This is a genomic window from Pseudomonas sp. KH_046_2 (assembly GCF_057838985.1).
Window position 1 is genome coordinate 4,127,179 of record NZ_CM174480.1, and the last position, 114,794, is coordinate 4,241,972.

Annotated in this window: 104 protein-coding genes, 4 tRNA genes and 3 pseudogenes (2 of these 111 only partly in view); 43 read left to right on the forward strand and 68 right to left on the reverse strand. The window is 59.2% G+C overall.

Features of this window, described 5'->3' with window-relative positions; genetic code table 11:
- Window positions 1-109 carry the 5' end (the start) of an MBL fold metallo-hydrolase gene (locus AC3IX1_RS18675; protein WP_489385312.1) on the reverse strand. Its footprint begins 782 nt before the window's first position, so only the first 109 of its 891 coding nucleotides appear in the window; it begins with the start codon at window positions 107-109; its stop codon lies off the left edge, out of view.
- Window positions 110-543: 434 nt separating this feature from the next.
- On the opposite strand from AC3IX1_RS18675, the pseudogene AC3IX1_RS18680 reads away from it, so the two are divergent.
- From AC3IX1_RS18680 to AC3IX1_RS18690, 3 genes and pseudogenes are all read left to right on the forward strand, one after another.
- A pseudogene (locus tag AC3IX1_RS18680) lies at window positions 544-796 on the forward strand (hypothetical protein).
- 28 nt (window positions 797-824) lie between these two features.
- Complete coding sequence (locus tag AC3IX1_RS18685) at window positions 825-1,049, forward strand: hypothetical protein (RefSeq protein WP_489385313.1); 225 nt, start codon at window positions 825-827, stop codon at window positions 1,047-1,049.
- 68 nt (window positions 1,050-1,117) lie between these two features.
- Entirely contained in the window at window positions 1,118-1,321 is a 204-nt protein-coding gene (locus AC3IX1_RS18690; protein ID WP_043302433.1) for a hypothetical protein, read from the forward strand.
- A gap of 516 nt (window positions 1,322-1,837) precedes the next feature.
- On the opposite strand, the gene AC3IX1_RS18695 is transcribed toward AC3IX1_RS18690, so the two are convergent.
- Complete coding sequence (locus tag AC3IX1_RS18695) at window positions 1,838-2,746, reverse strand: site-specific integrase (protein ID WP_489385314.1); 909 nt, start codon at window positions 2,744-2,746, stop codon at window positions 1,838-1,840.
- Between the two features lie 191 nt (window positions 2,747-2,937).
- Between AC3IX1_RS18695 and AC3IX1_RS18700 the strand changes: the two genes are divergently transcribed.
- Window positions 2,938-3,912, forward strand: a complete 975-nt coding sequence (locus AC3IX1_RS18700) for a DNA-binding protein (protein ID WP_489385315.1) — start codon at window positions 2,938-2,940, stop codon at window positions 3,910-3,912.
- 258 nt (window positions 3,913-4,170) lie between these two features.
- Here AC3IX1_RS18700 and AC3IX1_RS18705 read toward each other — a convergent pair whose 3' ends face one another.
- A complete protein-coding gene (locus AC3IX1_RS18705) occupies window positions 4,171-4,977 on the reverse strand; it encodes a hypothetical protein (RefSeq protein ID WP_489385316.1) in 807 nt (268 codons plus the stop codon).
- Window positions 4,978-5,491: 514 nt separating this feature from the next.
- On the opposite strand from AC3IX1_RS18705, the gene AC3IX1_RS18710 reads away from it, so the two are divergent.
- The 6 genes from AC3IX1_RS18710 (at window position 5,492) to AC3IX1_RS18735 (ending at window position 13,280) form a co-directional block, all read left to right on the forward strand.
- Window positions 5,492-6,145, forward strand: coding sequence for a Tn7 transposase TnsA N-terminal domain-containing protein (locus AC3IX1_RS18710; RefSeq protein ID WP_489385317.1), 654 nt, complete (start codon window positions 5,492-5,494; stop codon window positions 6,143-6,145).
- 167 nt (window positions 6,146-6,312) lie between these two features.
- Window positions 6,313-8,097 (forward strand): hypothetical protein, encoded by a 1,785-nt coding sequence (locus AC3IX1_RS18715; RefSeq protein WP_489385318.1) that lies wholly within the window; start codon window positions 6,313-6,315, stop codon window positions 8,095-8,097.
- A complete protein-coding gene (locus AC3IX1_RS18720; protein WP_489385319.1) occupies window positions 8,090-9,019 on the forward strand; it encodes a TniB family NTP-binding protein in 930 nt (309 codons plus the stop codon). Before AC3IX1_RS18715 ends, AC3IX1_RS18720 begins: the two co-directional genes overlap by 8 nt.
- Window positions 9,013-10,977 (forward strand): TniQ family protein, encoded by a 1,965-nt coding sequence (locus AC3IX1_RS18725; protein ID WP_489385320.1) that lies wholly within the window; start codon window positions 9,013-9,015, stop codon window positions 10,975-10,977. The genes AC3IX1_RS18720 and AC3IX1_RS18725 overlap by 7 nt, the downstream gene beginning before the upstream one ends.
- 323 nt (window positions 10,978-11,300) lie before the next feature.
- Window positions 11,301-11,642 (forward strand): DUF6124 family protein, encoded by a 342-nt coding sequence (locus tag AC3IX1_RS18730; protein WP_489385321.1) that lies wholly within the window; start codon window positions 11,301-11,303, stop codon window positions 11,640-11,642.
- Between the two features lie 486 nt (window positions 11,643-12,128).
- Window positions 12,129-13,280: a M14 family metallopeptidase gene (locus AC3IX1_RS18735; protein WP_489385322.1), complete on the forward strand. Its 1,152-nt coding sequence runs from the start codon at window positions 12,129-12,131 to the stop codon at window positions 13,278-13,280.
- Window positions 13,281-13,342: 62 nt separating this feature from the next.
- Here AC3IX1_RS18735 and AC3IX1_RS18740 read toward each other — a convergent pair whose 3' ends face one another.
- Window positions 13,343-13,888 (reverse strand): cytochrome b, encoded by a 546-nt coding sequence (locus tag AC3IX1_RS18740; protein ID WP_489385323.1) that lies wholly within the window; start codon window positions 13,886-13,888, stop codon window positions 13,343-13,345.
- Window positions 13,885-14,970: a catalase family peroxidase gene (locus AC3IX1_RS18745; RefSeq protein WP_489385324.1), complete on the reverse strand. Its 1,086-nt coding sequence runs from the start codon at window positions 14,968-14,970 to the stop codon at window positions 13,885-13,887. The genes AC3IX1_RS18740 and AC3IX1_RS18745 overlap by 4 nt, the downstream gene beginning before the upstream one ends.
- 163 nt (window positions 14,971-15,133) lie before the next feature.
- Here AC3IX1_RS18745 and AC3IX1_RS18750 point away from each other — a divergent pair, with 163 nt between their 5' ends.
- From AC3IX1_RS18750 to AC3IX1_RS18765, 4 genes are all read left to right on the forward strand, one after another.
- On the forward strand, window positions 15,134-15,640 hold the full coding sequence (locus AC3IX1_RS18750; protein ID WP_489385325.1) for a sigma-70 family RNA polymerase sigma factor: 507 nt from the start codon (window positions 15,134-15,136) through the stop codon (window positions 15,638-15,640).
- Window positions 15,637-16,389, forward strand: coding sequence for an anti-sigma factor family protein (locus tag AC3IX1_RS18755; RefSeq protein WP_489385326.1), 753 nt, complete (start codon window positions 15,637-15,639; stop codon window positions 16,387-16,389). The genes AC3IX1_RS18750 and AC3IX1_RS18755 overlap by 4 nt, the downstream gene beginning before the upstream one ends.
- Before the next feature lie 143 nt (window positions 16,390-16,532).
- The gene (zapE, locus tag AC3IX1_RS18760; protein WP_489385327.1) at window positions 16,533-17,657 is read left to right on the forward strand and encodes a cell division protein ZapE; all 1,125 of its coding nucleotides are present in this window, start codon (window positions 16,533-16,535) and stop codon (window positions 17,655-17,657) included.
- A gap of 124 nt (window positions 17,658-17,781) precedes the next feature.
- The gene (locus AC3IX1_RS18765; protein WP_489385328.1) at window positions 17,782-19,101 is read left to right on the forward strand and encodes a leucine-rich repeat-containing protein kinase family protein; all 1,320 of its coding nucleotides are present in this window, start codon (window positions 17,782-17,784) and stop codon (window positions 19,099-19,101) included.
- A 140-nt stretch (window positions 19,102-19,241) separates the two neighbouring features.
- On the opposite strand, the gene AC3IX1_RS18770 is transcribed toward AC3IX1_RS18765, so the two are convergent.
- Window positions 19,242-19,946, reverse strand: coding sequence for a YebC/PmpR family DNA-binding transcriptional regulator (locus AC3IX1_RS18770; protein WP_008051121.1), 705 nt, complete (start codon window positions 19,944-19,946; stop codon window positions 19,242-19,244).
- A gap of 225 nt (window positions 19,947-20,171) precedes the next feature.
- On the opposite strand from AC3IX1_RS18770, the gene AC3IX1_RS18775 reads away from it, so the two are divergent.
- Window positions 20,172-21,590 carry a type VI secretion system Vgr family protein gene (locus AC3IX1_RS18775; protein WP_489388761.1) on the forward strand — a complete coding sequence of 473 codons (1,419 nt, stop codon included), beginning with the start codon at window positions 20,172-20,174 and terminating at the stop codon, window positions 21,588-21,590.
- Between the two features lie 3 nt (window positions 21,591-21,593).
- Here AC3IX1_RS18775 and AC3IX1_RS18780 read toward each other — a convergent pair whose 3' ends face one another.
- Together AC3IX1_RS18780 and AC3IX1_RS18785 are read right to left on the reverse strand one after the other, a co-directional pair.
- Entirely contained in the window at window positions 21,594-22,985 is a 1,392-nt protein-coding gene (locus tag AC3IX1_RS18780) for an FAD-dependent oxidoreductase (RefSeq protein ID WP_489385329.1), read from the reverse strand.
- A 70-nt stretch (window positions 22,986-23,055) separates the two neighbouring features.
- Entirely contained in the window at window positions 23,056-24,381 is a 1,326-nt protein-coding gene (locus AC3IX1_RS18785; RefSeq protein ID WP_489385330.1) for an MFS transporter, read from the reverse strand.
- Window positions 24,382-24,649: 268 nt separating this feature from the next.
- On the opposite strand from AC3IX1_RS18785, the gene AC3IX1_RS18790 reads away from it, so the two are divergent.
- Window positions 24,650-25,522, forward strand: coding sequence for a LysR family transcriptional regulator (locus tag AC3IX1_RS18790; protein ID WP_489385331.1), 873 nt, complete (start codon window positions 24,650-24,652; stop codon window positions 25,520-25,522).
- A gap of 121 nt (window positions 25,523-25,643) precedes the next feature.
- On the opposite strand, the gene AC3IX1_RS18795 is transcribed toward AC3IX1_RS18790, so the two are convergent.
- A complete protein-coding gene (locus AC3IX1_RS18795) occupies window positions 25,644-26,507 on the reverse strand; it encodes a LysR substrate-binding domain-containing protein (protein ID WP_489385332.1) in 864 nt (287 codons plus the stop codon).
- 109 nt (window positions 26,508-26,616) lie between these two features.
- Here AC3IX1_RS18795 and AC3IX1_RS18800 point away from each other — a divergent pair, with 109 nt between their 5' ends.
- Together AC3IX1_RS18800 and phnX are read left to right on the forward strand one after the other, a co-directional pair.
- Complete coding sequence (locus AC3IX1_RS18800) at window positions 26,617-27,726, forward strand: 2-aminoethylphosphonate--pyruvate transaminase (protein WP_489385333.1); 1,110 nt, start codon at window positions 26,617-26,619, stop codon at window positions 27,724-27,726.
- A 155-nt stretch (window positions 27,727-27,881) separates the two neighbouring features.
- Entirely contained in the window at window positions 27,882-28,709 is an 828-nt protein-coding gene (gene phnX / locus AC3IX1_RS18805) for a phosphonoacetaldehyde hydrolase (RefSeq protein ID WP_489385334.1), read from the forward strand.
- 57 nt (window positions 28,710-28,766) lie between these two features.
- On the opposite strand, the gene AC3IX1_RS18810 is transcribed toward phnX, so the two are convergent.
- From AC3IX1_RS18810 to galE, 6 genes are all read right to left on the reverse strand, one after another.
- Window positions 28,767-30,845: a YjbH domain-containing protein gene (locus tag AC3IX1_RS18810; RefSeq protein WP_489385335.1), complete on the reverse strand. Its 2,079-nt coding sequence runs from the start codon at window positions 30,843-30,845 to the stop codon at window positions 28,767-28,769.
- Window positions 30,842-31,603, reverse strand: a complete 762-nt coding sequence (locus AC3IX1_RS18815) for a capsule biosynthesis GfcC family protein (protein ID WP_489385336.1) — start codon at window positions 31,601-31,603, stop codon at window positions 30,842-30,844. The genes AC3IX1_RS18810 and AC3IX1_RS18815 overlap by 4 nt, the downstream gene beginning before the upstream one ends.
- Complete coding sequence (locus AC3IX1_RS18820) at window positions 31,600-32,265, reverse strand: YjbF family lipoprotein (RefSeq protein ID WP_489385337.1); 666 nt, start codon at window positions 32,263-32,265, stop codon at window positions 31,600-31,602. Before AC3IX1_RS18820 ends, AC3IX1_RS18815 begins: the two co-directional genes overlap by 4 nt.
- 14 nt (window positions 32,266-32,279) lie before the next feature.
- On the reverse strand, window positions 32,280-33,395 hold the full coding sequence (locus tag AC3IX1_RS18825) for a polysaccharide biosynthesis/export family protein (protein ID WP_489385338.1): 1,116 nt from the start codon (window positions 33,393-33,395) through the stop codon (window positions 32,280-32,282).
- Between the two features lie 90 nt (window positions 33,396-33,485).
- Window positions 33,486-33,722 (reverse strand): hypothetical protein, encoded by a 237-nt coding sequence (locus AC3IX1_RS18830; protein ID WP_046038091.1) that lies wholly within the window; start codon window positions 33,720-33,722, stop codon window positions 33,486-33,488.
- Window positions 33,723-33,954: 232 nt separating this feature from the next.
- Window positions 33,955-34,971, reverse strand: coding sequence for a UDP-glucose 4-epimerase GalE (gene galE, locus AC3IX1_RS18835; RefSeq protein WP_489385339.1), 1,017 nt, complete (start codon window positions 34,969-34,971; stop codon window positions 33,955-33,957).
- A gap of 390 nt (window positions 34,972-35,361) precedes the next feature.
- Here galE and galU point away from each other — a divergent pair, with 390 nt between their 5' ends.
- On the forward strand, window positions 35,362-36,195 hold the full coding sequence (gene galU / locus AC3IX1_RS18840; RefSeq protein ID WP_489385340.1) for a UTP--glucose-1-phosphate uridylyltransferase GalU: 834 nt from the start codon (window positions 35,362-35,364) through the stop codon (window positions 36,193-36,195).
- 47 nt (window positions 36,196-36,242) lie between these two features.
- Window positions 36,243-36,653, forward strand: coding sequence for a mannose-1-phosphate guanylyltransferase (locus AC3IX1_RS18845; protein WP_489385341.1), 411 nt, complete (start codon window positions 36,243-36,245; stop codon window positions 36,651-36,653).
- A gap of 4 nt (window positions 36,654-36,657) precedes the next feature.
- On the opposite strand, the gene AC3IX1_RS18850 is transcribed toward AC3IX1_RS18845, so the two are convergent.
- Genes AC3IX1_RS18850 through AC3IX1_RS18885 form a run of 8 tightly spaced genes read right to left on the reverse strand, consistent with a single transcriptional unit; the run spans window position 36,658 to window position 46,163 of the window.
- A complete protein-coding gene (locus tag AC3IX1_RS18850; RefSeq protein WP_489385342.1) occupies window positions 36,658-37,806 on the reverse strand; it encodes an SGNH/GDSL hydrolase family protein in 1,149 nt (382 codons plus the stop codon).
- A 27-nt stretch (window positions 37,807-37,833) separates the two neighbouring features.
- Entirely contained in the window at window positions 37,834-38,871 is a 1,038-nt protein-coding gene (locus AC3IX1_RS18855) for an acyltransferase family protein (protein WP_489385343.1), read from the reverse strand.
- A 12-nt stretch (window positions 38,872-38,883) separates the two neighbouring features.
- Window positions 38,884-39,987: a hypothetical protein gene (locus AC3IX1_RS18860; RefSeq protein WP_489385344.1), complete on the reverse strand. Its 1,104-nt coding sequence runs from the start codon at window positions 39,985-39,987 to the stop codon at window positions 38,884-38,886.
- The gene (locus AC3IX1_RS18865) at window positions 39,978-41,207 is read right to left on the reverse strand and encodes an MATE family efflux transporter (protein ID WP_489385345.1); all 1,230 of its coding nucleotides are present in this window, start codon (window positions 41,205-41,207) and stop codon (window positions 39,978-39,980) included. Before AC3IX1_RS18865 ends, AC3IX1_RS18860 begins: the two co-directional genes overlap by 10 nt.
- Window positions 41,204-42,316: a polysaccharide pyruvyl transferase family protein gene (locus AC3IX1_RS18870; RefSeq protein ID WP_489385346.1), complete on the reverse strand. Its 1,113-nt coding sequence runs from the start codon at window positions 42,314-42,316 to the stop codon at window positions 41,204-41,206. The genes AC3IX1_RS18865 and AC3IX1_RS18870 overlap by 4 nt, the downstream gene beginning before the upstream one ends.
- Window positions 42,317-42,331: 15 nt before the next feature.
- Complete coding sequence (locus AC3IX1_RS18875; RefSeq protein WP_489385347.1) at window positions 42,332-43,414, reverse strand: glycosyltransferase; 1,083 nt, start codon at window positions 43,412-43,414, stop codon at window positions 42,332-42,334.
- Window positions 43,415-43,454: 40 nt separating this feature from the next.
- The gene (locus AC3IX1_RS18880) at window positions 43,455-45,683 is read right to left on the reverse strand and encodes a polysaccharide biosynthesis tyrosine autokinase (protein WP_489385348.1); all 2,229 of its coding nucleotides are present in this window, start codon (window positions 45,681-45,683) and stop codon (window positions 43,455-43,457) included.
- Window positions 45,684-45,722: 39 nt separating this feature from the next.
- Window positions 45,723-46,163 carry a low molecular weight protein-tyrosine-phosphatase gene (locus AC3IX1_RS18885; protein ID WP_489385349.1) on the reverse strand — a complete coding sequence of 147 codons (441 nt, stop codon included), beginning with the start codon at window positions 46,161-46,163 and terminating at the stop codon, window positions 45,723-45,725.
- A gap of 291 nt (window positions 46,164-46,454) precedes the next feature.
- On the opposite strand from AC3IX1_RS18885, the gene AC3IX1_RS18890 reads away from it, so the two are divergent.
- A complete protein-coding gene (locus AC3IX1_RS18890) occupies window positions 46,455-47,420 on the forward strand; it encodes a glycosyl hydrolase family 5 (protein WP_489385350.1) in 966 nt (321 codons plus the stop codon).
- A gap of 201 nt (window positions 47,421-47,621) precedes the next feature.
- Window positions 47,622-48,548 (forward strand): transaldolase, encoded by a 927-nt coding sequence (gene tal / locus AC3IX1_RS18895; RefSeq protein ID WP_489385351.1) that lies wholly within the window; start codon window positions 47,622-47,624, stop codon window positions 48,546-48,548.
- A 108-nt stretch (window positions 48,549-48,656) separates the two neighbouring features.
- Here tal and rssC read toward each other — a convergent pair whose 3' ends face one another.
- The gene (gene rssC / locus AC3IX1_RS18900) at window positions 48,657-49,139 is read right to left on the reverse strand and encodes an anti-sigma factor antagonist RssC (protein WP_046038063.1); all 483 of its coding nucleotides are present in this window, start codon (window positions 49,137-49,139) and stop codon (window positions 48,657-48,659) included.
- The gene (gene rssB, locus AC3IX1_RS18905) at window positions 49,139-50,320 is read right to left on the reverse strand and encodes a two-component system response regulator RssB (protein WP_056722032.1); all 1,182 of its coding nucleotides are present in this window, start codon (window positions 50,318-50,320) and stop codon (window positions 49,139-49,141) included. Before rssB ends, rssC begins: the two co-directional genes overlap by 1 nt.
- Window positions 50,321-50,596: 276 nt before the next feature.
- On the opposite strand from rssB, the pseudogene AC3IX1_RS18910 reads away from it, so the two are divergent.
- Window positions 50,597-50,662: pseudogene (locus tag AC3IX1_RS18910) on the forward strand (PilZ domain-containing protein); the annotation flags it as partial.
- 31 nt (window positions 50,663-50,693) lie between these two features.
- On the opposite strand, the gene AC3IX1_RS18915 reads toward AC3IX1_RS18910, so the two are convergent.
- On the reverse strand, window positions 50,694-52,010 hold the full coding sequence (locus AC3IX1_RS18915) for an IS4 family transposase (RefSeq protein WP_489385352.1): 1,317 nt from the start codon (window positions 52,008-52,010) through the stop codon (window positions 50,694-50,696).
- Between the two features lie 123 nt (window positions 52,011-52,133).
- The gene (locus tag AC3IX1_RS18920) at window positions 52,134-52,823 is read right to left on the reverse strand and encodes an MlaA family lipoprotein (protein ID WP_489385353.1); all 690 of its coding nucleotides are present in this window, start codon (window positions 52,821-52,823) and stop codon (window positions 52,134-52,136) included.
- A 201-nt stretch (window positions 52,824-53,024) separates the two neighbouring features.
- Here AC3IX1_RS18920 and pcrP point away from each other — a divergent pair, with 201 nt between their 5' ends.
- Both pcrP and AC3IX1_RS18930 read left to right on the forward strand, forming a co-directional pair.
- Complete coding sequence (gene pcrP, locus AC3IX1_RS18925) at window positions 53,025-53,645, forward strand: HAD superfamily inactivated hydrolase PcrP (protein ID WP_489385354.1); 621 nt, start codon at window positions 53,025-53,027, stop codon at window positions 53,643-53,645.
- Between the two features lie 109 nt (window positions 53,646-53,754).
- Entirely contained in the window at window positions 53,755-54,018 is a 264-nt protein-coding gene (locus tag AC3IX1_RS18930; RefSeq protein ID WP_008053327.1) for a DUF4404 family protein, read from the forward strand.
- 167 nt (window positions 54,019-54,185) lie between these two features.
- Here AC3IX1_RS18930 and queF read toward each other — a convergent pair whose 3' ends face one another.
- Together queF and copI are read right to left on the reverse strand one after the other, a co-directional pair.
- The gene (gene queF, locus AC3IX1_RS18935) at window positions 54,186-55,016 is read right to left on the reverse strand and encodes an NADPH-dependent 7-cyano-7-deazaguanine reductase QueF (RefSeq protein WP_489385355.1); all 831 of its coding nucleotides are present in this window, start codon (window positions 55,014-55,016) and stop codon (window positions 54,186-54,188) included.
- A gap of 61 nt (window positions 55,017-55,077) precedes the next feature.
- Window positions 55,078-55,614 carry a copper-resistant cuproprotein CopI gene (gene copI / locus AC3IX1_RS18940; RefSeq protein WP_489385356.1) on the reverse strand — a complete coding sequence of 179 codons (537 nt, stop codon included), beginning with the start codon at window positions 55,612-55,614 and terminating at the stop codon, window positions 55,078-55,080.
- Window positions 55,615-55,769: 155 nt separating this feature from the next.
- Here copI and AC3IX1_RS18945 point away from each other — a divergent pair, with 155 nt between their 5' ends.
- Together AC3IX1_RS18945 and AC3IX1_RS18950 are read left to right on the forward strand one after the other, a co-directional pair.
- Entirely contained in the window at window positions 55,770-56,450 is a 681-nt protein-coding gene (locus AC3IX1_RS18945) for a heavy metal response regulator transcription factor (protein ID WP_489385357.1), read from the forward strand.
- Entirely contained in the window at window positions 56,450-57,799 is a 1,350-nt protein-coding gene (locus AC3IX1_RS18950; protein ID WP_489385358.1) for a heavy metal sensor histidine kinase, read from the forward strand. The genes AC3IX1_RS18945 and AC3IX1_RS18950 overlap by 1 nt, the downstream gene beginning before the upstream one ends.
- Window positions 57,800-57,923: 124 nt before the next feature.
- On the opposite strand, the gene AC3IX1_RS18955 is transcribed toward AC3IX1_RS18950, so the two are convergent.
- The 3 genes from AC3IX1_RS18955 to AC3IX1_RS18965 form a co-directional block, all read right to left on the reverse strand.
- Window positions 57,924-59,168: a lipoprotein-releasing ABC transporter permease subunit gene (locus AC3IX1_RS18955; RefSeq protein ID WP_008053334.1), complete on the reverse strand. Its 1,245-nt coding sequence runs from the start codon at window positions 59,166-59,168 to the stop codon at window positions 57,924-57,926.
- Between the two features lie 63 nt (window positions 59,169-59,231).
- Window positions 59,232-59,915 carry a lipoprotein-releasing ABC transporter ATP-binding protein LolD gene (gene lolD, locus AC3IX1_RS18960; RefSeq protein ID WP_173677889.1) on the reverse strand — a complete coding sequence of 228 codons (684 nt, stop codon included), beginning with the start codon at window positions 59,913-59,915 and terminating at the stop codon, window positions 59,232-59,234.
- 7 nt (window positions 59,916-59,922) lie between these two features.
- Complete coding sequence (locus AC3IX1_RS18965; protein WP_150724712.1) at window positions 59,923-61,173, reverse strand: lipoprotein-releasing ABC transporter permease subunit; 1,251 nt, start codon at window positions 61,171-61,173, stop codon at window positions 59,923-59,925.
- Window positions 61,174-61,267: 94 nt separating this feature from the next.
- Between AC3IX1_RS18965 and AC3IX1_RS18970 the strand changes: the two genes are divergently transcribed.
- Window positions 61,268-61,849: a PilZ domain-containing protein gene (locus tag AC3IX1_RS18970; protein WP_489319066.1), complete on the forward strand. Its 582-nt coding sequence runs from the start codon at window positions 61,268-61,270 to the stop codon at window positions 61,847-61,849.
- 14 nt (window positions 61,850-61,863) lie between these two features.
- Complete coding sequence (locus AC3IX1_RS18975; RefSeq protein ID WP_489319065.1) at window positions 61,864-62,586, forward strand: glycerophosphodiester phosphodiesterase; 723 nt, start codon at window positions 61,864-61,866, stop codon at window positions 62,584-62,586.
- 42 nt (window positions 62,587-62,628) lie between these two features.
- Here the strand turns inward: AC3IX1_RS18975 and sthA are convergent, their stop codons facing one another.
- From sthA to AC3IX1_RS19040, 13 genes are all read right to left on the reverse strand, one after another.
- A complete protein-coding gene (sthA, locus tag AC3IX1_RS18980; protein WP_007984277.1) occupies window positions 62,629-64,023 on the reverse strand; it encodes a Si-specific NAD(P)(+) transhydrogenase in 1,395 nt (464 codons plus the stop codon).
- A gap of 207 nt (window positions 64,024-64,230) precedes the next feature.
- A complete protein-coding gene (locus tag AC3IX1_RS18985; protein WP_489385359.1) occupies window positions 64,231-65,256 on the reverse strand; it encodes an FAD:protein FMN transferase in 1,026 nt (341 codons plus the stop codon).
- A 208-nt stretch (window positions 65,257-65,464) separates the two neighbouring features.
- Window positions 65,465-66,757 (reverse strand): group II intron reverse transcriptase/maturase, encoded by a 1,293-nt coding sequence (gene ltrA / locus AC3IX1_RS18990; RefSeq protein WP_489385360.1) that lies wholly within the window; start codon window positions 66,755-66,757, stop codon window positions 65,465-65,467.
- A gap of 511 nt (window positions 66,758-67,268) precedes the next feature.
- Window positions 67,269-69,140: a SurA N-terminal domain-containing protein gene (locus tag AC3IX1_RS18995; protein ID WP_489385361.1), complete on the reverse strand. Its 1,872-nt coding sequence runs from the start codon at window positions 69,138-69,140 to the stop codon at window positions 67,269-67,271.
- Window positions 69,141-69,375: 235 nt separating this feature from the next.
- Window positions 69,376-69,648, reverse strand: a complete 273-nt coding sequence (locus tag AC3IX1_RS19000; RefSeq protein ID WP_002552737.1) for an HU family DNA-binding protein — start codon at window positions 69,646-69,648, stop codon at window positions 69,376-69,378.
- Window positions 69,649-69,797: 149 nt separating this feature from the next.
- On the reverse strand, window positions 69,798-72,194 hold the full coding sequence (gene lon / locus AC3IX1_RS19005) for an endopeptidase La (RefSeq protein ID WP_489385362.1): 2,397 nt from the start codon (window positions 72,192-72,194) through the stop codon (window positions 69,798-69,800).
- 251 nt (window positions 72,195-72,445) lie between these two features.
- A complete protein-coding gene (gene clpX, locus AC3IX1_RS19010) occupies window positions 72,446-73,729 on the reverse strand; it encodes an ATP-dependent Clp protease ATP-binding subunit ClpX (RefSeq protein ID WP_095167797.1) in 1,284 nt (427 codons plus the stop codon).
- Window positions 73,730-73,840: 111 nt separating this feature from the next.
- Window positions 73,841-74,476, reverse strand: a complete 636-nt coding sequence (clpP, locus tag AC3IX1_RS19015) for an ATP-dependent Clp endopeptidase proteolytic subunit ClpP (protein WP_095944368.1) — start codon at window positions 74,474-74,476, stop codon at window positions 73,841-73,843.
- A gap of 93 nt (window positions 74,477-74,569) precedes the next feature.
- The gene (gene tig / locus AC3IX1_RS19020) at window positions 74,570-75,880 is read right to left on the reverse strand and encodes a trigger factor (protein WP_489385363.1); all 1,311 of its coding nucleotides are present in this window, start codon (window positions 75,878-75,880) and stop codon (window positions 74,570-74,572) included.
- A 386-nt stretch (window positions 75,881-76,266) separates the two neighbouring features.
- Window positions 76,267-76,342, reverse strand: a tRNA-His gene (locus tag AC3IX1_RS19025).
- Between the two features lie 77 nt (window positions 76,343-76,419).
- Window positions 76,420-76,504, reverse strand: a tRNA-Leu gene (locus AC3IX1_RS19030).
- A gap of 56 nt (window positions 76,505-76,560) precedes the next feature.
- Window positions 76,561-76,636, reverse strand: a tRNA-His gene (locus AC3IX1_RS19035).
- Window positions 76,637-76,668: 32 nt separating this feature from the next.
- Window positions 76,669-76,745 (reverse strand) — tRNA-Arg (locus tag AC3IX1_RS19040).
- A 274-nt stretch (window positions 76,746-77,019) separates the two neighbouring features.
- Between AC3IX1_RS19040 and folD the strand changes: the two genes are divergently transcribed.
- Both folD and pbpG read left to right on the forward strand, forming a co-directional pair.
- A complete protein-coding gene (folD, locus tag AC3IX1_RS19045; RefSeq protein ID WP_008001570.1) occupies window positions 77,020-77,874 on the forward strand; it encodes a bifunctional methylenetetrahydrofolate dehydrogenase/methenyltetrahydrofolate cyclohydrolase FolD in 855 nt (284 codons plus the stop codon).
- Between the two features lie 234 nt (window positions 77,875-78,108).
- Entirely contained in the window at window positions 78,109-79,047 is a 939-nt protein-coding gene (gene pbpG, locus AC3IX1_RS19050) for a D-alanyl-D-alanine endopeptidase (protein ID WP_489388762.1), read from the forward strand.
- Window positions 79,048-79,105: 58 nt separating this feature from the next.
- On the opposite strand, the gene AC3IX1_RS19055 is transcribed toward pbpG, so the two are convergent.
- From AC3IX1_RS19055 to AC3IX1_RS19065, 3 genes are all read right to left on the reverse strand, one after another.
- Window positions 79,106-79,321 carry a hypothetical protein gene (locus tag AC3IX1_RS19055; protein WP_489385364.1) on the reverse strand — a complete coding sequence of 72 codons (216 nt, stop codon included), beginning with the start codon at window positions 79,319-79,321 and terminating at the stop codon, window positions 79,106-79,108.
- Between the two features lie 17 nt (window positions 79,322-79,338).
- Complete coding sequence (locus tag AC3IX1_RS19060; protein ID WP_489385365.1) at window positions 79,339-79,545, reverse strand: DUF6021 family protein; 207 nt, start codon at window positions 79,543-79,545, stop codon at window positions 79,339-79,341.
- 93 nt (window positions 79,546-79,638) lie between these two features.
- Window positions 79,639-80,373 (reverse strand): C39 family peptidase, encoded by a 735-nt coding sequence (locus AC3IX1_RS19065; protein WP_489385366.1) that lies wholly within the window; start codon window positions 80,371-80,373, stop codon window positions 79,639-79,641.
- Window positions 80,374-80,552: 179 nt separating this feature from the next.
- On the opposite strand from AC3IX1_RS19065, the gene AC3IX1_RS19070 reads away from it, so the two are divergent.
- Entirely contained in the window at window positions 80,553-80,717 is a 165-nt protein-coding gene (locus AC3IX1_RS19070; protein ID WP_489385367.1) for a hypothetical protein, read from the forward strand.
- Window positions 80,718-80,795: 78 nt separating this feature from the next.
- Here the strand turns inward: AC3IX1_RS19070 and AC3IX1_RS19075 are convergent, their stop codons facing one another.
- Both AC3IX1_RS19075 and AC3IX1_RS19080 read right to left on the reverse strand, forming a co-directional pair.
- On the reverse strand, window positions 80,796-81,545 hold the full coding sequence (locus tag AC3IX1_RS19075) for a TerC family protein (protein ID WP_489385368.1): 750 nt from the start codon (window positions 81,543-81,545) through the stop codon (window positions 80,796-80,798).
- A 29-nt stretch (window positions 81,546-81,574) separates the two neighbouring features.
- On the reverse strand, window positions 81,575-81,817 hold the full coding sequence (locus AC3IX1_RS19080; protein ID WP_489385369.1) for a hypothetical protein: 243 nt from the start codon (window positions 81,815-81,817) through the stop codon (window positions 81,575-81,577).
- Between the two features lie 135 nt (window positions 81,818-81,952).
- Between AC3IX1_RS19080 and nhaR the strand changes: the two genes are divergently transcribed.
- Window positions 81,953-82,852: a transcriptional activator NhaR gene (nhaR, locus tag AC3IX1_RS19085; protein WP_489385370.1), complete on the forward strand. Its 900-nt coding sequence runs from the start codon at window positions 81,953-81,955 to the stop codon at window positions 82,850-82,852.
- On the opposite strand, the gene AC3IX1_RS19090 is transcribed toward nhaR, so the two are convergent.
- Window positions 82,839-83,999 carry an MFS transporter gene (locus AC3IX1_RS19090; protein WP_223531060.1) on the reverse strand — a complete coding sequence of 387 codons (1,161 nt, stop codon included), beginning with the start codon at window positions 83,997-83,999 and terminating at the stop codon, window positions 82,839-82,841. The two genes, nhaR and AC3IX1_RS19090, sit on opposite strands and share 14 nt — an antisense overlap.
- A gap of 406 nt (window positions 84,000-84,405) precedes the next feature.
- On the opposite strand from AC3IX1_RS19090, the gene sstT reads away from it, so the two are divergent.
- On the forward strand, window positions 84,406-85,638 hold the full coding sequence (sstT, locus tag AC3IX1_RS19095) for a serine/threonine transporter SstT (protein ID WP_489385371.1): 1,233 nt from the start codon (window positions 84,406-84,408) through the stop codon (window positions 85,636-85,638).
- A 126-nt stretch (window positions 85,639-85,764) separates the two neighbouring features.
- Here sstT and AC3IX1_RS19100 read toward each other — a convergent pair whose 3' ends face one another.
- The 14 genes and pseudogenes from AC3IX1_RS19100 to AC3IX1_RS19165 form a co-directional block, all read right to left on the reverse strand.
- The gene (locus tag AC3IX1_RS19100; protein WP_046043063.1) at window positions 85,765-86,274 is read right to left on the reverse strand and encodes a DUF1993 domain-containing protein; all 510 of its coding nucleotides are present in this window, start codon (window positions 86,272-86,274) and stop codon (window positions 85,765-85,767) included.
- A gap of 76 nt (window positions 86,275-86,350) precedes the next feature.
- Window positions 86,351-87,226 carry an SDR family oxidoreductase gene (locus tag AC3IX1_RS19105; RefSeq protein ID WP_489385372.1) on the reverse strand — a complete coding sequence of 292 codons (876 nt, stop codon included), beginning with the start codon at window positions 87,224-87,226 and terminating at the stop codon, window positions 86,351-86,353.
- A gap of 162 nt (window positions 87,227-87,388) precedes the next feature.
- Entirely contained in the window at window positions 87,389-88,537 is a 1,149-nt protein-coding gene (locus AC3IX1_RS19110) for an acetyl-CoA C-acetyltransferase (RefSeq protein WP_489385373.1), read from the reverse strand.
- Between the two features lie 26 nt (window positions 88,538-88,563).
- Complete coding sequence (locus AC3IX1_RS19115; RefSeq protein ID WP_489385374.1) at window positions 88,564-89,619, reverse strand: acyl-CoA dehydrogenase family protein; 1,056 nt, start codon at window positions 89,617-89,619, stop codon at window positions 88,564-88,566.
- A gap of 10 nt (window positions 89,620-89,629) precedes the next feature.
- Window positions 89,630-90,796, reverse strand: a complete 1,167-nt coding sequence (locus tag AC3IX1_RS19120; RefSeq protein WP_489388763.1) for an acyl-CoA dehydrogenase family protein — start codon at window positions 90,794-90,796, stop codon at window positions 89,630-89,632.
- Between the two features lie 10 nt (window positions 90,797-90,806).
- Window positions 90,807-91,562, reverse strand: coding sequence for an enoyl-CoA hydratase family protein (locus tag AC3IX1_RS19125; RefSeq protein ID WP_489385375.1), 756 nt, complete (start codon window positions 91,560-91,562; stop codon window positions 90,807-90,809).
- Between the two features lie 29 nt (window positions 91,563-91,591).
- The gene (locus tag AC3IX1_RS19130) at window positions 91,592-92,659 is read right to left on the reverse strand and encodes an NAD(P)H-dependent flavin oxidoreductase (RefSeq protein WP_489385376.1); all 1,068 of its coding nucleotides are present in this window, start codon (window positions 92,657-92,659) and stop codon (window positions 91,592-91,594) included.
- Window positions 92,660-92,661: 2 nt separating this feature from the next.
- Window positions 92,662-93,534: an enoyl-CoA hydratase gene (locus AC3IX1_RS19135; protein ID WP_489385377.1), complete on the reverse strand. Its 873-nt coding sequence runs from the start codon at window positions 93,532-93,534 to the stop codon at window positions 92,662-92,664.
- A 23-nt stretch (window positions 93,535-93,557) separates the two neighbouring features.
- Complete coding sequence (locus AC3IX1_RS19140) at window positions 93,558-94,346, reverse strand: CoA-transferase subunit beta (RefSeq protein WP_489385378.1); 789 nt, start codon at window positions 94,344-94,346, stop codon at window positions 93,558-93,560.
- 11 nt (window positions 94,347-94,357) lie between these two features.
- Window positions 94,358-95,239: a CoA transferase subunit A gene (locus tag AC3IX1_RS19145; protein WP_489385379.1), complete on the reverse strand. Its 882-nt coding sequence runs from the start codon at window positions 95,237-95,239 to the stop codon at window positions 94,358-94,360.
- 11 nt (window positions 95,240-95,250) lie between these two features.
- Entirely contained in the window at window positions 95,251-96,147 is an 897-nt protein-coding gene (locus AC3IX1_RS19150; protein ID WP_489385380.1) for a VOC family protein, read from the reverse strand.
- A gap of 281 nt (window positions 96,148-96,428) precedes the next feature.
- Window positions 96,429-96,678, reverse strand: a pseudogene (locus AC3IX1_RS19155) (DUF6124 family protein).
- Window positions 96,679-97,355: 677 nt separating this feature from the next.
- Entirely contained in the window at window positions 97,356-98,477 is a 1,122-nt protein-coding gene (locus AC3IX1_RS19160) for an LLM class flavin-dependent oxidoreductase (protein WP_102672755.1), read from the reverse strand.
- Between the two features lie 138 nt (window positions 98,478-98,615).
- Window positions 98,616-99,800, reverse strand: a complete 1,185-nt coding sequence (locus AC3IX1_RS19165) for an acyl-CoA dehydrogenase family protein (protein ID WP_489385381.1) — start codon at window positions 99,798-99,800, stop codon at window positions 98,616-98,618.
- A 695-nt stretch (window positions 99,801-100,495) separates the two neighbouring features.
- On the opposite strand from AC3IX1_RS19165, the gene AC3IX1_RS19170 reads away from it, so the two are divergent.
- From AC3IX1_RS19170 to AC3IX1_RS19195, 6 genes are all read left to right on the forward strand, one after another.
- On the forward strand, window positions 100,496-101,011 hold the full coding sequence (locus AC3IX1_RS19170) for a flavin reductase family protein (protein ID WP_046042741.1): 516 nt from the start codon (window positions 100,496-100,498) through the stop codon (window positions 101,009-101,011).
- 9 nt (window positions 101,012-101,020) lie between these two features.
- Entirely contained in the window at window positions 101,021-102,700 is a 1,680-nt protein-coding gene (locus AC3IX1_RS19175) for an FAD-binding protein (protein ID WP_489385382.1), read from the forward strand.
- Window positions 102,688-103,443, forward strand: a complete 756-nt coding sequence (locus tag AC3IX1_RS19180) for a glucose 1-dehydrogenase (protein ID WP_489385383.1) — start codon at window positions 102,688-102,690, stop codon at window positions 103,441-103,443. The genes AC3IX1_RS19175 and AC3IX1_RS19180 overlap by 13 nt, the downstream gene beginning before the upstream one ends.
- Before the next feature lie 13 nt (window positions 103,444-103,456).
- Complete coding sequence (locus AC3IX1_RS19185) at window positions 103,457-104,545, forward strand: 2Fe-2S iron-sulfur cluster-binding protein (protein WP_489385384.1); 1,089 nt, start codon at window positions 103,457-103,459, stop codon at window positions 104,543-104,545.
- A gap of 232 nt (window positions 104,546-104,777) precedes the next feature.
- On the forward strand, window positions 104,778-105,524 hold the full coding sequence (locus tag AC3IX1_RS19190; RefSeq protein ID WP_489385385.1) for an SDR family NAD(P)-dependent oxidoreductase: 747 nt from the start codon (window positions 104,778-104,780) through the stop codon (window positions 105,522-105,524).
- Window positions 105,525-105,596: 72 nt separating this feature from the next.
- The gene (locus AC3IX1_RS19195) at window positions 105,597-107,177 is read left to right on the forward strand and encodes a FadD3 family acyl-CoA ligase (protein WP_489385386.1); all 1,581 of its coding nucleotides are present in this window, start codon (window positions 105,597-105,599) and stop codon (window positions 107,175-107,177) included.
- Window positions 107,178-107,294: 117 nt separating this feature from the next.
- Here the strand turns inward: AC3IX1_RS19195 and AC3IX1_RS19200 are convergent, their stop codons facing one another.
- Entirely contained in the window at window positions 107,295-108,173 is an 879-nt protein-coding gene (locus AC3IX1_RS19200) for an SDR family NAD(P)-dependent oxidoreductase (protein WP_489385387.1), read from the reverse strand.
- Window positions 108,170-109,912 (reverse strand): FAD-binding protein, encoded by a 1,743-nt coding sequence (locus AC3IX1_RS19205; protein ID WP_489385388.1) that lies wholly within the window; start codon window positions 109,910-109,912, stop codon window positions 108,170-108,172. The genes AC3IX1_RS19200 and AC3IX1_RS19205 overlap by 4 nt, the downstream gene beginning before the upstream one ends.
- A gap of 325 nt (window positions 109,913-110,237) precedes the next feature.
- Between AC3IX1_RS19205 and AC3IX1_RS19210 the strand changes: the two genes are divergently transcribed.
- From AC3IX1_RS19210 to surE, 3 genes are all read left to right on the forward strand, one after another.
- Complete coding sequence (locus AC3IX1_RS19210; RefSeq protein WP_489388764.1) at window positions 110,238-111,755, forward strand: DUF1302 domain-containing protein; 1,518 nt, start codon at window positions 110,238-110,240, stop codon at window positions 111,753-111,755.
- Between the two features lie 23 nt (window positions 111,756-111,778).
- Window positions 111,779-113,158, forward strand: coding sequence for a DUF1329 domain-containing protein (locus AC3IX1_RS19215; RefSeq protein ID WP_489385389.1), 1,380 nt, complete (start codon window positions 111,779-111,781; stop codon window positions 113,156-113,158).
- 78 nt (window positions 113,159-113,236) lie between these two features.
- Entirely contained in the window at window positions 113,237-114,214 is a 978-nt protein-coding gene (gene surE, locus AC3IX1_RS19220) for a 5'/3'-nucleotidase SurE (protein WP_489385390.1), read from the forward strand.
- A 191-nt stretch (window positions 114,215-114,405) separates the two neighbouring features.
- Here surE and AC3IX1_RS19225 read toward each other — a convergent pair whose 3' ends face one another.
- Window positions 114,406-114,794, reverse strand: partial view of a 3,4-dihydroxy-2-butanone-4-phosphate synthase gene (locus tag AC3IX1_RS19225; RefSeq protein WP_489385391.1) — the 3' portion only. 727 nt of this gene lie beyond the right edge of the window; 389 of the gene's 1,116 nt are visible here — the last part of the coding sequence; its start codon lies beyond the right edge, outside the window; the stop codon is at window positions 114,406-114,408.

The following is a 114,794-nucleotide window of genomic DNA, read 5'->3' on the forward strand; positions in this document are numbered from 1 at the left end:
TGATCGGCGATGAAACGATGCGATCACCATTGGGTAGGCGTTTATCGCTCGCCCTAGTTACCCCGTCAGTAACGAGTACTTCATAGGACAATGCCGAAGGGTGGGACATATCGATCTCTCCTGTACTTTTCGCTGCTGCGGACTCGGCAGCGCCTGATAAGCAGGAGGCCGTGACCAAGATTGTGGTAAGCAGTGCTCGAATGGAGTTGCTGGGCATAACTCACCTCTATCTAGTGAAGTGGGACGGAGGTTGGACATCTACTTGCGTTGCCGATGTCAGATGCAGCATTGATCGAACCATTAGCCAGGAGTGTAGATTAGTGCTGGGAGCATGAGTCGGTCCTCGATGCGACGCAGCTTCGACCGCTTTTGGCCGTTCTCTGCCGATCATGGTTACAAAGCGTGCTGGTCAAATCCGATGCAATCGGTGGTCAGAACGAGTGCAAATGACTGGTCAGGTCGAATGCAAGCGGGTGATCAAGTAGAGTGCAATTTCGCAGCTGAATATCGGATTAGTGTTGTGGGGACTTGTAAGGGGTGATGATGGGGCTCAACAAACCAGTGCAGGACCTGAAGCGCGATCTGCAGGGTGTCGCCTCTGATCTGAAGTGGTCGGCCGTGGAGTTAGTTCGGATTGCCGAGCGGCTAAGCCACGCAGGTAATGGACCAGACGCTGAGGCGCTTCGAAGCGATGATCACAATCTTCCAGCAAGGTGAGAATCGGTTAGATGGCTGGATTAAAGAAATCGGTGCAGGTCAGGTAGTCCGGCCGGCGAAGGCAGACCACTGCCAATGATCGCGGAAGGGATTGGCAGGAGGTTGTCATGGCACTTAACAAACCCAATCAAGAGTTACGCCGCGACTTGAAAGCCGCTGCATTTTCCCTCGAAGAAGCTGCCCTGGAAATGTTCAGGCTTGCAAAACAGCGCGGGGATACAGAGCTTCTGGAGGCAATGGAGACGATCGAAAAGCTGCATGAGCAAGCTGATCGGCTGACTGCTTACACAGATGAGGTGAAGGCGGGAAGGATTGTCCGGAAGGCTGAATAGCCATGCGTCTGGCGGGCGTATTCGCGCTAGATCTGAAATACAAGCAATGCCCTGTAAACGGTTACTCAATGAAGAAGAAGCTGACGGACAGTAAAGCAGCAGTGACTGCTGCTGAAATTGAGCGTTCTATCCAAGCCCTGAACAAAATGGCTGAACGCCTATGGGGGGATGGCCGGGAAGCCGAGGCGAAAGCTCTCCTCGATGCCTTGGACGCATTAAACCGGGCGCTTGATCGGATCAGGATTGGAGAGAGTCGCAGGGTTCTCCATTGAACGGCACAAACTAGCTGGCGGGTTATGAAGGCGAGAAGAAGTGTGCGGGGGAAGGCGGAGTAGGCGCGTGGTATGACGGCGAGATGTTGTAGCGGCTTGGCGGTCGTACCGATGTAACTCAAATGCCCGGTCCAGAGCCGGGCTTCTCGTATCTGCCCCTGTCATGCCTTCGTCACACCTACCAAGCACAATACAGTCAGCCAAAGGGATTTGGCCCATCTACAGAGAGCCCGGCTAATGTGCCGGGCTTTTTCGTTTCTGCGACATGCTTTTCACCAATCGCTCACATGGTGGAGCGCAGATTAACCCTGCTCCTTTGAAGAATTCCCATTTGGCCCGCCCGCATGCGGGCCATTTTTTTGGTCGCTGCCACGATTTCTACAAGAACTGGAGAAGCGACCATGTCAGATGACTGCGAAATTGCACTCCACTTGCCTCAGCTTCAAGCATTTGTTATTGAGCTCCCAGTGCATCTCTATCTTCCCGACAGTTCATTAGCGTTGGCTGTCTGAGCGCTCAACGTGCCCAATCGCCAAACGGCACATCAGCCTCAATGTAACGCGTCGCCGACTGCACATCGCGCCAACCGACATATTCCATCAACGCCTTGCTGCTCCATTGGTTGCGACTGGCCCATGTGGCAAAACCGCGGCGCAGCGAATGCGCGGTATAACCCTCGCCAGCCACACCGCTGCGCAAGAAAGCCAGACGCAAAATGCGCGAGAGACTGTTCGGATTGACGCGTTCTTCCGCTAAGTGACCCCAGCGGTCAATGGCGCGAAATACCGGCCCGTGGTTGATGCCACTGACCAACAGCCAGTGCTGGTAAGCATCCACTGGGCACAGTCGCTTCAGCGCCGGGACCACCAGTGTGCGGCCGCGATGGTCACGGTCGGTCTTGCTGCTGGCGAGGAAGATCTCCAACGCTTGCCCTTCTCGCAACTGAATATGCTCGACTCGCAGCCGGCACAATTCGTCACCCCGCAATGCACGCCAAAAGCCCATTAGCATCAACGCTTGGTCCCGCGCGGCACGCAGCCGCACCGCCCATTGATCTGAGGCCAACTGCTGCTCCAACCCCTCGATGCATGCTTCCAGCCGCTGTAACTGCAGCGCTTCGGCCTGCTTGATGGGTTGCGGATGCAGCGCCTGAATGCCGCGCAGGACATCGCGTACGCGCGACGCTTTGGTTGGGTCATCGAAGCCGTGTTGTTGGTGCCATTGGGCCAAGGCCGCCAGATGAGTGCGTAGGGTGTTGCAGGACAACTGGGTACCATAAGCCGCCAGGTAGCGCACGACGCTTTCACTGGAGGCTGGCAACACCCCGCCCCACTCCACTTCAAAGTGTTCAACGGCTTGTGCGTAGCGCCGCAGGGTGCTGTCGCGTCGCGCCGCTTGCAGGTACCGCTCGGCTGAATCGCTCATCCCACCTCCTGCATACCGCGATTTCGGGACCAAGCATCGAAAAAGGCTTGTCACGTTCAAGAAATCTAGATTCTCAATCGCCAGTTCGTCCGATTTTGTTCACAATCCTGCGTAGCGTGTTAGGTGTAATCACATAGCCTGTAAAACAGTACGAAATAATCTGAGTACGACTCCGATTTGGAGTAACCCTTATGGCCCGTGCCGGCATCAACAAGGCCCTGGTGCAGGACGCGTGTGACGCCTTGCGCGCACGCGGCGTAAATCCCAGCATCGACGCCGTCCGTGTCGAATTGGGTAACACCGGCTCGAAAAGCACCATTCAACGCTATCTGAAAGAACTTTCGGAGCGCGAACCCACTGCTCGTGCCGTTAACCTAGGTGACGAACTGCTGGCGTACATCAGCAGTCTAGCCGAGCGCTTGACGGCGCACGCCTTGACGGCTGTGGCCGAAGACCGGGCACGCCTACAACGCCAACAAGAAGGGCTGGTTCGCCAGCGCATCGCCGAACAGGCGCGCCTCGAACAACTGGAGTTGGCCCACGCCACGGCACTGGCCGAACGCCGTGAAGGGCTGGAGCGTGAACGCGCATTGAGCGAACGACTGAACGAGGCTGAAGGCGAGCGTCAACGTCTGCGCGAGGCCGGTCACAGCTTAGACCGGTTGTTGGAAGAGCGTGCCGCCCAAATCCTGTCCCTCGAAGACAAGCATCGACATGCGCGTGCCGCACTCAAACACTACCGCCAACAACAAGCGGAACAGCGCGAACACGAGTTGCGTCACCATGAAGTGCAACTGCAACAGTTGCAGCAGGAACGCCGTACCTTGCTGGGCCAAGTGCTGGCCAAGCAGGAGGAAGCCAGCCAAATGTATCGCGACTTGGAACGTCTGAACGGCGAGCAGCGGCAGCAACAGCAGCAAACCCGGGCCTGCGAGCGCGAACTGCAACAACTACGGTTGCAACTGCAAGTGTGCGTGACGAGCCAACAAACGGAGCAGCGGCACATCCAGGCCTTGCTCGCCGAGCGAGCAGCATTACACGAAAAAGCCAAGCGCTATTTACTTATGCATCGACAGGATTCAAGAAATCTTCGCAAGGCATCCGAGCAAATTCAGGCGCTCCAACTACAACTGGCTGAGGAGTACGATAGTGCTCCCCGCGCCTGAAAACACGCAGCTGTCGTGGGGGATCGACTGCCCTTCGCGTCCGACCACAGCCGGAACTCACGAAGGGCTTTACTTCCCATGGAGGCCATCTCTCACGCGCTATCCGAATTTTCGTCTGCAGGAAATCCTGGCCACTTGGCAGAAAACCTCGACTAAACCAGCCTGCCAAATTGCAGTTAGTTAAGATTCAGTAATTAATTGGTGCAGTTATGGAAATTTCACTTCGCCTAAAACTAGCGACTCCTCACCTGCAGCCCCTCAGCTAACCAGCAAACTTGGATTAGGAGGATAACCAACGTTCAATAAAAAAGGCGGATGACGGCGCATAGCGTGGTAGAAACGACGCAAAATAGGGAAACGAAATATGGATACATGCTCGCCTGCTGCGAGCGACAGCGTATCAATCAAGTATTTTCGTTCATCGTCCCGCAGTTTCTGAACAAGCCTGGAAAACTTAGCCGCGCTTTGATTAGAAGATACCAAACCCACCAAACGAGCGGTATCGATCCAGGCAGCCCATGCCGCTATCAACGCATCTAATTCCGCATATGCTTTTGGCCAACTTCCACCTGCCCACTCCGGGCTTTCCGGCAGCTCTAACTCGAGCATCTCGCTGATCAGATCGAAGAGTATATATCTAACGTATCCCACCGACGTCAAATGGCACGTTACTGCAAAGAGCGTCGGCAAATACCAAAAGCATTCACGTATTAGGCGTTCCTGATGACCGTCTGTACTGCGAATCAGCATCAGTAAAAATGCTAAGTCCACATCCACGTTCCAGAACTTAGGGAGGTATTTGAAAAAAAGATTGGTTTCACCGTAGGGAATCTCACCACCATCCTCTGTATAAATAAACGCTTCCCAACCTTCAGGACTAACCCAATTAGTATTTAACGCGTAATAGAGTGGATGCCGGATCCAATGTTTCACCTCAGGACAGAGTTCCTGTATTTGATTCAAGCGTTGCTGGGAAGGCAGCGAGCCTTCCAGGTACTTACCGAACATTTTATCGGGAAACAAATATTTAGGTACGCCAGAGGCGACTTCAAACCAGCGGGTCAACCCAGATCCTGTGTGGCTCACGCGGACCAAATCAGCCAGCCCATGAGCAATAAGCATGCCACGAAAGTGTTGACACTTTGAACTCTGTGGCCTGGCCATATGCCCTCTCCCGACCCCGATCAGTGGCTGCAGGCCAATTAGCATACTCCGAAGGCTAATACCTGTGCGAACAGTGCCACTTTTTCAAAAATTAATTGGCCTCCTTCAGGCGCGCCCTCCGAATCCCCTGAGCTAGAGTGATATAACCAAAAACAAAATGCACGTTTTAAGGGTTTAGTTTTTTTTAAACCTCAGGTGTAGCGTTGCTTATATCGAACACCCCAAAACCGATTGCGAACGGTCAATGAAAAAAGTGTCAAAAAGCGGACTGGGTATCGCCAAATATTATAAATATGCGCCGTCTTGCTACCTGCGCTTTTCGTCATAAATCCTGCTTCGCCTCGAGATCCCCATGTTCGGCCGTCTCGAACTGCTATCGATCCTCGTAACGATTATTTTTCGAAGGAGGCATCCCATGTTAAATCACGACTGGAGACCAGAAGATGGAGAACCGGTCAGGAGCTTTAGCCGCGCCCACTTTGGCAGACACATTGTCCTGTTTCCGTCACAAAAAAATAACAAACAAATCATCTGCGAGAGCCGCCACGAAGCTGCTTATTGCATTTACCTGGAGACCGATAAAGACGTCAAAAGCTATTTCCTTCAGCCCGTAACGATTGAGATTCGCTTGGGTAAAAAAAAGACTCATTACACCCCCGATTTTTTTGTCCGCTGCCACTATCACGAAGATTACTTTGCAGAGGTCAAACCCAGCTTTGATGTGTGCCCACAAGAGTATCTTGACGTTTTACAAGCATTTGAAAAAATAGCCAAAAAATTAAACTACGGCTTTCGGCAGGTGAATGACCAACAAATCCAACAAAAGCCAAAACACTTTAATTTAAAAACGTTGTACCTCCGCTCCCTGCACACCTCCGACAATCAATACAATTACTTCATTGAACTCATCCGCAACAATTTGCCTCTTACCCTCGGCGAGCTACTTCATCAGTCGCTCGCGCCTCCGATGACTGTAGTCGCTAAGGCAATCCTACGAGGTGACATATGGATGGACCTCAATAAACCGTTGAACCTGCGCACACTCTTACGTTTTGAAGCCTCAGTATGAATATCACCTCCCCTGTCAGTCCCGGAGCCCAATACCTTGTGTACCAAGATCTGCATGAAGTGGTATCCGTAGATCCCACACAGATATCGCTACGGTCAATCCAAAATAAACGGTTTGTGTATATCCCACACGACACATTCCGCGTGTTACAACTCAGCGGAGAGGTGATGCTTCATCAACAGGCCCCCATTGACAAATCACTTGCTTCCATCCTGACAAACTTAGACACTGAGCAATCCAAGTCATTACAGAGAGACATGTACTATTTACGGAGCCTTGGTAAAAAATTTCATGGCTCATTACCGCGCGCAGCTACCATTGCGGAATTAAAGTCATTAGCTGCCAATCTTGGCGATTCAAGCCCACCGTGCTACACCTCACTATATAATAAGTTCCGGCTCTACAAAAAAGCAAACTACAACCCCCTCGCATTGCTAAAAAAACCGAGCCATCGCCCACGGGGTAAACAACTTGGAGACGAAGTCCACGCCATCATTAGAGAGCACATCCACACTTTTTACTTAAAGCGGCCTCATCCCAGTGTAAAAATACTGCATGGATTTATAAAAACGCACATCGAACATGAAAACAGCGCTCGCATGCTGACTAACGCCCCACTTCTAAATTCCCCCTCCAAAAGCTCAGTACATCGAGCCATCAATAAAATCAACCGATACTTGCTGGACCTTAAACATCACGGCAAAAAATTTGCGGACAACGCTCATAAGTTTGGATTAAAACATGCACCTTCGCTCACCCTTTTGGCGCAGGTTCAAGGCGACTCACACTTGGTTAATCTGGAACTGATCGACGATGAGGGTAATAACCTGGGGAGACCTTGGTTGTTTTTGTTAACCGAAATAATGACCCGCTGCATTATCGGCTGGGAGTTGTCATTTACCCCACCCTGTGCGGAGAAAGCCCTCCGTGCCTTTCGTATGTCCCTTGAGGTTTCCGAAAACAATCAGCCGGGTGGGCGTTCGGAGGAAGTAGGATTAGACAATGGGGTAGAAACCGCTAATCCAGCTATCCAAAATTTGGCCACCATAGTTGGCTTTGAACTGACCTACGGCCCACCTGGTTGCCCAGATGTAAAAGCCCAGATCGAGCGTTTCTTTGGGACCCTGAACACTGGGTTGATCCATATGATTCCAGGTACGACTTACTCAAATCCACAAGAACGGGGCGATTACAACTCAAAAAAAAATGCCTGCCTAACTATTGAGCAATTGAATGAGAAGTTCGCACGATGGATTAAAGATGTCTATCACGAACTACCACATGCCGGACTCGATCAATCTCCGCGCATGGCATGGGAAGCTGCAATGGAACACCAGTTACCGCCAGAACGGTATTCTAAAAACGATATGGACGAACTATGCAGAAGCTTGACCTTTCGCAGAGTCCGGAATGGCGTGGTGCGCCTTCTCGGTTTAAGCTGGACAGGGCCATCCCTATCGGAAATCGCTCACCGCTTAAAACCCAATCAAAAAGCGTTGGTCCACTATGACAGCAGTGATTTGTCAAAAGTCTGGGTTGCCCACCCAGATCGCCCCACCGAACAAGTTGAAGCTTTTGCTACCGATCCAAACTATCAAAATCATTTGACGCTATTTGAACACGAGTTGGTACAAGCCGAACTGAAAAAAAAACGCCAATGCTATTCTGAGGCTCACGCGCGGCAAGCCCTTTTAGATATCCACACAGAAATCCAGGAAATCTATGAACAACAAAAAAATCGTTCTGGATACACAAAAAGCAAAACTAACAAAAAATCAGAAAAAAAAGCACTACAAAATAAACGTTTAAAAAATACTCACAACAATTCGGCATCACTAGCCTCCCCGTCAGCAGAAAAATCTGAATGGGCAACTACTCCATTGGAAGATCTTCCACCGTCTATAGCCTATCCAGTAGTGAAACTCATAAACAAGGACAACCAACATGAGTGACACTATCGACGAAAAACTTACCGCCTTCGCTAAGACTGTGGTCTTATTCCCCTCGTATGAGAAGGCGATAAAAAAGATATTACACAGCGTACACACATCAACGGTTCGTGGAGAGCCCAGCAGTGCATTGCTATTGGGCGATTCTGGCACAGGAAAATCCACAATATGCGAACACTTATTGAATATAATAGGGCAACCCATCGACACCCTTGAAACACATGGCGAATTTCAAAAGGTTCCTGTACTTCTTTGCCCTATCCCCGCCGACTGTACGATTAACAGATTATCAATTAAAATTCTAGACCAACTTGGAGGCATCGAAAAGAACACCCGAGACCAAATACTTGAATCTCGCATAATCGCCAGGCTCAAAACTTGCCAAGTTGAGGTCATAATCTTTGATGAGTTTCATCACCTTCTTGAAAAAGGAGCAGACAAATCCCGCGAGAAATTGTGTAACTGGGTAAAAAATCTCATGAACAGCACGCTTATCCCAATCATCTTGGCCGGCACGCCAAGCTGTGAGGAAATCATAGATAAGCACCCACAACTGGCAAGACGCTACCCGTACCGAGTTCTCCTGAAAAACCTTGGGTACAACTCTGAATTCAAGGCACTTTTCACTACTTTAATCGGTGAAATGGTAAAAATTGGCACACTCCGCACAGATTCTTTTATCATGGGAGAACAGGCTCTCAGAACATTCTATGTCATCAGTGGCGGCAATTTAGATGCCCTTTGCATTTTACTGTTCGAGATTTTTCAACGATCACTGAACAACACAGAAAATACCCTAACACGAGAAGACTGTGTCGACGCCTTTGATGAGTTAGACATCCCTTGTTGTTTTCCCACGCAAATCAATCCGTTCACCCTGGACTCACATGCCATTCACAACTTGATGAGTAAGCCGCCATGCTGAGGCCTTTATGCTTTGTGGCCAATCCGTTTTTTGAGGAAAGCCCAAGCAGCGTACTAATGAGAACCGCCTTGCATAATGGATACTCCTCAATTATCAACATGAGCGCAGACCTCCAAATTACAGAACGCACTATGGGGGAATGGATCCTAAATGACGGCATGATGTGTGCGACGTTTTGCAAGGCAGCGCCCAACCTTCAAGAAGAGTTGAAAGAATGTTTTTACTTTCAATCCCAAAAGCCATTAGGCAGATCAGATGACGTCATTGTCCAGGGAATGCGTGTGCCCTGGATGATGTTAAGGCGACCACAAGTGTTTTGCTCAATGTGCCTTGAAGAGGGTTACACACGCTATATCCAAGATATCGCTGATTTTAAGTATTGTCCCTACCATGCTGCAGAATACTTAAGGAATTGCACGGCGTGTCAACGCCCCTACAAATGGCGAAACTCAATTGATAGCTTGTGCCGATGTGGCCACGATTTTCGAAAATCGCCCGTCACCTTAGGTGATAACAGTTCAGCAATCCAATTGCTTCAATTATTCCGCACGCAGGATCAAGAGACATTCAACAGAACGATTGCAGCATTAAAATGCTTAAAGCCCCGCAATCTTGACACCATGCGCAACTCTGACTTTATGGCCCCAGCATTGCAAATCGGCTTTAAAAATGAGGAAACTTTAAACCATATTTTAACTGGCGACCTCGAAACCTATAAACAACTGCATCCGATAGCGATATTTTACCCTTGGCTTACATCCGAAAACGAATGGATACAGGCAACTGCCAGCGAGTTATACTCACAATTTCGATGGGAAAAGAGGCTATGTACGACTGATTATTGCTGCAGGCAACTTGGTCTCACCTCCTCTTTCTTTCACAAAAATCTTTCAATGTCAGACACAGCCTTATCTGAAGCCGTTACTGGTGGAAAATTAAAAAAAACCCATTCCGGAGTTTTAAACTACTACTCATCCCCAAGCATGTGTGATTTCGTGGATGGCCAACTTGAGAAAATAAAAATAAAAGCCAAGAATAAAAATAGCTATAGGACCAGATTTCATCATTTGAGCGACGTAGTAAATATACTACACATCCCCAATAACCCGCTGAAAGCCCTAATAAAAATCGGACTGCTCGGGCAAACAAAAAAACTGAACAAAAGGGTCACACTCATATCAAAAAAACAAACCAAAACCTTCAACTCAATTTACATAAGCAGCGCGGCACTGGCTATAGAGCTATCTCTTGTAGCCAGGCAATTTACAATGAAAAAAATAATAAAAAGCCTTAACATCCAATCCATCTACATTAGTGCTTTCACACGTAACAAAACCAATATTTACCCAAGAAAACTATTAACACCCGAGATCAAAAACCAGATAATTATTCTAACCAACTCAATTACCCGCCAAAAAACAAAAAAAACCATTAGATTAAGGGCACAGAGCATTGCAAAACAACTAAAGGTGAAAATTTCTACAGCATCCTGCATGATAAAAAACCCACAGCATTTTGTAAAAAATATAGGTCACATACAGCGTCTCCCTGACGACGACCAACCAACCGAATTATTGAAAGAATTTAAAAAATGGCGTGACAGCCATTACACCGTACCTGAAATAACTCGACAGTTACACATTACAACTAGAGAATTCAACGTCCGATTCTTCAGAAAAATTCCAGCATGCCTTGACAATATCCTTCAAGAGACGCTTTATGATAAGACCACATTAAAAAAAATACGCATCAAGGCACAAAAATATGTTAACAAACGAAATGCTGGCTCCCTTGGAAACTTCTCCGAAACCCAAATAACTAGAACGGTGAAAGCTGGATTAATCCGGAAACTTCGGTGTACGAACCATGCCCACTCAAGTTGTATTCTGCTTTATTACACCTCGGACATCCTAGCCTGCAAGTACGGCCTCCGCGACGCTCGAAATATACTTTTATAACTTCCCTTATTTGCATCTACCTGGCCAATACTTTCCCGCACTCTGATGATGGGACGAGGCGTATGTACCCCTCATAATCATACGCCCACCTTATAAGCACACCGCATAACTTATCCGACTCAACCCCAACTCAGAGAATATAAAAATTCGCTTTAAAATGAAAAAACGTCAGAAAATTCACAATTTGCTGATACTGAAATTCAAACTAATGACACCACTAATGAAGCAGCTGCTCTAGAGCGTTGGTCCAGTTCACAATTAAATGAAACTCGTCGTTAGGATCGATTCACGGATCTGAATCTAACACGGAGCTTGCCATCACCATGAACCAACCCACCAATGACCGCGCGGACCTGCAAATCGACAACACCTTCACCTCGCCCCTGGACTCTGCGGCGGCACAACGCGCTCTGGACTATTACTTGAAACCAGCTGTTTCGGAGGAAGTGGCCGAGCCGCGCTTTTTTGATGTGAACCGCAATATCAGCGGCGAAGAGGCGCTGGTCCATGCCCTGGACCTGTTGCGCTGCGCTGCCGCCACCGCGTATGAGTCAGCCAGTCACCTGCAAGGCGCAAGCCGCGACCTGGCGTTTTCGACGGTACACATGATCGACATGGCCAAGGCGATGGTCGATCGATCGCTGGAGCAGTATGAAAACGGTTGAGGCGAGAAGGAAAATCGAGAGGACTGGAAAGAATTTTCCTGTCGCGCAGGCAAAAATGCTTGACCTGCAAACGAGAATGATTATTATTGCATCAACTGATCGCGAGATCAGTCGATGGACCAGGTGACCTTAGGTCGGTCTCCTGGACTATCTCCTCATCAGGCTAATCACGGTTTTTGACCCGGCTTTTTGCCGGGTCTTTTTTTGCCAGTTTTTTCTGGCTTTGGCTTCAGGCTAATGAAGTCTTTAAGTGCCGCAAACTCGATGGCGCGGATGATATCAAAAGAATACCAGTTGGCAAGAGAAGCCCGGCATCATTGGTTCAAACCAACGAAAGATAGCACTTGAGAATCAGTCGCACAGTCTCTAAGCTGCGGCGGCGTCAAGGAGGACGCCCCCACCCTCGCACCCCCGCAATTCCCCTCGGTTTCACCCCACTCTTGCGTGTAAAGTAGCCACCATAAAAATCATATTCAGGACCCGATTATGGCCGTGGCTAAAACTTCTTTCGACATCAGTGCCGATTTCGACAGCGGCAACATCCAGGTGATCGACCTCAGCGACCCGCTCAAGCCCCTGCTGGCGATCCGCCCCGATAGCAAAAGCAACCATTTCCAATGGTTCCACTTCAAGGCCAGCGGCCTGCATGTCGGCCAGGAGCACTGGTTTCGCCTGAACAATGCCAGCCAATCTTCCTATAACAAGGCCTGGACCGGCTATCAGGCAGTGGCGTCCTACGATCACGTCAACTGGTTCCGCGTGCCCACCATTTTCGAGGGTGATTGCCTGCGCTTCAGCCTCGAAGCCGAGCAGACCCACGCCTGGTTCGCCTACTTCGAACCCTACAGCCGTGGTCGCCACGACTGGCTGATCGAGCAGGCGCTGACCAAGGCCGGTACCGAGTTGCTGGCCACCGGCAAGAGTGTCGAAGGCCGCGACATCCAGTTATTGCGCAAAGGCACCGGTGCCGAAGGCCAGCGCAAAGTGTGGATCATCGCCCAGCAGCATCCGGGCGAGCACATGGCCGAGTGGTTCATGGAAGGCGTGATCGAGCGCCTGGAAAGACACGACGACCCGGTGCTGAACAAACTGCTGGCCGGCGCCGACCTGTACCTGGTGCCGAACATGAACCCGGACGGCGCCTTCCACGGTCACCTGCGCACCAACGCCATGGGCCAGGACCTGAACCGCGCCTGGCAGAACGCCAGCCAGGAAAACAGCCCGGAAGTCCTGTTCGTACAGCAGCAGATGGAAAAGTACGGCGTCGACCTGTTCCTCGACGCTCACGGTGATGAGGAAATTCCTCACGTGTTCACCGCCGGTTGCGAAGGTAATCCAGGCTACACGCCACGGATCGAAAAGCTCGAAGAACACTTCCGCAGCCACCTGAAGCACACCACCAAAGACTTCCAGACCAAGTACGGCTACACCCGCGACGAACCAGGCCAGGCCAACATGACGCTGGCCTGCAACAGCGTGGGCCAGAAGTACGACTGCCTGTCGTTGACCCTGGAAATGCCCTTCAAGGATCACGATGATCATCCGAACCCGTTGACGGGCTGGTCGGGCAAGCGCTCGAAGCAGCTGGGCAAGGATGTACTCACCACCATTGCGGACATGGTCGACACCTTGCGTTGATTGCCCGTCAAGATCAAAAGATCGCCGCCTGCCGCAGGCTGCGATCTTTTTCTCCATTGCAACTAGCCGCGATCCTTGCCCCGCAGCATGCTGTCCAGCACATCATCCCGTCGCACCCAGCCGTGAAACAACGCGGCCGCCAAATGCAGCAACACCGTCAGGAACAGCAGATACGCCAGATACCCATGGGCCTTGCGCAAAAACGCAAACAGCTGGGCGTTCGCCGGCACGATCGATGGCAACTGCAACGAACTGCTGAGCATCACCGGCTCACCCGACGCCGAAATCATCGCCCAGCCCAGTAGCGGCAAGACCAGCATCAAGGCGTACAGCAACACATGCGAGGCCTTGGCCGCCAGCGCTTGCCAACCTGGCAGATCCAACGGCAGCGGAGGTTGCGTGGTGGAGAAACGCACCACCAACCGCACGATCACCAGCAGCAAAATCGCGACGCCCAAGGGCTTGTGCAGATGAATCAGCCATTCATGCCGCTCGGAGACCGAGGCGACCATACCGGCACCGATAAACAGCATGGCGATGATCATCAGCGCCATCAGCCAGTGCAGCAGGCGCGCCAGTGGAGCGAAGTGGTTGGGTTGAGTGCTCATTGCTGGGCCTCCTGTTTGGCGGCGGGCAACTGGCTGACTTCGCTGGTGCGACGCAGGTAGGAATTGGCGTAACCGGCTGAGCGAGCGGCGAGCAACGGGTCGTCGGACCCTTCGATACCGGCGGGTAAAACCAGCGGGTCGTAGTTGATGTCACGGCATTCGCCATTGAGTTGCGGTTGGGTTTTTTCCAGCACCAGGGTGCCCGCGTTCAACACTTTGCGCCCTTCGGGCCAGGCTTTGCTGGCGTCGCTCACTGGATCGCCAGGATTGGCCAGGATGATGTTCAACTGCCAACGCAACGGCCCTGCGGCTATACGCTGAATCAGGTCTTTCTCCAGAAAGTCGGCCCCCTCCGGCGCCGCAGCCCCCGGCGCATCTTGAGCCACCGGCACCATGCTCCAGCGCACGGCCTGGCGTTGTCCGGTGGCGCTCACCAGATAGAACGCGTTGACGCTGTTATAGGTCTCGGTGACGTAACTGGCAGACGGCTTGGCGGTCTTGATCCAGGCCAGGAAGGGTGCGGCTTCCGGATGCGCACCGAAAAACGCCGGAACCGCGGTCGAGTTCGGCTTGCCGGTAGCTGGGTCCGGCGACTGCGCCTGCTGCAATTGATAGAACGCCTCGGGCGTGCCCACCGGGAACACCGGCATACTGTTCATCCCCGTGCGCCACTGCTGGCCGTTGGCCTGGGTGAAGCGCAAGGCCATGCTGCGGATCGGCACGGCACTGTCCGGCGCATAGGGGTTACCGGCCGGCAAGGCGAAACGCCCGACCACCGGCGTCCGCGCTTCGTTGAACACCTGGGCGGTGGAATAACTGCGCGCATCAAAGCTGCTCTCGAAATGCCCGATCACGCACACGCCTTTGGAATGGTTGCGACGGAAACCCGGATGCACGCCGTTGTTGGTTTCCAGCACGTTAATCAGCTTCTTCGGGGTCAGACGCTGTGGGTCAAAGGTGCCGTTGACGTAGGCAAACGCCCCCGCCACGGCGGCAACGACCACGGCAATGCCAGCCAGACGCAACGTCAGGCTCGCCGCACTCAAGGGTGGCCGGGTTGGCGGTGATGATCGATCTACCATGAATGACTCCAGGGCCATCGGCCACAAGTGAGAAGAATCAAGCAGACGAACCTCACGCAGGTTTATTCCCACGCGCGGTTTTTATTTTTTCTGACGTGGAATAACCTCGAATGCCGGGCGTCTTCCTGGTCCACAGTCCAGCGTAGTGACTAGCCAGAACTTCATGAACGATATCGACGAACAACTCAGAGAAATCATTCCCGGAATGCGGCGATTTGCCATGTCGTTGACGCGCAACACCAGCAGCGCTGACGACCTGGTGCAGGCGAGCCTGGAGCGGGCACTCTCGAGTTGGGTAGGCAAACGCGCCGAGGGCGACTTGCGCGCCTGGCTGTTCTCGATTCTCTATCGACAGTTTCTCGATGCGCACCGCCGCTCCCGGCGCTATGCGCGCATGCTCGAATTCTTCACCGGGCGTGACGATGCCCAGCCCTCGGTGGAGCGCACCGTGATTGCACAATCGACCCTCAACGCCTTCGACCGACTGCCCACCGAACAGCGCGCGCTGCTGCTCTGGGTGTCGGTGGAAGGCTTGAGCTACAAAGAGGTCGCCGAGATTCTCGACGTTCCCACCGGCACCGTGATGTCCCGCCTGTCCCGGGCTCGCCAGGCCCTGCGCCAACTCAGCGAGGGCGAAATCAATCGCCCTTCCCTGCGGAGACTCAAATGATCAGCATGCCCCCCAGCGAGCGAGACCTGCACGCCTACGTCGACCACCAACTGAGCGACGCCGACCGACGCCAGGTGGAGACTTTTCTGGCCACTGACCCGCAGGTGGCCGCGCAAGTGCGCGCCTGGCAGCAGGATGCCCAGACACTGCGCGCAGCCCTGAGTGGTGCCTTGCAACAACCCTCGAACCCGGACCTGGATCCGGCGGTGATACGCCAACGCCTCAAACGCCAATCCCGTCGACACCTGGCCAGTGCCGCGGTGTTGCTCATCGCCGTCAGCGTCGGCGGTTTCAGCGGTTGGCAAGCGCGGGAGATGACACTCGCGAGCCCCCAGCTTCCGATGACCGATGCCTTGCAGGCGTATCGCCTGATTGCCCAGCAAGGCCTCCTGCCGGCGGATTACAAAGTCGGTGACGACGGTGACATGCAGGGTTGGCTCGACCGCTACTTCACTCGGGCCAATCGCCTGCCCGACCTCTCGGGTGCCGGGTTCAGGCCGGCCAGCGGGCGTTTGCTGAGTACCGAGCAAGGCCCGGCAGCGATGGTGGTCTACGAGGATCAGTACGGGCAGAAAATCAGTTTCTACGTGCGCCCGCCTGGACCGAGAAACTTCCTGCTACCCAGGGGCAGTCGCAGTGATGGCGAGTTGCAGGCCGAGTACTGGTCGGGAAGTGGCTACAACTATGCGATGGTCAGCCCGGCGGATACGCCGGCGGCGCGGATGCTCAAACAGACCACTCAGTTCTGATCCACAGGGTCTGCGGTGTTCCTTTAGAACCCCGTGACGGTGGCCCGGATATGCCGACACCGCTGGAAGCAAATTCCCGGCTCTGGTTACACTATGGCGCCGCAACACAAAGAGCCTGCCCGCACACCAGAGGTGATATCCCAGTGGCTGTTCGACCGCCCAACCGTTCGCCAATCAAATCGCGCTGGCAAACGTTGCGTCGCCTGCTCGGCAAGGTACCGGCTGCCGGCAGCGCCGCGGCAGGCCAAGTCATCCACGACTACTTTCGCCATCAGGCCCATGCCCAGGGTTACACCCTCAGTCACAGCCAACAGCGAGTGATCGACTGCATGGCCCGGCATGCCTGCATGCTGATGGGCACTGTGGCCAAACCCCTTCCCGGCCTTTACCTGCATGGTGCCGTGGGGCGCGGTAAAAGCTGGCTGCTCGACGGTTTTTTCCAGGCTATTCCTCTCGCGGGAAAACAACGTCTGCACTTCCATCAGTTTTTCGCCCAACTGCACCTGGGCATGTTCAAGCACCGCGAACAGGCCGACGCCCTGGCGGTCACCCTCGATGAACTGCTCAGCGATTGCCGGGTGCTGTGTTTCGACGAGTTCCATGTGCATGACATCGGCGATGCGATGCTCATCACCCGGCTGTTCAAGGCACTGTTCCAGCGCGGCATCCTGTTGCTGGTCACATCCAATTACCCGCCTGAAGGCCTGCTGCCCAATCCGCTGTACCACGCACGCTTCAAACCGGTAATCGACCTGATCAATGCGCGCATGCAGGTGATGGAAGTCGGCGGGCCCCACGACTATCGCAGCCAGGCCCGAACCCATGCGCATCAGTTGTTCACTCAAGGTCACTACGTCTGGCCGGCGAGTATGGCGCAACGACAATCACTGAACCTGCCCAAGCGCAATGCCACGTCTGTTTCGTTGCCGGTGGGCACCCGGCATTTGCGAGCGCATTTGTGCGAAGGGCGCGGCATCGGTTTTACCTTCACCGAGTTGTGCGATCAGCCCACGGCGGTGATGGATTATCTGGAGCTGTGCCGCCAGTTCGACCGCTGGATCATCGATGAACTGCCACTGCTGGGCGATTGCACGATTGCCGCCCAGCAGCGCTTTATCAATCTCATCGACGTGCTGTACGACCAGGACAAACACCTGACGTTGCTCGGGCAGCACTCATTGCGCGAAAGCCTGGGTGGCGATGCCATTGATCTGGCGCGTACCCGCAGTCGATTGGCGCAACTGGTCGAAGTCAGCGAACCGGTCTGATCGATATCCTTTTGCTGTATCGAAGGGCCCCTTCGCGAGCAGGCTCGCTTCCACATCTTTCCCGGTATCATGTCGCCCATTTCCAGGGCCCCGCGCCCCCCCTTGGTTATTGGCGAATCTGTTCATGCATACCCTTGCTCAATTACGTAACGGCGAGTTGTCGGGCATCACGCGGCTGGATCTGGTCGAAGGCCTCACCGAATTCCCTCGGGAAATTTTCGATCTGGCGGACTCGCTGGAAGTGCTCAATCTCAGCGGCAATGCCTTGAGCGACCTGCCCAAGGACTTGCATCGCCTGAGCCGTTTGCGCGTGCTGTTTTGTTCCGATAACCGCTTCACCGAATTGCCGGCCTGCCTGGGCCAATGCGCCGCACTGACGATGATCGGCTTCAAGGCCAACCGCATCGCCCACGTGCCCGCAGCGGCACTCCCACCGCTGCTGCGCTGGCTGATCCTGACCGACAACTGCATCGAGACGCTGCCGAGCGAGTTGGGAGAGCGGCCATACCTGCAAAAGCTCATGCTTGCCGGTAACCGCCTTCAGACGTTGCCGGAGTCGATGCGCGATTGTCATCGGCTGGAGCTGATCCGCATCGCCGCCAACCAGTTCACCGACTTGCCCCAATGGCTACTGACGCTGCCGAGCCTGACCTGGCTGGCCTATGCCGGTAACCCGCTGGAAACCGAAGCCGATGCCGCCGCCCTCGACGCCACACCGCGCATTGACTGGTCGGCATTGCACCTGGAGACAAAACTCGGCGAAGGAGCGTCCGGGGTGATTCATCAGGCTGTCTGGCAACCGGCTGAGCAACCGGCCACGCCAGTTGCGGTGAAGCTCTACAAGGGCGAAATGACCAGCGATGGCTCGCCGCTGCACGAAATGAACGCCTGCATCACCGCCGGGTTGCACCCGAACCTGATTCGCGTCGAAGGGCGGATTGTCGATCACCCGCAGCAAACCGCCGGGCTGGTCATGCAGCTGATCCCGCCGAGTTTTCGCAACCTCGCCAACTTGCCAAGCCTGGCGTCGTGCAGCCGCGACATTTATGCCGATGGGTTGCGTTTCAGTGCAGCGGTAGCGCTACGCATTGCCTCGGGCATTGCCTCGGTGGCCGAACACCTGCACGGCCATGGCATCACCCATGGCGACCTCTACGGGCACAATATTCTGTGGAATGAGCAGGGTGATTGCTTGCTGGGGGATTTTGGCGCGGCGTCGTTCCACGAGATTTCCGACAGTCTTGAAAGCCGTGCCTTGCAGCGGATCGAGGTGCGGGCGTTCGGGGTGTTGCTGGGCGAACTGCTGGAGCGGGTTGACTCGGGGTTGAGCACTGAACAGCGGGGGGTGCTGGAGGATCTGGAGCGGCGTTGCTGTCAGCCGCAGGTGCTGGCACGGCCGGGGTTTGGTGAAGTTGTTCAGGAATTGGCTGAGTTCAAATTGTAAATACAAAACAATGTGGCGAGGGGCTTGTCGGAACGCCGAACCGCCCCGTTCGATTGCGCAGCAGCCGTCGCTTTTGGGACGGCTTCGCCGTCCAACGGGGGCAAGCCCCCTCGCCACAAGTCAGACCTAGGCCAGTTCGATCAACCCGCCAACCCGACAAACATGTCCTGCACGTCGTCATGGTTGTCGAGGCCTTCGAGGAACGCTTCGACTTCAGCCATCTGCTCATCGCTCAGGCCGCTGACCGGGTTTTTCGGCTGGTAGCCCAGTTTGGCCGACAGCACGGTGAAGCCTTGTTCCGGCAGGGCTTTCTGTACCGCGTCGAGGTCGGTCGGCTCGGTCAGGAACAGGGTTGCACCCTCTTCACCCGGCTCGAAATCCTGTGCACCGGCTTCGATGGCGGCCATTTCCGGATCGGCGTCCGGGGTGTCCGGCGACGCTTCGATCATGCCGACATGGTTGAAGTCCCAGGCCACGGAACCGGAAGCCCCCAGCTGGCCCTTGCGGAACGCTACGCGGATCTCGGCGACGGTGCGGTTGATGTTGTCGGTCACGCACTCAACGATCAACGGTACCTGATGCGGGGCGAAACCTTCATAGGTCACGCGATGGTATTGCACGGTTTCGCCCAGCAGGCCCGCGCCCTTCTTGATGGCGCGATCCAGTGTTTCCTTGGGCATCGAAGCTTTCTTGGCCTGCTCAACCACCAGGCGCAAGTGCGCGTTGGTAGCAATATCAGCGCCGTTGCGCGCAGCAATGGTGATTTCCTTCACCAGTTTGCCGAAGATCTTGCCCTTGGCATTGGCTGCCGCTTCTTTATGTTTAACCTTCCACTGTGCGCCCATTTCTCACTCTCTTATCTGTGGCATCTGTGGCGCCGAGACATCTATTGGCCGACGCTTTGCGCAAGTTTATACGGCCTGAAGTTGGCAATCGACCAAAAATTCCCGACTTGCATCGACATCTTCACCAGCGGTTGTAGGGCGATTCGGAAATGTCGCTTTACCGTGCCCGCAATGCGCCGGGGTTTCGTACGCTTTGCATCCGACTCCACGGCGGTAGCGCGTTCGATGCACAACGACAAGGAAAGTCCCACCACCCTGACGCTTCTCGACGACGACCTGAGCTTCCAGGTGGTCCGGTTCAGTGGTCATGAAGCACTCAACCAGCCTTATCGATTCGACATCGAGGTTATCGGGCTGGCACCGGCCCTGAACCTTGAGCGATTGCTGCACCAACCGGCGCGGCTCGAATTTGGCCATGACCAAGGCATTCATGGCGTACTGCACAGCGCCGGCTGTGAACATCGAAACGGACACCGGGTCGCTTACAAACTGGCGCTGGTACCCCGTATCCAGGCGCTGGAACAGCAACGATGCCGACGTGTTTTCCAGCGTGCCAGCGTGCCCATGATCCTGCGCCGGTTGCTGGAGGAGCATGGGTTGCCCGCCGACAGCTATCGTTTTGAACTGACAACCGGGCACTATCCCCTGCGCCCTTTTTGCATTCAGTACGAAGAAACCGACCTGGCGTTGCTGCAACGGCTGTGCGAGGAAGAAGGCATCCACTATCACTTCGAGCATCAACGCGACAGCCATGTGCTGGTGCTCGCCGATGACAGCCTGAGTTTTCCCCAGGAACCACTGCTCATGTCGATGAGCAAGAACGCCCTCGACGAACACCAGGAACCGGTGATCAGCGAACTGTTCCAGCGCCATGATGCTCCGCTCTCCCCTGTGCGCCCTGGCACCAGGAATCCGGGTGCAGCGGACATCAGCGAAGGCGCAGCCAATCACTCGTTCACCACGCAGAGGCACTGTCCCGCTGGCGAACAACATCGCGACCAGCTCAGCCGTCGCCAACTGGAGCGTCTGCGCTGCCGACACCTGCAGATCCACGGTCAAAGTAACCAGGGGGCATTACGCAGTGGCCGGATCCTGCAGGTGGCCGAGCACCCGCTGGCGAATTTCAATGATCAATGGCTGGTCACCGAAATCCGCCATCAGGGGTGTCAGTCATCCATTCTGTTCGACGAAACACCCGACATGGCCCCGGGTTACCGCAATCAATTCAGCGCCATCCCCTGGTCGACGGTGTTCAGGCCAGCCCTCAAACAACCCAGGCCGAGCATCCCCGGCTATCAACCCGGCCAGGTGTGCGGCCCGATCGGACAACCGGCGACAGTGGACGAAGATGGCCGGGTTCAGGTGAACCTCTGGCCCGCCACACCATCAGCCGCAGAGGCGTCCGACGGCCTGTGGCTACCGCTGGCGCTGCCCAGTGCCGAGGATTGGATCGATCCGGCCCGCCTACCCGCGGCTGGCAGCGAGGTACTGGTGATTTTCCTCGACAGTGACCCGGATCGCCCGGTGCTTTGTACGGCCTTGGGCCCTCGGCCGAAACCTCACCGCCCTTGCCCACGTGAGCCCCGGGGCGATACTCGCCTGCTGTTCGACTGGCTGCTCACCCGCTCGGAACTTGCGCCCTGACGCTCAGCCCTTGTCAGCCTTGCCGGCGGCAGCGGCGAACTTCGCCAGGCGTACGTCCAGATACCGTGGTCGATGCCCGTGATCCTCCGCGCGCTCTTTGCGGCGGATGGCGTTGCGCACCATCAGCGAGCCGATGTAGCGAATCGGCTCCGGCGGGAAAAAACCCAGGGGGCCATTGACCAGCGGCGAACGGGTCCAGGGGTTGTCCAGGCCCTGGACCATCGACGACAGAATCTGCCCGCCCATATGGCAGGGCCCGACGCCGCTGCCGGAATAGCCAAAACCGTAGAACACGTTGCCACTGGCGCTCATCTGCCCGAAGAACGGCAGCCCGGTCACCGATCGATCCGATGGACCGTTCCAGGTCGCCTCGACCTTGACGTCGGCAAACGCCGGGAAGAAATCCGCCAGGCTGTTCTGCAGCAAACCGGCGTAAGGCGAAGGTTGATCGAACACTGGCAGCATGCGTCCGCCGTAAGCGAAGGTATTGCCGCCCTTGCCAAGCATGATCCGGCCGTCCGGAGTGTTGTGGTAGTAGTGCACGAAAATCCGCGAATCGAGCACCGTGACGCCGCTGGTCAGGCCGATTTCATCGAGCAAATCCGGCCGAGGCTCGGTGATCAGCATGTCGCTGGAAACGATCGCTACGCTGCGTTCGAACTGCGGGAACGCCCGGGCCATCCAGGCGTTCATCGCCAGCACCACGCGGTCGGCGCGAATGCTGCCCTTGGGGGTTTGAATGCCCGCCTGCCTGCCCTCTTCCAGCCCGGTCATCGCGGTGTTCTCATGAATTTTCACCCCCAGTTGCAGGGCAACCCGGCGCAAGCCACGCACCAGCTTGCCCGGTTGCACACTGGCTGCGGCCGGGGAAAACCAGCCCTCCAGGTGCTTGCCAGAGCCGGCCATACGCTGCACATCGGCCACTGGCCGCTGGGTGAACGAGTTGATGCCGTTGCGCTCCAGCGCCGCGATCACAGCGTCAGTCGAGCCAACCTGAGCGCGATTGGTCGCGGTGTAGAGGGTGCCATCGAGGCGGTAATCGGCATCCACCCCATACTGTTCGCAGAAGGCACCAATGGCATGGATGCTGTGTTCGGACTCCTTGACCAGTCGAACGGCTTCTTCGACGCCGAACAAACGCTCGAGGGTGAAGTACTTGGCCGACCACGACAACGCACAACCGCCATTGCGTCCACTGGCCCCGGCACCGCAGATGTCCGCTTCGATCAGCAATACGTCCAGCTCGGGGTTCTGCTCCTTGAGCATGATCGCGGTCCACAACCCGGTGTAGCCACCGCCGACGATGCAGACGTCGGCGCGGGTGTCGCCTTCCAGTGGCGGACAGGTTTCGGATGCATCAGCCTTCAAGGCCTGGTCCAGCCAAAAGGGTCTCATGGGGTCAATCTCCGGTCAGTTGCCCACACGCCGGCCTGCCGCAGGTGCAGCAGGCGACGAGGGACAGGATTCAAGTACGCAGGGGTTTGATGGTCATCGCTTTATTGGGCACGTAGGCGAAGTGAGTGCCCAGGCCACCGGGGCGGCTGTTCCAGTGCGGGATCAACACCAGCGCCGAGAACATGGCGCAGCCGGCGAAGACGATGAACACGGTAACGGTGTCGAAGTAGCCCGGCAGCAGTCCGCCAAGAATCGCCCCGACCGAGCCGCAGCCGTTGACGAAACCGGCTGCCGTGGCGCCGGCCTTGGTGGTGCCGAAGTCGATGGCGGCCGCGCCGCTGATCATCGAGTCCGGCCCGTAGAGGGTCAGGCCCATGACGAACAGCAGTGCCACCACCAGCAGCACGCTGCCGGTATGCAGGGCGCCCATGAAAAACGCCAGGGACACCGTCAGCGCCAACAGACTGATCACGCAGGCCGGCATGCGGCGGGCGCCGAACAGTTTGTCGGAGGCCAGGCCAATCAGGATCGGCCCGAGCAACCCGGCCAGTTCAAAGGCCGTCGGAATGATCGCCGCGCCGACCTTGCCCACCGAAGGCATCTGTTCGAAGACGATCACCGGCCCCCACAGCAGAATCGCGTAGCGCGCCGGCTTGAGCATGAAGTACGCCAACCCCAGCACCAGCACCGTGCGGTTGCGCAGGATTTCCTTCAACGGCTCCCACATGCTGATTTTGCTTTGCGCGTCAGCCTGTTCGGCGGTCAGCTCAGGTTCCGGTTCCACCGCTGGCAAGCCGACGTCTTCGGGTTTGTTGCGTTGAAAAATAAAAAACAGCACGGCGACCAGCCCAACCACCGCCGCACTGGAAATGAACGCCGCATGCCAGCTGCCGATGAGCGTGTACGCCCACCAACCTGCAAACGGCGAGGCCACCAGACCGCCAAAGGCGTAGCAGGAACTCCACAAGCCCAATACCCGCCCGCGTTGCTCCGAGGGAAAGAAGCTGCCGAGGTTCTTGCACAGCCCCGACCAACCGGTGGACTGCGCCAGGCCTTGTATCAGCATGCAGGTAGCGAAAATCGGCAACGTTGCAAAGTTGCCCATCACCAGCGCCGCGGCGGCGGAAATCAGCAATCCGCCGAGCACTACGACCCGAGGACCAAAACGGTCGGCCAGGATGCCCCAGGTGAATTGGCCGACGGCGTAGGCTGTCAGGTAGATGGCGTCGAGGTTGGCCATGGCCATTTTGTCGAGCATGAAGGTCGGGTCTTCGCCGATACCGAGCTTGGCGACCGAGAAGGCTTTGCGGGTGAAGTAGAACGCGGCGTAGGCGAGCCAGGTGATCGCGAAGATCTGCACGCGCCAACGCTTGATGGTGCCGATGTGCTTGTTCATTGTGGTTCTGACCTCAGGGTGTGAGTGTGCCGGCAGAATTGGAAGAAAACGCCTGTATTTTTATTGTTGAGCACTGCGATATCGCCCTGTCCCTATGGCGGATACCGGTCAGATGAGTCCTGCGGCTGCACGCACAGGCTCATGGCACCCGCTGCTGTTCGACTGACCAGTCACCGGGGCTGAAGTGAATAAAAACAATTACTGATTAATAAGTGAAATCGATTTATCGTATTTCCAAAATAAGCACAGCTTGTTACTGGAGATTCCCATGTCGGTTTCCCACGCCCAACTCAAAGCCTTTCATGCCGTGGCGGTGCATGGAAGCTTTACCAAGGCCGCCGAGCGGCTTTTTCTGACGCAACCGGCGATTTCCGACCAAGTGCGTAAACTCGAAGAGCGCTACGCGGTTCTGCTGTTTCACCGCAACAAGCGTTCCGTGCGCCTGACTGACCTGGGCGAGCGCCTGCTCGGCGTGACGCAGAAACTGTTTGTCATCGAAGCCGAGGCCCAGGAACTGTTGCAGGATTCCCAGGCCTTGCAGACCGGCAGCCTGATTCTGGCGGTGGATGCGCCGGTGCATGTGCTGCCGCAGATTGCCCGATTCTGCGAGCGTTACCCCGGGATCAGCGTGAAGATCGAAACCGGCAACACCGATGAATCGCTGTTTCGACTGTTCAACTATCAGGCCGACCTGGCGTTGCTGGGCCGTGACGTCAGCGATGAACGCCTGATTTCCCTGCCCTTGCGCAACGATCCGATGGTGGCGTTCGTGTCGCACAATCATCCGTGGGCCGACCGCGAATCGATCACCCTCGCCGACCTCGACGATACGCCACTGGTGTTGCGGGAGATCGGTTCGGTGACAAGGCAGACGCTGGAGGAGGAAATGGCCGGTGCGGGTTTTCGCATTCGTCCGGCAATTCAGGTTGAAGGTCGCGAAGCCGCGAGGGAGGCGGTGGTGGTCGGGATTGGAGTGGGCGTGGTGTCGGCTGCCGAGTTTGGTGCGGATTCCCGGGTGTGTGCACTGCCGATTATCGATTGCAAACGACGGCTGACCGAGACACTGGTGTGCTTGCGCGAGCAGAGTTCGCGGCGGGTGGTGGCGACTTTTCTGGAGATGGTGCGCGAGAGTCTGGTGTAGGCAGGTCCGGCCCCATCGCGAGCAGGCTCGCTCCCACAGGGATTTATGCTCGTTCGCTGATTTTGTGTACGACCCGATACCTGTGGGAGCGTGGCTTGCCCGCGATGGCAGGCGACTCGGTCTACCTGCCTGGCGCCAACTCGAAAAACGCCTGTATCAACCGCAAATCCCTGCGCCGCTCCATGCACCCGATCATGTGCCGGTTCACCAACCCCTCGCCAATGATCGGTACCGCCGCTACCCGTGGGTCATGACTGACCTCCACCGACGACACCACTCCCACCCCCAGTTCGGCGGCCACCGCCTCGGTCACCGCTTCACGGCTGTCCAGTTCCAGCAACACCCGCGGATTGACCTTGGCCAGGGCGCAAGCCTCGTCGAAGGTGCGCCGGGTAATCGAACTCGGTTCGCGCAGCACCATGATCACCTGATCCAGCTCCTTGAGTTGCACGCCTTTGGTCTTCTGCGCCCAAGGGTGACCGTCGGGCACCAGCGCGCAAATCCGTGATTCGTTCAGCGCCTGCAGATGCAAGCCCTTGCGCGGCTCGACCTCGGTCAGCACCGCCACGTCGGCATGTTCGGACAACAACGCCGCCAGGGTTTCCTGTGCGTTGCCCAGGCGCAGGTTCACGGTGATCCCCGGATAGCGCGCCCGCAGGCTGGCGAGCATCGGCATGACCATGTGCGGACCGTCCGCCGCCACCTCCAGACGCCCGGTGAGCAATTGCCGGTTAGCTTCGAGCATCACCTGCGCCTCTTCGGCCAGGCCGAACATCGCCCGGGTGATGGCCGCCAGTTTGGTGCCCTCCTCCGTCAGTTCCACGCGTCGGGCGGTGCGGCGCAGCAGCGTGATCTGGTAGTGCTCCTCCAGGGCCTTGATGTGCCCGGTGACCGCCGGCTGGCTGATGAACAGCCGGGTCGCCGCCCGGGTAAAGCTGCCTTCCCGGGCCACGGCATCGAAGGCTCGGAGCTGGAACAGATTCATGAATAACCCTCACTGATGACTGGGATAACAACAAACAATTTGATTGATGACACGGCAAATTGCAATTTAAGCCCCGTAGCTTCATCCCATCGATTGCGAGGACACGAGAATGAGTACTGCCGAACCCATCCTGCTCACCCCCGGCCCATTGACCACGTCGGCCCGCACCCGTCGGGCGATGATGATCGACTGGGGCTCATGGGATGACCGCTTCAATCAACTGACCGCCAGCCTCTGCGAGCAACTGCTGGCGATCATCAACGGTGCCGCCACTCACCACTGTGTACCCCTGCAAGGCAGTGGCACCTTCGCTGTCGAGGCTGCGATCGGCACGCTGGTGCCTCGCAATGGCAAGGTTCTGGTACTGATCAACGGCGCCTACGGCAAACGCCTGGCGAAAATCTGCGAAGTGCTGGGCCGCTCCTTCAGCACTTTCGAAACCGCAGAAGACGAGCCGACCACCGCCGCCGACGTTGACCGCCTGTTGCGCGCCGACCCCGGCATCACCCACGTCGCCCTGATCCACTGCGAAACCAGCACAGGTATCCTCAATCCATTGCCGGAAATCGCTGACGTCATTGCACAACACGGCAAACGTCTGATCATCGACGCCATGAGCTCGTTCGGCGCCCTGCCGGTGGACGCGCAACAGGTGCCCTTCGATGCACTGATCGCCGCGTCCGGCAAATGCCTTGAAGGCGTGCCGGGCATGGGCTTTGTCTTCGCTCGCAAAGAATCCCTGGCCGCTGCCGCTGGCAACTCGCACTCACTGGCGATGGACCTATACGACCAGCACACCTACATGGCCAAGACCGGCCAATGGCGCTTCACCCCGCCGACCCATGTGGTCGCGGCGCTGCACGAAGCCCTGCTGCAATACAACGAAGAAGGCGGCTTGCCGGCGCGGCACGAACGCTACGCCGCCAACTGCCAGGCCTTGATGGAAGAGATGGGCAAACTGGGCCTGCGCAGCTTCCTGCCAGCGGCTATCCAGGCGCCGATCATCGCCACCTTCCACGCCCCGAAAGATCCGCGCTACGCATTCAAGGAGTTCTACGAGCGGGTCAAGGCCAAGGGCTACATCCTCTACCCCGGCAAACTGACCCAGGTCGAAACCTTCCGCGTCGGCTGCATCGGCCATGTCCAGCCAGCCGAAATGCGCGAAGCCGTGGCGGCGATTGCTGAAGTGTTGCGCGAGATGGAAGTGCTCGAAATCTAAGCCACACCGCATTCCCCCTGTAGGAGCGAGCCTGCTCGCGATGAGGTCAGACCAGTCGACACCGATGTTGAATGACAGCCCGCAATCGCGAGCAGGCTCGCTCCTACAAAGAACCGTTTTCCTAGATAGCCATTTATTACAGGACCCAGATCACCATGAACTACTCCAACCCAACCAATCTGCAAGCCGCCATCCTCGACTGGGCCGGCACCGTGGTCGACTTCGGCTCCTTCGCCCCGACGCAGATTTTCGTCGAGGCCTTCGCCGAGTTCGACGTCCAGGTGTCCATCGAAGAGGCCCGTGGCCCGATGGGCATGGGCAAGTGGGACCACATCCGCACCCTGTGCGATCAGCCGCAAGTTGCCGAGCGTTATCGTAAAGTGTTCGGCCGCACGCCGACCGACGATGACGTCACCGCGATTTACCAACGCTTCATGCCGCTGCAGATCGAAAAAATCGCCGAACACTCGGCACTGATCCCGGGGGCGCTGGAGACCATCGCCAACCTGCGCCAGCAAGGGATCAAGATCGGCTCCTGCTCCGGTTACCCGAAACAGGTCATGGACAAAGTGGTCGAACTGGCCGCCACCAACGGCTACGTGGCCGATCACGTGGTTGCCACCGACGAAGTCCCGAATGGTCGCCCATGGCCCGCCCAGGCACTGGCCAACGTCATCGCCCTGGGCATCGACGATGTCGCCGCGTGCGTGAAGATCGATGACACGGTGCCGGGCATTCTCGAGGGTCGCCGCGCCGGTATGTGGACCGTGGCGCTGATCTGCTCGGGCAACGCCCTGGGCCTGGACTACGAAGGTTATCGCGCCCTGGGCAGCGACAAACTGGACAGCGAGCGCAAGCGCATCCACGGGATGTTCGAAGGCTCGCGCCCGCACTACATGATCGACACCATCACCGATCTGCCGCAAGTGATCGCCGACATCAACAAGCGCCTGGCTAATGGCGAAATGCCACAGTCCAGCTGATAAATCCCCGCATTGCCCTTGTGGGAGCCTGCTCCCACAAGGGCCTTTGTGCTGAGGTTACTCAGTGATCTTCTCGAAGTTGCGATAGAACATGTCGTCGTCGCGGCTGTCGGTCATCGAATGTAACTGGTAGCTGCGATTGAGCCGTGCACCGCCGTCCCGGGTCAGAGGCGACCAGACGAGGTTGGCGCGGCGCATGGTCGACATGCTCATCAGTTCGTCGAACGGAATGGACAGGTAGATGCCTTTGTCGAAACTACCTTCGCCGTATTGAGGGCCGGTTGCGGTGGTGATCGTTGCCCACGCACCAAACCGCACGCCGTTGGAAAACTCCCGCGAGATATCCAGCGTGCCACCCCAGTCACCTGCCAGGTAACGCCCGACGCTGACGGCTGCCAGCGTATCGTAGGGCAAGTCGGTGTAGCCGGTGATGTGGCCGGTCAATACCGAGTAATCACGCAAACCAAACCCCTGGTCGAACTCACGCTGGCGGACGTAGTTCAGGTCCGCGCCCACCGACCAGCGCTCGCCGGTCGGACGGAACAGCACCTCGCCCCCGACGCCGGCAAACATCGACTCCAGATAGCCACCGTACACCATGCCGTACAGGTCCTTGTCCAACTGCTCGGCATGGCTGAACTGGAACAACGGCATGGTGACATCGGACGTGGTCATGTACTGGCGCAAGTCCGTGCGCACGCGCGGCAAGCCGCTGGGTGCGTCATAGGTGAACTTGTCGAAGTTGTTGATCAGGTTGGCACTGAGCAAGCCACTCCACCAGGTGTTGCGGTTGAAGCGGTACTCGGCGTCCGCGTCGGCGCTGAACTGATAGAGCAAGCCATCGGGGCCGCCCACGTTCTGCTTGAAGCCCAATCCGACGCCATAAGCGAATGGCTGCATCGCTTCGGTGTAGAGGGTTTTCTCGTTGTGCGGCATCGCCGGGTTGATCTCGGTGGTGCGGTGCAGCGTTTGCAGCGGCTCTTCGTTGTTGATCACTTCGCGGAAGGTTTGCCGAGGCACGCTGGTTTCTTCAAGCGGCAGGTCGTAGCGCTTGTTCACCACGGTGAACCAGTCGATATCGTCGTTGACGCTATTGTCCAGGATCCGGCTCGCGCGGCCTACGGCCTTGGCCGAATGGAAGTAACGCTGCTGCTCGCCATACACGATCAACTCGGAATCGCGCTGGCTGATCCGTTCGACCTTGTACCCGGCATTTTGCTGCAGGCGCCGGGACACATCGGCCCAGTTGACCTGGTCCATTTCTGTGCTCGGTGCTTTCGCTGGCAAGGGTTCAGCCGGCGGGTCGAACGTCTTCGCTGGCGCCTTGCGGCTGACGAAGTTGGTGTGAAAGGTGACACCGAACATCGCCGTGTTGCCGCGTTCCCACGCCGCGCTGACGTCGATCGAGTCAGTCAGCTTGAACACTGCGCCGAGGTTGATCGGCGAATCCTGCTTGATCTGATTGTCCTTCGGCTCGTGCTTGTAATCGTTGCCTTCGTATTCGAGTTTAAGACTGAGCCGATCCCAGGGTGTCTGGTAGCTCACGCCGCCGAAAAAGGAAGGGCTGCCGCGAAAGTAGGCCCCGGCGTTGACATCACCGGTGCCCTCGCTGTCGGGCCGGGTCTTGAAGCGATCACTGATGTAGCCCAGCGGGTTTTCGAAGTCGCCGCGGTTGCCCAGGTAACCCCAGGCAATGCCGGCGCTGAAATCAAAATTGTCGTAGCGCTTGTTGGCCACCACGAATTCACTGGAGAACAGGCCTGTACCACCGATGTCCCGGAAGCCCAAGGCCACCTCGGGCGCCCAATGGGTCTCTTCCCACAGGCGGGCCTTGAGGTCGACCGCCTTGTCCTTATAGCTCTGGTTGCCGCTCAACGACTCGGGGCCGTAAGGGCGGTTGGTGATCGCGGTGTAGCGAAACGAGCCTTCCAGCCACTCGAGTGGCTGAAGTGAAACGCTATAGCGACTGTAGGGCTCGGTGCGGTTGGCATTCAGGCTCAGCTCACCGGCCGGCGCCATCCGCGCCGTCGGCGTTTGCAACAAGCCCGCGCCACCGAAATCATTCTGGGTAATGCGTGGTTCTGCATGAGCCAGACCACACGGCAATAACAATACGGCTGCAAAACGTAAATTCAACGAACCACCTCAGCCAGCTGCGTGGCAATAAATTCGGCCAACTGCTGATTCAGTTCAGGAACAGGCGGAACAAGGTCATCGTTTTTGACCGGGACCAGAATCTTGCTGCCGGCGGCAGGTATCTGCCCGCTCTCACGATTCCAGTGCGCAATACCGACGCGCCGAGAGACGCCATTGGGCTGGATCAACCACAGATAATCGGCGTCAGCATCGACCAGCGGCGTACAGCCCTGCAGGTAATCGCGGGCCTCTTGCAGCGGTTGATAGGGCAACCGACACGGCTCGGCGACAGCGCCGAGCACCTCGACTTCGTCGACCCGCAACGGGTAGATGAGACGGTCGCCATCGTCCAGGCGAATGTTGCGGGCAAACCCGACTTCCACGGCGACCGGGTCCAGAACAGCCACCTGGCGCCCGGTGACCGGCATGCCCCTGACTTGCTCGGCCAGTCGCACCGCCAGTGCTGCCCGGCTCGGCCTGTCGAAGAGCAAGGCCAAGCGCTGCAACACGTCCAGATCAAACAGCACGCCGGCCTTGAGCCGGGTTTGTTCCTCGACCAGGGACTGACGCAGCAATACGCCCGCCAACCAGTAACTCTCGGCATTGGGCTGTGCCACGCTGATCACGTCCAGCAATCGCCCGCCCGCTGGCAGGTCGACCGCCCCCGGGCTGGCAACGTCACCGGTGACGGTGACCGCTGCATGGCAGGCGCCGGTGATCAACAGCAGGCACGCCGATAGAGCCCTGACCCGCTTCACCGGGCATGCCTGCGGTCAGGGGTCAGTTGCACGATCTTGACCCGCAGCTGCGAGGTCAGTTGCTGCTCACTCTGCACAATGAAACCGTCAACGGGATCGACCCAGTAACGATTGGTCGCACGCAAGCCGATGGCCGGCGCGTCAATCTGCTCGTCGACACGTAGCACGGCGTATTCCTTGTTGAGGATTTCCAGGGTTTCCATGGATTTACGGGAGAAGCGACTGTTCAAGGTCACCCCGACTTCCTGGCCTTGATAGAGATCGATCCAGCGCTGGCTGGTGTAGCCATCCGGCACTTGATGAAGGCCTTGCTTGAAGGGTGCGGCGTCAGCCAGACGCGTCCCGTCCAGATCGCCGCCCAGGCCCAGGCCGATGCTGCGCACCGCCAGGCCATCGCGCATGAGCAGAACCTGTTTGCCGGATGCAACCCAGAACTGCAGGTCGTCGCGCTCACGCACCAGCGCCAGCACGCCGGAACCGGACGGCGTGGTCAGCTTGAGCTGGGGATAGCGCACATCCGCCACCTGGGCCGCCGTCACTTCCAGCTCATCCGGCCCCGACACCGCTGATTTGAGGTTGGTCATCGAAGCGACCATCAGTGGGTTACAACCACACAACATCAAGGCCGCTATCAAGCAGACGCCAACATTCAACGTTCTCACGATCGGACCCGGCCTTAATTACTGTTGCTGCTGACTTCACTCATGTTCTTCGCCGCGGAAGCGCCCGTACCGACAATCGCTGCCGACGGCACCAATTGGCTGACGAAGCGATTCCAGCGAGTCACGTTGGCAGGGCCTACGTAGACAACGTCCTGGGGACGTACTTCAAAGTGCGTGGCCAGCGCCATGGCGGTCGGTGATTCGGCTTGCAACTGGTAGACCTTCGCCGGCTCCACATCGAGGTTTTCAACACCCCTGATCACGTACACGGCGTTACCGTTGGAGGTGGTCTGACTCAATCCGCCGACCGAGCCCAGCACATCGGACAGGTTCATGGTGGCGGTCTTGAAGCTCAGTGCGCGGGGCTGGTTGACCTCACCCATGACGTAGATGCGCTTTTTGTCGTTGTACGGCAGATACAACTGATCGCCACCCTTGAGGTAGACATTCTGTAACTCGGAATCCGGCTGGTTGAGCGTGTCGAGATTGAGCGTATAGACCCGGCCGTTGCGCGTCAGCAGTAGTCCGGACAAGTCGGCACTCGCCGTATCGATACCGGCGGATCCGAGGGCCTCGACCACACTCAGCGGGTTGGTGGAAATCGCTTGCGGACCGGCCTTCGAAACGGCGCCCGACACCACGACTTTCTGACTGGAAAAGCGCAACACGGCGACATCCACTTGCGGGTCCGCGATGAAGGCTGACAGCCTTTCTTCGATGTCCGATCGCAGTTGCTGGACGGTTTTTCCGGCCGCCTGGACCTCTTTGATAAACGGGTAGTAGAGCGTGCCATCGGCACGGACCAGGCGACCGTTGGCATCAATCTGCTGTTGCGCGCCGGAGGGTGCCGTCAGCTCCGGGTGATCCCAGACCGTGATGTACAGGACATCGTTACTGCCGATGCGGTACTCGGCCGGGGCCGCCAACAGTTCCGTCGGCACGGACTCACGCTTTTGCATGGCCCTGTTCATGGAGATGAGCTTGGGCGTGATCGGAATGAGCTCGACCCGGCTGCTCTCACTGGCGCCCTGGCGTGTGATATCACTGGTGCTCAGGTATTGGCCGGGGGAAAACATGCAACCTTGTAAAGCGATGCTTGCCAACATTAAAAGAGAAAAACTACGAGTCATAATGGCACTACGCTATTCAAGGGCGAATCTAAAAACAAAGTCACCCGATTTGCATCGGGCGACCTTGTACTGCACCAACAGATGCTTCAGTTAGTTGTGCGTGCCGGTTGTACCCGTGGTACCTGTCGTACCCGTCGTACCGCCGTTTGCACTTCCACCACTGTTGGACGCCGCTACAGCACTGGCGACCATTGCAGTACTGGCTGCAGTGGCTTGAGTCGCCGCCACGTTACCCAATACATTGGTCGCAGTTGTAAGCGGCGCTTCTACCGCGGACGCCCAGTTGCTCAACATCGTCAACAGGGCAATTGCCATCACTTTCTTCATATCAACTCCTTTCTAACATTCAACCTGATCGAAATCGGGTAGTGCGTTAGAGGTGGTAGAGTTCAAGTCCGCGAAAAGCGCGAACAAGATCCGTTGTTCTTTCACAGTCTTACCCAACTGATAAAAGTCGAACGGCAGGTTTATATCTACGGGCTTGCAAAAGGCATAGCCAGTGTATTTTCCCGACGATATCTAACAACCTGACCGGAAATAACATTAGGCTAAAACGCCATCATCCCAGGTAGCCTTTGGGGTGATTCGATTGCCAGCGCCAGGTATCCGTGACCATGTCCTGCAAGTTGCGCGTGGCTTTCCAGCCCAGCTCTTTCTCCGCCTTGGAAGGGTCGGCCCAGCTCTCGGCGATATCACCCGAGCGACGCGGCATCATTCGATAGGGCACCGGCTGACCGCACGCCTGCTCGAACGCCCGCAGCACTTGCAACACGCTGTAGCCAGCGCCCGTGCCCAGGTTCCAGGTATGGATGCCGGTACGCCCGGCGATGGACTGCAAGGCCTTGAGATGACCGTCCGCCAGGTCCACGACGTGGATGTAGTCGCGTACCCCGGTGCCGTCGACCGTGGGGTAATCGTTGCCGAAGATCGACAACTCTTGCAGGCTGCCAACCGCCACCTGGCTGATGTAGGGCACCAGGTTATTCGGAATGCCACTGGGGTCTTCGCCCAGATGGCCGCTGTCATGCGCGCCAATCGGGTTGAAGTAACGCAACAGCGCGATGCTCCAGCGCGGCTCGGCCAGGCTCAGGTCGCGCAGCACATTTTCGACGATCAGCTTGGATTGACCGTAGGGATTGGTCGGGTTGCCCGTGGGGAAATCCTCGCGGATCGGCATCTGCTCCGGCTCGCCGTAGACCGTGGCCGACGAACTGAACACCAGGCGAAACACCCCGGCAGCGGCCATCGCCTGACACAACGTGATGCTGCCGCTGACGTTGGTCTCGTAATACTCAAGCGGCTTGCGCACGCTCTCGCCCACGGCCTTGAGACCGGCAAAGTGCAGGACGGCATCGATGGCATGCTGCTGGAAAATCCGGTCCAGCAAGGCCCGATCGCACACATCGCCGCGAATCATCAGCGCACTCTTGCCGCAAATGGCTTCCACCGCGTGCAATGCCGCATCGCTGCTGTTGCAAAGATTATCCAGCACAACAACTTCATAGCCTGCCTCAAGCAGCGCGAGCGTGGTGTGCGAACCGATATATCCAGCTCCACCCGTTACCAGAATTTTCATAGCGCGGTCCATAGTGGGAAAAGTGCGAAGTTGCGTGTCAAGCCCCTCTTGTTAAAGCTGTGTGCTGAGCCACACAAATAAGAGCGACAACAACCAAAAACAAAATTAGTTCAACGACTGGCAATAAATATTTTTTCAGGCCAAACTGTATTGCGGGATACTTATTAGCATTCCGACGCACGCACCACTATCAACAGATACCGACTAAAAATAACCAACAACTATCAACCCGACATCTCATAACATTGTCGCGTTATCCGCACATTGCTATTTGCCACTAGTGGCCATACTCAGGTATTAAAGTAAGCCTTCAATAAACATTGAAACTTGCAATCACTCGTTATTGCGCGCACCCGTTGGCTGTGTTCCATGACTGTCCAGGATACTTTTATGATTCGTAAATGTTTGTTCCCCGCTGCCGGCTATGGCACTCGTTTCTTGCCGGCAACCAAAGCCATGCCCAAGGAAATGCTGCCGATCGTCAACAAGCCATTGATCGAGTACGCCGTCGAAGAGGCACGGGACGCCGGCCTGCAACACATGGCGATCGTCACCGGCCGGGGCAAGCGTGCGTTGGAAGACCACTTCGACATCAGCTATGAGCTGGAGCACCAGATTCGCGGCACCGAGAAAGAGAAGTTCCTGGCCGGCACCCGTGAACTGATCGACACCTGCACCTTCTCCTACACCCGTCAGGTGGAAATGAAGGGCCTGGGCCACGCCATTCTCAGTGGCCGCCCGTTGATCGGCGATGAGCCATTTGCCGTGGTACTGGCCGACGACCTGTGCCTGAACCTGGAAGGTGACGGCGTCCTCACGCAAATGATCCAGCTCTACAAGAAATACCGCTGCTCGATCGTCGCCATCCAGGAAGTCCCGCGCGACCAGACCCACAAGTACGGCGTGATCGCCGGTGAGCCGATCGCCGACGGGATCTATCGGGTCAGCAACATGGTGGAAAAACCTGCCCCGCAAGACGCCCCGTCGAACCTGGCAATCATCGGCCGCTACATTCTGACGCCGGATATTTTCGACCTGATCGCCGACACCCAACCGGGCAAAGGTGGCGAGATCCAGATCACCGACGCCCTGATGAAACAGGCGCAGGACGGTTGCGTGCTGGCCTACAAGTTCAAGGGATTGCGCTTCGATTGCGGCGACGCCGAGGGTTACTTGCAGGCGAGCAACTTCTGCTACGAGAACGTGTACCTCAAGGGCCGCTAAGACGGCTCCAGCACCCGACGCCCACTCTTCATTCAGGCAGGCCAACCATGAACATCAAAAAGCTCTCGGCATACATTGAAATGGAGGTGGGCAACCTCGGGGTGATGTCCTCGTTGTCGCGACATCAGCGGTTGCCGAGCGCCAACGAGTCCTGGCTCGGCCCCACTCTACTGGTGGAACGAATCGGTATGTTTCCCTCTTCCGGAGACATCCGCCGGCCGATGCTCGACCCCTATCCCCTCCTCGCTCACCTGAAAAGGCTTTACCGCGGGCAGGCGCTGGAAATCGATGACCGCGATGGACTGAAAGTGATTTTCAGCGACTGGCGATTCCGGGTGCGCATTTGCTGCAACGACCCGGCCATCATCATCAACGTGGAGACCCGTTGTGCTACGCAGTTGATGCCACAAAAAACTGCGGAGCTGCTGAATCAAGTGGACGCGTTCGAAAAGGCTTGAAGGTTTACCACCGGGTTTCGCCGCAGCTGTCCTGCGGCGAAACCGCGTTGGTGCCACCGACAATAAGACGATAGAAGTAATCGGCAATCACCCGCCCACCCGTGGCCGGAACCGGATGAATCTTGTCCGGGCCGATCATGGTGGCGGCATAGCGCTTGAAGTCGGTGCCGAACGCACACTGCAGATTGGCGTAACCGAGGTGTTCCTGGCGTGCCCAGGGCTCCAGGACTTGCGCATAGGCCGACATCGGGTAAGCGCTGGATCGCGTCGTGTCCTGACGCAGGATCAGGTTGATGCTCGCTGTCGGTTGAATCTCGCGGACCATCCCCACCAAACCCTGAATGTTCTTGAGGTACTGCTCGGGCTTCACGCCAAAACCCTGGTCGTTGCCACCCAGCATGATCAGGTAGATGTCGGCGGGAATCTTCGACACCGCCGCTTTCCACTGCATCTGCCACTGAGGGTCGTTGTGGTAGAAGTCAGCGGACGCCGCGCCGGACGCCGCGAGTTTGGATACCCGCACGCCGCCCTGATCGTTGCTCATCCACAGGCCAAACAGCGTTGGCGCACCCTTCACCACTTCCAGCCGGAACGCCCAGTCTGTCGCTGCCGATGTGCTCGGCAGTGGCACTTCCTGAACCCCTGAGCCTGCGAGCGTCAATGGCTGCCAGGTGTCTGACGGCGCAAAGCGGTAGCGAACCTCATTGGGTTCACCATTGCCGAGGTAGAGCAGCTTCGCTTGGGTGACAGCCGTGTTGATGGCCGGTGTCGGGCTGGCATCGATCTCCAGCCAGGCCCCGGGCCGACCGGTAAGGGTGCGGCTGTCGGGGCTGGCCTGACCGAGGCCGGACACCAGCCAGTCACCGCCGAAGTACTTTTCGCTGCTGCGGGTGTATTTGAAGTGCGTGCCGCCCAGTGCCGCGCCATGGTTGAAACCGACATAGCCGGGGCCGGCGAAACCCGTCTCCCCGGCCAGCCGCTGCACCAGCTTGTTCAGATAGAAATCCTGCCCAGCGCTGTAGCTGTCGCCGATTACCGAGATGGACAGGACCTTCCCGCCCTTCCCTTCGCGCCACTGGCCAAACCGTTCGCGAGCGTCGCCGACTTCGACCACTGACGCCGCAACAGGCTGGACGTCATCAACTGCCAACATGCATCGCTTCCTTCACTCGGACACTCATCAGGTTTGTGGTACCGGGGCGGCGTTTGCCGGCGTTTTTCTAGCCGCCGCGCGCTCACCCAGAAACAGCACGGAGGTGAAGTTGAATCGACTGAAAACCATCGATAGAACCACCGGCCCCAGCAAGCCACACGCCAAGCCACCGAGCACCAGCAGGCTTTCGTCCTTCACGCCCAAACGCCCCAGGACAAACCGCGAAGTGGCGGCAAACAACACATGGAACAGGAAGATCCCATAGGAAAACCCGCCGAGCCAGGTCAGCCACTTCGAGCGCATGTCACTGGACAGCAACGCAATGCAGGACACGCAACCCACGGTCAAACCGATCAGGCTGCGGCGATCGACGATCAACTCGCGATCAATCGCCGCCACGTACAGCAGCGTCAGCGAGATCAACACAAACACTAACGGCCCGATCACCTTGAACCGTTGCTTCACTGCATCGACATTTTCCTGGCCAATCATTCCCGCCACAAAGAACGGTAGCAGGTAGATCGCGCCATTAATGCCGAACGCATCGAACTTGAACTGCGGTAACAAAAACAACACCGCCGCAAAGGCAAACAGCAGATACAAGCGCGTCGCCGAACGCAGCAAACCACGCCACTCCAGCAGACCGACGAACATGAAAATGATGAACACCGCCTGCAGGAACCAGAAGTGGTTGATCGGCACCCAGAACGACAACAACGCGTCGATCACACCGACGTCCTTGTTCACCCCCGGCCCCACCGCCTGCAACACCGAGAACGGCACGCCCACGCAAAACAGCGGCACGATCAGTCGTCGCACCTTGCCGGAGAAGAACGCCGAAAAGTCATTGCCGCGGATTTTGTAGATGGAGTAGATGTAGCCGGAAATGAAGGTGAACAGCGGCATCCGCACATACACCATCGAGTCGGCGATCACCCGGAACGGCGAGCCCAGGTCTATTTTCAAGCCGCCGCCCAACGGGCCGATCACGTGATAGAGCACCAGCAGCAGGCACGCCAGGCCACGCAGGGTTTCGATCTCCAGGGACTTTTTCTTGCTCGACATAAAGCACCTGCCTCAATTCAGAATTCTTGATTCAACTTGCACCGGCTTGTTCGCCCGCAACATCAATCCCAGGCCAACGAACAACACCGGCACCACCATCGAGAAGTGCCGGGCGAAGGAGCCGAAGTCCGGCTCGAACAGGCCTTGAACCAGCAGAAACGCCAGCGGAATCGCAATCAGTTCCTTGGGTTTGGTCTGGATCGGCGCGCCTTTGTAATCGGTCGAGGTGATGACTTTGAACAGCAGCAACGCGGTCATGATCATCAACGCCACGAAGATCACCTGCCCCGGCCCCGACAGCAGAATCAGCTCCACCGGGAACGACAACCGGAAGAAGATGATCATCGAGTCCAGCGCCTGCGAGACAAAGTCGCTGCCGCTGAGCCACGACACGATCAACGACTTGGAACCCTCCTCACCCGCCGTGCGCAGTTCGTTGTTGCTGGCACGAATCGACGACACCGGAAACCCGAGCGCGACCTGGATCGCCATGGCGACCGCCAGGTAGAACAGGAACAGCATCAGGAAAAAGGTGAAGCGCGAGACATACTTTTTCATCACGCAGACGCCGACCCAGGACAGTGAAAACAGAATCCAGTAGGGTCGGATCAGCACGCCGTAGATCACCGCCGAGAAGAAAAATCCGCCGCGATATTTGCGCGTCAAAGAGCTGAGCAAAATGCTCAACACCGCCACCGAAACAATGATTTCCTTGGTCAGGTTTTCAAGGAAAAACGAACGAACGATGCCCCATAGACACAGCGTGCCGAAAATCGTCAGCGGCATGCGCCGGAAGACCACCACCGGAATCGCCGTGAGGAAAAAATTGCAGAACATGCCGTAGGCCCAGGCATTGGTCAGATTGATCCCGGTGGGCCGCAGCAGGAACGCCGAACACTCATAGGAAGAACGATCCGGCGAGAACGGGTTCCAGAAATTGCAGTTGTCGGCACGGGCGTAGGACGACCACAAGGTCATGGCATCCGGGCCAGGATCGCGAGGGACCAACAGCGGCATGGCCACCGACAGAAACAACCCGGTGAACAGGATCAGGAACGAAATCGAGGAATCGAGTTTTCTGCCGCGAAACTCGATCAGTGGCAGCTTCAACCCCATGCCAAAGCCCCTTTCGGCCGGGTCACTCGGGCCAACACGGCAATCACACCGAGCTGCACGATGATCGCAAAGACGTTGCCCCAGGCAGCGCCGTAGATCGAATAGTGCTTGATCAGCAGGTAGCTGACCGGCACCGAAACCAACAAGCAGATCGCCGCACTGGCCAGTGACACCCGACTGTTTTTCGAGGCAATCAAACCGCCCCAGACGATGTCGCCAATGGCACGCAGGGCGAAGGAAAAAATCAGCACACCGAGGATCGCGTTGTCCGGACGAGGAACACTCGTGGCGACGTAATCGAGCACGACATTGAAGAACAGATAAATCAACACCGCCACCGCGGCGGACACCACCAGCGAGCGCATGACCCATTTGTTCACGAACAACTGCCGGACGGTGAACGGCTGTTGATCAGCCTGAAAACGCTTGGCGAGCACCGGAATGCCGACCACCGCCACCACCGCATAGGACAGCGCCTGCAAGGTATTGGCCGCCGACCAGGCGTACACGTATTTACCAAGGCTGGCGTAGGGTTCGATGTCGATGATCAGAAAGCGCTCGGCGTACTGACTCAACGCGATCAACCCTGTGCCGAGATAGAACGGCAATCCGGCCTTCCACACGGTCGCCGTGGCCAGCGTCCCACTGACCCGGCCCTTGTGCACGTTCACCACAATCAGGTAACCGGCGACGATCACCAGCACGTTGGCCACAACCCACAACCACAGCACACTGGCGATCCCGGACACCCAGCCGAGCATCATCCCGCCCACCGCCAACAGCGCCCAGAGGCCGGTCTTGATGAAAAACAGCAGCGCACCCGCCGTGGCTTTCTGCGCGGAAAACACGAAAGAGTTGATTTCGAACGACAGGTGTTCAGTGAGCAAAACCAGCGTCACGCACAGGATCAGCGCAGTCGTCGCCTCGACGTCCTGGAACAGCGAATAAACCAACACCGTCGCCACCGACAACAGCAGCCCCACAGCCAGGTACAGCAGCAGGACCTTGTCGACGACCCGGCGCGAACTGCCACCGACGCTGATCAGCCGATTGATTTCGGAACTGAAACCGACGCTGTAGAACTTCGATGCGATCAACGACGCCGCGACCACCACGCCGTAAAAACCCAGCGCCTCATAACCGAGAAAATGGGTGATCGCCAGCACCAGCAAAAACTTCGCGCCCAATGCCCCGCCGCGAAGCAGTAGCCGAAATATCATCGAACGATACCTTTGATGATGTCGTCCATGGCCACGGTTTTCGCCTCGATCTCGCGGCAGGTGTCGGTCAGGCGTTTGCCGAAACTGGACAATGCGTTCGGTGCGTAGACCGTGTCGATGATGGTGTCGACATTAATGTCGCCGCCGTTGATCACCCAGTCTTCCACGCCCATGTCCTGATAGGCGCCAAAGCCTTTGCGCTCATAGCTGATGTGATATGCCGGAACGCCGGACAGCAGCGATTCGATGGCGCCGTGCAGGCGCACGGAAATCACCAGGTCCGGCTGATATTTGGCCAGCGTCGCCTTCAGCGGCAGCAGGTCTTCGGTAATGCCCAATTCGCGATAGAACGCACCGTCATCATTGCCGCGAACGGCGCTCTGGACCGCGCAAACCACTTTGCTTTTGTTCTTCAAGCGCTGCAGCAGCAACTTCAGATTGGCCACATAAGCGACCTTCTTTTCCTTGCTCCACTCCGGCGGTTTGCGCAGCACCACGCACACCGTTGCCGGCGAAGACGCGCAACGGGTGAACTTGGGCTGCATGAGGATTTTGCTGGCCAATGACTGCACCGCCAGATCCGGCGCGCGGTAGACATTTTCACAGGCATCGAAAATCGCCGATGAGCGGTTGTCACGCACGAACACCGCATCGGCGCTGGCGTAATGCTCGACGATCTTGCTGCTCTCGCCGTGGAACGGCCCGATGCTCTGCGGCAGGTACACCGACGGCACTTTGCTGAGGATCGCGGTTTCCAGTTGCTTGGCGTGGCCCAGTTTCAGCTTGATGTGTTCGAAGGCGCTTTTGGAGCGCATGTAGCCGCCACCGACACCGACGATCAAATCGGTTTTTTTCAGCAGGTCAGCGAGACCGACGTAGGACTGGTTGAGAAACACCGCTTGCTTGACCCGTCCCAGCCCCTTGGCCGCCATGACCGGCGCGTCAAAACGCGGGTGTGGCAAGTAACTGAAGGACTCTGGATCGGAGGCCACGACACTGATCGAAGTGTCGTCACCAAAGTTTCGCTGCACCAGGGCAATGGCCAGATCCACGAGCAGACCGTCACCGGAGTTGGACGCACTGTAGCCATGCAAAATCGTTACGTTCATATGCTTGAGTTCTACTTAAAAAGTGGGGGCGCGATACAGGTCATAGGTCTGGCGGATCATCAACGCGGCGCTGAAGCGCTCGCGGACGATGCTGCGCCCTTCGCTGCCAAGGTCGAGCAACCGCGGCTTCTGGATTTTCGTCAGCACATCGGCCAGCGCCTGGTGATCCCCGCTGGGGAAGACGTAGCCGGACACCTCATTGGTGACCAACTCGGGCAGCGACGTGCAGTTGCTGGCAATCACCGGCAAGCCCATGGCCATACCTTCCAGCGGCACCATGGCAAAGCCTTCCCAGCGACTCGGGACGATCAGCGCATCGGCTTTCCGGTACAGCGCCTGGACTTCGCCCGGCGTCACCCACGGCAGGTATTCAACCCCTTCCATCGGCGGGCACTCGACCGAATCCTCGTTCACGGCACTGCCCACCACCGTCAGCTTCAGGTCGCTGCGCTGGACTTTGGCGAAAGCCTTGAGCAGCACGTCGAAGCCTTTCTGATAATCGAGACGGCCGACGAAGAGCAGATGAATGGGCTCGGGACTGCTGGTTTTCGGCGCGTCATCCTTGTGATGAATGCCGTTGTAGATCAGCTTCATGCGCTTGCGCTCAATGCCGAACCGCGCAGCTTTGTCGAGCTCGTACTGGCTGACACAGATGATCACGTCGGTGACCTTCTGCAATACCCGCTCGATCCACGCGTAGGCTTTCTGCTTGGTCGGCGAGCTTTCCATCAGGAACGAAAAAGCATGCGGGCAGTAGACGACCTTCGGCTTGCGCCAAGGTCGCAACAGCACGCACACGCAACGTCCGATAACCCCGGAAAAGGTGCTGTGCAAATGCACGACATCGGGTTTTTCCTTGAGCATCACCTGGGTCAGTCGCCAGGCGAAGCGCAGCAACGACGGCACATTGCGTCCGGTCCGGGCGAAGGTGCGGATATGTTGCCCGGCAATCCCGTGCAGTTCCTTTTCCTGATCCTGCGGGACCAGATAGACCAGTTCATAGTTTGCCGCGTCGCCTTCGGGCGAAGCCGAAATCGTGCGGATCACCGTCGCAACGCCACCTTTGATCGTCTCTGCCACGTGCAGTATTTTTTTCACAACTCACCCACTTCAAACATGAAAGGACAATCGCTGACACTCAGGATTTGTCGGACGCGTATTCGTAGTTGTAATAGCCGTAGCTACCGTTACCGTAGTAGCTGGCCGCGCGCTTCTCGACGCCGTTGAACACCGCGCCCTTCAACTCGATGCCGTTCTGGGCGAATCGACGAATCGTCAGCTCGATCTCTTTGGCCGGGTTCACCCCGAAGCGCGTGACAATCAGGCTGATCCCCGCTTCGCGACCGACAATCGCCGCATCCGTCACCGCCAGCAGCGGTGGCGTGTCGATGATCACCACGTCATACAGCTCGCTGAGTTGTGCCAGCAGCTCGCGGAAGTTGGCGTGCATCAACAGCTCGGAAGGATTGGGCGGGACCTGGCCGCGACTGATGAAATGCAGGTTGTCGACTTCGACTTTATTGATCGCCTGCTCGATGCTGCAGCGCTTGACCAACAGATCCGACAAACCGTTGGTGATCGGAGTGTTCAGCGTCTTGTGCAGATGGCCTTTGCGCATGTCGGCATCGATCAGCACCACCCGCTGCCCGCTCTGCGCCATGACCGCCGCGAGGTTGGAAGAGACGAAGGTCTTGCCGACCTGCGGGCTCGGGCCGGAAATCATGATCCGGTTGTTGGTCGAATCCAGCCCGGCAAAGTGCAGGCACGTGCGCAAACTGCGGATCGACTCGATGGACAGATCCGTCGGGTTGCGCAGGGCCAGCAGGTAGGCAGGCTTGTCCGCGCCGTCCCGGGCGCGCCCTTTTTTGCTGTCCTCTTCCTGTTGCAAGGCACTGTATGGAATCGACGCGTACACCGGCAAGCCGAGTTGCTCGATGGCCTCCGGACCTTCCAGGCCCCGGCTCAGGGACTTGCGCAGCAACACCAGCGCAACGCCGAAAAAGGCGCCGAGGAAGGTGGCAATCAGCACGATCAGGGGTTTTTTCGGTTTGACCGGGCTGGTCAGGTCGACATCCGCGGTGTCGACCAATCGCACGTTGCCCACCGCCCCTGCCCGGACGATGTCCAGCTCCTGGGATTTGTTCAGCAGTTGTGTATAGATCTGCGACGCCACTTCCACATCGCGGGTCAGGTTCAGCAGTTCCTGTTGCGTCGCAGGCAGGTCCTGGGCCTTGCTCTCCAGCGCCTTCTGCTGCTGGGTCAATTCGCCGATCTGGGTCATCAACGCGCGGTACGCTGGATGCTGCTTGGTGAACTTGCGATCCATCTCCGCCTGTTGCATTTTCAGTTCGGAGATACGGGTGTCCAGACTGACAACCTGTTCCAGCACCGATTGGGTTTCGAGGGAAATGTTGACCGTCTTGCCGCGGGTTTGATAACCATTGAGCGCATCGCTGGCCTTGGCCAGGTCGCGTTTGACCTGCGGCAGCTGGCCTTGCAGGAACTCCAGGCTCTGCGCCGCTTCCGCCGACGTGCGTTGCACGTTCTGCTGCACATACAACGAAGCGATTTTATTGAGGATTTTCACCGCCTCGGCCGCGTCGGTGCTGGCCAGGGCCAGACGAATGATCCCCGACTCCTTGCCTTGCTCGGAAATATCCAGCGCCTCCTGGTAACTCTGGATGGTCACGATCCGTGGATTGCGCACCACTTCGAAGCGGGTGCCAGGGTTCGCCGAAAGCTGAGCGATCTGCCCCTCTACGTCATCCTGTTTGAACGCTTCGCCAGCGACGCCTTCGGCCAGCAAGTTGTCGTTTTCATCGAACAACTGGAATCGATGCTGCTCGCCGGCGACCAGCGTGAGTTTCTTGCCCAGCAGCTCTTTCGGCAGATTGAGCCGGTTGATCTCGAGGCGCTCACCGCCCCAGGCGTAGCTGTTCAGGCCCAAGCGCGGCGCCGCGACACTGAACTCGGTCTCGCCGCGATAACGTCGGGCGAGAAAACCGCCAATGACCGGGAAGGTGTTGGGGGTGACGTCGATATCAAGGCGAAGATCATCGACCGTTTTGCCGATCACCGCGCGGGACTTGATGATGCCGATTTCGGTCACCGACGGCGATTGCCCGCCGAGCATACTGTTGAGATCGGAAAACCCGAGCATGTCGTTCTTCTTCGGCTCGACCTGCACCAGCGCGTTCGCCAGGTACACGGGAGTGGCCAAAACCGCATAGGCAACGCCGGTCGCCATGAAGGCACCGGTGAGCGCGCCGATCAACCATTTCTGGTCAATCAAAGAGCCAAATATGCCGAGGAGATCAATACTGTCTTGATCGTTGTCACGGGTGCCGATTACTGACGGTAACTGCATAAGTCTGTTCTTACCATTCACTGATCTGAAGAATATTCATCAATGTCCGAGGCGCTGCGCCCATGAGCTAACAGCATCTTCAATCAATGCATGGGCATGAATAAAGGCGGCCTTTCCTTGACGATACGGATCCTGTATTTCTCGCTCGCTCTGCCACTTGCCGAGCAGAAAAACTTTGCCCCTGGCATGAGAGGCAATCTTCAGTACTTGTTTTACATGCTCTTTTTCCATGACCAGAATCAAGTCTGATTCATTGACGATGTCCGGTGTAATTTGCCGTGCCTTAAACCCTTGGGCGTTGTGTCCGTGGTCTTCCAGAACCTGGAGGGCCGACGGTTCCATGGCCTCGCCAACCCGCGCGGCAAGCCCCGCCGAGGTCACCGTGATCGTTGAAGGGGCCAGCGCGTTACGCAGCAAAGTTTCTGCTGTCGGACTTCGGCAGATATTGCCCACGCAGACGACAAGGATCTTTCTGAACAAGGTTACTTTCCCGTGTAATATCAATAGGCCAACATATCAAGTGGGCTTTAGTGAACCCACAAGACCTTGCGGCACTGAGAAATAGATTCGCCCTGTTAATACAAGTGCATTAAGTACCACAGCCCCCAAAAGCCACCCAACCAGAATTACCGGACCAAAAATAACTGTGATTTTCCGGAACTGGCTACCTGACAAAAAATAACATTCGTGCACTTCGAACCCTCGCGAGCATCGAAATAAAAGTGACAAGTCAACGATTGGAAAATGTCATTACCCGCCAGGAGAACAGGCATGAAATCAGCACGTTTCAAACAGCTCACTGCCTCAACCCTGTTAATGCTTGGTGCAGCCAGTCAGGTTTACGCCAGTGACTTGTTCCCCGTACTTGCCGCCAACAAAACCATCGGTGTCCAGGTGAAGATCCAGACCTTCTCCCCCACCGACGCCGAGCAGATCAAGGCCGCAGGCTTCGGATTCGTGCGCTTTGGTGTATGGACCAACAGCCTGGGCGGCGCGGCGTATCAAAAGCAGATCAGCGATGCCTTCGCCGCGGCCAAGTCCGCCGATCTGCCGGTACTGATGACCGTACGCTCGACCAAGGCGCTGACCTCCACGCCCGACAACACCAGCGAACTCGTTGCTGCCGGCGAGTCGTTCGCCAGTTCGGTGAAGGGGCTGGAGCAGTCATACGGCGCGCAGCTCGTCGCGATTGAAATATGGAACGAACCGGACCTGGCGAAGTACTGGCCAACCGGAAATCTCGACACGACCTTTGTTCCGTTCATGAGTGCCCTGTGCAAGTCGCTGCAGGACAAACCGCAAGCGACGCCGCTGATCGGCTTTGGCTTCGCCCGGCCACCGAGTGCTGGCACGACGTCAGCATTGGCGCTGAACAAAATCGTCAGTGAATACCCCCATTGCCTGAGTGCGATCTCTTATCACCCCTATGGCATGTCCGGCGCGCAGATCAGCAAGACCCAGGCGTTTATTCAGCAAAACTTCCATCTACCGGGTGTCATCAGTGAATGGGGCGTGCCCTCCCTCAGCTCAAACGGCGGGATTGAAGCGCAGGCCAGCAAAATCAGCACCTTCATCGCCGACGTCAAGAAGCTCGACATCCCGCTGACATCGATTTACGAGTGGAAAAACAGTGAAACGGGCAGCAACGATCGGGAGAGGAATTTCGGTTTCCTGACCTCCGACGGCCAAGCGAAACCGGCGAAAATGGCAGCCTCTACCCAGTTGAATCCGCAGTAGGACGTGCGTCCACGGGACGCTGACGGTCAGTTGCCTGGAACCTGTGCCGCGTTTTGGCATCGTATTCATCGATACCAGGCCCCGCCTTTCAAACAACCGTTTTCAGGTTGTTGCCGCAGGGGCCGTCGATACACGTACACGCCCTTGAGTGGCTGTCAGCGCTCGGGTAATGTCATCAGATCCATAGGACAGAGCACGCCCATGACTTCCAAGCTGGAACAACTCAAACAAATGACAACCGTGGTTGCCGACACCGGCGACTTCGACGCTATCGCTCGCGTTAAACCCGTGGACGCCACCACCAACCCTTCCCTGCTGCTCAAGGCCGCGGCCATTCCGGCCTATGCCGAGCTGCTGAACGCCTGCGTCAATGACTGCAAGGGCGATGTGGGCCTGGCCAGCGACCGTTTTGGCGTGGCCGTGGGGCAAGAAATCCTGAAAGTGATCCCGGGCCGCATTTCCACCGAAGTGGATGCGCGCCTGTCGTTCGACTCCGATGCCATGCTCAAGCGTGCCCATCGCCTGATCGAGCTGTACGACAAGGCCGGTATTGGCCGCGACCGCGTGCTGATCAAGATCGCCTCCACCTGGGAAGGCATCCGCGCTGCCGAGATCCTGGAAAAGGAAGGCATCCAGACCAACCTGACCCTGCTGTTCTCCTTCGCCCAGGCAGCCGCCTGTGCCGACGCCGGGGTGTTCCTGATTTCGCCGTTCGTTGGCCGGATCTACGACTGGTACAAGAAAGCCAACGGCAACGACTACACCGGCGCGGATGATCCGGGCGTGCAGTCGGTGACGCGCATCTACAACTACTACAAGGCCAATGACTACAAGACCGTGGTCATGGGGGCGAGCTTCCGCAATCTGGGCCAGATCGAACAACTGGCCGGCTGCGACCGCCTGACCATCAGCCCGGACCTGATCGACAAGCTCGCCGCGGATACCGGCAAGCTGGAACGCAAACTGGCGCCCGGCCAAGCCGGTGAAGCGCGCCTGAGCCTCAACGAATCGCAGTTCCGCTGGCTGTCCAACGAAGATGCGATGGCGACCGAGAAACTGGCCGAAGGCATTCGTCAGTTCGCGCGGGATCAGGAGAAGCTCGAGGCGTTGTTGCAGGCCAAGCTGTGACCTGAGTGGGTGTAATGCAAAAAGGGCGAACCCTCACAGGTTCGCCCTTTTTTGTATGTGTGGTGACTGTCAGGACGCCATCGCGAGCAAGCTCGCTCCTACAGGGGGTCAATGGCGTTCGAGCGCATTCACCAGGTCATGGAAGGCTTCACGATTGGTATCGTTCAGCCCCATGAGTATCTTGTGCGCTTCGAGCACCTTGATCCGCACCACTTCTTCGGACTGATCCTGGTCTGGCAGGTCGTCCAGGCATTCCGGGCACGGCACCGGCTTATCAACGATGTTGAACACCTGCTCGAAGCCCATGGACTGCAACAGACGCGTGATGTCTTCGTGGGTGGTGACGACGGTCGGCAGCAGGCCGACCTTCTGCCGCGACAGGATCGACAGCTTGGCCAGCAGGCCAAGCGTGGTGCTGTCAATGCTGCGGGTTTCGGTCAGATCGATCACAATCGTGTTGAAATTCAACGCGCTGAAGATCCGCTCAATAGTCGCATCCAACGCCGAACACAGGGTCAGGCGAACTTCACCGACGAACTTCAGGACGAAGGTGCCATCCTGCTCGGCGAACTGGATTCTACCGGTACTCATCAAAGATTCCTGCTCAACACCAACAGGGCGATATCATCCGGCATCTCCCCTAGCGTGGCCAATCCAAAAACCTGCCGCAACCCATCCAGGGTGCCGCCCGCAGCCTTGACCCGTTGGGGCAACGCCGCCTCTTTTTCTTTGAGTGTGGGTTCTGGCAAAAGGTCCAGAATGCCATCAGACATCAGCGTCAGGCTGAACGTCGGTGGCAGTTCCAGCACGTGGTCTTCATAGGTGGCTTCGTTGAAGAGGCCCACCGGCAGACCACGCCCTTCCAGATAACGAACACTGTCTGGCGTGTACAACACTGGCAACGGCAGATGACCGCCGATGCTATAGGTCAACAAACCGGTCTCCTCGTCGATGACTCCACCGACCATTGTGACGTGTTTACCCAGCTTACAACTGATCAGGCCCCGGTTGATATGACCAAGAACCTCTGAAGGCTTGAATTCCGGCAAGGTGCCGCTGCGCTTGGATTCGAACAGCAGGCGCGTGGTCATGAACTTCAACAGCACGGTGACGAAGGCTGAAGAGGCACCATGACCGGAAACGTCCGCCAGGTAGAAGGCGACCCGGCGCTCGTCGACCCGGAAGTAGTCGACGAAATCACCCGACAGGTACAGCGACGGGATGATCTGGTGAGCAAACTTGAACTCGTCGATGGTCCAGGGGCTGACCGGCAGCATGTTCATCTGCACCTGACGACCGGCGTTCTGGTCCTCCTGGAGCAGGTTCAGGCTGGCTTCGAGCTCGCGGTTGGCCTTCTCCAGCTTCTCGCGGTAGCGCTGGTTCTCCAGCAGCAGGCGCGCACGATCCAGGGCCCGGCGCACAGAGTGCTCGAGCACGGCCAGATCTTCGAGAGGCTTGATCAGGTAGTCCGCCGCGCCCAGGCGCAGGGCCTCGACCGCGTCGTTCATCACGCCGGCACCCGACACCACGATCACCGGGGTTTGCGGCGACCGTTCGGTCACCTGGCGAATGAGTTCGAGTCCGCCCATCTGCGGCATGCGCAGATCGCAGATGACCAAGTCGGGCTTGTCTTGCTCGAATACCTGAAGACCCTGCTGACCATTGCTGGCCTGCAAGACGCTGAAACCACTGTCTTCCAAATAGGCGGCGAGGCTCGCGCGCACTACTTCGTCATCATCGATTATCAGCAGCGTGGCACTGGTTTTTGGCATGTGGGCAAACGGCGCCAGAATTAGGTTGGCGTAGCAGGCGGGGACTTTGGCCCGGCGCTGACTACTGGATTCGCTTTCTAGCCTCTCTGTCGCACCGCTTTCGGGCATTTGCCCTACACACGTGTACACCAGAGGTGCCCTTCTAAGGCGCAGACGGTACTCCCATCCGCCGGGCGTTTCAAGCTCACGCCGATGGTCGCCTGACGTCTTTATTTGTCAAATCACCGAGAGTTATAAGAACAGGCAAATCCGTAACCCAATGGAAGGTTCGAAGCCATAAGTCAAACCCCTCGGGACTACAGCGAAAAGCGCGATTTCATCCGCATGCGGGTCTTTGCAGACAAAAAAGGCGGCCTTTGATGGCTAATGCCAGTCAGTTAAGCTGACTGGCATTTTTATTTTTGATCGGATACTTCGGTGATTTCAGCCGAATCGCCCGAGGATAAACGCGCTCCTCACGTCGATGCGGCAGCACGTAGTGCGGCGCTGAAGCATGAAGCTCGGCCAAATACTTGGGGATGTTCCCGGAACGGTCGGCCGAGACGCTGTTGATAAACCCGAGAATCGCCCAGGTACACGCGGTAAAGCTCATTTCGCACGGGTAAATACCAGGACAGTGGCGACTCATTTCCACCATCTGATAGCGCAACAAGTTGTAGCCCAACAACACGCCCCACAACTCTTGCTCGATCATCTCGGGTGTCTTGCTGCGCAGCGTATAACTGCTGTTGAGCAGCGTCTGCTTCATTTCCCGAAAGCCTAATTCGATTTCCCAGCGCTGGCTGTACAGATCAACGATCTCGTCGGAAGGAAAACGCAGCGGGTCAGCCATTGAGGTCAGAATCTGACACACCTTGCCCTTCACGGTTTTGCTCAGCAGTCGCGCGGTCAGCCGCTCCGGCAACCCAGGCCATTGCTTGCGGGCCTGCGGCGAAGTGCTCAGCGAAACAATCGCATCCTGGCGCCCCAAACGCTGGATCACCTCGTACTGCGAGCCTTTTTTCAGCGGCATCAGCCAGTGGCGTTCGACGCCTGCCTGCTGCCACTGATGCAGTAAACCTAACGAGTAAAAACCACGATCAAACAGCGTCAGCGAGTGATCGGGGGTGGTTTCGATCAGTTGCTCGGCCAGTTTCATTTCGTTGCTGCGGTAGCCGTCAAACGCACTTCCAATCAGCAAATGGCTGGTCAACTCCATTTGGCAGACCATGCGCACCTGAGGAAAACCGGTGTCGCCGTGCTGGTTGCTGGCGGAATCATAGCGCGCCCGATTTTCCGGCGTGTCGGGCGTGCGCCAGACAACGCCATCGACGCCCAACAAACGCAAACCGGCCCAAGTCGGATGACTGGCCGCCTCATGCCAACTTTTCTGGGTCAAATCGAAGACTTGTCGTACAGCTTGACGGGCCTGGACTACGGCGCTGGGGGCCACCAGCGGGCGCTGGCCCGGCAACATGATGTTCATGCGACTGACCACATCCCAGGCCGACATGCGCCGGAAGAACGCCATGGAGATCACGCACCAGAGCATCATTTCCAGCGGCAAACGACGCTTGCGCAGCGTCGCCACACCGGCTTGTTCAAGCGCCTGTTCGACCAAAGAAGGATCGAGCAAGGCATCCAATCCCTCGATGGCGTTGGGGGTAGAGGCGATGTTGTGGGTCAGTTCCAGTGCCCGAGCGAGACGCATAAAAAAATCCGATGCCAGTACAGGCATCGGATTTTGATTTCTTGCGGCCAAAGGTCAAGCGAGAAGGCTTAACTGATCGGCATTAGCCTTTGATGGCCGCCTTTTTCAGTTTACCGGTCGAGATCAAAAATCGTCTTCGACCTGACCGTCTTTGACCTTGAACTCACGGTTCTGCAAGTACGCATTACGGATGAAGGTGTACTTGTCGCCGGTGATCAGCTTTTCGCTCGACAGCAGGTTGGCACGGGTATCGATGATGTCCAGGGCATAGAACGAGTTACGCACAGGCACGTCGTTTACGTAACGATAAGCACCGGTATAGCTGTCGACGTACTTGGACGGCGCATCACGCAAGGTGCTTGGACCCAGCAGGGGCAGCATCACGTAAGGGCCGCTGCCGACACCCCAGTAGCCCAGCGTCTGACCGAAGTCTTCGTCATTGCGCTGCAGGCCCATTCTGGTGCCGACATCGATGACGCCCAGCAAGCCGAAAGTGGTGTTGAAAATGATTCGCGCGGTATCAACGCCTGCGGCATGCGGTTTGGCCTGCAGGATATCGTTGGCCAGGTTGCGCACATCGCCGATGTTCCGGAAGAAATTGTGAACACCGTCTTCGACAAACTGCGGCGTCACGTACTGGTAGCCCTGGGCCAGGGGCTTCAGCGCGTAGGTGTCGATCACGTCGTTGAACTTGTAAATCGGGCGGTTGATGCTTTCCCAAGGATCATCTTCCGAGGCTGCCTGGGCAACGAACGGAACCAGCATCGCACTGGCGCATACACAAATCCTGGCTAGATGATTGCTCCAGCGCATAGAAAAAAACTCCTTGGTTTGTACTGGCTCGGGCACTTGGCCCAGGCAATAAGTGGGCAAGTATAAGACGTAAACGCCGTTTAACGCACTTTGCACGAGATTCACACAGACACAATCGTGCCAAGTGTGAGCGATTCACATCCATGTCATTCAACTGTCACCGTCGCCCACTAGCCTTCAGGCTATTTCAGGGACGTCCACATGCCGCTCGCCGAAGCCTTGCCCCAAACCGCACCCCGCCTGACCGCCGTCCTGTTCGGCCTCAGTGGCTGCCTGGTGGATTTCGGCGCGCACACGCACCGGCACGGCAGCCACTCGGCCGAACACGCCGAGGCCACACCCGGCGCACTGGATAGCCTGCGCAGCTTGCAGCGCCAGCAGATCCCCTGCGCCTGGCTCGATGAACTGCCCCCTGCCCTCAGCCAATCCCTGGCCGCGGCGCTGCCGGAATGGATCAAACCCTCGCAACATCCAGCAACAAACAACCCATGGCCCGCCCCGAATGCCTGCTGGCAAGCCTTGATGACCCTGAACGTCGAGCGACTCGACGGCTGCGTACTGGTGAGCGGCGAACCCCGCTTGCTGCAAGCGGGGCTCAATGCCGGGTTGTGGACCATCGGCCTGGCGTCCTGCGGCTCGCTGTGCGGGCTGGCGCCCGAGCAATGGCAAGCGTTGACCCCACAGGAGCGCGACATCAAACGCGCCAAGGCGACGATGCAACTGTTCGGCCTGGGCGTGCATTCAGTGATCGATCACCTCGGTGAACTCGACACCTGCCTGGCCGATATCAGCTTGCGTCGGCTCAAGGGCGAAAAGCCCTGACCGAGATCATGCACGTTGGGCGCGAGTGGATTAATCTAAAGGTAAGCCATCGACCTTTGGCCTGCTGCCATGGTCTATGCCAGTGCCTATCGATAAAAGGAAGAACGCCATGCCTGCCCGCGAACTGCAAGAACAGCTCAATGCCCTGCGCGAGCAATTGGAACAGAATCCTCCATTGTCTGAAGCCGAACGCGCCGAGCTACACGAACTGATGCAACAGATCGAGTTGAAGCTTGAGCTGGAAACCAAAACCCAGGATTCCAGCCTCGCCGATGGCGTCAACCTGGCCGTTGAGCGCTTCGAACTCGAACACCCTACCCTTGCCGGCACCCTGCGCAACATAGGGCAGGCCTTGGCCAACATGGGGATCTGAACCCTCCTGATGCAAAAAAGCCCCGCTGGTGATAGCGGGGCTTTTTCATATCTGAAAATACATTTCCCTTGTAGGAGCGAGCCTGCTCGCGATGAGGCCGGCACATCCAACATCAATGTCGCCTGATACTCAGCCATCGCGAGCAGGCTCGCTCCTACAGGGTTTCGTTACTGGCGGACCAGGCGATGGTTCGGCAACTGCACCTCTTCAGTGCTGCGATACGGGTTGATATCCAGCCCGCCACGACGCACGTAGCGCGCATACACCGTCAGTTTCTCCGGCTTGAGCAACCGCTGCAGGTCAAGGAAGATCCGCTCCACGCACTGTTCATGGAAGTCCGAGTGCTGGCGGAAGCTGACGATGTACTCGAGCAGGCTCGCGTGATCCAGCGCCGCGCCACGGTACGCCACCGCCACGCTGCCCCAGTCCGGCTGGCTGGTGACCGGGCAGTTGGACTTGAGCAAATGGCTGTGCACGCTCTCTTCGACAATGCGCGAATCATCGCAACGCAGCAGTTCCGGCCGTGGATGCTCATAGTTGCTGACGCTGATATCCAGCTCATCGATGCACACGCCCGGCAAGGCCACGACGCCTTCGCTCTCGACATCCTGGAGACTGCGGATACGCACGCCCACCGGCTTGCCGGCAGCCGCCGACAAGTCCTTGGCCAGCGTCGCCTCAAGGCTCGCGGTATCGACAAACGGTGTCTGATTAAGGGAGTTGAGGTACAGCTTGAACGACTTCGACTCGATGATGTTCGGCGAATCCGCCGGAATGCTGAATTCGCCGATCGCGACCACCGGCTTGCCCGACGGCAGCAGCCAGGACAGTTCGAAGCAGTTCCAGAAGTCCACGCCTTTATACGGCAGGGTTTGCGCCGTCAGGCCCAGTTCCGCCCACTTCGCGGTGCGCGGGATCGGGAACAGCAAGGACGGCGTGTAGGTGGCGATGTATTCGCTGGACTTGCCCAGCGGCGAATGTTCGGCTGCGGGATGCATGGCGGAAACCTGACTGAAGAATCAGCGGATTCTATCAGCCTTTGCTCCCGCCTTTGAGTGCTTACTGACTGACAGTCAATTTGCCGACCATGCCGGCCTGGTAATGACCGGGGATGTTGCAGGCAAACTCAAGGCTGGTGGCCTTGCTGAAGGTCCAGGTCAGCTCGGCAGTCTTGCCCGGTTCCACCAGCACGCTGTTGGGGTCGTCATGCTTCATGCCGTGGTCCATTTTGCCGTGATCCATGCCGGCCATGTTGCCGTGGTCCATTGCCTTCATGCCGGTGGGCGTCAGCATGCCGCTCTGTTGCATCTGCAACATTTCCTGCTGGTGTTTGGCGTGCATCGCCGCATCCCCCAGGTTGAGCTCATGCAACAACTGGCCTTTATTGACCAGCACGAAGCGCACGGTTTCCCCGGCCTTGATCTCGATGGCCTTCGGCGTAAAGGACATGTCCTCCATCACCACCTCTATACTGCGGGTCGCCTTGGCCGCCGGGGCCGGCTGACCGAAATCGTAGGTATGCCCGGCGTCCGCCAACACCGGTGAACTCAGCGCCAGCAAACAAACGATTTGCGCCACGGATTTGCGTAAAAACATCGTCATACTCCAACAAGATAAGGCTCAGCATGGGCAAAACTCTAAACTGCTGCCACTGCCCGCAACCTGACAGCCAGATTACAACTTTGTCAGGTTGCCCTGTGCCAATGCTTGCCACGGTATAAAGCGTTCGTTCCACTTGCCATGAGTCGCCCATGAAACTGCTGATTGTCGAAGACCAACCGAAAACCGGCCATTACCTGCGCCAGGGCCTGGCCGAGGCCGGGTTCAACACGGAACTGGTGGCCGATGGCACTACCGGCCAGCAATTGGCCCTCAGCGGCGAATATGCCCTGCTGATTCTTGATGTGATGCTGCCGGGTCGTGATGGCTGGCAGATTCTGCAAGCAGTGCGCAGTGCCGGCCTGGACACGCCGGTACTTTTTCTGACCGCCCGTGACGCCGTGGAGGACAGGGTTCACGGCCTCGAACTGGGCGCCGATGACTATCTGGTCAAGCCGTTTGCCTTCTCCGAACTGCTGGCCCGGGTCCGCAGCCTGTTGCGTCGCGGCAGCGCCACGCCCCAGGAGACCAGCCTGCAACTGGCCGATTTGCGCCTGGACCTGATCCGGCGCCGGGTCGAACGCAGCGGCCAGCGTATCGACCTGACCGCCAAGGAATTCGCCCTGCTGGAAATGCTCCTGCGCCGCCAGGGCGAAGTCCTGCCCAAATCGCTGATTGCGTCCCAGGTCTGGGACATGAATTTCGACAGTGACACCAATGTCATCGAGGTGGCGATCCGGCGCCTGCGCCTGAAGATCGACGATGATTTCCCCAACAAGCTGATTCACACCGTGCGCGGCATGGGCTACGTCCTTGAAGAGCGCCCCGCCTGATGCGCCGTCTCTCCTTGAGCAGCCGCCTGGCGCTGCTGTTTGCCGCGTGCACCGCCGTGGTGTCGTTGTTCGCCGGGGTGCTGTTCAGCCGCGCCAGCGAGGCGCACTTCGTTGAACTCGACCAGCAACTGCTGGACGGCAAGCTGATTGGCTTGCGTCGGGCCCTGCACGACCTTCAGTCGAGTGAAAGTGAGGTGAAACTGGCCGAAGAGTTGAGCCGGCAGGCTGACCTGTCCCTGCGAATCACCGGCAGTGACGGCCAGCGCTGGTATGACAGCTCGACCAACATTCCCCAGGCATTGCCGCACCAGCCAGGATTGTCGACGGTGAGCCATGAAGGCATGGATTACCGCGTGCTGAATGCACCGCTTTTCGCGGGCAAACCCGATTCACCGCAACTGACCCTGCTGCTGGACATCACCCACCACCAGCACTTTCTGCAACGCATGCAGCATTTGATCTGGCTGACCGTCGGCCTGTCAGCCCTGGCCACCGCACTGCTGGGCGCCTGGGCGGCACGCAGCGGCTTGCGCCCGTTGCGGCGGATCAGTGCGGTGGCCAGCGGTGTTTCCGCGCAATCGCTGAACTCGCGGCTGCCTGAAGAAAACATGCCGCCGGAACTGGCGGAAATGTCCCACAACATCAACGCCATGCTCGGACGCCTCGACGACTCGTTTCAGCGCCTGTCCGCGTTCTCCGCCGACATCGCCCATGAATTGCGCACGCCACTGTCGAACCTGCTGACCCACACCCAGGTCACCCTCACCCGCCCTCGCCCCATCGAGGACTACCGCGAAGCCCTGCACAGCAACCTCGAAGAGCTGCAATGGATGGCGCAACTGGTCAACGACATGCTCTACCTGGCGAAAGCCGATCACGGGTTGTTAATGCCCAAATGCGAGCCACTGGAACTGGCGGAGGAAGCGGATCTGCTGCTGGAGTTCTTTGCACCATTGGCGGAAGACGCGCAGGTAAAACTGAGTCGTGACGGCAATGCCCGCATCGAAGGTGACCGCAGCATGTTGCGTCGGGCGTTGTCGAACCTGCTGGACAATGCGCTACGGTTCACGCCGGCCGATGGCGAGGTTCGGGTGCGTATCGTCGATCAGCCAAAACAGTTGCGCCTGACCGTTGAAAACATGGGCCAACAGATTTCCGAAGATCTATTGCCGCGCCTGTTTGACCGGTTTTACCGGGCCGATCCTGCGCGTCGTGAAGGCAGTAGCGAACATGCGGGACTGGGACTGGCGATCACCCAGTCGATCATCCGTGCCCATGGCGGGCAGATTCGTTGCGAATCGGAGAATGGGTGGACGCGGTTTGTGATCGAGTTGCCAAGGGGAGATTGAGACCAGCAGTACCGGCCTCTTCGCGGGCAAGCCCGCTCCCACAGTGTTTTGTGGCGTTCACATAATCTGTGTACGACGCAGATCCCTGTGGGAGCGGGCTTGCCCGCGAAAGCGATCTTGAAGCTTACGAATAGCGCAACGCATGAGCCGGCTCGATCTTCGCCGCCCGCCAGGCCGGGTAAACCGTGGCCAGGAAGCTCATGACAAACCCCGCCGTGCAGATCAACGCCACATCCGCGCCTTGCAGCTCGGACGGCAGGTTGCTGACGAAATACACGTCGGAACTGAAGATGTGCTGCCCGCTGACCCGCTCGATCCAGCCCACGATCTGGCTGACGTTCAGCGCGGCAATCACGCCCAACACACCGCCAATCAGGGTGCCGACAATGCCGATCACCGTGCCCTGCACCACGAAGATCGCCATGATCTGCCGTGGCGTGGCGCCGATGGTGCGAAGGATCGCGATGTCCGCGCCCTTGTCGTTCACCACCATGATCAGGGTCGCGATGATGTTGAACGCCGCCACCGCGACGATCATCAGCAACAGCAGGCCGATCATGGTTTTTTCCATTTTCATTGCGCTGAACAGGCTGCCCTGGGTGTGGGTCCAGTCGTCAGCCTTGTAGGCGGCGCCCAGCCCCGTGGCGATGTCGCTCGACACTTGCGGCGCGGCATACAGGTCCTTCACCGCCAGGCGCACGCTCTGCACCTGATTCGGCTCCCAGTGCTGCATCTGCGCGGCATCGGCCATGTGGATCAGCGCCATGGTGCCGTCCAGTTCGGCGCCCACCTTGAACACGCCGACCACATTCAGCCGCTGCATGCGCGGGGTGATGCCGCCCGGCGCATTGCTGACTTCCGGCACGATCAGGGTGATCTTGTCGCCGACGTTCAAGCGGAAGCGGCGCGCCGTGATCTCACCGATCACCACGCCGAATTCGCCCGGTTTCAGGGCTTCGAGGCTCCCCTGAACGATGTGCTTGGCGACGATCGACACCTGGCCTTCCAGCGCCGGGTCGACACCGCTGACCTGGATTGGCTGCATCGTGCCCTTGTAGGACAGCATGCCCTCCATCTCGGTGAACGGCACCGCCGCCGTCACTTCCGGGTTTTTCATCGCCGCCGCTGCCACGGGCTTCCAGTCATCAATCGGATTGACGCCGACGATGGTGGCGTGGGGCACCATGCCGAGGATGCGCGAGCTCATTTCGCGCTGGAAGCCGTTCATCACCGACAGCACCACGATCATTGCCAGCACGCCGAGGGCGAGGCCGATCATCGAGGTCATCGAGATGAAGGAAACAAAGCGATTGCGGCGCTTGGCGCGGGTATAGCGCGTGCCGATAAAGATCGATAACGGTCTGAACATTCGCTGGGGCACCGTATGGAAATAAATGACCCGACGCCTTTCCAGGCATCGGGTTTCAGCCAATCAGATAGGAGTGAGGCAACCTTCCTGCAAGTGCAGGACGCGGTCCATCTGGCGGGCCAGGTTCATGTCGTGGGTCACCACCAGGAACGCCGTGCGCATCGAGGTGCTGAGCTCCAGCATCAAGTCCTGGATCCCCTGGGCGGTGTGGGAATCGAGGTTGCCGGTCGGCTCGTCGAGCATCACCAGGCCCGGATTGTTTACCAGGGCGCGGGCGATGGCCACGCGCTGACGCTCACCACCGGACAATTCGGCCGGCTTGTGCTCCAGGCGATGGCCCAGCCCTACCCGCTCCAGCAACGCCGTGGCACGCTGACGCGCTTCGGGGATCGCGGTCTTGCCGATCAGCAGCGGCATGCAGACGTTTTCCAGGGCGGTGAATTCCGGCAGCAGGTGGTGGAACTGGTACACGAAGCCGAGGGCGCGATTACGCAGCAGGCCGCGTTTCTTCTCGCTCAGCGCCGACAGTTCTTCACCGTCGAGCCAGACGCTGCCCTTGGTCGGCGTATCGAGGCCGCCCAGCAGGTTGAGCAAGGTACTTTTGCCCGAGCCCGACTTGCCGACAATCGCCACACGCTCCCCCGGGTGCAACTCCAGTTGCAGGCCGGCCAACACTTCCACCGATTCCGGGCCTTCCTCGTAGGACTTGCCCAGGCTGCGGCAGCTCAAGATTGCTTTATCACTCATGCCCGACTCACTCATAACGTAGCGCCTCCGCAGGCTGGGTGCGCGCGGCACGCCAGGCTGGATACAGGGTGGCGAGGAAACTCAGGACCAACGCCGCGGAGCAGACCATCACCACGTCCTGGCTCTGCACCTGCGACGGCAGGTAATCGATGAAGTACACGTCGGCGTTGAGGAACTTGTGCCCGATCAGGCCTTCGAGGGCCGAGATCGCGGCGCTGACGTTCAGCGCGGCAAAGATCCCGACCACGGCGCCAATGGCCGTGCCGACCACGCCAATGACGGTGCCTTGCACCATGAACGTGCGCATGATCGTGCCCGGCGTGGCGCCCAGCGTGCGCAGGATCGCGATGTCGCCCTTCTTGTCGTTCACCACCATCACCAGCGTGGAAATGATGTTGAACGCAGCGACGGCAACGATCAGCAGCAGCAACAGGCCGATCATGGCTTTTTCCATGCGGATCGCCTGGTACAGGTTGCCGTGGGTGCGGGTCCAGTCGCGGGCGTAGAAGCGGTCTTCGCCGAGGTCGCGGGCGATGCTCCACGCGGTGCGCGGCGCCTGGAACAGGTCGTCGAACTTCAGGCGCAGGCCCTGGACCTGATCCGGTTTCCAGCGATGCAGCCGGGCCAGATCCTGCAGGTTGGTGACGCCAAGATAGCCATCGAGCTCACCGGCGCCGACATGGAAGATGCCAACCACGGTAAAGCGCTTCATGCGCGGGAACATCCCGGCCGGGGTCACGGTGACTTCCGGGGCGACGAAGGTCAACTTGTCGCCGATGGCCGCACCGAGCTTGGCCGCGGCCTTGTCGCCGATGACGATGCCGAACTCACCCGGCACCAGGTCGTCGAGTTTTCCCTGGGTCATGAACTGATCGATGATCGACACCTGGCGCTCTTGCGCCGGGTCGATGGCATTGAGCAGGACTTTCGAGACCTTGCCGTTGTTGGTCAGCAAGCCCTGCATCTGCGTAAACGGCGCCACGGCCGTTACCTGCGGGTTCTGCTTGACCTTGGCGGCCAGGCTTTGCCAATCGCTGATCGCCTCGCCGGACTCGATGGTCGCGTGGGGCACCATGCCCAGCACGCGGGTGCGCATCTCATGATCGAAGCCGTTCATCACCGACAGCACCACGATCATCACGACCACGCCAAGGGCGAGCCCGATCATCGAAGTCAGGGAAATGAATGACACAAAATGATTGCGACGCTTTGCACGGGTGTAACGCGTGCCGATAAATACGAAGAGAGGTCTGAACATGTCGGGGCTTGTTCGGAGGGAAAAGGAACGTCCTTGTGGCGGGGGTCGATAACCAGCTTTACACTCAGACCACCGCCGCTACCATGGGTTCGCCATGTCGACATTAGATGAAGAAGATCGCCGCGAATACTACCGTATCGAGGATACGATCGCACTGGAAATTCGGCCCCTGTCCGCTTCTGAAGCCACAGGCCAGGAAGTGTTGCAGGATGCGTCCCCACTCTTCAACTTGCTCAGCGAACTGCACCTGAGCGAATTCGAGTCGCAACACCTGTTGCGCCAGATCAGCGAACGCGACCGCACGACCGCCGCATTCCTCAAATCCCAGAACAAACGCATCGATTTGCTGAGCCAGGTCGTCGCTCTGACAGTGCTCGGGCAGATTGGCGAACCGCAGCCGGTGATCATCTCCGAAGGCGGCATCGACTTTCAGCATCCCTCGCCCATTGCCGCCGGCGCACGCCTGTCGGTCAAGCTGGTGCTGATGCCACAAGCCCTGGGCCTGCTGCTGCGCGCCCGCGTCACCCATTGCGACCGCAAGGGCGATGGCTATGACGTCGGCACCGAGTTCGAACACCTGACCGACGCCCAGCGCCAACTGCTGGCCCGCCACATCTTGCAAAAGCAGGCCCAGGAACGACGCCTGGCCCGCGACCAACTCGAATCAGGCAATTAATTTAAGGAAGAACCGTGACCCTCATCTACGGCCATCGCGGCGCCAAGGGCGAAGCACCGGAAAACACCCTGACCAGCTTTCAGGAATGTCTCAAGCACGGCGTGCGTCGCTGCGAACTGGACCTGCACCTGTCCATGGACGGCGAGTTGATGGTCATCCACGACCCAACCCTCAAGCGCACCACTGACCGTCGCGGCAAGGTCGTCGAACACACGGCGGCCGAGCTTGTGACGTATGACGCACGCGAGGGTGGCCCGGGCTGGATCAAGCCGTGCCCGATTCCGACGCTGGAACAACTGTTCGAGAAATGCGACTTCGATCACTGGCAACTGGAAGTCAAAAGCGCATCACGGATGCGTGCCGCGACCACCGTGCTGGCGATTCGCGAAATGGTCCAGCGTCATGGCCTGATGGACAAGGTGACCATCACCTCGAGCTCCCGTGAAGTGCTCAAGGCTGCGCTGGAACTGGTGCCGGACGTATCCCGCGGGCTGGTGGCCGAGTATGCCTGGCTCGACCCGCTGAAGGTCGCGGCCAGTTATGGCTGTGAGATTCTGGCGCTGAACTGGACCCTGTGCACGCCGGAACGCCTGCAAAGGGCGCAGCGTCAGGGGCTGCATGTGTCGGTGTGGACAGTCAACGAGCCTGCGCTGATGCGCAGACTCGCCGACTTCGGCGTTGACAGCCTGATTACAGACTTTCCCGGTTTGGCCACCGCCACGCTCGAGAATTGCTGAAATCGGTCTCCCCGGCCGGCTCAGGCCACCGGCCGGAGCCCGTCAAAAAAGCCGGTTGAGGCCATCGTACGCGGCTACCCGATAGGCTTCGGCCATGGTCGGGTAGTTAAACGTGGTGTTGACGAAGTACTTCAGCGTGTTCAGTTCGCCCGGCTGGTTCATGATCGCCTGACCGATGTGCACGATCTCCGACGCCTGATAACCGAAGCAGTGAACGCCCAGTACTTCCAGGGTTTCACGGTGGAACAGGATCTTCAGCATGCCTTGCGGCTCGCCAGCGATCTGCGCCCGCGCCATGCTCTTGAAGAAGGCCTTGCCCACTTCGTACGGCACCTTGGCCTGGGTCAGCTCCTGCTCGTTCTTGCCGATCGAGCTGATCTCCGGAATGGTGTAGATGCCGGTTGGCACGTCATTCACAAAGCGCCAGCTGCCGTTATCGACAATGCTGCCGGCGGCCGAACGGCCCTGGTCGTGGGCAGCACTGGCCAGGCTCGGCCAGCCGATCACGTCACCGGCGCCGTAGATGTTCGGCACGCAGGTGCGGTACGCCTCGTCGACTTCGATCTGGCCACGACTGTTGACCTTCACGCCGATGTTTTCCAGACCCAGCTGATCGGTGTTGCCGGTACGACCGTTGCACCAGAGCAAGGCGTCGGCCTTGATCTTCTTGCCGGACTTGAGGTGCAGGATCACGCCGTTGTCCACGCCTTCGACGCGGTCGTAGTCTTCGTTGTGGCGAACCGTGATGTTGTTGTTGCTGAAGTGATAACTCAGGGCCTGGGAAATTTCCGAGTCGAGGAAGCTCAGCAACTGGCCACGGTTGTCCACCAGTTCGACCAATACACCCAGGCCGCTGAAGATCGAGGCGTATTCGCAACCGATCACGCCGGCGCCGTAAACGATGAGTTTGCGCGGGGTGTGGCCGAGGCTGAGGATGGTGTCGCTATCGTAGATACGCGGGTGGTGAAAATCGATGTCCGCCGGGCGATAAGGACGCGAACCGGTGGCGATGATGATGTGCTTGGCCACCAGTTTCTCGACCACACCGTTGGCGCAGACCACTTCGATGGTTTGCTCGTCGGCGAAGCTGCCGGTGCCGAAGAACACGTCGACGCGGTTACGGGCGTAATAGCCGGTACGCGAAGCGACTTGTTTGGAGATGACTTTCTCGGCGCTTTTCAACACGTCCGGGAACGAGAACCAGCGCGGTTCACCAATGGCCCGGAACATCGGGTTGGTGTTGAATTGCATGATCTGCCGCACCGAGTGACGCAGTGCCTTGGACGGGATGGTGCCCAAGTGAGTGCAGTTGCCGCCGACCTGGCGACGGCTATCGACCATCGCCACCTTGCGCCCTGCCTTGGCGGCGTTCATTGCCGCGCCTTCCCCCGCCGGGCCGGAACCCAACACCACCACGTCGTAGTTGTAGACAGCCATGCGTACTCCTCAGAACAGGCCGCGGCACCCTCGGCACCTGCGGCTAAATCACGCCAATGCGTGGCATGAAGGAACAATTTGGGGCCAGTGCAGAACCCGGACACAGTCTATAGAAGCGTCAACGCCGCGCACATTAACCCTTGGTCGCGTCGTAGGCTACTTTTGCCTGCGCTACAACGCCAGTTTTCAATGCTCAAATCGCCGAAATCATTCGGTTTTTTTGCCATTGAGGCGTTCAAAAGCGTGACTGCTGCGTGTGACGAAACCTGTATCGGCACGAATCACAAAAAATGCGCCGATATCGTGTTTTTCTGCGTAGTCCCAACCGCGCTCCGGGCCGAGAATCAGCAACAGCGTCGATAAGCCATCGGCCATCAACGCGGAAGGATGAATCACCGTGACCGACGCCAGGTTATGTGAGACCGGCGCACCGGTGCGCGCATCAAAGGTGTGGGAAAAACGCTGGCCGCCCTGCTCGAAATAATTCCGGTAGTCACCGGAGGTGGACAGGCCATAGCCGTCAACAACAATGATGCGCTCGGCCACCTGCCGATCATCCCGAGGTTCTTCCAGGGCGATGCGCCATGGCGAACCGTCAGCCTTCTTGCCGGACGCCTTGAGCTCGCCCGTCGCCTCGGCGAGGTAGTCATGGATGCCCATCGCCTCGAGTCTTGCGGCAATCGTGTCCACCGCATAACCGGCGGCGATGCTGTTGAAGTCGACCTCGACGGCGGCGTCCTTGCACAACCGGTCGCCCTCGATGCGCAAGTGTTCATGGCCGACGCGCTTGCGGACTTCGGCGAGGGCTTCGACGGTCGGGACTTTTTCCCCGCGGGCCTGCGGACCAAATCCCCAGAGATTGAGCAACGGCTCCACCGTCAGATCGTAGGAACCATCGCTTTGCACTGACAGTTGCTCGCCCACGCGGACCAGTTCGAGGATCGACGCCGGCATAACCTGACAGCCGTCGGCCGGCAATGCATTGAAGCGCTCGATGTCCGAGTCGCTGCGGTAGGTCGACATTTGCCGGTCAATGTCAGCGAGGATCCGCTCGACCTGGACGCGGACTTCGTCCGGCGCCGGAAGGCCGGCATGGCGCACATACTTGATCGAATAAGTGCTGCCCATGGTCGGGCCGCCGAAGGTTTCCAGAGTGTCGCCGCTGCCGCAGGCGGACAGCATGATGATCAGAGCCCCAAGGCCATGCAGCCGCCATTTCAACAAATCCCGCATCTCCAAGAATCCCTGACACGCCGCCAAGGCCAGCCATTATGCGACAGAACCGTGGGAGCGAGCCTGCTCGCGATGAGGCCAGTCCGAACAACACACCCCTCAACCGACAAAAGCAGCACAATCGGCATAGGGGGCGGCCTTCACAGGCCGCTCCCCTGCCACACCACCCGGCATGCGGGTCCGCACCGGGCGGTTCGAGAGATTGAGGTTATGAGAGTCGCACCAATCCCAGCCTGTCAAACCACGCCACGTCCAGCACTCGATTGAGCTCAAAGCGGCTGTTACGCCACCAACTATAAGAGTTAGCCGCCACTTTCCGTGCCGATTGGCTACTGGCTCCCAGCGCCCGCAGTTCGCGATAAATCGTCGGACCACGCCTCCATTGTTTAAGTTGGATCGCTCGTAATCGATGTCGCATCCACTCATCTAGCCCTCGCCAGACTTTCGGTGTTTGTGACAACCCGAAGCAAGCTTTCCAGCCCAAGAGGTAGGGTCGTAGATTCTCGACAACTTGCCGCAGACTGCGACCACCCGAGCGACGCGTGAGTTCACGTACCCGTTGTTTGAACTGCTTGCGCGCCTTGATCGCCACTGCTCTTTTGACGCCTTGTGGAGAGGCCCAGAAGGCGTACCCAAGAAACTTGCGACCAAATGCACTCGTCACCGCGCTCTTGCTCGAGTTGACGCTCAAGTGCAGCTTTTCATACAAACGCCTCAGCAAGATCATCACCCGCTGGCCCGCCTTGTGACTGCGAACATACACATTCGCATCGTCGGCATAGCGCACGAAGCAATGACCTCGGTGTTCAAGCTCCCGACCCACTTCGTCCAGCAGCACGTTCGCCAGCAGCGGTGACAGCGGACCGCCTTGCGGCGCCCCGCAACGGCTTTTCTCGACCGCGCCATTGATCTGCGTTCCCGCATCCAGATACGCCCGGATCAGTCGCATAACCGCCCGATCCGCAATCCGCTTGCGTAAACGATCAATCAAAATATCGTGGTCGACCCGGTCGAAGAACTTCTCCAGATCCACATCCACCACCACTTTGAGACCCGAGGACACATGACGCTGGGCAGCTAAAACAGCGTCCTGCGCGCAGCGTCCCGGACGAAAGCCGTAGCTGTGTTCACTGAAAGTTGGATCGAGCAATGGCTGCAAGACCTGCAGCAGTGCTTGTTGGATCAGACGGTCGATGACCGTCGGGATACCCAACTCACGTTGACCGCCGTCAGGCTTGGGAATGGCCACTCGTCGTACCGGACTGGGCCGGTAGATACCTGAAAGAAGCTGTTCACGAATCCCTGCCCACTGGGTTAGCAAGTGTTCGGCGGTCTGCTCAATATCCAGACCATCGACTCCCGCTGCACCCTTGTTGGCCTTGACCCGTTTCCACGCCCGTTTCAGGTTTTCTCTTGCAAAGGCCCGCTCCAGCAGCCCTTGCCCTGCGTTGTCGGATTCATCTTGCGGGCGATTGACCTCGTCGCTGACGGGACTTCTCACGGCTTCACCGCTCGCTGTCTCCATCCGCCCCGCGTTTGGCAGGCATCTGACTTCCGGCTTCTCGCATCAACATGGCCTATAACGCTTTCTCTCGTTCGGCCCTTCGTCAAAAAAAAGACTACTACGGCCTCTGCTGACTTCTCGCTCCGGCTGATGCCGTCGCCCTTTCAGGCACAAGGCGAGATCTCCCCAGGTAAGAACGCAATCCTTCCCCGCACAACCGCCGGATTTACGATGCCGCCCTTTGACCACAAGAGCTTTGCGATTTGCTGCCCGCTCGCCCTGGTCGACATAGCCTTGTATCCGGTTCTTGTCCATCGGCTCACGGTTTCGATTCACGCTTCCTCCCCACACTCGGTCGCCCTAATGCAGTTGCGCTTCACTTCGTTCGCTGTGGTCAGCTCACGGTGGGACTTCCACCCACAAGATTGCGCCCATGCTGGGCGCACAACAAAAAAGACCCCGGCCTTTCGGCCGGGGTCTTCTGTGCAGCGCTAAACCTGTTCAGGCATCAGTAACGCTTGATCTCCGCCTGGCTTTCCAGCTGCTTGCGGTAAGCTGCGAAGTCTTGCTGGCCGATGCGGGAAGCGAGGTAGCGACGATACTGTGCTTTCTCTTCCTCGGTCGGTGCCGCGGCTTCGTTCACGCCATTGAGACGCACGATCATCAGGCTGCCATCAGCCAGCGTCACGCTGGTGAAGGTCGGCTTGTCCTTGGCCGCAGGCTTCGCCATGCGGAACAGCGCTTGCAACACCGCAGGGTCGATCCCTTCCTGAGCACGGGTCGCCGCCTCGGTGACTTTCCAGGCCTGGCCGTCGACCGCCTGGTCCAGCGGAGTCTTGCCATCGCGCAGGCCGGCAATCAGGGCGTCAGCCTTGGTCTTGGCATCGGCGCTGGCGTGTTCCTTGGCCAATTGCGCACGGATCGCGGCAGAGACGCTTTCCAGCGGCAATTGCGAAGGCTTCAGGTGCTCCTTGGCACGCAACACGACCACGGTTTCCGGATCGAGCTCGATAGCGGTGCTGTTCGCGCCCTCATCCAGTACTTCCGGGCTGAACGCGGCAGTGATCACGGCACGGTTGGCCGCAATACCCTCACCGCCTTCACGGCCGAACGGCTTGGACGTGTGGACGGTCAGCTTCAGGTCCTGCGCCGGCTGAGCCAGATCGGAGGCTTCGAACGAGGCATCTTCCAGTTGCTTGGTCGCCTCGACAAAACGCTGTTCGACTTGCTGAGCCTTCAATTCGCGGGTCAGCTTGTCTTTCAGGCTGGCGAATGTCGGTACTTCAGGCGCTTCCACGCCCAACAGCTTGATCAGGTGGAACCCGAAATCGGTGCGAACCGGCGCGGAAACCTGATCCTTGGCCAACGAATACAGGGCCTTTTCGAACGCCGGATCGTAGACGCCAGGACCGGCATAACCCAGGTCGCCGCCGTTGTTCGCCGAACCCGGATCCTGGGAGAACTCCTTGGCCAGAGCCTCGAATTTCTCGCCCTTGGCCAGACGGGCCTGGATCTCTTCGATCTTCGCCTTGGCTTGCGCCTCGGTGGTCTTGTCGTTCACTTCAATCAGAATGTGCGCCGCCTGGCGTTGCTCGGACAGATTCGCGATTTCTTTCTGATAGGCCGCCTGCAGGTCTTCGTCATTGACGCTGACCTGATCGAAGAAGGAAGCCTTCTTCAGCTCGAGGTAATCGATGACCACCTGATCCGGCGTCATGAATTCCTTGGCATGCTCGTCGTAATAAGCCTTGACCTCATCGTCGGTCAGCTTGACTGCTGCCGGGTCGGCCTTGATGTTCAGGGAGGCGAAATCGCGGGTCTGTTTTTCCAGACGGGCAAACGCCAGCACCTGTGCATCGGTCACGAAACCGCTACCGGCCAGACCGGCACGCAACTGACCAATCAGCATTTCCTGAGCCAGCATCTGGCGGAATTGCATGCGGGTGTAGCCGAGTTGGCGAATCACCTGGTCGAAACGCTCGGAGCTGAACTTGCCATCCACCTGAAACTCAGGCGTTTGCAGGATGACCTGATCCAGAGCCGCTTCGGAAAAAGCGAATTTCGAATTTTCTGCGCCTTGCAGCAGCAGTTTGCGATCGATCAGGCCCTTGAGAGCCGACTCGCGCAGCATTTTTTCATCGAGCAAGGAAGCATCGAAATCCTTGCCCAGCTGTTGCATAAGCTGACGGCGTTGCATATCGACCGCCTGGCTCAGCTCGTTCTGGCTGATTTCTTCGCCATTGACCTTCGCCGCTTCATTCTTGTTCGTCGTGGCCTGAAAAATGGCGTCGAAACCGGTCAAAGCCATCAGCGCAACGATGACCCCGATAATAGTCTTGGCAATCCAGCCTTGTGAATTGTCCCTGATATTCTGCAGCATGCGTCCCCCAGAAACGGTTGAACTTCAAAAATTAGGCAACCGTGGAGCGTGGGTAGAGTCCGGATAGAAGAAAGGCGCATCCGAGGATGCGCCTTCTCGTAACTGGCGGAGCGGATCGAGGGGCTCGAACTGGCGACCCTCGGTGTCTTGAACCGGCGACCTGCAGGCAGGACTGCCGCTCCGCTGCCAAGTCAGGCATGACCCCGACCCGGATGGGTAAAAACCTGAATCGAACTTAGTTGACAGCTTCTTTCAGTGCTTTACCGGCTTTGAAACCTGGTTTTTTGGCTGCTGCGATTTCCAGCGTCTTACCGGTCTGTGGGTTACGACCAATGCGAGCCGGACGATCAGTTACGGAGAAGGTACCGAAACCAACCAGAACAACAGAGTCGCCAGCCTTGAGAGCGCCAGTGACGGATTCGATTACAGCGTCCAGCGCACGGCCAGCAGCAGCTTTCGGGATATCAGCGGATGCAGCGATAGCATCAATCAGTTCCGACTTGTTCACTCTAAGTCCCCTTATATCTATTTGAGTATGATTCTAAGTTTTTTTGGTAAAAGCAAAAACGAGTGCTGAATGGCCTACAGACACTTAAGAGCCGCTTTATAACAAGGGCTCTAAAAAGCTGTCAAGAAAGCCCCCCAGGCAAATACGTACTAATGCGTGCTAATTCTTTCCTTAGAATCTGCGTCGCGTTTCTCATCCTTCGCGACTATCTCCGGAGCCACATCCGGCAAGGGCTCCGGCGCGTATTGCAGCGCAATTTGCAGGACCTCGTCAATCCATTTAACCGGTTTAATCTGTAGATCCTGCTTGATATTGTCCGGAATTTCCTTCAAATCGCGAACATTCTCTTCAGGAATGATCACGGTCTTGATTCCGCCACGGTGAGCCGCGAGCAGTTTTTCCTTCAAACCACCGATCGCCAGCACCTGACCACGCAAGGTAATTTCACCGGTCATGGCCACATCCGCGCGCACCGGAATGCCGGTCAATGCCGACACCAGGGCCGTACACATGCCTACACCTGCGCTAGGACCGTCTTTCGGCGTTGCCCCTTCGGGCATGTGGATATGGGTGTCACGCTTCTCATGGAAGTCCAGGGGAATCCCCAGACTCTTCGCACGGCTGCGCACCACGGTCAGGGCCGCGGTGATCGATTCGACCATCACGTCACCCAGCGAGCCGGTCTTGATCAACTGGCCTTTACCCGGCACGACAGCGGCTTCGATGGTCAGCAATTCGCCGCCCACCTGAGTCCACGCCAACCCGGTCACCTGACCGATCTGATCCTGCTGCTCGGCCAGGCCGTAGCGGAATTTGCGCACGCCCAGGAAGTGCTCCAGCATGTCTGCGGTGACCTTCACCGAAAAGCGTTTTTCCAGCGCATGTTCCTTGACAGTCTTGCGGCAAACCTTGGCAATCTGGCGCTCCAGGCCACGCACACCGGCTTCACGGGTGTAGTAGCGGATGATGTCGCGGATCGCTTCGTCGTCAAACTCCAGCTCGCCTTTCTTCAGGCCGTTGGCCGTAATCTGCTTTGGCGAAAGGTATTTGACGGCGATGTTGATCTTCTCGTCTTCGGTGTAGCCCGGCAGACGGATCACTTCCATCCGGTCCAGCAACGCCGGCGGGATGTTCATCGAGTTCGAGGTGCACAGGAACATCACATCGGACAGGTCGTAATCGACTTCCAGATAGTGATCGTTGAAGTTGTGGTTTTGCTCCGGATCGAGCACTTCCAGCAACGCCGATGCCGGATCGCCACGCATGTCGCTGCCCATCTTGTCGATTTCATCGAGCAGGAACAGCGGGTTGCGGACCCCCACTTTTGTCATCTTTTGAATCAATCTTCCTGGCATCGAACCGATGTAAGTACGGCGATGTCCACGAATTTCCGCCTCGTCACGCACACCGCCGAGGGCCATGCGCACGAACTTGCGGTTGGTGGCGTGAGCAATCGACTCCGCCAGGGATGTTTTACCCACCCCAGGAGGACCGACCAGACACAACACCGGACCACGGATTTTTTTCACGCGCTTTTGCACGGCGAGGTATTCGAGGATGCGTTCCTTGACCTCTTCCAGACCATAGTGGTCGGCATCCAGAATGTCTTCTGCGCGTGCCAGGTCCAGGCGCACCTTGCTCTGGGCCTTCCACGGCACTTGAACCAGCCAGTCGATGTACGAACGCACCACGGTCGCTTCCGCGGACATCGGCGACATCTGCTTGAGCTTGTTCAGTTCAGCCGTCGCCTTGACCAGCGCGTCTTTCGGCAGGCCAGCGGCATCGATACGCTTTTTCAGCTCTTCGACTTCGTTGTGACCTTCGTCGCTGTCGCCGAGCTCTTTCTGAATGGCCTTCATCTGCTCATTCAGGTAGTACTCGCGCTGGCTGCGCTCCATTTGTTTTTTGACGCGGCCACGAATGCGTTTTTCGACTTGCAGCAGATCGATCTCGGCATCCAGCAGCGCCAGAACGTGCTCGACCCGGGCCGACAAATCGATGATTTCGAGGATTTCCTGCTTCTGTTCGATCTTCAGGGCCATGTGCGCGGCCATGGTGTCTACCAGGCGGCCTGGCTCATCGATGCTGTTGAGCGACGACAGGACTTCAGCCGGGACTTTCTTGCCCAACTGCACGTATTGCTCGAACTGGGAAAGCAGGCTGCGAACGAACACTTCCGACTCGCGCTCTGGGGCGTCGACTTCGTCGATCAGGGAGACTTCGGCACGGCAGTGGCCATCCACTTCGCTGAAGCGCTCGACAGCGCCCCGCTGCTCGCCTTCGACCAGAACCTTGACCGTACCGTCAGGCAGCTTCAGCAGCTGCAGAACGGTGGCAATGGTACCAACGCGGTACAGGGCCTCTTCACCGGGATCGTCGTCAGCCGGGTTTCTCTGGGCCAGCAGAAGAATCTGCTTGTCACCCGTCATCGCAGCCTCGAGGGCTTCGATGGATTTCTCGCGCCCCACGAACAGCGGGATAACCATGTGCGGATAAACCACGACATCACGCAATGGCAGGAGAGGCAATTCGATGGTTGTCTTCATGATTTCGCCTCTACGGCGGCCGTAAGGCCGTAAACAGATGGAAGTAAGCTTGAAACCAAGATGGGGGCTGCTTTGAAAAAAAACAAGCGGATAAAAGTACGACTTAAAAGATTGCAGCTGATGGCAGCGCTTGTGATGGTCCGGACACATCCGAAAATCAGATTGGCTGTCAGTTCGCCTTCGCTGGCAAGCCAGCTCCCACAAAAGCAAAGGGGCCCGAAGGCCCCTTCTTTGTACCGGCTGCGTGACGCTTAAGCGTCTGGCGCTGCCTTGGCAGCAGGCTCACTGTTTTCGTAGATATACAGTGGCTTGGACTTGCCTTCTATCACGCTTTCATCGATCACTACTTTGCTCACCTCGGATTGCGAGGGGATTTCATACATAGTGTCGAGCAATACACCTTCGAGAATCGAACGCAGGCCACGGGCACCGGTTTTACGCTCCAGGGCACGCTTGGCGACCGATTTCAGAGCGTCGCTCCGGAATTCCAGATCCACGCCTTCCATCTCGAACAACTTGGCATACTGCTTGGTCAGGGCATTTTTCGGCTCGGTGAGGATCTGCATCAACGCAGCCTCGTCAAGCTCGTCCAGCGTGGCAAGTACCGGCAGACGACCGACGAATTCCGGGATCAGACCGAACTTGACCAAATCGTCAGGCTCGACTTCACGCAGGGACTCACCGACTTTCTTGCCTTCTTCCTTGCTGCGCACTTCTGCGTTGAAGCCGATGCCGCCCTTGGTGGAACGGTTTTGAATAACCTTTTCCAGACCGGAGAACGCACCACCACAGATGAACAGGATGTTACGGGTGTCGACCTGCAGGAATTCCTGCTGCGGATGCTTGCGACCACCTTGTGGTGGAACGGAAGCGACCGTGCCTTCGATCAACTTGAGCAGGGCCTGCTGCACGCCTTCACCGGAAACGTCCCGGGTGATCGACGGGTTGTCAGACTTGCGCGAAATCTTGTCGATTTCATCAATGTAGACAATGCCCATCTGGGCTTTTTCCACGTCGTAATCGCATTTCTGCAGCAGCTTCTGAATGATGTTCTCGACATCTTCACCCACGTAACCCGCCTCGGTGAGGGTGGTTGCGTCGGCGATGGTGAACGGAACGTTCAGCAAACGGGCCAGTGTTTCGGCAAGCAGGGTCTTACCCGAGCCTGTCGGGCCGATCAGCAGGATGTTGCTCTTGCCGAGTTCGACGTCGTCATTCTTTTTGTCACGCTGGTTCAGGCGCTTGTAGTGGTTGTACACCGCTACGGCCAGAACCTTTTTCGCACGCTCCTGACCAATCACATACTGATCAAGGATGCCGCTGATTTCTTTAGGCGAAGGCAATTTATGCGCGCTGCTTTCGGCCTGTGCTTCCTGCACCTCCTCGCGGATGATGTCGTTGCACAGGTCGACGCACTCGTCGCAGATAAAGACCGAGGGGCCGGCAATCAATTTGCGTACTTCATGCTGGCTTTTGCCACAGAAGGAGCAATAGAGCAGCTTGCCGTTGTCCTCGCCGTTGCGGGTGTCAGTCATTCGTTCGATCCAATCCGATAGGCTTGCAACACAAGATGAAGGCTATTGCGGGCTTTTTCAAGCCCGCAGGTGATCGGACCCGCCGACCAACCTTATTTTGAGCTGCTTATTTTAAGCAGGGCGCTGGCTGATCACTTCATCGATCAACCCGTACTCACGCGCAGCTTCTGCACTCATGAAATTGTCGCGGTTGGTATCGCGCTCGATTTCTTCAAGAGTGCGCCCGCTGTGCTGGGCCATCAGCGTGTTGAGACGCTCACGAATGAAGAGAATTTCCTTGGCATGGATTTCGATATCCGACGCCTGGCCCTGGAAACCGCCCAGTGGCTGGTGAATCATCACACGCGAGTTCGGCAGGCAGTAACGCTTGCCTTGCGCACCGGCCGTCAGCAGGAACGCGCCCATGCTGCACGCCTGACCGATACAGGTAGTCGCCACGTTGGGTTTGATGAACTGCATGGTGTCGTAGATCGACATGCCCGCCGTCACCGAACCGCCCGGGGAGTTGATATAGAGATGGATGTCCTTGTCCGGGTTTTCCGCTTCAAGGAACAGCAGTTGCGCACAGATCAGGTTGGCCATGTAGTCCTCTACCGGACCAACCAGAAAGATCACCCGCTCCTTGAGGAGACGCGAGTAGATGTCGTAGGCGCGCTCGCCACGAGCGGACTGCTCGACAACCATCGGGACCAGGCCGCCTGCGGCCTGGATATCAGAGTTCTGCTGAATATACGAATTACGGAACATGCTCTGCAGTCACTCCCAAATAGTTATGTCTTGAATACGCATAAGCCAGCTCGAAAGCTGGCTTATGGTGTTTGCTTCTTACCGCAAAAGTGATCAGTCGGCTTGTGGTGCTTCTACCGGCTTGACCGCTTCTTCGTAAGAGACCGATTTGTCGGTCACGCTAGCTTTCTGCAGAACAGTATCCACAACTTGCTCTTCCAGCACAACCGAACGAACTTCGTTCAGTTGCTGGTCGTTCTTGTAGTACCAGGACACAACTTGCTCAGGCTCCTGGTAGGCCGAAGCCATTTCCTGAATCATCTCGCGAACGCGGGTTTCGTCTGGCTTGAGGTCGAATTGCTTGACCACTTCAGCCACGATCAGGCCCAGCACTACGCGGCGCTTGGCTTGCTCTTCGAACAGCTCGGCCGGCAGTTGGTCAGGCTTGATGTTGCCGCCGAACTGCTGGACAGCCTGCACGCGCAGACGGTCAACTTCGTTGGACAGCAGGGCCTTTGGCACTTCGATCGGGTTGGTGGCCAGCAGACCGTCCATTACCTGATTCTTGACCTTGGATTTGATCGCCTGACGCAGCTCGCGCTCCATGTTCTTGCGAACTTCGGCGCGGAAGCCTTCCAGACCGGTTTCCTTGATGCCGAATTGAGCGAAGAACTCTTCGGTCAGTTCTGGCAGCTTTGGCTCGGAAACGGTGTTGACGGTCACGGTGAACTCGGCGGTTTTGCCAGCCAGGTCCAGGTTCTGATAGTCCTCTGGGAAAGTCAGGTTCAGAACACGTTCTTCACCGGCTTTTGCGCCAACCAGGCCATCTTCGAAACCAGGGATCATGCGGCCGGAACCCAGAACCAGCTGAGTACCCTTGGCGGAACCGCCAGCGAACACTTCACCGTCGACCTTGCCGACGAAGTCAATGTTCAGTTGGTCTTCGTTTTGAGCGGCGCGATCGGCCACTTCGAAACGGGTGTTCTGCTTGCGCAGGATGTCCAGCATCTTGTCCAGATCGGCATCAGACACGTCAGCGCTCAGGCGCTCTACGGTGATACCTTCGAAACCGGCAACGGTGAACTCAGGGAACACTTCGAATACGGCTACGTATTCCAGGTCCTTGCCAGCTTCCAGGGATTTTGGCTCGATCGACGGCGAACCAGCCGGGTTCAGCTTCTGCTCAACCACAGCTTCGTAGAAGGAAGACTGGATCACGTCGCCTACAGCTTCCTGACGAGCGTCAGCACCGAAACGGCGCTTGATTTCGCTCATTGGCACTTTGCCTGGACGGAAGCCAGCAATCTTGGCCTTTTGGGCGGTCTGCTGCAGACGCTTGTTGACCTGGCTCTCGATGCGCTCAGCCGGCACGGTGACGCTCATGCGGCGCTCAAGAGCAGTAGTATTTTCAACAGAAACTTGCATGGATATTCCTCGTTGCACAGACGTTAGCCGGCCGTTTCCGACCCCAGAATCAAGGGCATGCATTCTAGTGGGTCAAACTCAAGAAGTCACCCTACTGAAAACGGGTAAAAACGCAGCAGGCAATTTATAGGTGCGAATGCACGAATGCACCTCGCCCCGATGGCAAATACAACCAATCACGCCAGGGCTCTGCGCCAACCTTTCCATATATAGAGAAGGCAGCCAATCATCTCCCTGACAGCCGATCTCGCAAGCAAGGCCGGCGGACAGGACAGCACCATCGAGAAACATAAATACGACGAAACGCCCTGCCCCTACGACCCGCAACCGGCGGTCGCTGAAACAAAAAAGGCGCCAGACTTTTCAATCTGGCGCCTTTCGAAATATGGGGTGGACGATGGGGATCGAACCCACGACAACGGGAGTCACAATCCCGTGCTCTACCAACTGAGCTACGCCCACCATATTGCCTGTTAAAGAAGCCAAACAACTTCTTTATCAAACTCCAGCCAGGCCAACAACCTGAGTGAAGCTTTAATTGGTGCGGATGAAGAGACTCGAACTCTTACGCCTCGCGGCGCTGGAACCTAAATCCAGTGTGTCTACCAATTCCACCACATCCGCGGGTGAAGCTTTTAAAGCAAAGGCGCCAGACTGTTAATCTGGCGCCTTTCGAAATATGGGGTGGACGATGGGGATCGAACCCACGACAACGGGAGTCACAATCCCGTGCTCTACCAACTGAGCTACGCCCACCATATCGCGCTACTTGTGCCAAAGCTGCCTAATGGCGCACCCGGCAGGACTCGAACCTGCGACCATCCGCTTAGAAGGCGGATGCTCTATCCAGCTGAGCTACGGGCGCCTTGTTAGCTGTAACCTTGGAGGACTACAAACTAAGTGCTTTCCAGCCTCACAGAATCGTAATCCCGCTCAACCTTCCTAACCAGTGCTAGGCTGTGCCCGACAAGTGCGACGAATAGTATAGAGCCCCCCGAAGGTCGTCAAATCCTTTTTAAAAAAAATTCATTTAATTAAAGGAGTTAGGGGAATTTGCAGACCAAGCGCCTTTGCCCTCACCGCATGACATGCGAGAATGCGTTCTCTTTTTTTCCCCTCTCGATGGTTAATCACGCGCAATGACTGCACAACTTATCGACGGCAAATCGATCGCCGCCAGCCTGCGCCAGCAGATCGCCCAACGTGTCACCGAGCGTCGCCAGCAAGGTCTGCGTACGCCCGGCCTCGCGGTGATCCTGGTCGGCAGCGATCCTGCCTCTCAGGTTTATGTCTCGCACAAGCGTAAAGACTGTGAAGAGGTCGGCTTTCTATCCCAAGCCTATGACCTGCCTTCGGAAACCACTCAGGAAGCGCTGACCGAGCTGATCGATCGCTTGAACGACGATCCTGCAATCGACGGCGTTCTGCTTCAGCTTCCGCTTCCCGAGCACCTGGACGCCTCCAGGCTGCTGGAGCGCATTCGTCCGGATAAAGACGTCGACGGTTTCCATCCTTATAACGTCGGTCGCCTGGCCCAGCGAATTCCACTGCTGCGCCCATGCACCCCCAAAGGCATCATGACCCTGCTGGAAAGCACCGGTGTCGATCTCTACGGGATGAATGCCGTGGTCGTCGGTGCATCCAATATCGTTGGTCGCCCGATGGCCATGGAATTGCTGCTGGCCGGTTGCACCGTGACGGTCACCCACCGCTTTACCAAGGACCTGGCCGGCCATGTCGGCCGTGCGGACCTGGTCGTCGTCGCCGCTGGCAAGCCGGGCCTGGTCAAGGGCGAATGGATCAAGGAAGGCGCGATCGTGATTGATGTCGGCATCAACCGCCAGGATGACGGCAAGCTGGTCGGCGACGTGATCTACGAAACCGCCCTGCCCCGCGCCGGCTGGATCACTCCGGTACCAGGCGGCGTAGGCCCGATGACCCGAGCCTGCCTGCTGGAAAACACCCTGTACGCCGCCGAAACCCTGCACAGCTGAGTTTCAACGCGGAGGCTGACAGCGTGACAAGGAACCCCGCTCTGGCGGGGTTTTTTTTGCCTGCGAGAAACACCGACCGCCCGCCGGAAAATGACTTTTTTTCATGTTTCTCAGGACTTTCACCTGTTACTTGAACAACCATCGACAGTTATTCAGCCATACTCCAGAATGTCGCGCTTTTTACGAAATTGCCCGTTACAAAACGGCGTATCAACACCTTACGAGTCTGCCAGCGTGAAAATCCGTCTTTCCATCCTGAGCCTATTTTTTGCAGTTACAGGGACTTTCATCACGCCAATCGCCAGCGCTGGCGAAACCACCGCAGCGCCTCGAGATACGAAGACACTCAAGCTCGCTTCAGGCAGCTCTTTACTGCTGGATATGCAGACCAACAAAGTCATCTATGCCAGCAATCCGGACGTCGTCGTCCCCATCGCGTCCGTCAGCAAACTGATGACCGGCCTGGTCGTGGTTGAAGCCCGGCAAAACATGGATGAATACATCAACATCAACATCAGCGACACACCGGAAATGAAAGGTGTGTACTCCCGGGTCAAGCTCAAGAGCGAACTGCCGCGCCGGGAAATGCTGCTGATTGCCCTGATGTCATCTGAAAACCGAGCCGCTGCAAGCCTGGCCCACCACTATCCGGGTGGCTATGCCGCGTTCATTGCTGCAATGAACGCCAAGGCCCGGGCCTTGGGCATGACCAATACCCATTTCGTCGAACCGACAGGTCTCTCACCGCGCAACGTTTCGACCGCTCGCGATTTGAGCAAACTGTTGATCGCCGCGCACAAGTACCCGCTGCTGACCGAGCTGAGTACAACCAAGGAAAAGACCGTTTCGTTTCGCAAACCTAACTACAGCCTGGGTTTCCGCAACACCGACCATTTGGTCCGCAAGCCGGACTGGGACATCCAGCTGACAAAAACCGGCTTCACCAACGAAGCAGGTCACTGCCTGGTGCTGGTGACTCGAATGGGTAACCGCCCGGTGGCCTTGGTGATCCTTGACGCCTATGGCAAGTACACCCATTTTGCCGATGCCACGCGCATGCGTAATTGGGTAGAGAGCGGAAAGAGCGCGGACGTACCTTCCGTAGCCTTGCAGTACAAGGCAGACAAGAACCTCAAGCAGCGGCAGAGCGGCGTGGTTGAAGCGTCGAAGTAACCATGCTGCAAACCCATGAAAAAGCCCCGAACATTCGGGGCTTTTTTTCGCCGGATATTCAGTCGTTGGGCAACGGCATCTGGTCGTCATCCGGAATGCCGTCACCGGTACTCGGATCTCTCCAGCCCTTCGGCTTTTCAGAGGGCACAACCGTTGGTCGCGCCAAGGGATCCCTCAACGGGCTGTCGGGATCCATCACCGGATCGGTGCTTTGCTCGGGGGTTGTCGGGACGGTTTCCGGACGCTTGTCGTCGAAACCGGAATCGGTAGACATACGCACCTCCATTGAACCTAGTGCTTCAGATCACCCAGTGGATCGTAGGGCTTGGCCGGGGCCTTGGGGTTGTCCCCCGGCTTCACGTCCCTCGGGGCCTTGGCGGGCCCGATCGGGTCGACCTGTGGATCGGCAAGGTCCGGGGAGTCGGGATCGAAACCGAGCTCATTGCCAGACGAATGTTCAGACGAGTGCGGACCGACGGGCGTTGTGGAATGAGCCATGGGCGCCTCCTGATTTCGGCCCGATAATGTTCCGGGCCCTTAAAGTTCAGAGGCTGGCGACGGGCAATGGTGCCCGTCGGGTGACCAACGGACTCAGTGCGCGGCCAAGGCTTTTTTAGCGTTCGCGGCCGCTTGTTCCTGACCGGCCTGAGCCACATCGTTGGCGGCCTTGAGCCAGCGCTGCTGATCGACCTGAGCCGGGATCTGCGTCGGATTCTGGATCAGCACGGCCCAGCCACCGGCGTCCTTGAACGCCGACTCGAAGGAGCTGAAACTCATCAGTTCGCGTCGATCCATCCCGGCCCGCAGCAGGACCGTCTGCTTCTGGCGGTTGTAGCCGGCCAGAATGGCGTAACGCGGTTCGGCCCACATGGCCGAGCCCTCAGTGAAGCGCACCATCACCGGATAACCGGCGGCGACTTGCGTCAACAAGGCCGCAAGGTTGCTATCGAGGGGATAAACAACCATCCCGTACTCCCGGGCCAGGTTCTGCATGTTCTGTTGCAACTGGGCTTCGCCCCCCGGCAAATGCAAGGGTTTTTCGAGCAGCCCCGGGGTAATCACGATGCCCTGCTGAGACAGCATGCTGGCCAGCACCTGCGGCCCGCTTTGATACGCATCGCCCCGGTAGAATCGGCCGCTGAGTTCGACACGCTCCGGCAAACGCTTGATCTCGGGGGCAACGCTTCCGGCACAACCCGCCAGGCTTGCCACGCAACCGGCGATCAGCATGGTCGACAAAATTCGAGAAAATACCCGCACCATCATCTCTCTCTTGTTCAGGTTCAGACGCCAGGCAATCCCGTTCCCGGCTTGGTCGTCGATCATAGGGCGCCGCGCCGTTACGGTATAGCTCTAAACGGTAGTTGCGTGCATTCGATAGAGCGAACTGGTTGGTGACTGCCGACTTTCGGTCAATAGCCTGAAATGCAGCAACGGCTAGACTGTTCCCTGAAGAGACGACAGCGAAGCGGGAGTGCCCAAAGAAGGGCAAAGAGGAGGCACAGATGAGCCTGACCATGATCATTGTGATGTTGATTGGCGGCTGGCTGGCGGTAGCCGCCGCCATGCTGTGGGGTGTGCTGCGCATTACTCGCCGCCACCACCCTGTTCAGCCAGCACCTGCACCGGAAGCGAACAAGTCGCCAAGCCAACACGCCAACGCTCACTGACAACACGCTTACCCGACACCAACAAAAACGGCCGCCTGCACTCTGGGAGTTCAGGCGGCCGTTTCGTTACAGCGACGCTTAAGCTTCAGTGGCTACGCGCTTCTGCCTGGCCCGACGGGACATCATGTTCAACACCTCGATCGAAGCCGAGAACGCCATGGCCGCATAGACATAGCCTTTCGGTACATGGGCGCCGAAGCCTTCGGCGATCAGCGTCATGCCGATCATGATCAGGAAGCCCAGGGCCAGCATCACCACCGTCGGATTGTCGTTGATGAACTTGGCCAGCGGATCAGCCGCAAACAACATCACCAGCACCGACACCACCACCGCGATGATCATGATCGGCAAATGCTCGGTCATGCCGACAGCGGTAATGATGCTGTCGATGGAGAACACCATGTCCAGCATCAGGATCTGACCGATCGCCGCAGCAAAGCCCAACGTCACGGTAGATGTCTTCGACAACGGATCTTCCGGGGCCGGGTCCATGCTGTGATGGATCTCGGTGGTCGCCTTCCACAACAGGAACAGGCCACCGGCGATCAGGATCATGTCCTTCCAGGAGAACGCGTGGCCGAGAATCTCGATCACCGGAGCGGTCAACTGAACGATGAACGCGATGGTGCTCAACAGGCCCAGTCGCAAGATCAGCGCCATGCCGATACCGATGCGCCGCGCCTTCTGTCGATGCTGCTCGGGCAGTTTATTGGTCAGGATCGAAATGAAGATCAGGTTATCGATGCCGAGCACGATTTCCATCACCACCAGGGTGGCCAGGGCAACCCAGGCAGTGGGGCTGGCGGCAAGTTGTAAAAGGTAATCCATGGGTCAGTCCTGACTCGTTGTAATACGGTTTAGATTTCCTGGGAGGAAGATTCGGATTTTTCCGCATCTTTTTCCGATGATTCTTTTTTGCCGCTCAAGCTGCCGGTGGCATCGCTGAGCGCTTGCTCGGCGGCCTTGTGGGTATCGTCAATCGCCTGTTTGGCGCTTTCGGCAGCCTTGCCCATCAATTGTTGCGCGCTTTTCTCGGCCTGGTCGCAACCGGCCAGTACCAGTAAAGACGTGATCAGCAATGCCGTGGCTTTAAGCTTCATGATGCTTTCCTCGATAGAACGAACGGGACCTAATCGATGGCCCGTTGATAGCGATGCATTCTAGGGAAGCAAACACTTCAGGAAAATTCGTATTTTTACTAGCTATACTTCGATTTTTACGAAGTGTTAGACATCATGCTCAACTATCGGCAATTGCATTACTTCTGGGTGGTGGCCAAGACCGGCAGCATCGTGCGCGCCTGCGAGCAACTGAACCTCACGCCACAAACCATCAGCGGGCAGATTTCATTGCTGGAACAGACCTTTGGCATCGAGTTGTTCCGGCGCGTCGGACGGCAACTCGAACTGACCGAGGCCGGCCGCCAGGCCCTGCCCTACGCCGAACAAATGTTTCAGCTCGGTGGCGAACTGGAACTGATGCTGCGGGCACAACCCAATGAGCAGCAGATTCTGTTTCGCGTCGGCGTGGCCGACGTGGTGCCCAAATCCATCGTCTATCGCCTGATCGCACCGACCATGGAATTGAGCGAGCCGCTGCGCATCACGTGCCGTGAAGACAAGCTTGAACGTTTGTTGGCCGACCTGGCGATCCAGCGCCTGGACCTGGTGATCTCCGACAGCCCGATGCCGTCGCACCTGGACATCAAGGGCTACAGCCAGAAACTCGGTGAGTGTGGGATCAGCTTCTTCGCCACCCCGGAGCTGGCGGCACGTTACGGTAGGGACTTCCCGCGCAATCTGCACGGTGCGCCGCTGTTGATTCCCGGCCCGGAAACCGTGGTGCGCAGCCGTTTGCAGCGCTGGTTCGCCGAGCAGCAGATCCAGCCGCATATCGTCGGCGAATTCGACGACAGCGCCCTGATGCAGGCCTTCGGCCAATCCGGCAGCGGGATCTTCATCGGCCCGAGCGTGATTGCCGACGAAGTGCAGCGCCAATATGGCGTGGAAGTGATCGGCCAGACCGACGCAGTGAGCGAGTCGTTCTATGCCATCTCAGTGGAACGCAAGGTCAAGCACCCCGGCATTGTCGCCATTACCGAAGGTGCCCGACGCGAGCTGTTTACAGCGCTGTGACCTCTTCGCGCGGCTTGAACGTCATCAGCGCGATGGCCAGCAGTATCGAAGCCAGAATGAAAGCGGCCGCCGCAAAGCCAAGGCCTTGCAGGCCGACGCTGTCGATCACCCGACCACCGATCATCGCGCCCAGACCGATACCGAGGTTGGCCCCGGCGATGTTCAGCGACGCGGCGAAGGCCGGTGCTTCGGGCGCCGCTTTCATCAGGCGCACATGACTGACCAGGAACAACGCCGCCTGGGTCACGCCCCAGATGCCCATCGCCGCTGCCAGACCGAGCGGCGAGTGGATGTTCGGCACCAGCGCCACCAGGCCAGCGATCATGAACGCGCAGAACATCATCGACGCCATCAACGGATGACGATCCACCGCCCGGCCGCCCAGGGAGTTGCCGATCAGCCCGACCGCGCCGAAGCCCATCAGGCACCAGCCGACCACGGTGCCGTTGAAGCCGGCCAGGCGCTCAAGGATGTCTGCCAGATAGGTGTAGGCGGTGAACATGCCGCTGAACACAATCACCGACAGCAACACATGGCCGAGCATCAGCGGGCTGCGCAGGATCTTGAACTGCGAACGAAAGCTGACCTGATGCTGGTGCAGATTGGTCTTCGGCAGGTAGATAAACAGCAGCAACGCCTTGGCAAAGGCGATGACCGCCAGAATCGCGAAGGCACTGCGCCAGCCGAACGCATCGGAAATCAGCGTGCCCACGGGAATGCCGAACACCGTGGCGCAAACGATGCCGAAGCCGATCTTGGCGATGGCGCGACCGGCGTAATCCGGCCCGACGATATCCACCGCCGTTTCGCTGGCCAAGGCCCAGAACACCGGCAGCCCCAGCGCCGGGATCAAACGGGCAAATGCCATCACCCAGATATTCGGCGCCAGCGCCGCGAGCGTGTTGGCCAGGCCAAACATGATCAGCACCGAGATGAACAGCTTGCGGCGCTCGAAGCGGGCGAAATACGCCGTCAGGAACGGCCCGAACGCGGCCACGGTGAAGGCGAACAGGGTCACCAGCAAACCGGCCTGCGGGATGCTGACCTCCAGGTCCCGGGCGATAGCGGGCAACAGGCCAACGATGATGAATTCCGTGGTCAGCACCGTGAAGCCGGCGGCGGACAACAGAAGAATGGGCAACAGCATGCAAAACTCCAGAAAACGAAAACACCAGCGATAGCCCGAAGGCCCACTGGCAGACATGAAAATGAGGATGGCGAATCTTAACAGAGTGTTTTCGGATGCGGTTGCACGAACCTGCAATTTGCGTTGAATGCCAGGGTGGCAGTTCGTCACAGGTCTGAAAGATCGTTCCTGCGCTGTGATAAAGTCCGCGCCCCTTGTGGCGAGGGAGCTTGCTCCCGCTGGACTGCGCAGCAGGCCCATTTGGTGGGGCCGCTCGCTGCCCAGCGGGAGCAAGCTCCCTCGCCACAGGAATCAGCGCTGGCATTAGCCCCGTGTTCCCCTCTCGGTTTCCCGCCTGCGGCCTGCCCTGTTTGTTGCCGCAAACCTGCGAAACCATGCATTAATAAAAAATCAGAGATGCCGTTTTATGACTGCTTCATCCCCTTCTCTATTGCAACGCCTTAAACGCCTGAGCCTGGTCACACAGATCGTGATCGGCCTGATCGCCGGTATTGCCCTGGCGCTGATTGCCCCCGACATGGCGAAGTCCACGGCGTTCATCGGCAAAGTGTTTGTCTCCGCGCTGAAAGCGGTCGCGCCGATTCTGGTGTTCGTGCTGGTCATGGCATCGATTGCCAACCACAAGCACGGTCAGGAAACCCACATCCGGCCGATACTGTTCCTGTATCTTCTGGGCACCTTCGCCGCGGCCGTGGTCGCGGTGGTTGTCAGCATGACGTTCCCGTCGAGCCTGGTGCTGTCGACCCAGGACGTCGCGGTCACAGCGCCAGGCGGTATTGGCGAAGTGTTGCAAAGCCTGTTGCTGAGCGTGGTCGATAACCCGGTCAGCGCCCTGATGAACGCCAACTTCATCGGCATCCTGGCGTGGGCCATCGGTATGGGCATCGCCATTCGCCACGCCGGCGACACCACCCGTGAAGTGCTGGGCGACCTGTCCAACGGCGTGACGGTGATCGTGCGCCTGGTGATCAGTTTTGCCCCGCTGGGGATCTTCGGCCTGGTGGCCTCTACCCTGGCCACCTCCGGTTTCGGCGCCCTGATCGGCTACGCGCACCTGCTGGCCGTGCTGCTGGGCTGCATGCTGTTCGTGGCACTGGTGATGAACCCGCTCATCGTGTTCTGGAAACTGCGTCGCAACCCGTACCCGCTGGTGCTGACCTGCCTGCGCGAAAGCGGCATCACGGCGTTCTTCACCCGTAGCTCGGCGGCGAACATCCCGGTCAACCTGGAATTGAGCAAGCGCCTGGGCCTGCACGAAGACACCTACTCGGTATCGATCCCGCTGGGCGCGACCATCAACATGGCTGGCGCGGCGATCACCATCACCGTACTGACCCTGGCGGCCGTGCACACCCTCGGCATCGCCGTGGACATTCCCACCGCGATCCTGTTGAGCGTCGTCGCAGCCATCTGCGCCTGCGGTGCTTCGGGTGTGGCCGGTGGTTCGCTGTTGCTGATTCCACTGGCGTGCAGCCTGTTCGGCATCCCGAGCGAAATCGCCATGCAGGTGGTGGCGGTCGGTTTCATCATCGGCGTGTTGCAGGACTCGGCGGAAACCGCGCTGAACTCCTCCACCGATGTGCTGTTCACCGCCGCGGCTTGCCTGCGCGAAGAGCAGAAAGCCGAGCGTCTGGCCTGACGTCCTCCCCCCTGTAGGAGCGAGCTTGCTCGCGATGGACGTTAACGATAACGCGTACTTTCTGATTGAACGCGTTGTATTTGAGTCCATCGCGAGCAAGCTCGCTCCTACAAGTACCTGGACGGTTTAGAACGCGCCCATGTAGTCGCGCTTGCCCACTTCCACGCCGTTGTGGCGCAGCAGTGCGTAAGTGGTGGTGACGTGGAAGAAGAACTGCGGCAGGCCGTAGGTCAGCAGGTAGGACTGGCCGCTGAAGCGCTTCTCTTTAGGCGTGCCCGGACGGGTCACGATCTCGATGCCTTCCTTGCCGTTGATCTGCGCAGGCGTGATGCTGCCGATGAAGGCCAGTGCCTTGGCGATCAGCGCTTGCAAATCTGCGAAGGTGGTTTCTGTGTCGTCGTACTTCGGCAATTCGACTTCGGCCAAGCGACCGGTAACGCCCTTGCTGAAATCAACAGCGATCTGCACCTGACGCACCAGCGGGAACATGTCCGGGAACAGGCGCGCTTGCAGGAAGGCGTTAGGGTCGATGTTTTTTTCGGTGGCGTGGGCTTCGGCCTTTTTCAGTACATCGCTCAGAGCGTTGAGCATTTGCTGGAAAACAGGCACCGAAGCGTCGTACAGGGAAATGGTCATGGCAGGTCTCGTGTGGTGACAGAGGGAAACGTCGGCCGATTATAGCCGCGCGCCGCCCTCCCGAGACCGGACTTTTTCAGCTGCCGTACACTTTTGCCGCCGGGACCGCTTGCGTCATCAGTTGGGCGACGGCGTCGCCCATCTCACCAACCGCCCAACGGCCTTGGCGATCCACCTCCGGACCACGGCGCCAGCCGTCGGCGATGGACAACTTGCCGCCCTCAACTTCGAACATCTGCCCGGTGACATCAGCAGATGCCTCGGAACCGAGCCACACCACCAGCGGCGCGACGTTTTCCGGGGCGAAGTAATCAAAACCCTCTTCTGGCTTTTTCATGGTGTCAGCGAACACTTGCTCGGTCATGCCGGTGCGCGCGGCCGGTGCCAGGGCGTTGGCGGTGATCCCGTAGCGGCGCAGTTCGGCCGCCTGCACCAGCGTCAGCGAAGCAATACCGCCCTTGGCCGCCGCGTAGTTGGACTGACCGATGGAGCCCTGCAAACCGGCGCCGGAACTGGTGTTGATGATCCGTGCATCGACCTTGGCGCCGCCCTTGGCCTGCTCGCGCCAGTACTTCACGGCGTGGCTGGAAATGCAGAAGTGGCCCTTCAGGTGCACCGCCACCACGGCATCCCAGTCGGCTTCGCTGAGGCTGGCGAACATGCGGTCGCGGCAGATGCCGGCGTTGTTGACCACCACGTTCAGGTCGCCAAAGGTTTCGATGGCCTGACGGACGATCAGCCCCGCCGAGTCGTAGCGGGTAATGTCGTCGCTGTTGGCCACGGCGCTGCCGCCCTGACCGAGGATTTCACCGACCACGGCGAGCGCCGCTTCGCGGTTGATGTCGTTGACCAGCACTTTCGCGCCTTCGGCAGCGAAGGCCAGTGCGTAAGCGCGGCCCAGGCCACCGCCGGCACCGGTGATGATCACGACGCGGTTTTCACAAGTCTTCATGTTCTACATCCTTCAAATTCATCACTGGTCGACACAATCCCCTGTAGGAGCGAGCCTGCTCGCGATGGTCGTTAACGAATACGCGGGGTATCTGAATAACCGCGTCGTTCTTGAGTCCATCGCGAGCAGGCTCGCTCCCACAGGATCGGTGTACATCCTGGTTTACAAGCGTTCGATAATCGTCACGTTGGCCTGACCGCCGCCTTCGCACATGGTCTGCATGCCGAAGCGCCCGCCGCTGCGTTCCAGTTCATGCAGCAAGGTGCACATCAAACGTGTGCCGGTGGCGCCCAGCGGATGGCCGAGGGCAATCGCGCCGCCGTTGACGTTGGTCTGTTCATGGGGATAGCCCGTCTCTTTCAACCAGGCCATGGCCACCGAAGCGAAGGCCTCGTTGATCTCCACGCGGTCGATGTCTTCTAGCTTCATCCCCGCGCGCTTGAGCGCATAGGCCGTGGCCGGGATCGGCGCGGTGAGCATCCAGATCGGGTCTTCGGCGCGCACGCTCAGGTGATGGATGCGTGCCCGTGGCGTCAGGCCGTAACGCTTGAGCGCCGCTTCCGAAACGATCAGCATCGCGCTGGCCGCGTCACAGGTCTGGCTCGACACCGCAGCGGTCACCCGGTCGCAACCGAACAGAAATTCCAGCTCGGCCATTTTTTCCAGGCTGGTCTGGCGCGGGGTTTCGTCGTGCAGCACGCCGGCCAGTGGCACGATTTCGCGATTGAAGCGGCCTTGCTCGATGGCCTGCAAGGCACGTCGATGGGACTCCAGCGAATAGGCTTCAAGCTGCGCCCGGGACAGACCCCATTTTTCGGCGATCATCTGCGCCGAACGGAACTGCGTCGGTGGTTGCGCGCCGTAGCGCCGCACCCAGCCTTCGGAACCGCTGAACGGATCGGTGAAGCCCAAGGGCTCGGCAGCGATCATCGCCGAAGAAATCGGGATCTGGGTCATGGTCTGCACGCCACCGGCGACGACCACGTCCTGAGTGCCGCTCATCACCGCCTGGGCGGCGAAGTGCACCGCTTGCTGCGATGAACCGCACTGGCGATCGATAGTGGTGCCCGGCACCGACTGCGACAGGCCGGCCGCCAGCCAACTGGTGCGGGCGATGTCACCGGCCAGTGGGCCGATGGTGTCGACACAGCCGAAGATCACGTCGTCGTAATCCTCGTCGGGAATGGCGTTGCGCTCGACCAGTGCGCGCAACACATGGGCGCCCAGGTCGGCGGCGTGGATCTGGCTCAGACCACCCTTGCGCCGCCCGGTGGGCGTACGCAGGGCGTCGACAATGTAGGCTTCAGGCATGGTGTATCCCGCAATAAAAGTTGAAGTCAGAAGGTCTCGCCGGCACCCAACGCTGGGTTGCCGTCGTACAGCGCCGCGCGAATCCGCCCTTTGTGATGGCCGCGATCGCCCCAGACCTTGTCCAGGGCCCAGGCGCGTTTCATGAACAGATGCAAGTCGACTTCCCAGGTGTAACCCATGGCGCCGTGGGCCTGGATGCTGTTCTTCGCGGCGAGCATGGCCGCTTCCGCCGTTGCCAGTTTGGCGTGGGACACCAGCACATCCTGCCCCGGTTGCTGCTCGGCCAGCGCATAAGCGGCGCGGTAGAGCGGGCCTTTGGCGAACTCGATCTGCACCGCGACGTTGGCCATCAAGTGCTTGACCGCCTGGAACGAGCCCACCGGTTTACCGAACTGTTTGCGCTCGAAGGTGTAGTCCACCGCCAAGTCGACCATGCGTTTGGCCAGCCCGAGCAATTGCGCGGCACTGGCGAGGGCGCCACGGTTGAAGGCGGCCGCCCACAAACGCCGGCCTTGCTCGCCGCTGGCAACGCAGGTGGCGGGCGTTGGCGTCCACTCGACCTGGAACAACTGACGGCTCGGGTCGACCGACTCGTTACGGGTCAGGCGCACGGCGTCGCGCTCCAGTGCATGCACCTCGTCGCCACGAGCCAGCAACAGCAGATCGGCAACATGGGCATCGCTGACCAGCGGATTACCCGGCTCGGAAACCGCGAGACGCGCGCGGCCCTCGGCCACTCGCGACAGCCATTTTTGTTTGAGCGGCGCGTGTTGCTCATCCAGGGCGGCGAGCAACGGCACGCCGACCAGCATGGTGTCCACCAGCGGTTCGGGCAGACCGGCGTAACCGCATTCCTGAGCGATCAGCACGAAGTCCAGCTCATTCATGCCCATGCCGTCCTGCGCCTCGGGCACGGTCAGGGCGGTCAGGCCCAGTTCCACCAGTTGCGCCCAGAGTTGTTCACTGCGCCCACTGTCGCTCTGCCACAGTTCGCGAATGCGTTCCGGGGTGACTTCGTTGATCAGGAAGCTGCGGACGTTGTCCTGAAACAGCAGTTGGTCGCGGCTGAAACTAAAGTCCATGGTCTATTCCTCAGGCACGCGGCATGCCGAGCATGCGTTCGGCAATGATGTTGCGCTGGATCTCGTTGGTGCCGGCGTAGATCGGCCCGGCCTGGGCAAACAGGAAACCTTCCAGCCAATGGCCGACGTCGCCGGCGGCCGGGGCTTGCGGCAGCAGTTCGCCACGCAGGCCGAGAATGCTCATGGCGGTGTCGTGCATGCGCTGGTCGAGTTCGGACCAGAAGATCTTGTTGGTCGACGACTCCGGCCCGATCTTGCCGCCCTGCACCAGTTGCGAGGCGGTCATGTAGGTGCTCAGGGTGTAGGCCTCGGCATCGAGCCAGGCGCGCATCACGGCCTCGCCAATGGCCGGGTCGCGGTCGGCCTGCTCACGATTGGCCAGATACAGTTGCACCAGACGCTTGGCAGTTTCCTGGAAGCGCGCCGGTGAACGTAGCAACAAACCACGCTCGAAACCCGCGGTGGACATCGCCACGTGCCAGCCCATGCCTTCGCCACCGAGGGCGTTTTCCACCGGCACCTTGACGTCGTCGAAGAAGATCTCGGCGAAACCCGGCAAGCCGTTGAGCTGCGGGATCGGCCGTACGGTGATGCCCGGCGTGTCCAGCGGCAGCAGGATGAAGGTCAACCCGTGATGACGCTGGGACTGCGAGTCGGTACGGAAAATACCGAACGCCCAATCCGCCCACACCGCGCGGGTCGACCAGGTTTTCTGGCCGTTGATCACATAGTGGTCGCCCACCCGTTCAGCCTTGGAGCGGATCGCTGCCATGTCGGAACCGGCACCCGGCTCGGACCAGGCCTGGGCCCAGATGTCTTCGCCTGTGGCCATGCGCGGCAGGAAGCGTGCTTTTTGCTCTGAGCTGCCGTACTCCATCAAGGTCGGGCCGAGCAGGAAGATGCCGTTCTGGTTGACCCGCGCAGGGGCACCGGAACGGTAGTATTCCTCTTCGAAAATCAGCCACTCGATCAGGTCGCAGCCGCGCCCGCCGAGTTCGGTCGGCCAGGTGACCATGCCCCAACGGCCTTCATTGAGCTTGGCTTCCCAGGCACGGTGCTCGGCAAAGCCAGGCTCGGTGTCGAACGATTGCAGCGGTTCACTCGGTACATTGGCCGCCAGCCAGGTCCGTGCCTCGGCACGAAAGGCCTGCTGGGCCGGGGTATAGGTCAGGTCCATGGATATGCCTTCAGCCGTTGAATCGGGCATCGCGTTTCTCGACGAACGAGTCGCGTGCTTCCTGAGAGTCCAGTGAGCGGTAGGCTTCGAGGGTGAAGCCCTGCTCCCAGCGGTATTTGTCTTCCAGATTGCCGTCTTCGATGCCGCTCAGCGCTTCCTTGGCCAGGCTGATCATGCCGGGGCTCTTGGCAGCGATGGTGCGGGCGATCTGCAACGCGGCTTCGCGCAAGTCTTCGCGCTTGACCACCCGCTCCACCGCGCCCAGGCGGTAAGCCTCGGCGGCGTCGATGGCTTCGCCGGTGAAGTACATGTGGCGGACTTTCTGCACCGGGAACAGGCGCTGCAAATGCGCACCGCCGCCCATGGCCCCGCGATCCACTTCCGGCACGCCGAAGGTGGCGCACTCAGCAGCGACGATGATGTCGGCCGCACCGCAGATGCCGATGCCGCCGCCCAGCACGAAGCCGTGCACGGCGACGATCACCGGTTTCGGGTTGCGGTGGATGGCCTTGAAGCTGTCGTAGTTGCCCTTGTTCACCGCAACGATCAGGTTACCGTCGGCGGCCAGTTCCTTGATATCGACCCCGGCGCAGAAGCCACGACCTTCGGCACGGATCACGATCACCCGCACGTCGTTGTTGCGGCCCAGGCCCTCGATCTCGCTGGCGATATCGGCCCAGCCCTGGCAACTGAAGGCGTTGACCGGTGGTCGGTTGAAGACCAGTTCGGCAATGCCGTGTTCGATGCTGACGCTAAATGGTTTCATGGTTTCCTTCCTTCACAATGCATGGCCCCTTACGACACACGGCGGCACAGCTCGCCCAGGCGCGCTTCGGCGTCGCGGACGATCTGTTCAATCAATTGGGCGCAGCTGGGCAAGCTGTCGATGGATGCGGCGATCTGCCCGGCAGGCAACACGCCCGCAGCCGGTTGCCCGTCGACCATGGCTTTCTGGATCACCATCGGCGCGTTGGCGGCCATGATGCTTTGCGCGGCGGTCAGTTCCCCGCTGCCGCGCATCTTCAGCACGCTGGTCAGCAGTTGCGTCAGGCTCATGCCGGTGTGGCGGCGGTAGGCCAGGCCACTCTGCAACGCCAGCAACAGGCGCTTGAGGCCACCGCTGTTTTCCAGCTGGTTGAGCAATTCGTTGCGGATCATCCGTTGCGGCATGCCGTCGATGGCACGGCTGATGATGATGGCCGCCGGGTCCTTGACCGCCAGGTAACGCGCCAACGTTTCCTGAGGCACCGGGCTGTCGGCGCACATCAGGAAACGCGTGCCCATGGCGATGCCTTCGGCGCCGTAGGCCAGGGCCGACACCAGGCCCCTGCCGTCCTTGAAGCCGCCAGCCGCCACCACGGGCACCGACACGGCATTGACCACTTGATCAAGCAGCAACGAAGTCGGCACGGAACCGGTGTGTCCCCCGCCCTCGCCGCCCTGAACGGTCACCGCATCGGCGCCCATTTCCACGGCTTTCTGCGCATGCTTGAGCGCACCGACGGTGGGAATGCACACCACGCCGGCGTCCTTCAAACGGCTGATCATTTGCTTGCCCGGCGAACGGCTGTAGCTGACCGCCCGGACTTTGTGGCGCAACACCAGCTCGACGATCTCGCCGGCGTTGGCCTGGTACATATGGAAATTCACCCCGAACGGCTGATCGGTCAGGCGCCGGGTTTCGATAATCGCCGCTTCCATCTGCTGCGGTTCGATGGTCGCACCGGCAAGAAAACCGAAACCACCGGCATTGCCCGTGGCCGCCACCAGTTTCGGGTCGGCGACCCAGCCCATGGCGGTCTGGATGATCGGGTAGCGGCAACCGAGCAGTTCAGTCAAACGAGTATTCAACGAGATCGCCATGTTCACACCTCGCCCGTTTTGCGCTGGGAACTGGCCATGGCCTTGGCGTCGTAACCGCCGAGGCGGTCGCCGGACACCAGTTCATTGTGGGCATGGGCGAAGTGATGCAGGCCGAACACCATGTCCATGGTCGCGCGCTTGCCCATCAGGTCTTCGGCGTTGTTCACCGCTTGCTTGCTCAGTTGCAGGCCCAGGCGCGGCATTTGTGCGATGCGCCCGGCGATGTCGAGGGTCTGTTGTTCCAGCTCGTCGCGAGCAACCACCCGATTGAGCATGCCCATCTGATAGGCACGCGGTGCCGGCATACGTTCGCCGAGGAACAGGAACTCCTTGGCGATGCGCGGATTGAGTTCATGCACGTGGGCGAAATACTCCACCCCCGGGATGCCCATGCGTACCACCGGATCGGCGAAGTAGGCATCCTCGCTGGCGACGATCAGGTCGCAGACCCAGGCCAGCATCAGCCCACCGGCAATGCACGCGCCCTGGACCATGGCGATGGTCGGCTTGGGCATCTCGCGCCAGCGGCGGCACATGCCCAGATAAACTTCCTGCTCACGGGCATAGAGAAACTCGCCGCCCGGTTTGTTCACATGGTCGTACCACAGGCTGGCGCGGTCGAAGGTCTTGTCGACGTCGCGGCCCGGGGTGCCGATGTCATGCCCGGCGGAGAAATGCTTGCCGGCGCCACGCAACACAATGACCTTCACTTCATCGTCATCGCAGGCCCGGCGAAACGCCGCGTCCAGCGCATAGGTCATCTGCGAGTTCTGCGCGTTGTGGAACTCGGGGCGGTTCATGGTCACCAGCGCCACCGCGCCACGCACCTCGTACAGCACCACCTCGGCCTGATTGTTATCGTTATGTTCAGCCATCACTTTTCTCCGCAACGCGTTGCTCAGCGTTGGCCTGGCGGGTTGTCTTTGAGTTGCAGGGCGCGCAGGTTGTGCGGGTCCAGGCGCTGGATCAGCTGCAACTGCTCGGCCGTCGGTGCGGCGGTGGTCGGGCAGTCATCCGGCACGAGCAGCTCGAAGCCGGTGTTGTCCTGGACTTGCGCCGCCGTCACGCCGGGGTGCAGCGAACGGATGCGCATCTGCCGCTGCGGGCCCTGGAAATCCAGGACGCAGAGGTCGGTGATGATCAGGCGGATGTCGATGTCGTCCAGCGACCAGCCCCGTGCCAGGCGAGCCGGGTTGTAGCCGACCGAGGCGACCATATCGACCTCGCCTTCGACGAACACCCGGCGGTTATGGCTCGGCACGCAAAACGAGTTGGCGTGGCTGATCGAGTTGCCGGGGAAGCCGCGCACACCGAGCATCTGCGCTTTGGGTTTGGCGTAGTCGCCGATGCAGGAAATGTTCGCCTGACCGTAACGGTCGATCTGGGTCGGGCCGACCAGGGCATGGCGTTTACCACCCCACACGTTGTCGAAAATCCGCGAGAAACCCATCCAGCTGTCGCGCTTGGGTTCATAGCCTTTGCGCGCGCCCAACGGCACCGGCTCGGCAACCATGTAGGCTTCGGAATCGGTCATCAGCAGTTGCGGGCTGCTGGTCAGCATGGCAAGCGATGCCGCCAGACGCGGAATCACGCCGATGCCGGAGGCCAATACTTCGCCGTCTTCGCGCCAGGCTTCGGAGGCCGCGCAGATCATCAACTCAGCGAGGCTGTAATCAGTAGTGCTCATCGAAAGGCTCCTTAGAAAATCGGCAACGGCAGTTCACGGATCGCAGCCAGGCCGCCGACCTTTTCCAGATACTGTTCGTGGGTGCAGTCGACGTAGTCGCGGACATAGCCCTGCCAGCCGTCGGCCACCTGGACCGTGGCGTTGTAGGCCTTGAAGTGCGCGACGTCGAAACCGTACAGCGCCGCACAGGAAGACGGATGCGCCCCGCCCGGCACGTGGGCCACGGCGGTGGTCAGGTTGCGCTCCCAGAACACTTGATGCGCATGGGCGACGTCCTGATGGAAATACTCGCTGTCGACCAGCTCATCGCAGGTCACGTAGCTGTGGGTCGCGGCCCGCACGAACAGGTCGTCCATGTAGTGATCCGGACCGCTGATCTGGCACACACCGCGTTTGTCGGCGCGGTCGACGTGGACCAGCGCCGCGTCGAGCTTGAGCGCCGGCATGGCCACCCAGTCCTTGCCATCGGCATAGGGCGAGGCGATCAACTTGATCTGGCGGTTGTGGCGCAGCACATCGGTGCCCAGGCCCACGGCGGTCGGAATGAACGGCACATTCATCGCCGCCGCGCGCAGACCGAGCAGCAGCATGCCTTCGTCGATCTCCATCACTTCCAGCGCCGCTTCCTGGCGCGCCTTGCGGAAGTACGGCTCCAGCGGAATGAAATCCAGGGACACGAAGGCGAACACCAGTTTCTTGATCTTGCCGGCTGCGCAGAGCATGCCGACGTCCGCCCCCCCGTATGCAACAACAGTCAGCTCCTTGAGGTCCGAGCGCAGAATTTCGCGCACCAGCGCCATCGGCTTGCGACGCGGGCCCCAGCCACCGATACCGATGGTCATGCCGTCACGCAGTTGGCCGACAATCTCGGCAGTGGTCATTTGCTTGTCCATCGTCTTGTTCCTCATTGGCGACCGACACTGAAGTCGTGGCCCCAGTGGCTGACCACGGTGCTTTCGAACGGCGTGTGGCGGTCCCAGTCGACCACCAGGCCATCGCAGCCGTATTCCAGGTCAAACCCGGACGGGGTCTTGATATAGAAAGAAATCATCTGGTCGTTGGTGTGCTGGCCGAGGGTGGCCGACAGCTTCACCCCGTTGGCGTGGACGCGGTCCAGGGCGCGGCCGACTTCGTCCAGCGCGTTGACCTCGACCATCATGTGCACGCAGCCGTGGGGCATCGGGCACTCGAAAATCGCCAGCGAGTGGTGGCGGCCGTTGTTGCAGTGCAGGAAGTGAATGCGCTTTTGCGGCTCGGCCGGGTCCGGGGTGAAGCGGACTTTCATCAGGTCGGACAAACCGAAACCCATCACTTGTTCGTAGAAGTCGCGGCAGCGCTCGAAGGCTGGTGCAGGCAATACGACGTGGCCCATGCCGAGGTCGTTGGTGACAAAACCTTTGACGCCCACCGGCGAGACGAAACGGGCGAAATCCTGCAGCGGTCCCCAGAAAATTTCGTGGCGATTGCCATCCGGGTCGCTGAAGTGCACCAGCTCCTGGACCTTGCGCAGCTCGGCTTCGGCTGCTGTACCGCGAGTGACTTGCACGTCGGCCTGTTGCAGCTCGCTGACCGCCTGTTCCAGCGCCGCCTTGCCGGCCACTTCCCAGCCGCAGGCACCGAAGCCGTTGTCGGCGTTTTTCTGCACCAGGATGCGGTAGTGGCGCTCGTCCATTTTCAGGTACAGGAGCTCGTCGTCATCGTTGCCAATAACCATCATGCCCAACACCTGGCTTGCATAGTGGCGCCATTGCGCCAGGTCGCTGGACAGCAGGGTGACGTAACCCAGACCACGGATATCCATGGATGCACTCCTCGTTTTTCTCAGGCCATGCCGCCCTTCGGCTGGTGCCGGGGGAGACTTTATGTAGGGGCCATATGTAGGAGCTATTCAAACGGGTTCGGGGAGGGGCAACATCGTCCAATGGGACTAGCGGAATTGGTGGGGTACGCACATCAAAACTGTAGGAGCGAGCTTGCTCGCGATGGTCGCCAACGAAAACGCTGATAGCCTGACACCACGCGGCGTTCTTTGGTGCATCGCGAGCAAGCTCGCTCCTACAGTGGGTATGTGGTGTTGCGGGTTTATGCGGGAGGGTCGATTTGATCGAGCACCCGGTTCGCGGTGATTTCGGCGAGCATGACGCTGTTGGAAATGCCCAGCAGCGCATTGCGGTCACTGCCCTCCAGATGATCCACCAGTTGATGCACCATCACATCGACCGAGGCCAGGGTTGACGCTGAACAGTGTGCTGATTGTTCGAGGAGTGGCGCGGATGTCGGCGATTGAGGGGATGCGCACGGTTTCCGGCGGATTCGGTGAAGGTTTGACCATAGTTGAACGCTCCAAAATGTGGAGCCGTCACCTGCTTGCGACTAAACAAGAGGGGTGGCAGCTGTACGCAGGTTAGTCGACCGGCGGAGCACAAAACCGGCGCGCCCGAAGGCGCCCTGCGCACAGCTACCATGAAGTGCAGGGCATGAAATGACCTGACTGTTTGGGATGCAAATGCGCTTCGTGTCACAACGGGCGACTAAACCCGGTCACTGATGGGCAGTGACACGAATCAAGTTACCGAGGGGGTCCAGGGCGCACAAGCCGGCGGATTCTGGCGTACCTGTAGGCAACGACGCAAGGCGTTGTAGCTTTCATCAAGTAACACTGACAGCCGTTAAACAGGCTCTATCTATAGGCCCAAAACCTGTAGGAGCGAGCCTGCTCGCGATGGTCGCCAACGATAATGCGGCAAGCCTGACACCCCGCGGCGTTCTCCGGTTCATCGCGAGCAGGCTCGCTCCTACAAGGGGTATGCGGTGTTCAATCATATTCGGCAGGCATAAAAAAACGGGCCTTGGGGACCCGTTGGAAAGTTGGCCTGACGTCCGTGCCAGGCCTGAAATGCAATCAACTGTAGGAGCGAGCCTGCTCGCGATAGCGGTCTCACATTCAATATTGATGTTGAATGTTATGGCCTCATCGCGAGCAGGCTCACTCCTACAGAGGCGATGTGGTCACGCTTTGCGGAAGTGCGGAATCACCTTCTCGCCAATGTTCTTCAAGGTCTCCAGCTGCGCCCACTGCGGCACGGTGCCCATCTGGCAGATGAACAGGATTTCGTCGGCGCCGGCGTCGATCAGGCGCTGCACGTAGCCGATGCAATCCTCGACGGTGCCGTAGGCGTGGTTCGGGTTCATCATCGCCATGGTCGGGTCGGAGAAGTCGACGCTGACTTCTTCCGAGGCGAAGCGCGACTTGATCACGCTCTGGCCGTTGCCGTCGACGAAAGTGTCGTCTTTCCACTTCTCCGGGTCCGGACGCTCGCCACCGCCGTACCAGTAGCCCAGGGATTCCATGAAGTAACGCTGACCACGGATACCGATGCGACGTGCTTCTGCGTTGTCGTCCAGCACGATGGCCGGGCACAGCGCGGCGATGTGACGGTTAGGGCGGAAACCAACCTGCTTCTTCTCATCGCGGTTGTCGTAGGCCGTGTGATACACCTCGACCTTCTTGGCGATTTCTTCTGGGCCACCGAAGCCCAGCACCAGGGCGCCCATGCCACGACCGCCGGCATTCTTCAGCGATTCAGTGTTGGTGCACGCCAGGTACATCGGCGGGTGCGGATCCTGGTACGGTTTTGGATGAATCGGGCGCTTGGGGATCTGCACGAAGTCGCCGTTGTGTTCGATTTCGTCCTGCACGAACATTTTCGGGATCAGGTACATCATCTCGTCGATCTGCGGCTGCAAGGTCGCCAGGTCGTAACCGAAGGTGCCGGCTTCCTGCTGGGTACCGCCCTTGCCCACGCCAAAGTGCACACGGCCCTTGGACAGCAGGTCGAGGGTGGCGATGCGCTCGGCGACCTTCACCGGGTGGTTCATCGCCGGAGGCAAGCAAACCACGCCGTGGCCGATGCCGATGCGCTCGGTTTTACCGGCAACGAAAGCCAGCATGGTTTCCGGCGCGGACATGTGCGAGTAGTTGCTCAACGCGGTGTGCTCCACGCACCAGAAGGTGTCGAAGCCAAGCTTGTCAGCGAGCACGGCCTGCTCGACGGTGTCTTCGAAAATCTTGCGGTCGCCTTCGCGGCTGGAGTCCACCGTCTGGGCTTCGTAAATCAGGGAAAATTTCATGGTTGATCCTTGTGCTTATTTGGATGCGCAGTCGGCGCCGTAGACCTTCGCCTTACCGTCAATGCTCGTGCATCGACGGGGCGCTCGAATCACGCAAACGGACTAGCCCGCTTCATAGAAAAAGAGCCAGTAAAAAAGTCAGAGGAAAAAGTCGTTGCTGTCCTGGCCCATGCTGACGCCGCCGAGGTTCCAGGCGTACTTGGCCGGGCTGTTGGCGACGTGGGCGCGACCGGTGTGAATGTCGCGGAACGCACGGTTGATCGGATGGCTGCGGAAGATCGTAGAAGCACCGCTGTTGAACATCAGCTCACCAACCGCCTTGGCACACTTGTCGGCCACCAGCGCCGAGTCGTAACGCATCTTCACCCGCTCGGGCATGCTCAACGGCTCACCCTTCTGCGCGCGCTCCAGCATTAGCGCGAAGTTGCGATGCAGCACGGTCTTGCACTCATCGACGCAGACCATGGCATTGGCCAGCGCCGATTGCGCGGCCGGGTCCTGGACCATCCTGCGACCGTCATTGACCCCGACCCGGGCGCGGTTGTGCTCGACAAACTGATCCACCGCGCCTTGCAGGGCACCGATGGCCGAGGACGAAACCGCACGCACGAAAATCTGCCCGAACGGCAGACGGAACAAGGGCGCGGTGTTCACCTCGTTGCCCGGACTGTTCTGCATGAAACCGTCGAACGCGCGATGGGTGCGGTACTCGGGAACGAAGGCGTTTTCCACCAGGATGTCGTGGGAACCGGTGGCTTCCAGGCCCATGACGTTCCAGTTGTCGAGAATCTGGTAGTCGCTGCGCGGCACCAGGAACGTCCGGTAATCCGGCGCCCCGCCCGCCTCTGCCGGCGGCACAAGCGCACCGAGGAACACCCAGTCGCAATGCTTGCTGCCGGAAGAAAAGCCCCAGCGGCCGCTCAACTTGAAGCCACCGTCGACCCGTTCGACCTTGCCCACGGGCATATAGGAAGAGGAGATCAGCACGCTGGAATCGCTACCCCAGACATCCTGGGCCGCGCGGTCGTCGAACAGCGCCAGTTGCCAGTTGTGGATCGCTACCACGCCAAGCACCCAGGCCGAGGACATGCAGCCTTCGGCCAGGGTCATCTGTACGTCGAAGAAATCCTTGGGTTCCAGCTCATAGCCTTCCCAACGGGATGGTTGCAGGATGCGAAAGAACCCGGCGTCGTGGAAGTCCTTCAGGGTTTCTTCAGGCAACTGGCCGGCTTGCGCGGCATTCAGGGCGCGTTCACGCAGGATCGGCACCAACTCGCGGGCACGTTGGCTCAGACGCTGGCGAATCAGGTCTTGGTTGAGCATTTTTATTGTTCTCCTTTGTTCACCCCATCCGCCGGGGCGCGCGTGCAACGGGGCGGGTGTAGCGCCCCTACACTGGCATTCAAGCAATGCGCAACAGAGTGGACATCCCTCAAACGGACCATGTGGGGCTGGGGAACAGTTTTTTGGAGGTAAATCTGAAAGAGGTGTGTTGGCTGGCAGGCCGTCATCGCGAGCAGGCTCGCTCCCACAGAAGAGCAAAGGCAGAGCGGCGTACACCCCGCTCCTCACCACTCATCAGGCCGAGCGTTAGCTCGCCTGCAGCTCTTGATCTTGATCCACCCGCCCCCTCGGAAGGCTGAGTGGAGGTGTTCATCCGGGGACTGGCGCGCAGCGCCGTTCGACGCAGTCGAACTCATTGCATGTAGGTCGAAGCGAAGCCGACCGGAGGGCAATGCCCCCGGATGAATACCGCAGCGAAGGAACCCCGAGCCTAAGCGAGGGGCCGTACGTAAGGGGCGAGACCTTTGGTTACTTTGGGGCGTTTGCCAAAGTGACCCGCTGTAAGAGCGGAACCATAAGCGGCCGTTACCGCAGAAACGGATATACACCCAAAACCACCCAAGAGCCTGGTCGGCCCAGAGGCCGCCAAGGCCTAGTCCCCTCGGACGATGTGACGACTGGACGTCGGAGCAAGAATCCATCGCACTCCCCAACCAACAAAAAGGCCCAGTGCGATGAACGACGTCAATCTCAAAGCCGACATGCTCCAGGCCATGCGCCGCCTGGCCAAGTCAGTCACCATTATCAGCACCAGCAACGGCTCCGAACGCTTCGCCATGGCCGCCACGGCCGTCGACTCCCTGAGCACCGAACCGCCATCGCTGCTGATCTGCGTCAACAAGACCGCCTCGCCCCACGCCGCACTGGCGACCGGCGCCGACTTCTGCGTCAACATCCTCGGCGTCGAACAACAAGACCTGGCCAACCTGTGCAGCGGCGCAATCAAGGGCGAAGCCCGTTTCGACCGTGGCAACTGGCTGACCAGCCCCGGTGGCATTCCTTACCTGGGTGACGCGCAGTCGGCGATCCTCTGCCGCCAAGACGGCCACTTCAGCTACGGCACCCACACCGTATTCATCGGGCGCATCCTGCAGATCCACACCACTGACGCCATCACCCCGCTGGTCTACCTCGACGGCAGCTACACCACCACCGCCAAACCAGCACCTTCTCTCGCAGCTGCTGGCTGAGGCCCGAACATGGACAGCCTGAACCGGTTGACGGCGTTGCGAGTGAACAGCGCCGACCAGTTGCCATGGGATGACCGCTGCGACTTGCTGATCGTCGGGTTTGGTGGAGCCGGCGCCTGTGCCGCCATCGAAGCCAGCACTCGCGGCCTGTCGGTGCTCGCCCTCGATCGCTTCGAAGGCGGCGGCGCCACGGCGCTCAGCGGTGGCGTGGTCTATGCCGGCGGTGGCACGCCGTATCAGCGTCAGGCTGGCTATGAAGACAGCAGCGAGGCCATGTTCAATTACCTGCGTCAGGAAGTCGGTGAAGCGGTCAGCCACGAGACGTTGCGCAATTTCTGCAACGCCAGCCGCGAGCAACTGGCCTGGCTGGAGCAACAAGGCGCGGCTTTCGAGGCCAGCGTGCCACCGCATAAAACCTCGTACCCGAGTGACCAGTACTACCTCTATTACTCCGGCAACGAAGCCGTGCCGGCCTATGCCGCCAGCGCCAAACCGGCGCCCCGTGGCCACCGCACCAAGGGTCCGGGCATGTCCGGCGCCAGCCTGTTCGCCCCGCTCAAGGCCAGCGCCTTGCGCCACGGTGCGCGCCTGCGCAGCCAGTGCGAAGTGCGACGACTGGTGCTCGACCTCGACGACAAGGTCATCGGCGTCGAAGCCTGGCAGTTGCCGTCGGGCAGTCGCGCCGCCAAACAACATGCGCGTCTGTCGCGCTGGGCCGCCGCCATTCATATGTACGCTCCGGCGTTGGCCGACCGCTTGCGTGCCCGTCAGCGCCGCATCGAACAGACCAGCGCCATTCGGCAATTGATTCGCGCCGAACAGGCGGTGCTGCTGAGCAGCGGCGGCTTCATCTTCAATCGCGATCTGGTGCGCCAACACGCGCCGCAGTACCTGGCCGGTCTGCCATTGGGCGCAACTGGCTGCAACGGCAGCGGCATCGCCCTGGGCCAAAGTGCTGGCGGCAGCGTGGCGCGGATGGACAAAGTCAGCGCCTGGCGTTTCATCAACCCGCCTCTGGCGTGGGCTCGGGGTCTGATCGTCAACGCTCGCGGCGAGCGCTACGCCAACGAAGAAATCTACGGCGCGACGCTCGGTCACGCGATGGTTGAAGAACAGGACGGCCGGGCCATTCTGATTCTCAATCGTGCGCTGGTTCGAGAAGCACTCAGTCAGGTCGGCCCGGGCAAGGTGTGGAATTTCCAGCGCCTGCCGGTCCTGCTCAATCTGCTGTTCAACGCCAAACGCAGCACCAGCCTCGCCGGTTTGGCAAAGCGCTGCAATTTGCCGCCGGAACTGCTGCGCCAGAGTGTCGAACGCTACTCCCGCGCCGCACGCGGTGAAGTCGCCGACGAGTTCGGCAAATCCGCCGCCATGCTCACCGACCTCGACCAAGGCCCGTGGTACGCCCTCGACTTGTCTTTCGACAGCAAACTCTTCCCCTGCCCGGTCATCACCCTGGGCGGGCTGAAGGTCTGCGAGGACAGCGGTCGGGTGCTGGACCACGCCGGGCAGCCGATCCATGGCCTGTACAGCGCCGGCCGCAACGCCGTCGGGGTCGCCTCCAACCTGTATGTCTCTGGCCTGTCCCTGGCCGACTGCATCTATTCCGGTCGCCGGGCTGCCGCCCACGTGGCCGACCAATTCGCACTTCAAACCGCACGATCAGGAGAACAACAATGCAACGTGTAGAAGGCAAAGTCTGCATCATCACCGGCGCCGCCAGCGGCATCGGTCGCGAAGACGCAATGCTGCTGGCCCGTGAAGGCGCCAAAGTGGTACTGACCGATCTCAACGAAGAAGCCGGTCGCCAGGTGGCTGCGGAAATCGGCGCCAACGCGCTGTTCATCCGCCATGACATCGCCAGCGAAAGCGATTGGCAGAACGTTGTCAAAACCACCGTCGAACACTTCGGCCGTCTCGACGTGCTGGTCAACAACGCCGCGATCCTGGCCCTGGGCAGCATCGAAGACACCACCCTGGAGCTGTGGCAGAAGGTGCAGAAGATCAACGGCGACGGCTACTTCCTCGGCTGCAAATACGCGATCCAGGCGATGAAGGAAACCGGTGGTGGTTCAATCATCAACATGTCGTCGGTGGCGGCATTGGGCGCAATGCCAATGTTCTGCGCTTACTCGGCGTCCAAAGGCGCGGTGGCGGCGATGACCCGCTCCATTGCCCTGCACTGCAAGCAGCAGGGCTACCGCATCCGCTGCAACAGCGTGCACCCGGACGGCGTGAACACGCCGATGACCCAGGCGTTGGCCGGTGGTCAGGCGATCCCGCAGGAAGCGCTGGACCAGGATCCGATGAACCGCATGGCCGCGCCGCGGGACATTGCCAACGTGGTGCTGTTCCTCGCCGCCGACGAGTCGCGATTCGTCAACGGTGCCGAGATCCGCGTCGACAACGCCCAACTGATCAGCGGGCTCTGAGGCCGAGGTGAACATGGGCACGCAACAACAGAACCTGACCCCGGCCGAACACACGACGGGAAGTGTCTCATTGCAAGTGTGCGCGGTGATCGACGAGACCGCCGATGCGCGCTCGCTGGTGCTGGACGTACCGCCAACCCTGCGTGAGCGCTTTCGCTACAAACCGGGCCAGTTCCTGAGTTTTCGCGTGCCCTTGGCCGGCAAACTGTTGACCCGCTGCTACTCCATGGCCAGCTCGCCCCTCGCGGATGCGCTGCCCAAGGTCACGGTGAAGCGGGTCGACGGTGGCCGGGTGTCGAACTGGATGAACGAAGTGCAGGTCGGCGACTGGCTGGAAGTGCTGCCACCGGCCGGGCACTTTTGCCTGGATCCGCAGCAGTCGGCGGACACCGAAAAGCCCCTGGTCCTGTTCGGTGGCGGCTCGGGCATCACCCCGGTGTTTTCCATTCTCAAATCGGTGCTGCACAGCAGCCGGCGGCCGATCAAATTGATCTACGCCAACCGCGATGAGGCGTCGGTGATTTTCAAGGACGAGCTGTGTCAGTTGATCAAGGCGCATCCTGATCAACTGCACGTGGTGCACGTCCTCGATTCGGTGCAGGGTTTTCTGACGGACCACCAGGTCCGTCATCTGCTGCGCGGATCGGCCGGTGGCGACTACTTCATCTGCGGGCCGGGTCCGTTCATGGACACCGTGGAGCGCACGCTGCTGGCACTGGGCGAAGCGGCCGAGCGGATCCATGTCGAACGTTTCGTCTCGCCGCCGGACCCCGACGAGCTGTTGGCAGAAGAGGCCGAGGCGCGGGCTGCGGCCATGGATTCGCAATGCGAAGCGCTGATCGTCGAACTCGATGGCCAGCAACACGAAATTGCCTGCCAGCCCGGCGATACCTTGCTGCAAAGTTGCAAGGCCGCCGGCCTGGATGTGCCGTCGTCCTGTGAAGAAGGTTTTTGCGGGGCGTGTATGTGCGTGGTCAAGGAAGGCGAGGTTCAGTTGGCGCGCAACGATGTGCTGACCCCCAAGGAGCTGGCCGACGGCTGGACACTGGCCTGCCAGAGCCGACCGACCGGTGCCCGGGTACGCCTGAAATTCCCGGATTGAAGATACGCATCTCCCCTGTAGGAGCGAGCCTGCTCGCGATGGACGTCAACGATAACGCGCCCTGTCTGAATGAACGCGGCGCCCGGACGTTTTTCGCGAGCAGGCTCGCTCCTACAGTTGAAATGTGCACGACGGGGGATCTGTTGCTTAGTCTCATTGGACGATCACTCAGGCCCGGTCTGCGGTTAGACTCGGCCACAGCATTAGCCCACAACAATAAAGAGGTGCAGTTATGGCTCGTTTGCAGAATAAGGTCGCGGTGGTTACCGGTGGCGCTTCGGGTATCGGTCTGGCCTGCGTGCGCCGTTTCGCGGCCGAAGGCGCGCAAGTGGTCGGGCTGGACATCGGCAGCGCACCGGCAGACTTTCCCGGCCTGTTCATGACCCTGGACGTGCGCGACGAAGCGCAGGTGCAGCAGGTCATGCAAGAAGTCATCAACCGTTTCGGGCGCATCGATGTTCTGGTCAACGCCGCCGGCGTCGCCGACCAGGGCAGCGTCACTCAAACCACCACGGCCAACTGGCAACGCGTGATGGACATCAACCTGACCGGCAGCATGCTCACCAGCAAATACGCGCTGGCGTCGATGGTTGAACAACGCAATGGCTCGATCATCAACGTCGGTTCGATCTTCGGCCTGCAAGGCTGCGACGGCAACGTGGCCTACAACGTGTCCAAGGGCGGCATCAACCAGCTGACCCGCTCCATGGCCATCGACTATGGCTACGCCAACATTCGCGTCAACGGCCTGTGCCCGGGCCTGATCGAAACGCCGATGACCAGCATGGTCCGTGACAATGACGCGTTCCACGCGTTTTTCGCCTCGCAGCACATGCTCAGCCGCTCCGGGCAACCGGAAGAAGTGGCCAACGTCGCGCTGTTCCTGGCCTCGGACGAAGCGTCCTTTGTCAGCGGCCAGATGATCGCCGTGGACGGTGGTTTCTCCGCCGGTCGCCGTTTCGCCCCGCCCGCCCAGTAATTCGCAATCCGGCCGGGCGCCCTGCCCGGCCTACTCCCTTTTTCGTACTTGTCTTCTAACCGGGGAGGCCCCATGCCGCCTGTCGCCACCGCACTGACCATCGCTCAACTGTTCGCCAACGCAGCCCAGGCCTACGGCGACCGCCCGGCCATCGAGGACGCGGGCCACGTCATCAGCTACCGACAACTGGACCAACTGCGCCGCCAGGCTGCCCGCGCACTGTTGGCCCTCGACGTACAGGTCGGGGACCGCGTGGCGATCTGGGCGCCCAACGTGTGGGAATGGATCGTCGCCGCCGGCGCCCTGCAAAGTGTCGGCGCTGCCCTGGTGCCGCTCAATACCCGGATGAAGGGCAACGAGGCCGGCTACATCCTGCGCGAAAGCGGCACCTGCGTGCTGTTTGCCATCGGCGAATTCCTCGGCGCGGACTACCCCGGCATGCTGGCGTCCGAGGACCTGCCTGCACTGCGCCACATCGTCAGTGTGCGCGGTGCCAGTGCGGGCACCCTGGCCTGGGAACGGTTCATGGACCTGGGGACCGATGTGCCGCACCTGGCCCTGCGCACCCGCGAACAGAGCGTTGGCCCGCAGGCCTTGTCCGACGTGCTGTTCACCTCGGGCACCACCGGCAAACCCAAAGGCGTGATGACCAGCCACGGCCAGAACCTGCGCATCGTGCGGGACTGGAGCGATATCGTCGGCTTGCGCGAGAGCGATCGCTACCTGATCGTCAATCCGTTCTTCCACTCCTTCGGCTACAAGGCCGGGTGGCTGGCAGCGCTGATGCGTGGCTGCACCCTCCTGCCCCAGCAAGTGTTCGACGTGCAGGCGGTGCTCGATTGCGTGCAGCGCGAGCGCATCACCGTGTTGCCGGGGCCGCCGACGCTGTATCAATCGTTGCTGGCCCATCCGCAACGCAACGAGTTCGACCTGAGCTCATTGCGCGTGGCGGTGACCGGGGCGGCGGCGATTCCGGTGGAGATGGTCCACCGCATGCGCGACGAACTGGGCTTCGCCACCATCGTCACCGCCTATGGCCTGACGGAAGTGTGTGGTTTCGCCACGATCTGCCGCTCCGGCGATTCGGCAGAACTGGTCGCCAACACCAGTGGCCGCGCGATGCCGGGGGTAGAAGTACGTTGTGTCGGCAACAACGGTCGCAGCCAGCCGGCCAACATCCCCGGTGAAGTGCAGATTCGCGGCTACAACCTGATGCAGGGTTATCTCAACAACCCCGAAGCCAGCCAGGAGATTCTCGACGCCGACGGCTGGCTGCACACCGGCGACATCGGCATGCTCGACGAACAGGGTTACCTGCGCATCACCGACCGCCTCAAGGACATGTTCATCACCGGCGGCTTCAATGTGTACCCGGCGGAGATCGAACAGTGTCTGCTGACCTATCCCGGCGTGGCCCAGGCAGCGGTGATCGGTATTCCTGACGAGCGTATGGGTGAAGTGGCGATGGCGTTCCTGCTGCCCGCCCCCGGGATGGAGATCGAGCAGGCACGGTTCCTCGCCTGGTGCCGCGAGCAGATGGCCAACTACAAGGTTCCGCGCCGGGTTCAGGTGCTGCAGAGCATGCCGATCAATGCTGCGGGCAAAGTGACCAAGAATGTGTTGCGCGAGTGGGCACTGCAGCCAGCCGACTAAACGCAATTCCTGTAGGAGCGAGCCTGCTCGCGATGGTGTGTCAGTCGACATAAATGCAACTGATAGACCATCGCTAGCAGGCTCGCTCCTACAGGTTTTTGTGTATGCCTGGACGGATCAGACCACCCGCGCCGGATGTTGCTGGCGTGGATCTCCGAGCATGGCACGGTGGGACGGTGGCTGGCGGCCTTCGGCTTCGCTGATGCCGTAGCCAGGGGCGATTTCGGCGGTGATCAGGATCTGCCCGGACAACGCCATCAACTGCGGATCATTGAGCAAGGCATGAATCACCCGCCCGTTGAATTGCGGGGTTTCGGCGTGGGCCAGAAACGCCTGGTACTGCTCGTCATGCTGCTCGCCGGCAATCTTCGTGCGCTCAGTCAGTTGCGGGCCGAGCCACAGCGACAACGCCGCCACGCCCTGCCCTTCGAAATCGATCGCCATGTCGGCGGCCAGTTTGTCGACACCAGCCTTCTGTGCGCCATACGCCGGGCCGTGCATGTAGCACCCGGCACCGAACGACGAGGTGAAGCAAATCAAACCTTGAGGACTGCGCAGTAGCAACGGCGCGGCGTAGTAACTGGCGATGTACGCCGAACGCAATCCGACGTCGAGTATGCGCACCAACTCCAACGGCTTGGCCCAAAACGGTCCTGGCTCGATCAATTGGTCATGGATGAACGCGGCGTTGTTCACCAGCAGGTCCAGTTGCCCGCATTCCTGCCCGACACGGTTGAACAGCGCCTCGACCTGTACATCATCGGCATGATCACAGACCACCGCGATACCGCGTCCACCGGCGGCGGTGATCGCCGCAGCGGTGTCTTCCAGCGAGCCGCGCAAGGCATGCCCATACAAATTCGATCCGCCTTGCGCCGGGGCACGACCGGTGACATACACCGTCATGCCCGCCGCCCCGAGAGCCAGGGCGATACCCTGACCCACTCCGCGACTGGCGCCGGTCACCACGACGATCTGTGGACGCTGACTGTTCATTCAACACTCCCGAACAAGGTTGTCGCCGAAGCGGTTTCGCTCTGGCGCTTGATGTGATTGGCCGCCAGGTAACCGAAGGTCATGGCCGGGCCGATGGTCGAACCGGCACCCGGATAAGTACGGCCCATCATCGAGGCGGCGCTGTTGCCGATGGCGTACAAGCCGTTGATCGGTTCACCGTCTTCATGCAACACGCGGGCGTGTACGTCGGTCAGCAAGCCTCCCTTGGTGCCGATGTCCCCAGCGTCGATGCGCACGGCGTAGAACGGCCCCTTGAGCAAGGGCGCCAGGCACGGATTGGGTTGCACGTTGGGGTCGCCGTAGTAGCGGTCGAACAGCGAATCGCCCTTGTGGAAATCCTCGTCGACGCCCTGCACGGCCATGCCGTTGAAGCGCTGCACGGTGCGCGCCAGTCCGGCGCCGTCAACGCCGATTTTCGTCGCCAGTTCTTCCAGGCTCGACGCCTTCTGGAAGTAATCACGCAAATGCTCGGGCAATTGCCAATCACGCTGGGCATAGCCCGGCAGCAAGGCGCCGCACGGGTATTTGCGGCGGAACTCGGCGTCGAACACCATCCAGCACGGCACGCTCGCGGCGCCTTCGCGGTTGTTAGCGTACATCGCGTAAACGATATCGGTGTAGGGCGCGGCTTCGTTGACGAAACGCTCCCCCGCCGCGTTGACCATCACGCACCCCGGCAAGGTGCGTTCAACGAACAGCGCTCGCTGTTTTTCTTCGCCCTTGACGTAAGTGGTCGGTGCCCACCAGCTGTGCTCCATCAACGCGGTTCGCGCGCCGATGGCCTGGCCGGCGCGAATGCCGTCGCCGGTATTGTTCGGCGGCGTGGCACTCCAGTTTGCCTGGGACGGCTGCGGCAGGTACTGCTCGCGCATCGCCTGGTTACGCTCGAAACCACCGGCGGCGATAATCACCCCGTAGCGCGCCTTGACGTTGAGCAACTGACCGTTGCGATTGACCCGCGCCCCACCGACCCGGTCACCGACCAGCAGCAGTTCTTCAAGCGCACAGTTGAGCCACAGCGACTTGCCGCGATCCTGCAACGAACAGCGCAAGGCACCGATCAAGGCATTGCCCAGGGTCAGGAAACGGTCGCGACGGGACAAGCGCCGCCCCTCGCGATCACGCCAGTAGCGCCACATCACCCGCAGGGTCAGGCGCAACCAGCCGGGGCCACGGCACAGCAGCACTTGCGCCTCTTTCATGGTCATCGCCATGCGCCCCATCATCAGGGTGCCGGGGGACGGTGCGCGCATGCGCAAGAATTCTTCGCCGAGTTCGGCGGCATCGAACGGTTGCGGATCCATCGAGCGATAGCCCGGTTTTCCGCCCTCGACTTCCGGGTAGTAATCGGCGTAGCGCGGTTGCGCCTCGAAGCGCACGCGGGTGTGTTGTTCCAGGTACTCGACCATCTCCCGGCCGTGTTCGACATAGGCTTCGATGCGCCCGTCGTCGATCTCACCATGGGTCACGGCGCGGATGTAGGCAATCGCTTCGGCCGCCGAATCACTGCCGCCGATCGCATTGATCCGGTGGTTGTTGGGGATCCAGATGCCGCCGCCGGACACCGCCGAGGTGCCGCCGTACTCGCCGCTCTTTTCGATCAGCAGCGCATTCAGGCCCAGGTCGTGGGCGCGCAGCGCAGCGGTCATGCCCCCGGCTCCCGAGCCAATCACCAAAACATCACAGCACTCGTCCCATTTGATCCCGGCAGCGTTCATGCGGTCACCCTTGTTCAGCGCCCATCAGGCAAAAACCGCCGCTGCCGGATCTTCGCCCGGTGCAGTCGGTCTCGGGATTGTTCGCCGCACGGGCCGGGTGTTCATCGTCCGATAAGACTAAGGCCAGGCCTGCGGCCACCCCGTACAAATCGCTTAGTCCGCTTGGACGATGTTGCGCGCAGGTCGTGACTCCATAGTCGCCCACAGCACCAATCACCCCCTGAAATGCAGGTCGGGCAGGTCTGACCTGGGCCATGAGGACGACATGATAAAAACAATAATCGCCCCACCAACACAGCACCCTCGCACACAGCTTGTTCTATTGATGCTGGCTGGCGGACTTAGCGCTCACGTTAACGCCATGAGCTTTCAGCCAAGCGAAGACTTGAGCATCGACTGGGACACCACACTGACGTACAGCCTCGCCTGGCGGACCGAGTCTCGCGATCACAAACTGACCGCCAATGCCAACGGCAACGACGGCGACAACGCGTTCGACAAAGGCAGCCTGATCAACAACCGCAGCGGCTTTCTCACCGAAGCCAACATCAAGTGGCAAGACGACTACGGCGTGTTCGTGCGGGCGACGGGCTTCTACGACAACGTCTACGATCAGGACAACGACAACACCACCGGCACTTCCAACTGCTTCGCCGGCGGCCATTGCAGCAAGCCTGACCGTTTCTCCCAGGACACCATCGACCAGCACCGCAATGAATTGCGCATGCTCGATTACTACGCCTATGGCACCTGGGACGTGAGCGGCCACGCCCTCAATGCACGCCTGGGTAACCAGGTGGTGAGCTGGGGTGAGAGTCTGTTCTACCCGGGTATTTCCGCGGCCCAGAGCCCGGTGGACGCGACCAAGGCGACCACCCCGGGCGTCGAGGTCAAGGAAATCCTGCTACCGGTCGGCCAACTGTTCACCCAGTTCGCCCTGACCGAAAGCTTGGGTATCCAGGCCTACTACCAATACAAGTGGGAAAAGACCGAGCTGTTCGGCGTGGGTAGTTACTTCTCCACCACCGACTTCATCGATGAGGGTGGTTTCAACGACGCCTCCGGTTTTGTGACCCGCCTCAAGGACGACAAGCCGAGCGACAGCGGCCAGTACGGTCTGGCCTTCACCTACGCCGCCGAGTCGTTGAACAACACCGAGTTCGGCATCTACTACTCGCGTTATCACGACAAGACCCCGTCGCTGGACTTCGCATCGACCCTGGGCCGCTACCAGGTGCGCTACTTCGACAACATCGACCTGTTCGGCGCGAGTTTCGCCACGGTGCTGGGCGACGTCAGCTGGGCCGGTGAAATCAGCTACCGCGACGGCACGCCGGTGATGGTCGACAACGGTTTCTCCAGCCCCGTGCGTGGCAAGACCGTGCAAGCGCAAACGTCGATGATCTACGTGCTCGGCCCGACCGCCTTCGCCGACAACACCACCCTGACCGGCGAGCTGGTCTACAACACCGTGGTCAGCAACGACGAGTCGCAGCCGGTGACCCTGGCGCCGGGCTTCGCGCTGCCGGGAACCGACAGCCTGGTCTATGACCGCGATGCCTGGGGCTACACGGTGCAGGCGAATTTTGACTACAACGACGTGTTCAGCGGATGGGACATGTCGGTGCCTGTCACCTTCAGCGCCGCCGCCCACGGCGACAGCTCGATGGTCGGCTCGATCAACGCCGGCCAGAACGATAACCGCGCCAGCATCGGCAGTTCTTGGCGCTACCTGGGCAACTTCACCGTCGAGGCCCGCTACAACGCCTACCTCGCCAGTGCCAACAACAGCCCGTTGGCCGACCGCGACAACGTCGCGCTCAACTTCAAGTACCGGTTCTGATTCCCCAATCGGAGGAGCACAGCATGTCCAGATTCACCCAAACATTATTGAGCACCGCGCTGACCGTCGGCCTGCTCGGCAGTGGCCTGGCCTACGCCAAGGTCAGCCCCGAAGAAGCCGCCCGCCTGGGCCAGGACCTGACCCCGATGGGCGCCGAAAAAGCCGGCAACGCCGATGGCAGCATCCCGGCCTGGAGCGGCAAGTGGCTCGGCCTGCCGCCGGGCCTGAAGTTTGACGGCCCCGGCACGCCATACCCGGACCCCTATGCTGCGGAAAAACCGCTGTTCGTGATCGACTCGAAGAACATGGACAAGTACGCCGCCAACCTCACTGATGGCCAGAAGGCGCTGCTCAAACGCTACCCTGATACCTTCAAGATCCCGGTGTACCCGAGCCACCGCGACTTTCGCGTTGATCCGAAACTGGTCGAGGCGGTCAAGCACAACGCCGTCAACGCCGAGCTGGCCAACGACAACAACGACACGAAAAACGCCTGGGCCGGTTCGCCGTTCCCGATTCCCAAGAACGGCAGCGAGTTGATGTTCAACCACACCCTCGCCGGCCGTGCCGCCGCCGAAGAGGCCAACTACCGGCAGGCCGTGGTGTATTCCAACAAGGAGCGAGTGCTCGAAGAGGTCAACTACAAGATCTTCTCGATCTGGTCCAACCCGGACAGAACCCTGGAGACATCCAACGGCATCCTCACCAACTTCCTGATCACCACGCTGGAACCGGTGCGCAAGAAAGGCGAAATCGTGGTCGGCCACGAGTTCATCAACCCGACCGCCTCCCCGCGCCAGGCCTGGCAGTACAGTCCCGGTCAGCGCCGGGTGCGTCGCGCGCCGACCGTGGGCTACGACTCGCCGACCGGCGCCGGCGGTTTCCGCGTGTACGACGAAGACCGTTTGTTCAACGGTGCGCCGGACCGCTACAACTGGACCATCGTCGGCAAAAAGGAAATCTACATTCCTTATCACAACTACAAGATCGATGACCCGAGCGTGAGCACCGATCAGATCCTGGCCACCACCGGTCACATCGATCCGCAGTACATGCGCTATGAGAAGCACCGCGTCTGGGTGTTGCAGGCCGACCTCAAGGAAGGTGCCCGCCACGTGTACGCCAAGCGTGTGATGTACCTGGACGAGGACACCTGGGCCGCGACCCTGGCCGACAACTACGACAGCCGTGGCCAGTTGTGGCGCACCAACATGCAGACTTCGATCTACGCCTATGAGATGCAGCGTTACCACGCTCGCCTCGGGATCTATCACGACCTGATCGCCGGCTCGTATCTGGTTGACCGGATGCTGATCGATCAGAAACCGGCCAAGCTCAACGCCACCGCCTTCACCGAAGACGAATTCACCCCTGGCAACCTGCGCAAACTCGGCACCCGCTAAAACCTCAGCGCCCCGACCGATTCATTCGGTCGGGGCGTTATGCTTTATAAAATCCGCTCCGCCCACGGAAGACTGCCCATGAACAAACTCCTCACCGGCGTCATCGCCATGGCCAGCGTTGGCCTGTCGATGCAAGCCAATGCCCTGAACATCCTGCTGACCAACGACGATGGCTGCCGCGCAACCGGCATCGATGCGATGTACCGCGCCCTGACCGCCGCCGGGCACAAGGTCACACTCGTCGGCCCGTTGAACGACAGTAGCGGCATCAGCGCCGCCAGCGTGGTCGTGCCCGGCCAGGCCCTGGCGGTGACCGAACTGGCGCCGGGCCGGTTTTGCGTCGGGCCACCGGAGGGTTACACCCCGCCCGCCGGCAAAACTTCCGCCATCGGCACGCCCGTGGATGCAGTGAATGTCGGCCTCGACGTGATCCTCAAGGATTCGCCGCCGGACCTGGTGGTGTCAGGCAGCAACTTCGGCGAAAATGTCGGCCCGCTGACGCAGATGTCCGGCACCCTCAACGCTGCGGTACGCGCGATGTTCAAGGGGATTCCGGCAGTCGCCGTGTCCACGGCCATCGACATGGACCTGATCATTCGCGACCAGCAGGCAGGCGTCCGCAAAACCCTCGGCGCCATGGACGACACGGCGCGCTTTGCCGTGAAGGTGATTGAACAGGCAAGCCTGGCCGGAACAGAAGCGAAAAAATCCTGTGCCAATAACAAACATGCCTGCGAACTGAACGTGCTCGGCCTGCCGGGTGTCAGCGGTCTGAACCTCAACTACCCGCCGCTGAAACCCGATGAGGTCAAAGGTGTGAGCTTTGCGCCTATCGGCAACTGGGATCGGGTGAACTTCACCTCACAGCGCGGCGCCGACGGCGTGGTCCACGTCAACCTGACCCCACCGCCGACACCCACCGAAATCCAGCAAAAGGCCGATGCCTATCAACTGTGGCAAGGCCACGCGGTGATCACCGTGATCGACGGCAACATGACCGCGCCGCAGGCGATGCAGGATCAGGCGAAGAAGATGTTGCAAGGCATCAAGCCTTAAGCTGAATCTGTGGGAACACACTGACCTGTGGCGAGGGGGCTCGCCCCCGTTGGGGCGCGCAGCGCTCCTAAAATCAGTGTTCGCGTTTTTTTCGTGAGAACGCATTCGCCGATTTTACGACTGCTACGCAGCCGAACGGGGGCAAGCCCCCTCGCCACAAAAGCCCGCTCCCGAAGGAATAGTTGTTGGCTTTAGTCTGCCGGCTGGAACGGCACGAACTCCGTCACTTCCAGATCAAACCCGGAAACGGCGGTGTACGGCACCGGCGAACTCATCAAGCGCATTTTGCGCACGTTCTGGTCCCGCAGGATCTGCGCGCCGATACCCAGGGTCCGTTGCGGAAACTGTGGCGCCCGGTGCTTGCCTCCACTGCGCTGACGCAGTTGTTCGAGCACGCCCTCGGCGGTTTCCTTTTGCGCCAGCAGCACCAGCACACCGCTACCGGCCGCCGCGATACTGGCCAGCGAACGCTCCAGGGTCCACTGCTGCGGACCGCCTTCATTTTCACACCCAAGAACGTCACGCAGCGTCTCGATGCTTTGCACCCGCACCAGCGCCGGTTGCGTGCTGTCGATCCGGC

Coding starts and splice junctions, on each gene's coding strand:
- galU (WP_489385340.1), top strand. CDS start 35,362: ATGATTCGTAAATGTTTGTTCCCCGCTGCCGGCTATGGCACTCGTTTC.
- rssC (WP_046038063.1), bottom strand. CDS start 49,139: ATGAGTACCGGTAGAATCCAGTTCGCCGAGCAGGATGGCACCTTCGTC.
- AC3IX1_RS18745 (WP_489385324.1), bottom strand. CDS start 14,970: ATGGTAGATCGATCATCACCGCCAACCCGGCCACCCTTGAGTGCGGCG.
- AC3IX1_RS19125 (WP_489385375.1), bottom strand. CDS start 91,562: ATGAAACCATTTAGCGTCAGCATCGAACACGGCATTGCCGAACTGGTC.
- AC3IX1_RS19160 (WP_102672755.1), bottom strand. CDS start 98,477: ATGAAATTTTCCCTGATTTACGAAGCCCAGACGGTGGACTCCAGCCGC.
- AC3IX1_RS19215 (WP_489385389.1), top strand. CDS start 111,779: ATGTCCAGATTCACCCAAACATTATTGAGCACCGCGCTGACCGTCGGC.
- AC3IX1_RS19055 (WP_489385364.1), bottom strand. CDS start 79,321: ATGTCTACCGATTCCGGTTTCGACGACAAGCGTCCGGAAACCGTCCCG.
- AC3IX1_RS18700 (WP_489385315.1), top strand. CDS start 2,938: ATGGCCCGTGCCGGCATCAACAAGGCCCTGGTGCAGGACGCGTGTGAC.
- AC3IX1_RS19170 (WP_046042741.1), top strand. CDS start 100,496: ATGAACGACGTCAATCTCAAAGCCGACATGCTCCAGGCCATGCGCCGC.
- AC3IX1_RS19060 (WP_489385365.1), bottom strand. CDS start 79,545: ATGGCTCATTCCACAACGCCCGTCGGTCCGCACTCGTCTGAACATTCG.
- AC3IX1_RS18690 (WP_043302433.1), top strand. CDS start 1,118: ATGAAGAAGAAGCTGACGGACAGTAAAGCAGCAGTGACTGCTGCTGAA.
- AC3IX1_RS19075 (WP_489385368.1), bottom strand. CDS start 81,545: ATGGATTACCTTTTACAACTTGCCGCCAGCCCCACTGCCTGGGTTGCC.
- AC3IX1_RS18730 (WP_489385321.1), top strand. CDS start 11,301: ATGAACCAACCCACCAATGACCGCGCGGACCTGCAAATCGACAACACC.
- AC3IX1_RS18955 (WP_008053334.1), bottom strand. CDS start 59,168: ATGTTCAGACCGTTATCGATCTTTATCGGCACGCGCTATACCCGCGCC.
- AC3IX1_RS18890 (WP_489385350.1), top strand. CDS start 46,455: ATGAAATCAGCACGTTTCAAACAGCTCACTGCCTCAACCCTGTTAATG.
- sstT (WP_489385371.1), top strand. CDS start 84,406: ATGACTGCTTCATCCCCTTCTCTATTGCAACGCCTTAAACGCCTGAGC.
- AC3IX1_RS18920 (WP_489385353.1), bottom strand. CDS start 52,823: ATGCGCTGGAGCAATCATCTAGCCAGGATTTGTGTATGCGCCAGTGCG.
- AC3IX1_RS18715 (WP_489385318.1), top strand. CDS start 6,313: ATGCTTCATCAACAGGCCCCCATTGACAAATCACTTGCTTCCATCCTG.
- AC3IX1_RS18785 (WP_489385330.1), bottom strand. CDS start 24,381: ATGAACAAGCACATCGGCACCATCAAGCGTTGGCGCGTGCAGATCTTC.
- lon (WP_489385362.1), bottom strand. CDS start 72,194: ATGAAGACAACCATCGAATTGCCTCTCCTGCCATTGCGTGATGTCGTG.
- AC3IX1_RS19180 (WP_489385383.1), top strand. CDS start 102,688: ATGCAACGTGTAGAAGGCAAAGTCTGCATCATCACCGGCGCCGCCAGC.
- AC3IX1_RS19080 (WP_489385369.1), bottom strand. CDS start 81,817: ATGAAGCTTAAAGCCACGGCATTGCTGATCACGTCTTTACTGGTACTG.
- AC3IX1_RS18985 (WP_489385359.1), bottom strand. CDS start 65,256: ATGCGGGATTTGTTGAAATGGCGGCTGCATGGCCTTGGGGCTCTGATC.
- AC3IX1_RS18775 (WP_489388761.1), top strand. CDS start 20,172: ATGCACAACGACAAGGAAAGTCCCACCACCCTGACGCTTCTCGACGAC.
- AC3IX1_RS18850 (WP_489385342.1), bottom strand. CDS start 37,806: ATGTTGGCAGTTGATGACGTCCAGCCTGTTGCGGCGTCAGTGGTCGAA.
- AC3IX1_RS19065 (WP_489385366.1), bottom strand. CDS start 80,373: ATGATCGACGACCAAGCCGGGAACGGGATTGCCTGGCGTCTGAACCTG.
- clpX (WP_095167797.1), bottom strand. CDS start 73,729: ATGACTGACACCCGCAACGGCGAGGACAACGGCAAGCTGCTCTATTGC.
- tal (WP_489385351.1), top strand. CDS start 47,622: ATGACTTCCAAGCTGGAACAACTCAAACAAATGACAACCGTGGTTGCC.
- AC3IX1_RS18855 (WP_489385343.1), bottom strand. CDS start 38,871: ATGTCGAGCAAGAAAAAGTCCCTGGAGATCGAAACCCTGCGTGGCCTG.
- AC3IX1_RS18860 (WP_489385344.1), bottom strand. CDS start 39,987: ATGGGGTTGAAGCTGCCACTGATCGAGTTTCGCGGCAGAAAACTCGAT.
- AC3IX1_RS18720 (WP_489385319.1), top strand. CDS start 8,090: ATGAGTGACACTATCGACGAAAAACTTACCGCCTTCGCTAAGACTGTG.
- pcrP (WP_489385354.1), top strand. CDS start 53,025: ATGCCGCTCGCCGAAGCCTTGCCCCAAACCGCACCCCGCCTGACCGCC.
- AC3IX1_RS18695 (WP_489385314.1), bottom strand. CDS start 2,746: ATGAGCGATTCAGCCGAGCGGTACCTGCAAGCGGCGCGACGCGACAGC.
- phnX (WP_489385334.1), top strand. CDS start 27,882: ATGAACTACTCCAACCCAACCAATCTGCAAGCCGCCATCCTCGACTGG.
- AC3IX1_RS18750 (WP_489385325.1), top strand. CDS start 15,134: ATGAACGATATCGACGAACAACTCAGAGAAATCATTCCCGGAATGCGG.
- AC3IX1_RS19190 (WP_489385385.1), top strand. CDS start 104,778: ATGGCTCGTTTGCAGAATAAGGTCGCGGTGGTTACCGGTGGCGCTTCG.
- AC3IX1_RS18995 (WP_489385361.1), bottom strand. CDS start 69,140: ATGCTGCAGAATATCAGGGACAATTCACAAGGCTGGATTGCCAAGACT.
- AC3IX1_RS19130 (WP_489385376.1), bottom strand. CDS start 92,659: ATGGCGATCTCGTTGAATACTCGTTTGACTGAACTGCTCGGTTGCCGC.
- AC3IX1_RS18930 (WP_008053327.1), top strand. CDS start 53,755: ATGCCTGCCCGCGAACTGCAAGAACAGCTCAATGCCCTGCGCGAGCAA.
- AC3IX1_RS18970 (WP_489319066.1), top strand. CDS start 61,268: ATGTCGACATTAGATGAAGAAGATCGCCGCGAATACTACCGTATCGAG.
- AC3IX1_RS19175 (WP_489385382.1), top strand. CDS start 101,021: ATGGACAGCCTGAACCGGTTGACGGCGTTGCGAGTGAACAGCGCCGAC.
- AC3IX1_RS18865 (WP_489385345.1), bottom strand. CDS start 41,207: ATGATATTTCGGCTACTGCTTCGCGGCGGGGCATTGGGCGCGAAGTTT.
- folD (WP_008001570.1), top strand. CDS start 77,020: ATGACTGCACAACTTATCGACGGCAAATCGATCGCCGCCAGCCTGCGC.
- AC3IX1_RS19145 (WP_489385379.1), bottom strand. CDS start 95,239: ATGGACAAGCAAATGACCACTGCCGAGATTGTCGGCCAACTGCGTGAC.
- tig (WP_489385363.1), bottom strand. CDS start 75,880: ATGCAAGTTTCTGTTGAAAATACTACTGCTCTTGAGCGCCGCATGAGC.
- lolD (WP_173677889.1), bottom strand. CDS start 59,915: ATGAGTGATAAAGCAATCTTGAGCTGCCGCAGCCTGGGCAAGTCCTAC.
- AC3IX1_RS18950 (WP_489385358.1), top strand. CDS start 56,450: ATGCGCCGTCTCTCCTTGAGCAGCCGCCTGGCGCTGCTGTTTGCCGCG.
- AC3IX1_RS19185 (WP_489385384.1), top strand. CDS start 103,457: ATGGGCACGCAACAACAGAACCTGACCCCGGCCGAACACACGACGGGA.
- AC3IX1_RS19195 (WP_489385386.1), top strand. CDS start 105,597: ATGCCGCCTGTCGCCACCGCACTGACCATCGCTCAACTGTTCGCCAAC.
- AC3IX1_RS18725 (WP_489385320.1), top strand. CDS start 9,013: ATGCTGAGGCCTTTATGCTTTGTGGCCAATCCGTTTTTTGAGGAAAGC.
- queF (WP_489385355.1), bottom strand. CDS start 55,016: ATGCATCCCGCAGCCGAACATTCGCCGCTGGGCAAGTCCAGCGAATAC.
- AC3IX1_RS18795 (WP_489385332.1), bottom strand. CDS start 26,507: ATGAATCTGTTCCAGCTCCGAGCCTTCGATGCCGTGGCCCGGGAAGGC.
- AC3IX1_RS19140 (WP_489385378.1), bottom strand. CDS start 94,346: ATGAGCACTACTGATTACAGCCTCGCTGAGTTGATGATCTGCGCGGCC.
- AC3IX1_RS18755 (WP_489385326.1), top strand. CDS start 15,637: ATGATCAGCATGCCCCCCAGCGAGCGAGACCTGCACGCCTACGTCGAC.
- AC3IX1_RS18800 (WP_489385333.1), top strand. CDS start 26,617: ATGAGTACTGCCGAACCCATCCTGCTCACCCCCGGCCCATTGACCACG.
- AC3IX1_RS19135 (WP_489385377.1), bottom strand. CDS start 93,534: ATGGCTGAACATAACGATAACAATCAGGCCGAGGTGGTGCTGTACGAG.
- AC3IX1_RS19150 (WP_489385380.1), bottom strand. CDS start 96,147: ATGGATATCCGTGGTCTGGGTTACGTCACCCTGCTGTCCAGCGACCTG.
- nhaR (WP_489385370.1), top strand. CDS start 81,953: ATGCTCAACTATCGGCAATTGCATTACTTCTGGGTGGTGGCCAAGACC.
- AC3IX1_RS18740 (WP_489385323.1), bottom strand. CDS start 13,888: ATGAGCACTCAACCCAACCACTTCGCTCCACTGGCGCGCCTGCTGCAC.
- rssB (WP_056722032.1), bottom strand. CDS start 50,320: ATGCCAAAAACCAGTGCCACGCTGCTGATAATCGATGATGACGAAGTA.
- AC3IX1_RS18735 (WP_489385322.1), top strand. CDS start 12,129: ATGGCCGTGGCTAAAACTTCTTTCGACATCAGTGCCGATTTCGACAGC.
- AC3IX1_RS18790 (WP_489385331.1), top strand. CDS start 24,650: ATGTCGGTTTCCCACGCCCAACTCAAAGCCTTTCATGCCGTGGCGGTG.
- AC3IX1_RS18765 (WP_489385328.1), top strand. CDS start 17,782: ATGCATACCCTTGCTCAATTACGTAACGGCGAGTTGTCGGGCATCACG.
- AC3IX1_RS18945 (WP_489385357.1), top strand. CDS start 55,770: ATGAAACTGCTGATTGTCGAAGACCAACCGAAAACCGGCCATTACCTG.
- galE (WP_489385339.1), bottom strand. CDS start 34,971: ATGAAAATTCTGGTAACGGGTGGAGCTGGATATATCGGTTCGCACACC.
- AC3IX1_RS19110 (WP_489385373.1), bottom strand. CDS start 88,537: ATGCCTGAAGCCTACATTGTCGACGCCCTGCGTACGCCCACCGGGCGG.
- AC3IX1_RS18870 (WP_489385346.1), bottom strand. CDS start 42,316: ATGAACGTAACGATTTTGCATGGCTACAGTGCGTCCAACTCCGGTGAC.
- AC3IX1_RS19120 (WP_489388763.1), bottom strand. CDS start 90,796: ATGGACCTGACCTATACCCCGGCCCAGCAGGCCTTTCGTGCCGAGGCA.
- copI (WP_489385356.1), bottom strand. CDS start 55,614: ATGTTTTTACGCAAATCCGTGGCGCAAATCGTTTGTTTGCTGGCGCTG.
- AC3IX1_RS19105 (WP_489385372.1), bottom strand. CDS start 87,226: ATGAAGACTTGTGAAAACCGCGTCGTGATCATCACCGGTGCCGGCGGT.
- sthA (WP_007984277.1), bottom strand. CDS start 64,023: ATGGCTGTCTACAACTACGACGTGGTGGTGTTGGGTTCCGGCCCGGCG.
- AC3IX1_RS18770 (WP_008051121.1), bottom strand. CDS start 19,946: ATGGGCGCACAGTGGAAGGTTAAACATAAAGAAGCGGCAGCCAATGCC.
- AC3IX1_RS18780 (WP_489385329.1), bottom strand. CDS start 22,985: ATGAGACCCTTTTGGCTGGACCAGGCCTTGAAGGCTGATGCATCCGAA.
- AC3IX1_RS18880 (WP_489385348.1), bottom strand. CDS start 45,683: ATGCAGTTACCGTCAGTAATCGGCACCCGTGACAACGATCAAGACAGT.
- AC3IX1_RS19165 (WP_489385381.1), bottom strand. CDS start 99,800: ATGCTCAACCAAGACCTGATTCGCCAGCGTCTGAGCCAACGTGCCCGC.
- AC3IX1_RS19200 (WP_489385387.1), bottom strand. CDS start 108,173: ATGAACAGTCAGCGTCCACAGATCGTCGTGGTGACCGGCGCCAGTCGC.
- AC3IX1_RS19205 (WP_489385388.1), bottom strand. CDS start 109,912: ATGAACGCTGCCGGGATCAAATGGGACGAGTGCTGTGATGTTTTGGTG.
- surE (WP_489385390.1), top strand. CDS start 113,237: ATGAACAAACTCCTCACCGGCGTCATCGCCATGGCCAGCGTTGGCCTG.
- AC3IX1_RS18825 (WP_489385338.1), bottom strand. CDS start 33,395: ATGACTCGTAGTTTTTCTCTTTTAATGTTGGCAAGCATCGCTTTACAA.
- AC3IX1_RS19100 (WP_046043063.1), bottom strand. CDS start 86,274: ATGACCATTTCCCTGTACGACGCTTCGGTGCCTGTTTTCCAGCAAATG.
- AC3IX1_RS18915 (WP_489385352.1), bottom strand. CDS start 52,010: ATGCGTCTCGCTCGGGCACTGGAACTGACCCACAACATCGCCTCTACC.
- AC3IX1_RS18710 (WP_489385317.1), top strand. CDS start 5,492: ATGTTAAATCACGACTGGAGACCAGAAGATGGAGAACCGGTCAGGAGC.
- AC3IX1_RS19210 (WP_489388764.1), top strand. CDS start 110,238: ATGCTGGCTGGCGGACTTAGCGCTCACGTTAACGCCATGAGCTTTCAG.
- AC3IX1_RS18685 (WP_489385313.1), top strand. CDS start 825: ATGGCACTTAACAAACCCAATCAAGAGTTACGCCGCGACTTGAAAGCC.
- AC3IX1_RS18965 (WP_150724712.1), bottom strand. CDS start 61,173: ATGTTCAGACCTCTCTTCGTATTTATCGGCACGCGTTACACCCGTGCA.
- AC3IX1_RS19090 (WP_223531060.1), bottom strand. CDS start 83,999: ATGCTGTTGCCCATTCTTCTGTTGTCCGCCGCCGGCTTCACGGTGCTG.
- AC3IX1_RS18845 (WP_489385341.1), top strand. CDS start 36,243: ATGAACATCAAAAAGCTCTCGGCATACATTGAAATGGAGGTGGGCAAC.
- clpP (WP_095944368.1), bottom strand. CDS start 74,476: ATGTTCCGTAATTCGTATATTCAGCAGAACTCTGATATCCAGGCCGCA.
- AC3IX1_RS19070 (WP_489385367.1), top strand. CDS start 80,553: ATGAGCCTGACCATGATCATTGTGATGTTGATTGGCGGCTGGCTGGCG.
- AC3IX1_RS19115 (WP_489385374.1), bottom strand. CDS start 89,619: ATGGACTTTAGTTTCAGCCGCGACCAACTGCTGTTTCAGGACAACGTC.
- AC3IX1_RS18830 (WP_046038091.1), bottom strand. CDS start 33,722: ATGAAGAAAGTGATGGCAATTGCCCTGTTGACGATGTTGAGCAACTGG.